122 protein-coding genes and 4 tRNA genes (1 of these 126 cut by a window edge) are annotated in these 109,864 nt (G+C 64.1%); 73 read left to right on the top strand and 53 right to left on the bottom strand.

What is annotated here, in order from left to right; all coding sequences use genetic code 11:
* The 4 genes from VI234_RS04525 to VI234_RS04510 form a co-directional block, all read right to left on the bottom strand.
* On the bottom strand, positions 1-633 hold the 5' portion of the coding sequence (locus VI234_RS04525; RefSeq protein ID WP_336329355.1) for a DUF4399 domain-containing protein. The gene continues 255 nt to the left of window position 1, outside the view; 633 of the gene's 888 nt are visible here — the first part of the coding sequence; its start codon is at positions 631-633; its stop codon lies beyond the left edge, outside the window.
* 231 nt (positions 634-864) lie between these two features.
* Positions 865-1,311 carry a DUF5790 family protein gene (locus tag VI234_RS04520; protein ID WP_336329354.1) on the bottom strand — a complete coding sequence of 149 codons (447 nt, stop codon included), beginning with the start codon at positions 1,309-1,311 and terminating at the stop codon, positions 865-867.
* Positions 1,312-1,416: 105 nt separating this feature from the next.
* Positions 1,417-2,523 carry a DUF7544 domain-containing protein gene (locus VI234_RS04515; RefSeq protein ID WP_336329353.1) on the bottom strand — a complete coding sequence of 369 codons (1,107 nt, stop codon included), beginning with the start codon at positions 2,521-2,523 and terminating at the stop codon, positions 1,417-1,419.
* 73 nt (positions 2,524-2,596) lie between these two features.
* Positions 2,597-2,944, bottom strand: coding sequence for a dihydroneopterin aldolase family protein (locus VI234_RS04510; protein WP_336329352.1), 348 nt, complete (start codon positions 2,942-2,944; stop codon positions 2,597-2,599).
* 74 nt (positions 2,945-3,018) lie between these two features.
* Here VI234_RS04510 and azf point away from each other — a divergent pair, with 74 nt between their 5' ends.
* On the top strand, positions 3,019-3,792 hold the full coding sequence (gene azf, locus VI234_RS04505) for an NAD-dependent glucose-6-phosphate dehydrogenase Azf (RefSeq protein ID WP_008307667.1): 774 nt from the start codon (positions 3,019-3,021) through the stop codon (positions 3,790-3,792).
* A gap of 110 nt (positions 3,793-3,902) precedes the next feature.
* On the opposite strand, the gene VI234_RS04500 is transcribed toward azf, so the two are convergent.
* From VI234_RS04500 to VI234_RS04485, 4 genes are all read right to left on the bottom strand, one after another.
* Positions 3,903-4,127, bottom strand: a complete 225-nt coding sequence (locus tag VI234_RS04500) for a hypothetical protein (protein WP_008307668.1) — start codon at positions 4,125-4,127, stop codon at positions 3,903-3,905.
* 117 nt (positions 4,128-4,244) lie between these two features.
* Positions 4,245-4,805 carry a diadenylate cyclase gene (locus VI234_RS04495; protein WP_008307669.1) on the bottom strand — a complete coding sequence of 187 codons (561 nt, stop codon included), beginning with the start codon at positions 4,803-4,805 and terminating at the stop codon, positions 4,245-4,247.
* Between the two features lie 103 nt (positions 4,806-4,908).
* Complete coding sequence (locus VI234_RS04490) at positions 4,909-5,517, bottom strand: DUF309 domain-containing protein (protein ID WP_336329351.1); 609 nt, start codon at positions 5,515-5,517, stop codon at positions 4,909-4,911.
* Positions 5,518-5,684: 167 nt separating this feature from the next.
* Positions 5,685-5,757 (bottom strand) — tRNA-Arg (locus tag VI234_RS04485).
* A 258-nt stretch (positions 5,758-6,015) separates the two neighbouring features.
* Between VI234_RS04485 and VI234_RS04480 the strand changes: the two genes are divergently transcribed.
* The 4 genes from VI234_RS04480 to VI234_RS04465 all read left to right on the top strand — a co-directional run bounded on the left by VI234_RS04480 (position 6,016) and on the right by VI234_RS04465 (position 9,523).
* On the top strand, positions 6,016-6,363 hold the full coding sequence (locus tag VI234_RS04480) for a hypothetical protein (RefSeq protein WP_008307671.1): 348 nt from the start codon (positions 6,016-6,018) through the stop codon (positions 6,361-6,363).
* 192 nt (positions 6,364-6,555) lie between these two features.
* The gene (locus VI234_RS04475; RefSeq protein WP_336329350.1) at positions 6,556-8,022 is read left to right on the top strand and encodes a single-stranded DNA binding protein; all 1,467 of its coding nucleotides are present in this window, start codon (positions 6,556-6,558) and stop codon (positions 8,020-8,022) included.
* Positions 8,023-8,077: 55 nt separating this feature from the next.
* Positions 8,078-8,515, top strand: coding sequence for a histone (locus VI234_RS04470; protein WP_004515366.1), 438 nt, complete (start codon positions 8,078-8,080; stop codon positions 8,513-8,515).
* Complete coding sequence (locus tag VI234_RS04465) at positions 8,516-9,523, top strand: histone deacetylase family protein (protein ID WP_336329349.1); 1,008 nt, start codon at positions 8,516-8,518, stop codon at positions 9,521-9,523.
* Here VI234_RS04465 and cca read toward each other — a convergent pair.
* Positions 9,502-10,938, bottom strand: a complete 1,437-nt coding sequence (cca, locus tag VI234_RS04460; RefSeq protein WP_336329348.1) for a CCA tRNA nucleotidyltransferase — start codon at positions 10,936-10,938, stop codon at positions 9,502-9,504. The two genes, VI234_RS04465 and cca, sit on opposite strands and share 22 nt — an antisense overlap.
* A gap of 95 nt (positions 10,939-11,033) precedes the next feature.
* On the opposite strand from cca, the gene VI234_RS04455 reads away from it, so the two are divergent.
* Together VI234_RS04455 and VI234_RS04450 are read left to right on the top strand one after the other, a co-directional pair.
* Positions 11,034-11,106, top strand: a tRNA-Asn gene (locus tag VI234_RS04455).
* Between the two features lie 183 nt (positions 11,107-11,289).
* Positions 11,290-11,364: transfer RNA gene (locus tag VI234_RS04450), tRNA-Ile, on the top strand.
* Positions 11,365-11,444: 80 nt separating this feature from the next.
* Here VI234_RS04450 and nikR read toward each other — a convergent pair.
* Complete coding sequence (nikR, locus tag VI234_RS04445; protein ID WP_008307710.1) at positions 11,445-11,855, bottom strand: nickel-responsive transcriptional regulator NikR; 411 nt, start codon at positions 11,853-11,855, stop codon at positions 11,445-11,447.
* A 120-nt stretch (positions 11,856-11,975) separates the two neighbouring features.
* Here nikR and VI234_RS04440 point away from each other — a divergent pair, with 120 nt between their 5' ends.
* Genes VI234_RS04440 through VI234_RS04425 form a run of 4 tightly spaced genes read left to right on the top strand, consistent with a single transcriptional unit; the run spans position 11,976 to position 14,532 of the window.
* Entirely contained in the window at positions 11,976-12,614 is a 639-nt protein-coding gene (locus tag VI234_RS04440) for an energy-coupling factor ABC transporter permease (protein ID WP_005537288.1), read from the top strand.
* Positions 12,614-12,928 carry a PDGLE domain-containing protein gene (locus VI234_RS04435; RefSeq protein WP_336329347.1) on the top strand — a complete coding sequence of 105 codons (315 nt, stop codon included), beginning with the start codon at positions 12,614-12,616 and terminating at the stop codon, positions 12,926-12,928. Before VI234_RS04440 ends, VI234_RS04435 begins: the two co-directional genes overlap by 1 nt.
* Before the next feature lie 3 nt (positions 12,929-12,931).
* Positions 12,932-13,723: a cobalt ECF transporter T component CbiQ gene (gene cbiQ / locus VI234_RS04430; protein ID WP_008307718.1), complete on the top strand. Its 792-nt coding sequence runs from the start codon at positions 12,932-12,934 to the stop codon at positions 13,721-13,723.
* Positions 13,720-14,532, top strand: coding sequence for an energy-coupling factor ABC transporter ATP-binding protein (locus VI234_RS04425; RefSeq protein ID WP_336329346.1), 813 nt, complete (start codon positions 13,720-13,722; stop codon positions 14,530-14,532). The genes cbiQ and VI234_RS04425 overlap by 4 nt, the downstream gene beginning before the upstream one ends.
* Before the next feature lie 41 nt (positions 14,533-14,573).
* Here the strand turns inward: VI234_RS04425 and VI234_RS04420 are convergent, their stop codons facing one another.
* A complete protein-coding gene (locus tag VI234_RS04420) occupies positions 14,574-15,101 on the bottom strand; it encodes a phosphopantetheine adenylyltransferase (RefSeq protein WP_008307720.1) in 528 nt (175 codons plus the stop codon).
* A 137-nt stretch (positions 15,102-15,238) separates the two neighbouring features.
* Between VI234_RS04420 and VI234_RS04415 the strand changes: the two genes are divergently transcribed.
* From VI234_RS04415 to VI234_RS04405, 3 genes are all read left to right on the top strand, one after another.
* The gene (locus VI234_RS04415) at positions 15,239-16,228 is read left to right on the top strand and encodes a ring-cleaving dioxygenase (RefSeq protein WP_049942792.1); all 990 of its coding nucleotides are present in this window, start codon (positions 15,239-15,241) and stop codon (positions 16,226-16,228) included.
* An 82-nt stretch (positions 16,229-16,310) separates the two neighbouring features.
* Complete coding sequence (locus VI234_RS04410; protein WP_008307722.1) at positions 16,311-16,682, top strand: hypothetical protein; 372 nt, start codon at positions 16,311-16,313, stop codon at positions 16,680-16,682.
* 260 nt (positions 16,683-16,942) lie between these two features.
* The gene (locus tag VI234_RS04405; protein ID WP_336329345.1) at positions 16,943-18,703 is read left to right on the top strand and encodes an alpha/beta fold hydrolase; all 1,761 of its coding nucleotides are present in this window, start codon (positions 16,943-16,945) and stop codon (positions 18,701-18,703) included.
* 82 nt (positions 18,704-18,785) lie between these two features.
* Here VI234_RS04405 and VI234_RS04400 read toward each other — a convergent pair whose 3' ends face one another.
* Positions 18,786-21,068, bottom strand: coding sequence for a nitric-oxide reductase large subunit (locus VI234_RS04400; protein ID WP_008307737.1), 2,283 nt, complete (start codon positions 21,066-21,068; stop codon positions 18,786-18,788).
* A gap of 175 nt (positions 21,069-21,243) precedes the next feature.
* Here VI234_RS04400 and VI234_RS04395 point away from each other — a divergent pair, with 175 nt between their 5' ends.
* Together VI234_RS04395 and VI234_RS04390 are read left to right on the top strand one after the other, a co-directional pair.
* Positions 21,244-21,816 (top strand): YbhB/YbcL family Raf kinase inhibitor-like protein, encoded by a 573-nt coding sequence (locus tag VI234_RS04395; RefSeq protein ID WP_008307739.1) that lies wholly within the window; start codon positions 21,244-21,246, stop codon positions 21,814-21,816.
* A gap of 197 nt (positions 21,817-22,013) precedes the next feature.
* The gene (locus VI234_RS04390) at positions 22,014-22,193 is read left to right on the top strand and encodes an HVO_0416 family zinc finger protein (protein ID WP_004515335.1); all 180 of its coding nucleotides are present in this window, start codon (positions 22,014-22,016) and stop codon (positions 22,191-22,193) included.
* A gap of 275 nt (positions 22,194-22,468) precedes the next feature.
* On the opposite strand, the gene VI234_RS04385 is transcribed toward VI234_RS04390, so the two are convergent.
* The gene (locus tag VI234_RS04385; RefSeq protein ID WP_049942798.1) at positions 22,469-22,963 is read right to left on the bottom strand and encodes a PadR family transcriptional regulator; all 495 of its coding nucleotides are present in this window, start codon (positions 22,961-22,963) and stop codon (positions 22,469-22,471) included.
* A 132-nt stretch (positions 22,964-23,095) separates the two neighbouring features.
* Between VI234_RS04385 and VI234_RS04380 the strand changes: the two genes are divergently transcribed.
* The 3 genes from VI234_RS04380 to VI234_RS04370 all read left to right on the top strand — a co-directional run bounded on the left by VI234_RS04380 (position 23,096) and on the right by VI234_RS04370 (position 25,697).
* Positions 23,096-23,446 carry an ArsR/SmtB family transcription factor gene (locus tag VI234_RS04380; protein WP_004515333.1) on the top strand — a complete coding sequence of 117 codons (351 nt, stop codon included), beginning with the start codon at positions 23,096-23,098 and terminating at the stop codon, positions 23,444-23,446.
* A 28-nt stretch (positions 23,447-23,474) separates the two neighbouring features.
* Positions 23,475-23,774 (top strand): DUF7521 family protein, encoded by a 300-nt coding sequence (locus VI234_RS04375; RefSeq protein WP_008307743.1) that lies wholly within the window; start codon positions 23,475-23,477, stop codon positions 23,772-23,774.
* An 81-nt stretch (positions 23,775-23,855) separates the two neighbouring features.
* Positions 23,856-25,697 (top strand): UvrD-helicase domain-containing protein, encoded by a 1,842-nt coding sequence (locus VI234_RS04370; RefSeq protein ID WP_008307744.1) that lies wholly within the window; start codon positions 23,856-23,858, stop codon positions 25,695-25,697.
* A gap of 198 nt (positions 25,698-25,895) precedes the next feature.
* Here the strand turns inward: VI234_RS04370 and VI234_RS04365 are convergent, their stop codons facing one another.
* Positions 25,896-26,150 carry a DUF7533 family protein gene (locus tag VI234_RS04365; RefSeq protein ID WP_336329344.1) on the bottom strand — a complete coding sequence of 85 codons (255 nt, stop codon included), beginning with the start codon at positions 26,148-26,150 and terminating at the stop codon, positions 25,896-25,898.
* 111 nt (positions 26,151-26,261) lie between these two features.
* On the opposite strand from VI234_RS04365, the gene VI234_RS04360 reads away from it, so the two are divergent.
* Positions 26,262-26,753, top strand: a complete 492-nt coding sequence (locus tag VI234_RS04360) for a metallophosphoesterase (RefSeq protein ID WP_008307746.1) — start codon at positions 26,262-26,264, stop codon at positions 26,751-26,753.
* Between the two features lie 3 nt (positions 26,754-26,756).
* Here the strand turns inward: VI234_RS04360 and VI234_RS04355 are convergent, their stop codons facing one another.
* Positions 26,757-27,821, bottom strand: coding sequence for a type II glyceraldehyde-3-phosphate dehydrogenase (locus VI234_RS04355; protein WP_008307747.1), 1,065 nt, complete (start codon positions 27,819-27,821; stop codon positions 26,757-26,759).
* A 191-nt stretch (positions 27,822-28,012) separates the two neighbouring features.
* On the opposite strand from VI234_RS04355, the gene VI234_RS04350 reads away from it, so the two are divergent.
* On the top strand, positions 28,013-28,966 hold the full coding sequence (locus tag VI234_RS04350; RefSeq protein ID WP_336329343.1) for an aminopeptidase: 954 nt from the start codon (positions 28,013-28,015) through the stop codon (positions 28,964-28,966).
* Between the two features lie 180 nt (positions 28,967-29,146).
* On the opposite strand, the gene VI234_RS04345 is transcribed toward VI234_RS04350, so the two are convergent.
* Positions 29,147-29,560 carry a DUF1648 domain-containing protein gene (locus VI234_RS04345; RefSeq protein WP_008307749.1) on the bottom strand — a complete coding sequence of 138 codons (414 nt, stop codon included), beginning with the start codon at positions 29,558-29,560 and terminating at the stop codon, positions 29,147-29,149.
* Positions 29,561-29,670: 110 nt separating this feature from the next.
* Between VI234_RS04345 and VI234_RS04340 the strand changes: the two genes are divergently transcribed.
* From VI234_RS04340 to VI234_RS04330, 3 genes are all read left to right on the top strand, one after another.
* Entirely contained in the window at positions 29,671-30,324 is a 654-nt protein-coding gene (locus VI234_RS04340; RefSeq protein ID WP_008307750.1) for an HVO_0476 family zinc finger protein, read from the top strand.
* 1 nt (position 30,325) lies between these two features.
* Positions 30,326-30,949: a protein-L-isoaspartate(D-aspartate) O-methyltransferase gene (locus tag VI234_RS04335; RefSeq protein ID WP_336329342.1), complete on the top strand. Its 624-nt coding sequence runs from the start codon at positions 30,326-30,328 to the stop codon at positions 30,947-30,949.
* A gap of 62 nt (positions 30,950-31,011) precedes the next feature.
* Entirely contained in the window at positions 31,012-31,743 is a 732-nt protein-coding gene (locus VI234_RS04330; RefSeq protein ID WP_008307752.1) for a protein-L-isoaspartate O-methyltransferase family protein, read from the top strand.
* Here the strand turns inward: VI234_RS04330 and VI234_RS04325 are convergent.
* Positions 31,740-32,186 (bottom strand): DUF7382 domain-containing protein, encoded by a 447-nt coding sequence (locus VI234_RS04325; RefSeq protein ID WP_008307753.1) that lies wholly within the window; start codon positions 32,184-32,186, stop codon positions 31,740-31,742. The two genes, VI234_RS04330 and VI234_RS04325, sit on opposite strands and share 4 nt — an antisense overlap.
* Positions 32,187-32,261: 75 nt before the next feature.
* Here VI234_RS04325 and VI234_RS04320 point away from each other — a divergent pair, with 75 nt between their 5' ends.
* The gene (locus VI234_RS04320) at positions 32,262-33,326 is read left to right on the top strand and encodes an ATP-binding protein (protein ID WP_336329341.1); all 1,065 of its coding nucleotides are present in this window, start codon (positions 32,262-32,264) and stop codon (positions 33,324-33,326) included.
* 14 nt (positions 33,327-33,340) lie between these two features.
* Here the strand turns inward: VI234_RS04320 and crcB are convergent, their stop codons facing one another.
* The 3 genes from crcB to VI234_RS04305 are packed head-to-tail and all read right to left on the bottom strand — an operon-like array spanning position 33,341 to position 34,433.
* On the bottom strand, positions 33,341-33,700 hold the full coding sequence (crcB, locus tag VI234_RS04315; protein WP_008307755.1) for a fluoride efflux transporter CrcB: 360 nt from the start codon (positions 33,698-33,700) through the stop codon (positions 33,341-33,343).
* Positions 33,700-34,083: a fluoride efflux transporter FluC gene (locus VI234_RS04310; RefSeq protein WP_336329340.1), complete on the bottom strand. Its 384-nt coding sequence runs from the start codon at positions 34,081-34,083 to the stop codon at positions 33,700-33,702. Before VI234_RS04310 ends, crcB begins: the two co-directional genes overlap by 1 nt.
* A gap of 2 nt (positions 34,084-34,085) precedes the next feature.
* Positions 34,086-34,433: a hypothetical protein gene (locus VI234_RS04305; RefSeq protein WP_008307758.1), complete on the bottom strand. Its 348-nt coding sequence runs from the start codon at positions 34,431-34,433 to the stop codon at positions 34,086-34,088.
* Between the two features lie 309 nt (positions 34,434-34,742).
* Here VI234_RS04305 and VI234_RS04300 point away from each other — a divergent pair, with 309 nt between their 5' ends.
* From VI234_RS04300 to VI234_RS04285, 4 genes are all read left to right on the top strand, one after another.
* The gene (locus VI234_RS04300) at positions 34,743-36,704 is read left to right on the top strand and encodes an archaea-specific SMC-related protein (RefSeq protein WP_336329339.1); all 1,962 of its coding nucleotides are present in this window, start codon (positions 34,743-34,745) and stop codon (positions 36,702-36,704) included.
* A gap of 44 nt (positions 36,705-36,748) precedes the next feature.
* Positions 36,749-37,366 carry a rod-determining factor RdfA gene (gene rdfA, locus VI234_RS04295; RefSeq protein ID WP_008307760.1) on the top strand — a complete coding sequence of 206 codons (618 nt, stop codon included), beginning with the start codon at positions 36,749-36,751 and terminating at the stop codon, positions 37,364-37,366.
* A gap of 216 nt (positions 37,367-37,582) precedes the next feature.
* The gene (locus tag VI234_RS04290) at positions 37,583-38,686 is read left to right on the top strand and encodes an aminotransferase class V-fold PLP-dependent enzyme (protein WP_336329338.1); all 1,104 of its coding nucleotides are present in this window, start codon (positions 37,583-37,585) and stop codon (positions 38,684-38,686) included.
* Positions 38,687-38,764: 78 nt separating this feature from the next.
* Complete coding sequence (locus tag VI234_RS04285; RefSeq protein ID WP_336329337.1) at positions 38,765-40,060, top strand: NUDIX domain-containing protein; 1,296 nt, start codon at positions 38,765-38,767, stop codon at positions 40,058-40,060.
* A 24-nt stretch (positions 40,061-40,084) separates the two neighbouring features.
* Here VI234_RS04285 and VI234_RS04280 read toward each other — a convergent pair whose 3' ends face one another.
* Entirely contained in the window at positions 40,085-40,831 is a 747-nt protein-coding gene (locus VI234_RS04280) for an MBL fold metallo-hydrolase (protein WP_008307764.1), read from the bottom strand.
* Positions 40,832-40,928: 97 nt separating this feature from the next.
* On the opposite strand from VI234_RS04280, the gene VI234_RS04275 reads away from it, so the two are divergent.
* Both VI234_RS04275 and VI234_RS04270 read left to right on the top strand, forming a co-directional pair.
* Complete coding sequence (locus VI234_RS04275; protein WP_008307766.1) at positions 40,929-42,065, top strand: site-2 protease family protein; 1,137 nt, start codon at positions 40,929-40,931, stop codon at positions 42,063-42,065.
* 176 nt (positions 42,066-42,241) lie between these two features.
* Positions 42,242-43,096: a ZIP family metal transporter gene (locus tag VI234_RS04270; RefSeq protein WP_008307768.1), complete on the top strand. Its 855-nt coding sequence runs from the start codon at positions 42,242-42,244 to the stop codon at positions 43,094-43,096.
* Between the two features lie 9 nt (positions 43,097-43,105).
* Here VI234_RS04270 and VI234_RS04265 read toward each other — a convergent pair whose 3' ends face one another.
* The 3 genes from VI234_RS04265 to VI234_RS04255 all read right to left on the bottom strand — a co-directional run bounded on the left by VI234_RS04265 (position 43,106) and on the right by VI234_RS04255 (position 44,963).
* Positions 43,106-43,405 carry a CPCC family cysteine-rich protein gene (locus tag VI234_RS04265; RefSeq protein ID WP_008307770.1) on the bottom strand — a complete coding sequence of 100 codons (300 nt, stop codon included), beginning with the start codon at positions 43,403-43,405 and terminating at the stop codon, positions 43,106-43,108.
* A gap of 75 nt (positions 43,406-43,480) precedes the next feature.
* Positions 43,481-43,765 (bottom strand): DUF6360 family protein, encoded by a 285-nt coding sequence (locus VI234_RS04260; RefSeq protein WP_008307772.1) that lies wholly within the window; start codon positions 43,763-43,765, stop codon positions 43,481-43,483.
* Between the two features lie 34 nt (positions 43,766-43,799).
* On the bottom strand, positions 43,800-44,963 hold the full coding sequence (locus tag VI234_RS04255) for a nicotinate phosphoribosyltransferase (RefSeq protein WP_008307774.1): 1,164 nt from the start codon (positions 44,961-44,963) through the stop codon (positions 43,800-43,802).
* A 133-nt stretch (positions 44,964-45,096) separates the two neighbouring features.
* Here VI234_RS04255 and VI234_RS04250 point away from each other — a divergent pair, with 133 nt between their 5' ends.
* Positions 45,097-45,894 carry a DUF3592 domain-containing protein gene (locus VI234_RS04250; protein ID WP_336329336.1) on the top strand — a complete coding sequence of 266 codons (798 nt, stop codon included), beginning with the start codon at positions 45,097-45,099 and terminating at the stop codon, positions 45,892-45,894.
* Between the two features lie 28 nt (positions 45,895-45,922).
* Here the strand turns inward: VI234_RS04250 and VI234_RS04245 are convergent, their stop codons facing one another.
* Both VI234_RS04245 and VI234_RS04240 read right to left on the bottom strand, forming a co-directional pair.
* Entirely contained in the window at positions 45,923-47,281 is a 1,359-nt protein-coding gene (locus VI234_RS04245; RefSeq protein WP_336329335.1) for an Hvo_1808 family surface protein, read from the bottom strand.
* Entirely contained in the window at positions 47,274-48,731 is a 1,458-nt protein-coding gene (locus VI234_RS04240) for an Hvo_1808 family surface protein (RefSeq protein ID WP_336329334.1), read from the bottom strand. The genes VI234_RS04245 and VI234_RS04240 overlap by 8 nt, the downstream gene beginning before the upstream one ends.
* Positions 48,732-48,888: 157 nt before the next feature.
* On the opposite strand from VI234_RS04240, the gene VI234_RS04235 reads away from it, so the two are divergent.
* A complete protein-coding gene (locus VI234_RS04235; protein ID WP_336329333.1) occupies positions 48,889-49,461 on the top strand; it encodes a cysteine hydrolase family protein in 573 nt (190 codons plus the stop codon).
* Between the two features lie 105 nt (positions 49,462-49,566).
* On the opposite strand, the gene VI234_RS04230 is transcribed toward VI234_RS04235, so the two are convergent.
* Positions 49,567-50,424: a hypothetical protein gene (locus tag VI234_RS04230; RefSeq protein WP_336329332.1), complete on the bottom strand. Its 858-nt coding sequence runs from the start codon at positions 50,422-50,424 to the stop codon at positions 49,567-49,569.
* 223 nt (positions 50,425-50,647) lie between these two features.
* Between VI234_RS04230 and VI234_RS04225 the strand changes: the two genes are divergently transcribed.
* Both VI234_RS04225 and VI234_RS04220 read left to right on the top strand, forming a co-directional pair.
* Positions 50,648-51,331: a lipoyl protein ligase domain-containing protein gene (locus tag VI234_RS04225; RefSeq protein ID WP_336329331.1), complete on the top strand. Its 684-nt coding sequence runs from the start codon at positions 50,648-50,650 to the stop codon at positions 51,329-51,331.
* A 24-nt stretch (positions 51,332-51,355) separates the two neighbouring features.
* The gene (locus VI234_RS04220) at positions 51,356-52,687 is read left to right on the top strand and encodes a dihydroorotase (protein WP_008307782.1); all 1,332 of its coding nucleotides are present in this window, start codon (positions 51,356-51,358) and stop codon (positions 52,685-52,687) included.
* Here VI234_RS04220 and VI234_RS04215 read toward each other — a convergent pair.
* The 5 genes from VI234_RS04215 to VI234_RS04195 all read right to left on the bottom strand — a co-directional run bounded on the left by VI234_RS04215 (position 52,679) and on the right by VI234_RS04195 (position 59,579).
* Positions 52,679-53,044: a DUF7268 family protein gene (locus tag VI234_RS04215; protein WP_008307784.1), complete on the bottom strand. Its 366-nt coding sequence runs from the start codon at positions 53,042-53,044 to the stop codon at positions 52,679-52,681. The two genes, VI234_RS04220 and VI234_RS04215, sit on opposite strands and share 9 nt — an antisense overlap.
* Complete coding sequence (locus VI234_RS04210) at positions 53,044-53,973, bottom strand: ABC transporter permease (protein ID WP_008307786.1); 930 nt, start codon at positions 53,971-53,973, stop codon at positions 53,044-53,046. Before VI234_RS04210 ends, VI234_RS04215 begins: the two co-directional genes overlap by 1 nt.
* Positions 53,970-55,052: an ABC transporter permease gene (locus tag VI234_RS04205; protein WP_008307789.1), complete on the bottom strand. Its 1,083-nt coding sequence runs from the start codon at positions 55,050-55,052 to the stop codon at positions 53,970-53,972. The genes VI234_RS04210 and VI234_RS04205 overlap by 4 nt, the downstream gene beginning before the upstream one ends.
* A 20-nt stretch (positions 55,053-55,072) precedes the next feature.
* Positions 55,073-56,809: an ABC transporter substrate-binding protein gene (locus VI234_RS04200; RefSeq protein ID WP_008307791.1), complete on the bottom strand. Its 1,737-nt coding sequence runs from the start codon at positions 56,807-56,809 to the stop codon at positions 55,073-55,075.
* A gap of 97 nt (positions 56,810-56,906) precedes the next feature.
* The gene (locus VI234_RS04195) at positions 56,907-59,579 is read right to left on the bottom strand and encodes an ABC transporter ATP-binding protein (protein WP_336329330.1); all 2,673 of its coding nucleotides are present in this window, start codon (positions 59,577-59,579) and stop codon (positions 56,907-56,909) included.
* 86 nt (positions 59,580-59,665) lie between these two features.
* On the opposite strand from VI234_RS04195, the gene VI234_RS04190 reads away from it, so the two are divergent.
* Entirely contained in the window at positions 59,666-60,184 is a 519-nt protein-coding gene (locus tag VI234_RS04190; protein ID WP_336329329.1) for a DUF7529 family protein, read from the top strand.
* A gap of 33 nt (positions 60,185-60,217) precedes the next feature.
* Here VI234_RS04190 and VI234_RS04185 read toward each other — a convergent pair whose 3' ends face one another.
* The gene (locus tag VI234_RS04185; protein ID WP_336329328.1) at positions 60,218-60,643 is read right to left on the bottom strand and encodes a hypothetical protein; all 426 of its coding nucleotides are present in this window, start codon (positions 60,641-60,643) and stop codon (positions 60,218-60,220) included.
* 11 nt (positions 60,644-60,654) lie between these two features.
* Entirely contained in the window at positions 60,655-61,386 is a 732-nt protein-coding gene (locus VI234_RS04180) for a DUF5806 family protein (protein ID WP_336329327.1), read from the bottom strand.
* Between the two features lie 115 nt (positions 61,387-61,501).
* Here VI234_RS04180 and VI234_RS04175 point away from each other — a divergent pair, with 115 nt between their 5' ends.
* Positions 61,502-61,873 carry a universal stress protein gene (locus tag VI234_RS04175; protein WP_336329326.1) on the top strand — a complete coding sequence of 124 codons (372 nt, stop codon included), beginning with the start codon at positions 61,502-61,504 and terminating at the stop codon, positions 61,871-61,873.
* Positions 61,870-62,391, top strand: a complete 522-nt coding sequence (locus VI234_RS04170) for a GNAT family N-acetyltransferase (RefSeq protein ID WP_336329325.1) — start codon at positions 61,870-61,872, stop codon at positions 62,389-62,391. Before VI234_RS04175 ends, VI234_RS04170 begins: the two co-directional genes overlap by 4 nt.
* Here the strand turns inward: VI234_RS04170 and VI234_RS04165 are convergent.
* On the bottom strand, positions 62,388-62,828 hold the full coding sequence (locus VI234_RS04165) for a universal stress protein (RefSeq protein WP_336329324.1): 441 nt from the start codon (positions 62,826-62,828) through the stop codon (positions 62,388-62,390). The genes VI234_RS04170 and VI234_RS04165 overlap by 4 nt on opposite strands.
* 124 nt (positions 62,829-62,952) lie before the next feature.
* On the opposite strand from VI234_RS04165, the gene VI234_RS04160 reads away from it, so the two are divergent.
* From VI234_RS04160 to VI234_RS04150, 3 genes are all read left to right on the top strand, one after another.
* On the top strand, positions 62,953-63,417 hold the full coding sequence (locus tag VI234_RS04160) for a universal stress protein (protein WP_336329323.1): 465 nt from the start codon (positions 62,953-62,955) through the stop codon (positions 63,415-63,417).
* Between the two features lie 43 nt (positions 63,418-63,460).
* Complete coding sequence (locus tag VI234_RS04155) at positions 63,461-64,546, top strand: DHH family phosphoesterase (protein ID WP_336329322.1); 1,086 nt, start codon at positions 63,461-63,463, stop codon at positions 64,544-64,546.
* An 86-nt stretch (positions 64,547-64,632) separates the two neighbouring features.
* Entirely contained in the window at positions 64,633-65,070 is a 438-nt protein-coding gene (locus VI234_RS04150; protein ID WP_336329321.1) for a hypothetical protein, read from the top strand.
* A 1-nt stretch (position 65,071) separates the two neighbouring features.
* On the opposite strand, the gene VI234_RS04145 is transcribed toward VI234_RS04150, so the two are convergent.
* Both VI234_RS04145 and VI234_RS04140 read right to left on the bottom strand, forming a co-directional pair.
* Positions 65,072-65,503, bottom strand: coding sequence for a DUF5807 family protein (locus VI234_RS04145; RefSeq protein ID WP_008307806.1), 432 nt, complete (start codon positions 65,501-65,503; stop codon positions 65,072-65,074).
* Positions 65,504-65,552: 49 nt separating this feature from the next.
* Complete coding sequence (locus VI234_RS04140) at positions 65,553-67,001, bottom strand: hypothetical protein (protein WP_008307808.1); 1,449 nt, start codon at positions 66,999-67,001, stop codon at positions 65,553-65,555.
* Positions 67,002-67,087: 86 nt separating this feature from the next.
* Between VI234_RS04140 and VI234_RS04135 the strand changes: the two genes are divergently transcribed.
* Positions 67,088-67,510, top strand: a complete 423-nt coding sequence (locus VI234_RS04135; protein ID WP_336329320.1) for a dCTP deaminase — start codon at positions 67,088-67,090, stop codon at positions 67,508-67,510.
* 101 nt (positions 67,511-67,611) lie between these two features.
* Here VI234_RS04135 and VI234_RS04130 read toward each other — a convergent pair whose 3' ends face one another.
* The 8 genes from VI234_RS04130 to VI234_RS04095 all read right to left on the bottom strand — a co-directional run bounded on the left by VI234_RS04130 (position 67,612) and on the right by VI234_RS04095 (position 75,558).
* Positions 67,612-68,490, bottom strand: coding sequence for a CheF family chemotaxis protein (locus VI234_RS04130; protein WP_008307812.1), 879 nt, complete (start codon positions 68,488-68,490; stop codon positions 67,612-67,614).
* A 100-nt stretch (positions 68,491-68,590) separates the two neighbouring features.
* Positions 68,591-69,019, bottom strand: coding sequence for a DUF7112 family protein (locus tag VI234_RS04125; RefSeq protein ID WP_336329319.1), 429 nt, complete (start codon positions 69,017-69,019; stop codon positions 68,591-68,593).
* Positions 69,020-69,023: 4 nt separating this feature from the next.
* The gene (locus VI234_RS04120; protein ID WP_008307817.1) at positions 69,024-69,413 is read right to left on the bottom strand and encodes a 30S ribosomal protein S6e; all 390 of its coding nucleotides are present in this window, start codon (positions 69,411-69,413) and stop codon (positions 69,024-69,026) included.
* Positions 69,414-69,486: 73 nt separating this feature from the next.
* Complete coding sequence (locus tag VI234_RS04115) at positions 69,487-70,350, bottom strand: CheF family chemotaxis protein (protein ID WP_336329318.1); 864 nt, start codon at positions 70,348-70,350, stop codon at positions 69,487-69,489.
* Between the two features lie 59 nt (positions 70,351-70,409).
* Positions 70,410-71,642 (bottom strand): HEAT repeat domain-containing protein, encoded by a 1,233-nt coding sequence (locus VI234_RS04110; RefSeq protein ID WP_008307821.1) that lies wholly within the window; start codon positions 71,640-71,642, stop codon positions 70,410-70,412.
* Positions 71,643-71,648: 6 nt separating this feature from the next.
* Positions 71,649-72,458 (bottom strand): CheR family methyltransferase, encoded by an 810-nt coding sequence (locus tag VI234_RS04105; RefSeq protein ID WP_008307823.1) that lies wholly within the window; start codon positions 72,456-72,458, stop codon positions 71,649-71,651.
* On the bottom strand, positions 72,455-74,446 hold the full coding sequence (gene cheA / locus VI234_RS04100) for a chemotaxis protein CheA (RefSeq protein WP_008307824.1): 1,992 nt from the start codon (positions 74,444-74,446) through the stop codon (positions 72,455-72,457). Before cheA ends, VI234_RS04105 begins: the two co-directional genes overlap by 4 nt.
* A 2-nt stretch (positions 74,447-74,448) precedes the next feature.
* Positions 74,449-75,558, bottom strand: a complete 1,110-nt coding sequence (locus tag VI234_RS04095; protein ID WP_336329317.1) for a protein-glutamate methylesterase/protein-glutamine glutaminase — start codon at positions 75,556-75,558, stop codon at positions 74,449-74,451.
* 170 nt (positions 75,559-75,728) lie between these two features.
* Here VI234_RS04095 and VI234_RS04090 point away from each other — a divergent pair, with 170 nt between their 5' ends.
* From VI234_RS04090 to flaJ, 18 genes are all read left to right on the top strand, one after another.
* Positions 75,729-76,163: a chemotaxis protein CheW gene (locus VI234_RS04090; protein ID WP_008307828.1), complete on the top strand. Its 435-nt coding sequence runs from the start codon at positions 75,729-75,731 to the stop codon at positions 76,161-76,163.
* 88 nt (positions 76,164-76,251) lie between these two features.
* On the top strand, positions 76,252-76,977 hold the full coding sequence (locus tag VI234_RS04085) for an RAD55 family ATPase (protein ID WP_008307829.1): 726 nt from the start codon (positions 76,252-76,254) through the stop codon (positions 76,975-76,977).
* A 155-nt stretch (positions 76,978-77,132) separates the two neighbouring features.
* Positions 77,133-77,468 (top strand): ArsR/SmtB family transcription factor, encoded by a 336-nt coding sequence (locus VI234_RS04080; RefSeq protein ID WP_004515272.1) that lies wholly within the window; start codon positions 77,133-77,135, stop codon positions 77,466-77,468.
* Positions 77,469-77,551: 83 nt separating this feature from the next.
* Complete coding sequence (locus tag VI234_RS04075; protein ID WP_008307830.1) at positions 77,552-77,827, top strand: DUF7521 family protein; 276 nt, start codon at positions 77,552-77,554, stop codon at positions 77,825-77,827.
* Positions 77,828-78,223: 396 nt separating this feature from the next.
* On the top strand, positions 78,224-78,847 hold the full coding sequence (locus VI234_RS04070; RefSeq protein WP_336329316.1) for an archaellin/type IV pilin N-terminal domain-containing protein: 624 nt from the start codon (positions 78,224-78,226) through the stop codon (positions 78,845-78,847).
* A gap of 331 nt (positions 78,848-79,178) precedes the next feature.
* A complete protein-coding gene (locus tag VI234_RS04065; RefSeq protein ID WP_336329315.1) occupies positions 79,179-79,805 on the top strand; it encodes an archaellin/type IV pilin N-terminal domain-containing protein in 627 nt (208 codons plus the stop codon).
* A gap of 90 nt (positions 79,806-79,895) precedes the next feature.
* On the top strand, positions 79,896-80,471 hold the full coding sequence (locus VI234_RS04060) for a DUF7500 family protein (protein WP_004590732.1): 576 nt from the start codon (positions 79,896-79,898) through the stop codon (positions 80,469-80,471).
* A 129-nt stretch (positions 80,472-80,600) separates the two neighbouring features.
* Positions 80,601-81,083, top strand: coding sequence for a hypothetical protein (locus VI234_RS04055; protein ID WP_008307835.1), 483 nt, complete (start codon positions 80,601-80,603; stop codon positions 81,081-81,083).
* Positions 81,080-83,107: a hypothetical protein gene (locus VI234_RS04050; RefSeq protein WP_336329314.1), complete on the top strand. Its 2,028-nt coding sequence runs from the start codon at positions 81,080-81,082 to the stop codon at positions 83,105-83,107. Before VI234_RS04055 ends, VI234_RS04050 begins: the two co-directional genes overlap by 4 nt.
* A gap of 86 nt (positions 83,108-83,193) precedes the next feature.
* Positions 83,194-83,553: a chemotaxis protein CheY gene (gene cheY / locus VI234_RS04045; RefSeq protein WP_004515265.1), complete on the top strand. Its 360-nt coding sequence runs from the start codon at positions 83,194-83,196 to the stop codon at positions 83,551-83,553.
* Positions 83,554-84,771 (top strand): chemotaxis protein CheC, encoded by a 1,218-nt coding sequence (locus VI234_RS04040; RefSeq protein WP_008307839.1) that lies wholly within the window; start codon positions 83,554-83,556, stop codon positions 84,769-84,771.
* Positions 84,771-85,292 (top strand): chemotaxis protein CheD, encoded by a 522-nt coding sequence (locus tag VI234_RS04035; protein WP_008307841.1) that lies wholly within the window; start codon positions 84,771-84,773, stop codon positions 85,290-85,292. Before VI234_RS04040 ends, VI234_RS04035 begins: the two co-directional genes overlap by 1 nt.
* A gap of 240 nt (positions 85,293-85,532) precedes the next feature.
* Entirely contained in the window at positions 85,533-87,209 is a 1,677-nt protein-coding gene (locus VI234_RS04030) for a FlaD/FlaE family flagellar protein (RefSeq protein ID WP_336329313.1), read from the top strand.
* The gene (locus VI234_RS04025) at positions 87,193-87,630 is read left to right on the top strand and encodes a flagellar protein F (protein WP_008307843.1); all 438 of its coding nucleotides are present in this window, start codon (positions 87,193-87,195) and stop codon (positions 87,628-87,630) included. The genes VI234_RS04030 and VI234_RS04025 overlap by 17 nt, the downstream gene beginning before the upstream one ends.
* A 1-nt stretch (position 87,631) precedes the next feature.
* Complete coding sequence (locus VI234_RS04020; protein WP_336329312.1) at positions 87,632-88,084, top strand: CARDB domain-containing protein; 453 nt, start codon at positions 87,632-87,634, stop codon at positions 88,082-88,084.
* Positions 88,081-88,842 (top strand): ATPase domain-containing protein, encoded by a 762-nt coding sequence (locus tag VI234_RS04015; protein WP_004515259.1) that lies wholly within the window; start codon positions 88,081-88,083, stop codon positions 88,840-88,842. The genes VI234_RS04020 and VI234_RS04015 overlap by 4 nt, the downstream gene beginning before the upstream one ends.
* Positions 88,843-88,856: 14 nt before the next feature.
* Positions 88,857-90,530 (top strand): type II/IV secretion system ATPase subunit, encoded by a 1,674-nt coding sequence (locus VI234_RS04010; protein ID WP_008307847.1) that lies wholly within the window; start codon positions 88,857-88,859, stop codon positions 90,528-90,530.
* 2 nt (positions 90,531-90,532) lie between these two features.
* Positions 90,533-92,281, top strand: coding sequence for an archaellar assembly protein FlaJ (gene flaJ, locus VI234_RS04005; RefSeq protein WP_336329311.1), 1,749 nt, complete (start codon positions 90,533-90,535; stop codon positions 92,279-92,281).
* Between the two features lie 270 nt (positions 92,282-92,551).
* On the opposite strand, the gene VI234_RS04000 is transcribed toward flaJ, so the two are convergent.
* Entirely contained in the window at positions 92,552-93,649 is a 1,098-nt protein-coding gene (locus tag VI234_RS04000) for an aminopeptidase (RefSeq protein ID WP_336329310.1), read from the bottom strand.
* A 98-nt stretch (positions 93,650-93,747) separates the two neighbouring features.
* Here VI234_RS04000 and gnd point away from each other — a divergent pair, with 98 nt between their 5' ends.
* From gnd to VI234_RS03985, 3 genes are all read left to right on the top strand, one after another.
* Positions 93,748-94,812 (top strand): phosphogluconate dehydrogenase (NAD(+)-dependent, decarboxylating), encoded by a 1,065-nt coding sequence (gene gnd / locus VI234_RS03995; protein ID WP_336329627.1) that lies wholly within the window; start codon positions 93,748-93,750, stop codon positions 94,810-94,812.
* Positions 94,813-94,940: 128 nt separating this feature from the next.
* Positions 94,941-95,525, top strand: a complete 585-nt coding sequence (locus VI234_RS03990) for a 2Fe-2S iron-sulfur cluster-binding protein (RefSeq protein ID WP_336329309.1) — start codon at positions 94,941-94,943, stop codon at positions 95,523-95,525.
* A gap of 49 nt (positions 95,526-95,574) precedes the next feature.
* A tRNA-Arg gene (locus tag VI234_RS03985) sits at positions 95,575-95,647 on the top strand.
* Between the two features lie 167 nt (positions 95,648-95,814).
* Here the strand turns inward: VI234_RS03985 and VI234_RS03980 are convergent.
* A complete protein-coding gene (locus VI234_RS03980; RefSeq protein WP_008307860.1) occupies positions 95,815-96,033 on the bottom strand; it encodes a DUF1328 domain-containing protein in 219 nt (72 codons plus the stop codon).
* Between the two features lie 168 nt (positions 96,034-96,201).
* On the opposite strand from VI234_RS03980, the gene VI234_RS03975 reads away from it, so the two are divergent.
* From VI234_RS03975 to VI234_RS03960, 4 genes are all read left to right on the top strand, one after another.
* Positions 96,202-97,086 carry an NAD(P)H-binding protein gene (locus VI234_RS03975; protein ID WP_336329308.1) on the top strand — a complete coding sequence of 295 codons (885 nt, stop codon included), beginning with the start codon at positions 96,202-96,204 and terminating at the stop codon, positions 97,084-97,086.
* A 43-nt stretch (positions 97,087-97,129) separates the two neighbouring features.
* Positions 97,130-98,032 (top strand): NAD-dependent epimerase/dehydratase family protein, encoded by a 903-nt coding sequence (locus tag VI234_RS03970; RefSeq protein ID WP_336329307.1) that lies wholly within the window; start codon positions 97,130-97,132, stop codon positions 98,030-98,032.
* A 112-nt stretch (positions 98,033-98,144) separates the two neighbouring features.
* Positions 98,145-99,542 (top strand): selenium-binding family protein, encoded by a 1,398-nt coding sequence (locus VI234_RS03965; RefSeq protein WP_336329306.1) that lies wholly within the window; start codon positions 98,145-98,147, stop codon positions 99,540-99,542.
* 22 nt (positions 99,543-99,564) lie between these two features.
* The gene (locus tag VI234_RS03960) at positions 99,565-99,882 is read left to right on the top strand and encodes a 2Fe-2S iron-sulfur cluster-binding protein (protein WP_336329305.1); all 318 of its coding nucleotides are present in this window, start codon (positions 99,565-99,567) and stop codon (positions 99,880-99,882) included.
* A gap of 16 nt (positions 99,883-99,898) precedes the next feature.
* Here the strand turns inward: VI234_RS03960 and VI234_RS03955 are convergent, their stop codons facing one another.
* Entirely contained in the window at positions 99,899-100,057 is a 159-nt protein-coding gene (locus tag VI234_RS03955) for a hypothetical protein (RefSeq protein WP_167320670.1), read from the bottom strand.
* Positions 100,058-100,082: 25 nt separating this feature from the next.
* Between VI234_RS03955 and VI234_RS03950 the strand changes: the two genes are divergently transcribed.
* Positions 100,083-101,411 (top strand): M28 family peptidase, encoded by a 1,329-nt coding sequence (locus tag VI234_RS03950; protein ID WP_336329304.1) that lies wholly within the window; start codon positions 100,083-100,085, stop codon positions 101,409-101,411.
* 467 nt (positions 101,412-101,878) lie between these two features.
* Here the strand turns inward: VI234_RS03950 and VI234_RS03945 are convergent, their stop codons facing one another.
* Positions 101,879-102,568, bottom strand: a complete 690-nt coding sequence (locus VI234_RS03945; protein WP_008307873.1) for a hypothetical protein — start codon at positions 102,566-102,568, stop codon at positions 101,879-101,881.
* Positions 102,569-102,702: 134 nt separating this feature from the next.
* Between VI234_RS03945 and VI234_RS03940 the strand changes: the two genes are divergently transcribed.
* The 4 genes from VI234_RS03940 to queC all read left to right on the top strand — a co-directional run bounded on the left by VI234_RS03940 (position 102,703) and on the right by queC (position 105,033).
* Entirely contained in the window at positions 102,703-102,984 is a 282-nt protein-coding gene (locus tag VI234_RS03940) for a hypothetical protein (RefSeq protein ID WP_008307874.1), read from the top strand.
* Positions 102,985-103,078: 94 nt separating this feature from the next.
* Positions 103,079-103,528: a 6-pyruvoyl trahydropterin synthase family protein gene (locus tag VI234_RS03935; protein ID WP_008307876.1), complete on the top strand. Its 450-nt coding sequence runs from the start codon at positions 103,079-103,081 to the stop codon at positions 103,526-103,528.
* The gene (locus tag VI234_RS03930; RefSeq protein WP_336329303.1) at positions 103,528-104,310 is read left to right on the top strand and encodes a 7-carboxy-7-deazaguanine synthase QueE; all 783 of its coding nucleotides are present in this window, start codon (positions 103,528-103,530) and stop codon (positions 104,308-104,310) included. The genes VI234_RS03935 and VI234_RS03930 overlap by 1 nt, the downstream gene beginning before the upstream one ends.
* 24 nt (positions 104,311-104,334) lie before the next feature.
* The gene (queC, locus tag VI234_RS03925; RefSeq protein WP_336329302.1) at positions 104,335-105,033 is read left to right on the top strand and encodes a 7-cyano-7-deazaguanine synthase QueC; all 699 of its coding nucleotides are present in this window, start codon (positions 104,335-104,337) and stop codon (positions 105,031-105,033) included.
* A gap of 115 nt (positions 105,034-105,148) precedes the next feature.
* On the opposite strand, the gene VI234_RS03920 is transcribed toward queC, so the two are convergent.
* The 4 genes from VI234_RS03920 to VI234_RS03905 all read right to left on the bottom strand — a co-directional run bounded on the left by VI234_RS03920 (position 105,149) and on the right by VI234_RS03905 (position 107,428).
* Entirely contained in the window at positions 105,149-105,532 is a 384-nt protein-coding gene (locus VI234_RS03920) for a methylglyoxal synthase (protein ID WP_008307882.1), read from the bottom strand.
* 50 nt (positions 105,533-105,582) lie between these two features.
* On the bottom strand, positions 105,583-105,861 hold the full coding sequence (locus tag VI234_RS03915) for a HalOD1 output domain-containing protein (RefSeq protein WP_336329301.1): 279 nt from the start codon (positions 105,859-105,861) through the stop codon (positions 105,583-105,585).
* 223 nt (positions 105,862-106,084) lie between these two features.
* On the bottom strand, positions 106,085-106,744 hold the full coding sequence (locus VI234_RS03910) for a helix-turn-helix domain-containing protein (RefSeq protein ID WP_336329300.1): 660 nt from the start codon (positions 106,742-106,744) through the stop codon (positions 106,085-106,087).
* Positions 106,745-106,966: 222 nt separating this feature from the next.
* A complete protein-coding gene (locus tag VI234_RS03905) occupies positions 106,967-107,428 on the bottom strand; it encodes a deoxyuridine 5'-triphosphate nucleotidohydrolase (protein ID WP_442905018.1) in 462 nt (153 codons plus the stop codon).
* Positions 107,429-107,669: 241 nt separating this feature from the next.
* Between VI234_RS03905 and VI234_RS03900 the strand changes: the two genes are divergently transcribed.
* Complete coding sequence (locus VI234_RS03900) at positions 107,670-109,643, top strand: aconitate hydratase (RefSeq protein ID WP_008307889.1); 1,974 nt, start codon at positions 107,670-107,672, stop codon at positions 109,641-109,643.
* Positions 109,644-109,864 lie beyond the last annotated feature (221 nt).

Genomic DNA, 109,864 nt, shown 5'->3' with positions numbered 1-109,864 from the left:
GGTGGGGCCGATGGTGTAGTTCTCGGCGGTGGCTTCCCAGTCAACCACGCTCCCGTCGACGCTCGTCTCGACACTGAGGCTGGCCTCGTCGCTGACGGTCAGGCTGACGCTGTCGGTCAGTGCCATCGCCGTGTGTGCGCCGTCCCCCAGTTGGAGGTGGAGCGTGTGCTCGCCGGGGTCCAGTTCCAGCACGCCGTCTCGCTGCCCGGTCCCGTAGTGGATGTGGGCGTCGTCCGTCGGAATTGTCTCGCCCGGCGTTACAGGGTCGGCGTCAACGATGATGTGGTAGTGCCCGGCCCCGCTGGTCCCTTCCCCGGCTTCTTCGATGGAGACGCCGTCGGCGATGGCCTGCCACTGTACCGAGGGGCTCGTGAGGGTCGTGCCAGTATCCGGGACTGAAAAGGAGACGCTGGCGTCCTGTCCAACGCCGTTCCGATACGCCCCGGTCTCCGCTTCTGTGGTGTCGGTATCCCCGCCGTTCGATGGCTCTGTCGCCATGCTATCGGTTCCGTCTGTCCGGGTAGGTGTCCCCGCGCCGCCGCCCGACTGTTCCTCGCTACAGCCCGCGAGACCGGTCGCTACAACAGTCGAGACGCCACAGACGAACGTTCGGCGTGTGAGTCTGTCGTCCATATCGCGTGGCCGGAACTGTTGCTCCACGAACACTTAAGCGCTCGACCGGCCGTAAATACGGCTTTGGATAGAATGTCACACCGGTTGCCAGGCACCGGTCGGACCTGTTTCTGTAGTCAACTACACCGAAACCGGGACTTGCGGGACAAAAGTCGCTGGACGACGCAAGCGATGCGCTGGTGACCGGCGGAGAACGCGGTGTGCATTCGCCGGAACGTGGTTAGCTTGCGCTCAGGCTTCGGCTTCCGCGTCGGCGTCGCCGTCCGCCTCCGCGTCCGCCCCGTCTTCACCCTCGAACTCTTCGAGCGTGTTTCGGAGCTGTGGGATCGTCGCGGTGAGGTCACCGATCTGCTCGCGAGCGTCGTCGACGTCGTCGATGAGGTCGGCGATGGTTTCGATTTCCTCGGCGAGGTCATCGGCGTCCTCGAAGGCGTCGGCGCGTTCGCCCATCGTGTACCACTTCTTCGCGTCGCGGAGGTGGTCCTCGGCGTCGCCCACGTCGAGTGCCGTTTTGAGGGAGTTCAGAACGCCGAGCGTGTTGTCGGCCTCCACGTCCCAGACCGAATCGGCCTCGGGGAGCGCGTCGCGAGCCTTCGCGAGCGACTCCTCGACGTCCGTGCGCATTTCATTGGCCGCCTCGCCGAACAGTTCGTCGTCGTCCAGACTTGACTGACTCATACGGAGACGTTGGTGCGGTGAGGGATTAAAAGCCCGCCTGAAAGTGAAAGTGAAACCGCAGGACGTGACCGGTCGGTAATTCCTGAAACCGAAAAGCCGTTGTGGCTACTCAGCCCGGATGGCCGAGCGCACCTCGGGAATCGGGTCCATGTCTGCGTCGATGTCACCCAGCACGAGCATCGCGTAGTACCGTAGGAACGTCGTTAGCGGGACCTGTATGAGCGCACCGATAACGAGCAGGACCAGCAGCCCCAGCAGCCCGACAACCCCGGCCAGGACCACGCCGACGGAATTCTGGAGCGCGAGATACAGCGCAAACGCAACGAGCCCGAACGGGATCAGAACGACGATAAATGCGATGATGCCGAGAATCGCGCTGACGATACCGACACCGATCTGGAGGACGATGGAGAAAAACAGGTAGGCGAGGTACTGCTTGGGGTGGCGTTTCATCGACCCCCAGAGCCGCGACCAACCGGAGAGGACGCCGTCATCGTCCGCCGTCATCAGCGGGACGACAAACACCGTGGTGAAACCGAAGACGATACCGTAGCTTATCGCGAGCACCGCGAACACGGCGATGAACAGCCCCGATAGCGCGAGGGCGCTCGACATACCGACGTTTGCGGCCTCGCCACCGAGCGCGAGGAAGAACACTGCTGCACCGATCACGAGCGCGATCCCGAGCCAGATAACCCCGAGGACAAGCCGAAACAGGAACAGCCGTATTCCGTTCCCGACGTGCTCGCTGAAGTACCGGCGGACGTGTATCTCGCGGTCGATGAGCGCCTGGGTCAACACGAACTCCATGAAGTTACTCAGGATGCCGTACGCGAATGCCAGCAGGATGAACAGGCCGATGACGGCGAGCACAAGGAGCCCAGCCCCGGCGAGTAGTTCGTCCGGTGCGCCGGACGGGACGCCGGGCTCGGAGACTTGCAAGGCGAGGTTCCCGGGCACGGACATCACAGTTTCAAGCGGCGCGGCCAGCTGAAACTCGCTTCCCGGGCCGCTGGGACCGCCGGGTCCGCCGTTCCCGCCGAAATCGCCGAAGTTGCTGAACGACTGGACGTTGTTCAGTCCGACACCACCGCCACCGATGAAGAACACGACGAACGCCATTCGGAGCCACGTCCCCTTCTCGAACGGGAATAGAAACGACTTCGTCGCGTCGATTGCGTCGTCGATATCGTCGACTGCGTGGAGGGCCATACCGGAAGCCTCACAGCCCGCTCTGGTAAAATTTTCGGGGCTGTGACAGGGATTCAGGCTCCCGTCCAGCCATTCACTCCCGCACCGCGTCGACCTGCATCAGCGGGTAGCCGTCCTCCATCGCCATGCTCGTCTCCACTATGGCCCCCTCATATTCGATGCGCATCTCGACGTCGATGAGCCGCCCGGTGAGCTCCGTGTAGTCCGCACCCCCCTCGGCGATAGCGTCTTCCAGCGCCTCTGTTCGGACGCTGACGGTGACCGCCTCACAGAACGGCTGGTTCTCGATGGCTTCCTCCATCGCCGCCGCGAGCGAGTCGGCGCTGGCCGGGCTGATCGGTGTCCCCGCGAACTGGTGATACAGCGACCCGAACTTGACGCCCGCTTCGAAACACGCCTCCTGCGGAGCTGTGGGTTCCATACGCTCGGTCCGGCTGGGCGACACAAAAGCGAACCGCAAGCTACCTATTGCGTGCGACGTATCGTCTCATACGAATGGACGACCCGGTTCTGCTCACCGGCGCTGGCGGCGCTGTCGGGGCGGCCATCCTCGAAGGCCTCGAGGACGCCTACGAGTGGAAACTCATGTTCCACAGCCCACCCGCCGAGGAGCCCGACCACGAGTACCTCGTCGGGGACGTGTCCAGCGAGGGCGACGTGGCCGCGGCGATGGACGGCGTCAGCGCCGTCATCCACCTGGCCGGCGACCCCCGGCCCGAAGCCCCCTGGGACTCCGTCCTCGAAAACAACATTGACGGCACCCAGAAGATGTACGAGGCCGCTGTCGACGAGGGCGTCGAGAAGTTCGTCTTCGCGTCCTCGAACCACGCCGTCGGCTCCTTCGAAACGGACGAGCGCACGCCCGAGATGTACCGCCCGGACGACCAGTACCGCCTCGACGGGACCGAACTCCCCCGCCCCGGCAACCTCTACGGCGTCTCGAAAGCCACCGGCGAGGTGCTGGGCCGCTACTACCACGACCAGTACGGGCTCTCCGTCTGCAACATCCGTATCGGCAACCTCACGCGGGGCCACCCGCCGATTGACTACGAGCGCGGGCAGGCGATGTGGCTCTCCTACCGGGACTGTGCTCACATCCACGACTGCGCGCTCCAGGCCGACTACGAGTACGAAATCGTCTACGGGATCTCCGACAACGACCGCAAGTACTACTCCATCGAGCGCGCGAAAGAGGTACTTGGCTACGACCCACAGGACAACTCCGCGCACTTCGACGGCGAAGAACGCGTCGCCGAACCGGAACCGTAGCGCCGTTACCGGCGTCAGTGAGCTTTTGCCGCCTGCGCCGATACGGTAGCGTCTCCGAGCAACAGGCTGGTTCGAATCGTCCAGCCGCTCTGTCGGACACCAGTCCGGTTCTATTCGTCCGAAGAAACGATCCCACTCGCTTCGTCTGTTATCTTCTCCGAGATGGGGCCGACGCTCGCTCGCTTCTCGCCGATCGTGGCGCCGACGAGTGCGCCGAGCGCGGCACCACTACTCGCAGCACTTTTACTGAACAGCCCACCGATTCCAGCACCGACGGCAGCGAAAGCGGCAGCGTTCTTGGCACGACTCCACGCACGGATAAGGCGGGACTTCATGTCTCCATCTATTCGGAGTGTTGACATAAGTGCGTGGGTTGGGACACGAACCCAGCAAAAACGCCCGTATCGAAGCCCGTCGCCGAACCGGAGCCGTGGCGGGCACACCACGGACCGCTACCACTTCTCGCCGAGGACGTCGTGCTGCCGGTCCTCGTAGGTCCCGTCTCGAAAGACAGTGACCCGCCCGTTCTCCTCGCTCAGCGTCACCACTGCAAACACGGCGTCCCGAGTGGAGGTCTCCAGCGCACTCATGTGTCGTGTCCCCATCCAGTCAGCATACGGAAGCTGGTCGACAGTTTCCGCCTCCGCTTCAGTCAACTGCGTGAGCCGAACCATCGATGGTCTGACTGTGCCGTCACTGCGGACGACAACTGCGCCGTCACACGCAACCGCAACCGACTGGGCCGCCTCGAACAGCGCCCCGGACTGGTCGAACACGCTCGGGCAGTCCTCGACCGGCCACCGGTTCGACCCCATCGGGTCGGAAAACGCCGTCGTCGGGTCGCGCTCGATGACGACGTACAGCCCCGGCCCCCGTACGTGAGCGTCGTCCCACCGGTCGAACGCCAGACTCACGTCCTCGACACAGCCCCTGATTCGGTCGAGAACAGCACTCTCCGGGGCGGCCTCTCTCTCCGCGTCTGCGGGACTCGGACGTTCAATCGAGTCGCTCATTCGGTCGTCTGTCGGTTGGGCCGCCACGGGCATAGTCGGTGCGGATTTCCGGAAAATCCGTTGTGTTGATTAAATGGGTAACCAGCCAGTCAAGCGGCCCGAGCTACTCGAACAGCCCCCGCACGTCGTCGTCTTTCTGCTGTTCCAGTTCGACGTGGTCCCGGAGCCGCTGGTAGACGACGGGGCGCTGGGCGCGCTCGCGCACGAACGAGAACAACATTCCGACGAACTGCGAGCCGCCGTCGCCGTCGAGTTCATCTCGCGCGCGGTCAACAGCGTCGTCGATGACTGCCTCGTCGTACCGGCCAGCCTCCGCCAGTACCTCGGCAGCGATGGCAGTCGCGTCGAAAGCAAGCGCATCGTAGCCAATCGCTTCGCCATCGTGGATCATCGATGGCGGGTCTGCCGCTGCGTGGTGCGGGTCCGCCGCCGTCGCCGCGAGGAACGACCGGACCCTGTCTAGCGCCACCTCGCGGTACGGGTCGGGTAGGCCGTCGAGGTACTCCGTCGCGCTCTCGGCCAGTCCCCGCGCGCCCGACCAGTTCTCCTCGCTAGCGTGGTGGACGACCGCGGTGAACTGGATGAGACCGTGCAGAAACCGCTCGTCGTCACCTTCGTCGAGGTCTAGCCAGTACGCCTCCCACGCGTCGTGAGCGGCGCGGTAGCGACCTTCGTTGTACACTGCGATGCCGGCACGGAGATGGTCGCGCACACGGTGCGTTGGATTCGCGGTCGGAAAACCACATCGGCGTCTGTGCAAAGTTTCGACAGCGAGACCGTATTACCGTCGCTCGGCGGTTTGCGTCGGTAGAACCGTTCGGACGGAGTTCCACACGAGCATCGCGAGCGTGGAGCACGTCCAGTCGTGAACGGAGTGAACGTCCGGACGGAGATTTGAACTCCGGTCCCTGGCTCCGCAAGCCAAGAGGATAGTCCACTACCCTATCCGGACTCATTTCCAGAGAGGGTGGTGCACCTAAAAAGGGTGACGGTTCGCGTGCCGTCACGCGACGAGTAGGCACACTTCGCTACAACGCTGGTTTGAGCGACCGGGAGTATCTTTCAACTGGACTACATTCGGGCGAATATGAAGCGGCGACAACTCCTACGATACGGTGGTCTCGGTTGTTCAATAGCGCTCGCTGGCTGCTTTGGTGGGGCGCCCGGTAGCGGGGAAACATCCACAGAGGGCGCGAGTGAAACCCCGAGTGTGAACGAGACAACATTCAGCGTCACCCAGCGACAGTCCGGGTCACAGACGAGTTCGGCAACGGTGGCTTTCGACGGCGATCAAGTCGTCGTCGAAGGCACTATCTGGGGATCTGACGGGTGCAAAACGGCCGACCTAACAGACGTTACGTACGATTCGAGTGTCGATGAACTGCACATCAGTGTTGGGACGAAAGATAAACCGGACGCTGGCGATGTGTGTACGCAGGCCATTATGGAAATCAACTACCGGGCGACGGCGACGTTTGAGAACGGGCTCCCCGGTACGGTGTCTGTGTCGCACGACACCGGCGACGGCCAGAGCCCTGTGACAACAGCGACACGCTAACGGCTGCCCACGACCCTCTCAACACGGTGGCATAACAGTGCCCGCTGTCGGACCCGCGGACGAGGGTTTATATCCCATCCCGTGACCACCTTCGAGTAATGGACGGGAGACCACCGAAATCGACCGACAGCGGCCGTTCGCTCGCCCAACGACAACGCTTAAGCGCGCCCCAGCCCAGCGTCCCATAGATAGATGGGTGCGATAGAGGACATTTACGAGGACTTAGAGACGGACGTCCCCGAGGAGGAGTTCCGCGAGGCCGTCGAGGAGAAGGTCGAGCAGATGGGCGGGCTCGCCGATGAGGAGACGGCCGCGATGCTGTTGGCCCACGAGCTCAACGAGAACGAGGTCAACGCCATCGCCGATATCGAACCCGGGATGGACGAGGTGAAGTTCCTCGCCAAAGTGATGGCCGTCGGCGACCTGAAGACCTTCGAACGCGACGAGGAGGACGAGGACGGCCGGGTCATCAACGTCGAGGCGGCCGACGAGAGCGGCAGCCTCAGGCTCGCTTTCTGGGACGGCCAGGCCGTCGATATCGACGAGGGGAAACTGGAGGTCGGCGACGTGCTCCGGGTCAAGGGTCGGCCGAAGGACGGCTACAACGGGCTGGAGGTGTCCGTCGACAAGGCGGAGCCGGACGAGGACGCGACAATCGACGTGGAGCCGGGCGCTGGCTCGTCAATCGACGCGCTGACGATGGGTCAGTCCGACGTGACGCTGCGCGGGCTCGTCCTCGACACCGATACGATCCGGACGTTCGACCGGGACGACGGCAGCGAGGGCCGCGTCTCGAATCTCACACTCGGCGACGAGACGGGGCGCATCCGGGTGACGCTGTGGGACGACCGAGCCGACCGCGCCGAGGAACTCGACGCGGGCGCGGCCGTCGAAATAATCGACGGCTACGTCCGTGAGCGGGACGGCTCGCTGGAACTCCACGTCGGCGACCAGGGGGCCGTCGACGAAGTGGAAGACGACGTGGCCTTCGAGCCCGACGCCGACCCCATCGCCGAGGTCGAACTCGAAGAGACGGTCGACATCGCCGGCGTCGTCCGCTCGGCCGACCCCAAGCGGACGTTCGACCGCGACGACGGCAGCGAGGGGCAGGTCCGGAACGTCCGCATCCAGGACGCGACGGGCGACATCCGCGTGGCACTGTGGGGCGACAAGGCGGACAAGGATATCGCGCCGGGCGACGAAGTGCTCGCGGCGGATGTCGAAATCCAGGACGGCTGGCAGGACGACAAGGAGGCCTCGGCGAGCTGGAACTCCACGATTGTCGTGCTCGACGACGGCGCGGACCTGGCGACTGGTGGCGCAGGCGGGGGAGCCAGCGCCGAGACGACCGACGCCGAACACGCTGGCCTGTCCTCCTTCGGAGACGGTGCAGACGACGCTGATACCGACAACAGCGGCGACGGGGCGGCCGCAGTCAGTGCTGGTACCGGCGACACGTCGCCGGACGGTGGCGCAAAGAGTGCCGGCAAGCAGGTGGAGTTCACCGGTACCGTCGTCCAGACCGGCGACCCTGTCGTGCTCGACGACGGCGAGCAGACGATGAGCGTCGAAACCGGCGAGCGCGTGCAGTTAGGGCAGGAGATAACGGTCCGTGGCGAACTCCGCGACGACCGACTCCACGCTGAGGACGTGTTCTGAGTCGCCGAGCGACGCTACGGAAACTCTTAAGACCGCAACACTCCCGGGTTTGGGTATGAGTGTCGAGCTACCGTTCGCACCGGTGGATGCGGTCATTCGGCGGAACGCGGACGGGCTCCGGGTGAGTGCCGACGCTGCGGAGGAACTGGCTCGTCGAATACAGGACCACGGCGCTTCGCTTGCCGTCACAGCAGCCACCGAGGCCACCACGGACGGCCGAAAGACGCTGATGCCGGCCGATTTCGGTATCGAGCAGGTCCCGGAGAAGGACGGCCTCGAACTCCCCGTCGCGCCGGTCGACCGCATCGCACGGCTCGACATCGACGACGACTACCGCGTCGCAATGGACGCCCGCGTCGCCCTCGCGTCGCTCCTCGAAACGTACGCCGACGACACGGCCGCCGCGGCCGCCACGTTGGCGCGTCACGCTGACCGCCGGACTATCAAGGCAGCTGACGTCGAAACGTACTTCGAACTCGCCCAGTACTACTGAATGAACTTCGGCTACCGCGAGGTCTGTCTGGATCACGACACCGGGCCGCGACATCCGGAGAGTCCCGACAGACTTCGAGCGATACGGCGCGCGCTCAAGGAGAACCACGGTGTCGAGTACGTCACCGCCGACGACGCCGACATCGACCTCGTGCGCGAGGTCCACGACGCCGACTACATCGAGGAATTCCGCGAGTTCTGTGACGACGGCGGCGGGAACTGGGACGCCGACACCGTCGCGGTCGAGGAGACGTGGGACGCCGCGCTCGCGTCGGCAGGCCTCGCTGTCTGGGCGGCGGAAGCCGCGCTTGACGGCAACTCCGGCCGCAACACACCGTTCTCTCTGGGCCGACCGCCCGGCCATCACGCTGTGGGCGACGACGCCATGGGCTTCTGTTTCATCAACAACGCGGCCGTCGCAGCACAGGCGGCTCTCGAAGCCGACGCCGAGCGCGTCGCTATCTTCGACTGGGACGTCCACCACGGGAACGGTACACAGGACATCTTCTACGACCGTTCCGACGTGTTCTACGCCTCGATACACGAAGACGGCCTCTACCCCGGTACCGGCGACGTCGCGGAGACCGGCACGGGCGACGCCGACGGCACGAACCTCAACGTGAAGTACAAGCCCGGCGCTGACACCGCCGACTACCTCGCCGCGATCGACGAGTGCATCGCGCCGGCCATCGAGGACTACGACCCCGATCTGTTGCTCATCAGCGCTGGCTTCGACGCGCACGAGCACGACCCGATCTCACGGATGCGCGTCTCGACGGAAGGGTACGGCGCAATGACGGATCGCATGCGCTCGCTCACAGACGCCTGTGACGCTGCACTGGGAATCATCCTCGAAGGCGGATACGGACTTGATACCCTCTCAGACTCGGTTACGACCGTTCACGAAGTCTTCGATGGCTACCAGCCGATGGAGCCGGACGACGACGTCAGCGACGATGCCCGCGACGTTCTCGATGACCTCGCCGATCAGGGCTTCGGCTCGAAGTAGTCCGCCAGATCGACGCCGAAACCGTCGGCAAGCGCTGCAATCTCTGTGTCGACCAGTACCTCGTAGCCGCCCTCCAGTGCCGACTCGATCCGCGGCCCCAGCCCCACGTCGAAGACAGCATCACTCGACAGGAACCCGGTAGCTGTGGTGATCGCGCGTGGCCGCTCGACGACGTAGCGGTCGCCGTCGATGAAGGGGCCGGCCACCTCGGGGTCGTCGTCGTACTTCTCGAAGAACCCGATCGCGTGCTCGCGGACGTGGACCGGCGGCCCTTCGTGGCGCTCGACGGCCGGCCGCTCGGCGACGGCAAATTCGAGCAGCAGGACGGCGTCCCGCTGTGCTGGTGATCCGCTGTCGCCGCCGGCGGTAGCTCTTGCACTGTCGACGGCTCGGCCCCCGTCGTCTCCGCTGCCGTCCTCGACGAATGCGGCCGACCGCAGGACCTCGAACCCTCGTCGGTCGAGTTCGCTGCGGAGCCCATCGAGGGATTTCCGGAGTTGCGGCCAGAGCTGGTCGTCGACCACGTCCGGAGCGACGAAGCGAAGCGCCACCGGCGTTGTTTCCCGCCGTGACACAGCGTCTTCGACATCTGCCGCTACGAGCGGCTCAGGGTCGTCCTCGGTGAACAGCGACGCTCGCGGCTCGGCGAGGAGGTCCCGTGCGTAGTGCTGGAGCCTGGCGACGTTCGTTTCGGACAGCACCGCCGCGACGTTGCGCTCCGGGTCTGTCGGGTCGATGACGACCAGCGGGTCGTCGAACGTCTCGCTCCCGTGGTCCTCGGGGTCCAGCCGAACCGGCGGGTGCCAGTCCGCGACTGCCTCGGCGAACGCCCGGAAGCCGCCGTACTCGAGTACCAGCAGCTCCGTCAGATAGCCCGAGAACCCGCGTGTTCGGAGGTCGCTCCCGTAGACGCCGGTGCCTTTCAGGAACTGTTTTGCCACCCGAACCTCGCCCGCGCTGTCGTCGTCCAGTCGATCCTGCAGATATCTGGTGTGAAACGGCGTCCGGTCGACCGCGGACTGGATCTCGGTGGCGTCCTCGACCGCGTAGCAGGGCACCAGATCCACGGCGTACCCCTCGCGCTTGCCGACGACGTAGGGGTGTTCGGCGTACTCCTCACGCCCATCGGGGAGGACTTCGTGTCCGACCGTCAGCCCGTACTCCTCCAGCTCTTCACGGTCGATAGACGGCGGAAAGCAGACGAACACGTCCACGTCTCGGTCGCCGGCGGTCCACGTTCCACGGGCCGTCGATCCGACTTGCACTACCTCCGCAGCGACCGGCAGGTCGGCGACGGCCGCCTCGGCGTCGGCCATCACCGCGTCGGCGACCCGCTGTAACTGCGCTCGCTCGTCGTCGGTTGGCGAGGCCCGTGCTCGCATCTCCTCGACGACGGCGTCGAACTCATCGCTCATACCGCCGCTTGCGCACAAGTGCGTGAAAGCGTGTCGATGCCGACTGGAAACGAAAGCCCTAATTACCAACTCTGGCAATGATTGGATGCGTTCGCGCCGCCGTAGCTCAGTTGGTAGAGCACCTGGTTGTTACCCAGGTTGTCCCAGGTTCGAGCCCTGGCGGTGGCGTCGTTCTTTCACTCCTAACTCGACGAGCGCTGCGAGTCCGTCGCTGTAGCGTCGGCTTTCGGCCGCTGAACCGATGCACACAAAGCGATGCATGGTCTTTCTGTCCTGTCTCGCTTGCATCTCTGAAACCCCACCACTCCAACCCGACAGGCTAAAGATGCGGACTCATCAACACCATTCTGAGGGCCCTTAGCTTAGTCTGGTTAAAGCGATCGGCTCATAACCGATTGAGCGCTGGTTCAAATCCGGCAGGGCCCATGTCCACCACTGGCAAAACGGTCTGCAATGCGGTCGGAGTCTCATATTTTCGAGGGGAAGGCGACTCACACGCCCACAACTCACTCGTCCACGACGACGACCTTGACCTGCTGGACACCGCCAATCGCCCGGAGACGGTTGGCTAGCTCCGTGATATTGCCGCCCGCGCCCTCGACGACCAGCGTCTCCATGCAGGTGTCGTGGGAGAGGTGAATATGCTGGACGGACGTGATGATGTCGGCCATCTCGTGTTGGACCGTCTGAAGCTCGTCTGCGATGCCCGAGACGTGGTGGTCGTGGACGATGACGATGGTTCCGTGGTGGTGTTTTTCGTCACCGGACTCCCACTCGTAGGTCGCAAAGAAGTCACGTAGCGAGTCACGAATGGCTTCCGACCGGCTCGCGTACTCCCAGTCGTCGACGATACCGTCGAGTCGGTCGACCATCGACGAGGGGAGTGTCAGGCTGATCCGGTCGAGGTCCTCACTCATGTGTGTCGATAGAGAGGGGCTCGCATATGGATATCCGGGCTTCGGTAATACTCACTCGTCGGCAGTAATACTGCCCGATGAAAAAGTATTATTACCGTGCCGGGGCCAGACCCGGGTAGCATGCACATTCCCGACGGGTATATCGATCTACCGCTTGCGTTGCTGTTCGGTGCGCTTGCGGTCGTCGTTCTGAGCGTCGCTGCCAAGCGTGTCAACGGTGAGATTTCCGATGCGCGCGCGCCGCTGCTCGGTGTCGTCGCAGCGAGTATCTTCGCCGCACAGATGCTTGACTGGCCAATTCCCGGGGGCACCAGCGCCCACTTCGTCGGGGGCGCGTTCGCGGCGATTCTCCTCGGTCCGCATCTGGGCGCGCTCTGTGTCGCGACTGTCGTCACGATTCAGGCGCTCGTCTTCGGTGACGGCGGGCTCGTGGTGCTTGGCGCGAACGTGTTCAACATGGCTGTCGTCGAGGTGTACGTCGGCTACGCCATCTATCGCCTGCTCGTTCCATACGGCGAGTTCCGCGCGGCCTTCGTCGCGGGGTGGCTGGGAATTACGGCCGGCGCGCTGACCGCCGCGCTCCAACTCGGCCTCTCCTCTGCGTTCCAGTACCAGTTGCTGACGACGCTGTCGATAATGGGCGTCGGGCATCTCGTGTTGGGCCTGATCGAGGGGGCCATCACCGCCTCGGTTTACCGTTATCTGGCCCGCGCTCGCCCCGACCTGCGACCGAACGCCGCCCCGGAGGTGAGTGCGTGATGGCCTTGAATCGCCCCGACTGGCTACCCCGTGCCCTCGCCGCGTTGCTGGTCCTGACGCTGCTCGCACCGGCGTTCGGGTGGGCGGCCGGGCAGGTCGGCTACGCCGAACCGCTCGAAAACGCCGCCGAGGCGACCGATGCGACGGAACACGCCACCGCCGTCGGTACCGCGCTGTTCCCGGACTACGGCGTCCCCGGCCTCGGCGGCGCGACCGGGACGTTCGTGTCGGCCGTCGTCGGGACGGCGCTGACGCTCCTCCTCGGTGCCGGCATCGGTCGCCTGCTCGGGGCGGATACCGACCAGCGACAGTAGCACATGGCCGGCAGAGACCTGCTCGACCGGACCGTCGCAGCCATCGCGGCCAGCGCCCAGTGGTTTCTGCTCGCAGAGGACCTGCCGGACCGGGACGGGTTTCTGCAGGCCGTCACGCCGACGGTCAAGCTCGTCGGCATCGTCGCGCTCGTCGCGCTCACCGTGACACAGCGGACGCTGGCAGTCGTCAGCGCGCTCGCCCTACTCGCTTCGGTGCTTGCGGCCATTTCTCGGATACCTATCCGTACGTTCCTGGGGCGGCTGACCGGCCCGCCGGCGTTCGCGTTCGTCGTTGTCGCCCCCCAGGCGTTCTTGATGGGCGGCCCCTCGCTGGGGTCGCTCCCGCTCTCGGCCGCCGGCGTCGACTACGTACTCACGTTCGCCGTTCGCGTAACCGCGTGTGTCGGCTTCCTGTCCGTGTTACTGTTGACGACCCGCTTCGCCGATCTGCTGGCGGCGTTTCGCCGGCTCCGGGTCCCGTCGATTGCCGTCTCGCTGCTCGGAATCACCTACCGCTATCTCTTCCTCTTCTTCGCTGAACTCGAACGCATGGTCCGGGCTCGCCGGAGCCGCACCGTCGCCGAGCCGAATCTCCGCCGGAACTGGCGCGACTCGGGGAACTTCGTGGGTTCGTTTCTCGTTCGGAGCCTGGAACGCGGCGAGCGGGTCCAGCGGGCCGCTCGCGCCCGCGGCGGCACCGGCTCGACCCCGACACGGCCCCGGGAACCGCTCGGGCGGGCCGACCTCGCCTTCGGACTGGTCGTCGCACTCGCTGTCGTGGTGGTGGTCGCGTGACTGCCATCGAGGCGACTGCCCTTCGATACGCCTACCCCGATGGGACGCTGGCCGTCGACGGCGTCGACGTGTCCATCGAGCGCGGCGACCGCGTAGCGCTGCTCGGCCCGAACGGGGCCGGCAAGTCGACGGTGCTGGAACTGCTGGGCGGCCTGGTCGACCCCGATGGCGGGCGGGTCCGGTACTTCGGCGAGACGGCCGACGCCGACACAGTTCGCAGTCGCCTGAGCGTCCTCACGCAGAACCCGGCGGACTACCTGTTCAACCCGACCGTCCGCGAGGACCTCGCCTACGGGCCGGCCCAGCTCGACTGCGACCGCGCGGAAGTCGACCGCCGCGTCGAGCGAGTCGCGGACCGGCTCGACCTCGACGGCCTCCTGTCGAAACCGCCGTTCCGGCTCAGCGGCGGTGAACAGCGCCGGGCTGCTCTCGCCAGCGCGCTCACCGTCGAGCCGGACGTACTGTTGCTCGATGAGCCGGTGAGTAACGTCGACGCCGCGAACCGGGCGACGATTCTCGACCTGCTGGACGAACTCGCGACCGACGGCGTCACGCTCGTCGTCTCGACGCCGGACACCGAACTCGTCCCACACGTCGCGGACCGGGTCCTGTTGCTCGACGATACCGGCACGATTGCCGCGAAGGGGCCCACCCGCCGCATCCTGACCGATACTGACCTGCTGCGGGACTGTGACCTGCGCCCGCCACAGGTCGTCAGACTGTTCGAGGGCCGAACGGAGGACGTGCCACTGACTGTCGACGGGGCCGCCGAACTGTTGGACACAGGCAGTCCGGATACCGTGGAGTGACAGTCTGACGCACAGAGATACTGTGGCACTTCACCCGTCTCTCACTCTGACGCGTCGAGCAAGCGGCCGTGTACATCGATTTCACCGTTCCGAATCCGGGTACTGCTGATCCGCGTGCCGTCTTCGGCGACGACGAACGGCGGCGTGTGGATTTCCAGCGGGTGGAGCCCCGCGTCCCGCCGCTGCTGATTGAGTTCGTAGGCGCGGCGCTGTGCCTTCGCCTCCGGCGACGCGACGAGCGCATCCACGTCCGCCCGCGTCGCGGCTGGTCCCTGCGTGTCCTCTAATTGGAGAATCTCGTAGGTGGCGGTGTATGACTCGCCTAACTGGCCCAACTCGGCATCGAGCGCGGCATGGCGGTCGTCGTACGCACCCAACTGCTCCGCGTGTGCCGGGTCGCTACGCGTCTCTGTCGCCAGTTCGGAACTCGTCAGACCGACGATGACGTGGCCGTCGCCACTTCCGTCGTGGCTTGCGGTCTGGAACGCCTTGTGTAGGAGCGCCCGGTGGCCGTTGTGAATCGGTGTGAAGGTCCCGCCGAGAATCGCTGTCCGGTCCGCGTCTGCCATACGCGAATGTCCCACCAGTGTCATATATAACTGCTGTCCGTCGCATGACTCGCCAGTGCCAACGGTTGCCACCGACTGTACCCCGGTAACACTCGCGTCAGCAGTCACTCAAGTAGTTCCGGCACGTATTGCTCCCAATGACCGAAGCCACCCCTACTCCGGGCATCCACCACGTCACATGCATCGCGAGCGATCCCCAGCAGAACATGGACTTCTGGGTCGAAACGCTCGGGCTCAGGCTCGTCAAGCGCTCGATCAACCAGGACGACCCCAGTACGTACCACTTCTTCTTCGCCGACGCCGCGGGGAACCCCGGGACGAGCATGACGTTCTTCCCGTGGGAGGACCACGCACAGGGGAAGGTCGGCTCCGGACAGGTCTCACGCACCGCGTTCCGCGTGCCCGAGGGGAGCCTCGACTACTGGGAGGACCGCTTCGACGAGTACGGCGTCGACTACGACGACCGTGTCGAGCGGTTCGGCGAGACTGTCCTCCCGTTCCGTGACCCGGACGGGCTCCCGGTCGAACTGGTCGAAGTCGAGATTCCCGACGACGACCCGACCGAGCCGTGGACGGAGTTCGTTTCCGAAGACGCCGCCATCCGTGGCTTCCACTCGGTGACGCTCTGGCTCGCTGACCCCGAACCGACGGAGGACCTGCTCCAGAAGATGGGCTTCGAGGAAGTCGGCACCGAGCAGGTACAGGGTGATACGCCCGGCGACGAGCGGACCCGCTACGCCGCGACGGGGTCTGTCGGGAAGTACGTCGACGTGTTGCCGACTATCGAGGGCGGCCGGCAGGGCCACGGCACGGTCCACCACGTCGCCTTCCAGACGCCAACCGACGAGGACCAGCAGTCGATGCGCGAGGCCGTTCGCGGTGCGGGACTGCGCCCCACGTCACAGATCGACCGCCACTGGTTCCGCTCGGTCTACTTCCGGGAGTTCGGCGGCGTGCTGTTCGAACTCGCCACGAGCGGCCCCGGGTACGACAGCGACGAACCGCTTGACGACCTCGGTGGCCGGCTGGTGCTGCCCGGGAAGTTCGAGGGCCGACGCGAGGAAATCGAGGCGGGGCTCACGGACGTGACGATTCCCCGGCCAGCGGCCGCCGAAGCCGACGACTAACGCCACCGAACCGACCGGTATCCGCTTCATTCTTCCTGTTAGCCTGTGAGTAAATATGAGTGTCCGGACTGTTCCGTGTCATATGTCCACAGAGGGGCAGGAGTACGTTATCGCACCGTGGGGTGAGTGCGAGTGTGAGACGACCGATATCACGGTCGATCTGCCGTCCCGGGAGCTCGCGGCCCAGCTGGAAGTCCCGACAGGCGTGCTAGACCGCATGGCACAGCTCGGCGACGAGCACGACATCCCGGTGACGCAGGCGCTCGGGGAGCGGCTGGAAATCAACCGGGCGCGGGTGTCGCTCTGTGCCGCGAAGTCGGTCGACGACGTGGCCGCAGTCCAGCAGCACCTCACAGACGCCCGCGAGTACCTGTCGGGCGTCGAAGCGCTCGATACGGCTGATCTCGAAGCTGACATCGAACACCTCTGGACCAACGAACTCGGCGGCGCGTAACCTCCTCCATGGGGCGAGTAATTGAAACAGAAGTGGCTATTTGTGACCGTAGATGCCCGATAAACCGGTTTATTGATAACGCCGAATAATTGGTAATGAAGTGGGAATCGGAGCACTGTCCAGTACGCGTGTGGAATCTGTCCCCCATTTCAACGGGTTAGAATACCGTTTTCAGCGCCGCTCCCAATTCTTTACCGTTGGCTTGGAGTTTACAGTAAGTTTAATTCACTGAGTGTCTCACCTGCGTCCGTGGTATTATCATGAACGATGATAGACGACTGTGGTTCGTAGCTGCAGTGTCGCTACTCCTGATATTCAGCGGGAGCGGGCTCGCATGGACAGTACAAACAGACGCCGGTTCCGTCGAGGTTCGCGACGTGAAGTTCTCCGGGACCAACGGGACGATGATGAGCGGGACGCTGTACATCCCTGAGGAGGCGAGCAGCGCTTCCCCACAGCCGGGGGTGTTAGCCGTTCACGGCTACATCAACTCGAAGGAGACGCAGTCGCCGTTCGCTATCGAGTACGCAAGGCGAGGTTTCGTGGTCCTCGCCATCGACCAGACGGGTCACGGTTACTCGGACGCGCCGGCGTTCAACAACGGCTACGGCGGCCCTGACAGCCTCGAATACCTCCGGTCGCTGGACTACGTCGACAACGAAAACATCGGCCTCGAAGGGCACTCGATGGGCGGCTGGACTGTCGTCACGGCGGCCGCGGCCCACCCGGACGGGTACGAATCGATGGTCATCGAGGGGTCATCGACTGGGTCGAACCGCGCCCCCGAAGGCACCGATTCGTTCCCACGGAACCTCGCCGTCGTGTTCAGCGAGTACGACGAGTTCTCCCCGGTGATGTGGGGGACAGCGAGTGCGTCCGACGTTGAGCAGAGCGACAAACTCCAGACGGTGTTCGGCACGGACAGCGCCGTCGAGGAGGGGCGTACCTACGGCAGTGTCGAGGACGGGACCGCACGGCAACTGTACACACCGGCGACGACCCACCCCGGCGACCACTTCTCCACCGCAGCCATCGGCGCGTCCATCGAGTGGCTCCAGCTAACGCTCGAAGGCGAAGACGAGATGGACCCGAGCAACCAGGTCTGGTACTGGAAATCGCTTGGGACCTTTGTCGCCCTCATCGGCGGCGTGCTGTCGCTGTTCCCGGTCGGCGGCCTGCTCATCGACCGGGCACCGACCGACAGGCTCCGACGGGAGTACCCCGACGGGAAGGGGATGACCGGCGTGAAACGCTACGGGGCGTCGCTGCTCGCCGCGGCGATACCGATTGTGACGTACTTCCCGTTGCAAGACGTTGCACCGGCGATTGTCGGCCTCAGTTGGCTGTTCCCACAGCAGATCAACAACGGCGTGATCGTCTGGGCGCTGGGGAACGCGGTCATCACCGCGGTGCTGTTCGCGGTGTGGCACTACACGAGCAACGCTGACGACCCGTCGGTGTCGCTGGCGAACTACGGCCTTGACACGGGCGATGGTGCACGAACGCTCGGCATCTCGGTTCTGGCCGGTGTCGCTACCGTCGGTGTGTTGTATCTGCTGGAAGCCGTCGTGGCGTTCCTGTTCCAGACCGACTTCCGCATCTGGGTGTTCGCCATCAAACTCCTGTCCCCGGCGCAGTTCCGGATCAGCTTCTCGTATCTCCTGCCGCTGTTTGCCTTCTTCGTCGTCCTCGGTGCGCTCCTGCACGGTCAACTCCGTCCCGAGGGCGAGTCCCGGTCGCTCCGCCGCGCGATGGCGACGAACTGGCTCATCGTCGTCGGTGGGTTCGTCGTGCTGCTGGCGGTTCAGTACATCCCACTGCTGACCGGCCAGCCCCTGCCGCTTGGCCACCCGCTGCTGACAATCCTGGCGCTGCAGTTCGTCGCCCTGCTCAGCATCGTGGCCTTCGTCAGCACTTACTTCTTCAGGAAGACGGGTCGGGTCTGGGTCGGCGCGACGATCAACGCCGTCCTCGTGACGTGGGTCATCGTCGCCGGGACGGCGACGCAGTTCCCCGTCTAGATCCGTCGGTTCACTCTCTTCTCGTTGCTGTCGGCGAGCCGTGTTTCGGCTGTAATGACCACAGCCGAAGACCGGCGGTGACTCAGTCGTCGCTCATGACGCCCTCCGCGACGGCCATGTCCTCGACCGTAGGGTCGTCTTCGGACCTCCGGAGGACGAACCGCTTGCGGATCAGGTCGGCCGCGTAGATGGCCGTCCCGAGGATAATGAGCGTGTCACCGGGGAGCCGCGCCCAGAACAGCGTCTGGACGAGCGGCTGGTTGTAGAACGCCACGCTCCGGGCCGCGGCGTAGCTCCCGGTGAACGCCGCCTCCAGTTGGAGGAAGCCCACCGGCAGCACGGAGACGAACACCATCAGCGCCAGGCCGACGTTCCAGCACCAGAACGCCGCCCGGAGCCAGGAGCCGTCCCAGCGGCCGGGCTTGATGGCGAGCTGAAGCATGTAGGTGACCATCCCCAGCGCGAGGAAGCCGAAGGCCCCGAACATCGCGGCGTGGGCGTGGCCGACCGTGAGGTAGGTGCCGTGCTCGTAGTAGTTGATGAGCGGGAGGTTGATGAAGAAGCCGAGCACGCCGGCCCCGACGAAGTTCCAGACCCCGCTGGCGATGATGAACATGAACGGGAGCTTGTAGGGGAACCCGCCGGTTTCCGACATGGCCCGGTACTGGCCCAGCGCCTCGTAGAGGATGAACACCAGCGGGAGCAGTTCCAGCGTCGAGAACACGCTCCCGATGGGGACCCACATGTCGGGCATACCGACCCACCAGTAGTGGTGAGAGACCCCGATAACACCCGTGCTCATCACCAGCAACGCCTGGAGCATGACCGCCTTCTCGGCGCTGCGGCGGCTGAGAAGGTTCATCGACACCAGCGTCAGCCCGATGATGGCGACGATGAAGAACTCGAAGGCCCCTTCGACCCACATGTGGACGACCCACCAGCGCCAGAACTCCGTGACGGCGATGTTGGTCTCCGGGGTGAAGAAGAACCCGGCGGTAAACAGCAGTGCAATCGAGCCGCCGGCGTACAGAATCATGTGGGCGAGGCCGAACACCGGCTCTCGGTCCAGCAGCGGTTTCAGGCCCCGAATCGAGAGGACGGCCCACAGACCGAAGCCGGCGAGCAGTCCGACCTGCCAGACTTTCCCGACTTCGAGGTACTCTAGCCCTTCGTTGCCGAACAGCCACCAGAGGTCGCCGAAGTAGCCGTGCGAGCCGAGCCAGATGCCGCCGAGGCCGCCGACGGTGACGACGACGATGGCCCCGAGCAGCACGTTGATGTACGTCGACTGGCGTTTGGGCTCGTGGCCGGTCAACAGCGGCGGCAGGAACAGCCCGGCACCGAGCCACGTCGCGGCGATCCAGAGGATGCCGAGATCGATGTGCCAGGTCTTCGCCATCGCGAAAGGCAGTAACTGGAGGATGTGGACGCCGAATATTTCCTCGATGCCGAAGAACCCTGCCCGTTCGATGTAGAAGTGGGCGAGTAATCCACCGAGTAACACCTGCGCGAGGAACAGCCCGGCGGCGACCGGGATGAACCGCAGGGCGGCCCGCTGGCTGGGGAAGATGCTCACGTCGCCCGGCTCGGGAACCGAGAGGTCGCCGGCGGACGGTTCCGGGAGGCTGACGGACTGGTACAGCCAGATGCCGCCACCGGCGGCGGCGACGAGCAGCACCATCGCGATGACGCTCCAGGTCATCGCCGCGCCGGTCGCGTCGTTACCGGCGGCTGGCTCGTATGGCCAGTCGTTCGTGTAGGAGTGCTCACCGCCAGGTCGGTCGGTGTGGGAGAACCACGCCGTCCACATGGCGAAGTCGGCGAACTGCCGGGCGTCGGCTTCGGAGTCGATCATCCCCTCGGGGATGCCCCGTTCGTGGCTGCCCTCGTGGTACCGCTCGACGTACTCTTGACGGACCTGCTCGTGGGCGTACAGCTCCGCGGCGGAGTACTCGATGTTCCCGCCGGTGTACTCCCCACTGAGGTCCTGTTTCACGTCGTCATCGACGGCGGCCTGTTCGGCCGTCGACAGCGAGTCGTACTCGGTCCCGTAGCGCTCCTCGGCGTAGTACGTCCGCATATGCTGGGTTTTCAACTCCAGCGAGTCGGCGGTGTAGTCCGCGCCGTAGTACGCGCCGTTCCCGAGAATCGACCCGTGGTTCATCAGTCCGTTCTTCTGGAACGCCTTCTTCCCGTCGCGGATGTCCTCACCCGTGACGAGCGTCTCGCCGTCGGGTCCGACAACTTGCTCCGGGATGGGTGGCGCTTCCTGATACGCGATCCACGCGCCAGCCCCCATGACGACGAGGTTGAAGACGAACGCGGCGGCGATCACCTTCGCGATCGTTTTGCGTTTGAGTTCCATATGGTTGGAACTCCAGTACCCCAAAATAAGAAGGGGGTAAGACGTTCTCAGTCGCTGGCGACGGGCGGGAACATGTTCGCCCTGATAGGGACCAGTGGTGTCCCCTCCCCGGATTTGATGTGGTACATGGCGGGGTATCACAAGGCAGATTACGACCTATCCCTCCCACTCTGGTATGCGCCGTCGCCACTTCGTCCAGACGCTCGGGGCGTCAGCACTGGTCGGGAGCGCGGGCTGTACCGGGCAGTCGGACGACACAGCACCGGCTTTCGAAGTATCGAGCCCCGCGTTCAGTTCCGGGGACGAGCTTCCCGCCCGGTTCACCTGTGACGGCGACGGCGTTTCGCCGCCGTTCGTCATCGAGCGCGTCCCGGAACCGACGGCAGCACTCGCCGTCACAGCCGAGTATGACGGAGGCGTGTTTAGCCAGCCGGTGTTCTGGACGCTGTGGAACGTCCCACCAGAGACGGAACGGATTCCGGCCGGCCTCCATCGCGAGCCGACCCTCGACATGCTCGGCGGCGCTCGACAGGGAACACAGCCCCCCAACGAGCCGGGGTACGAACCGCCGTGTCCGCCGGCCGGCCAGCCGTACGAACACCGGTTTCAGGTGTTCGCACTTGGCGAGAAGCTGTCTCTCGAAGGTGGGACAGAGCAGGAACAGGCGTCAGAGGCCATCGCGAACGCGCTCATCGCAAGCACCCGTATCACTGTTGACTACACCCACCCGGCTGCGACCGACAGCTAACGGGTGGTACCGGACACAACCGGGCCAGCGCACCGTCTGAACGACTGCTCATCTGATGTTGTCTCCTGGTTGTACGGCTCCTGAGTGGCACGGCTCGCTGTGACTGACCGTCTCGTCGCGCATGGTGCGTCGTTACTTATGGCAATGTTTCACAATACCATTAAACCTATATACTGATGTGATATACCATAGCATGTATGGCGTCCGCACCGAGTAGTGACGATATGTTCGACGAGTTCCTCTCCCAGCGTGGCCACGACGTGGACCAGAGTGGTTGGGAAGAGAGCTATAACAAGAAGCAGTGCCCCGATTGCGGCGGCCTTCACGAGTCGACAGCGGCACAGTGCTCGGTGTGTGGCTGGACACCGGTACGGTAAGGATACTCCCTTTTCATCCCTTCCGCCTTCATCCGGTAGCGGTGGTACTGACCCGCAGAACCGACAGTTCGCTCTCTGCCAGGATGAGCCTCCCTACGTCTCGTGTCGGGACAGCAACGGCTCAAGCAGTCGGGACTGTTTCACGTTGCGCAGAAAGGAAGTGGGGAGTCTTTGTGTGGCCAGCCGACGGTTGGGGGTGGTGTGTCGGCGGGCCGACCGGTTCGTAGCCGACGATTGGGGGGTCGTGTGTCGGCGAGTGGACCGGTTTGTGGTGGTTACAGCGCATCGAGCGACGCATGGAGGAACAGCCCGAGCGCGAGATGTTGGTACGCGGACGTTGCGATCTGCTCTTTCGCAGCCGCATCGTCCGCGATTCCGTACTGCTTCGTCTGGACGAGTTCGTGCATCTGGAGCGTGCCATCCGCTTCTAACTCGTGTAGCCGGGGGTACACTGTCCCCGGACTCAGTTCGGCACCGAACTGGGCTTCCAGTTCCTCCATCAGTCCGGTCCCGTGGGTACCACCATCGGCGACTGCGATCATCGCCAGTAGGAGCTCTTCCAGACTCTGTGTGACCAGGCCGTCATCGACCGCGATATCGCCGCCGACGACGTCGTCAATGACCGGATCCAACGACTCCGTGATGGCGTCACGACTGGGTGGGTCATGCGATTCCGGGCGCTCTGTCTCGCCGAGAGGGGTCACTCGCTCATCGGCGTTCTGGCCCTGCATCTTACCCGTCGTCACGCGACGGAGGTTGTCTCCGGACATCGTCTCACCTGAACGCAATCCGCAATGAGTGCTACAGGGGCTATCATGATATAAACGGGGCAGTGTTTTCTGAACGTGAAACCACCACAGTGCTCGAAAACGCTTATATAATATGACGCGAATCTTGGTGTAGTGGCTGAGGAACAGAGCATCGAGGAGATTCTCGATACGATCGGCGACCAGCACGCGCGCCGTGTGCTCGCCGCAATCAGTCGGGAACCGCAGTCGGCGAAGGAACTCGCGGAGGAGTGTGACCTCTCACTGCCGACGGTGTATCGACGTATCGAACTGCTCGACGAGTACGACCTCGTCACCGACCGAACGCTCGTCGCCGAGGACGGAAACCACTACAAGGTGTACGAATCCAACTTCGAGTCGACGGTCATTTCGCTCGAAGACGAGGAGTACAAAGTACGCATCTACCGGGAGGAGAACCTCCCGGACCGGTTCAGTCAGCTCTGGGACGAGCTGAACCCGGAATGAATTCACTCTCCAGCGGAGGCGTGACTGCATGACGACCGGCGTGGCTATCGCACGCGGCGCGCTCATCCTGATGCGGATGGTGGTGTTCGGGCTGACGCTCGGGATCACCCTGATTAGCTTTCAGGCCTACAGGAAACGCCCGTCAGAACGCCTCCAGTACGCGTTCGTTGGCTTTGCGTTCATCAGTATGGGCGTCGCTATCTCCAGTGTCATCACGCAACTGAGCGCCGGCGAGACCGGTGCCATCGTTCGCGTGTTCTTCCAGATGGCGGAGACGATCCCGTTCATCATCGGGTTCGCGATGCTGTACGTGTCGCTGTACCGATGAGAAATCCGTTCGGGTGCGCCTGTCAGTTGTCGTCCCCGTAAAGCACGTTGTTTATTTGGCCGCGGTCCCACTACATGTTCAATGACTGATTCGACCACCGAGGTTGTCCGCCTGTTCGGTGGGCCCGGTAGCGGGAAGACGACGGCGCTGCTCGACCGCGTCGACGAACTGCTGGAAGACGACGACGTCGATTTCCGTGACGTACTGGTTGTCTCGTACACGCGTGCGGCGGCCGCCGAGATCCGTGAGCGACTCGCGGACCGACTCGGCCTGTCCCCTCGCGCCCTCCGCGGGAACGTCTGTACGATGCACGCGAAGGCGTACGAACTGCTGAACCTCTCCCGCGGCGACGTCGTCGGCGAGGACGACAAGGAGGCCTTCTGCGAGGAGTTCGGCATCGACTACGAGGACGAGTACGAAGGGTCCCGGCGTCGGTCGGCCCGCTCGACCACCCTCGGGAACAAGATCATCGCGACGAGCCAGTGGCTCCAGCGGACCCGCCGCGACGTGGCCGACTGGTACGACGTGCCCTTCAAGTGGGACGACGAGGAGGTCCGACTCCCGCCGGAGATCGACGACAACGCCCAGACCGGCAACAAGTACACGCCGACGTGGCCGACCGACGACGACCGCGTGGACGTGCCCGCCGCCATCCGCGGCTGGCGCACCTACAAGGGCGAAAACGACTTGACGGGCTTCGCCGACATGCTCGAACGGGTCGCCCAGCGCTCGCTGCTCCCCAACGTCGACTACCTCATCATCGACGAGTTTCAGGATATCACGACGCTACAGTACGACGTCTACGACGAGTGGAAACCCCACATGGAGCGGGTGCTCATCGCCGGCGACGACGACCAGGTCGTCTACGCCTGGCAGGGCGCGGACCCGGACCTCCTGCTCGAAGAAGTCGTCACTCAGGACGAGGTGCTGCCCAACTCCTATCGGCTCCCCTCGCGCATCCTGAACGTCGTCAACCGCGAGGTCCGCCACATCGAGAAACGCCAGGAGAAGGACCTCAATCCGCGCAAGGAGGGCGGCCGCGTCGAGGCGGTCCAGAACCCCTCGATGTTCGACCTCTCCCGGAACGTCACGCGGACCATCGAGCAGTCCGACGAGACGGTGATGGTGCTGTTCCGGGCTCGCTACCAGATGTTCCAGTTCATCGACGAGTTCATCGACAACGGGATCCCCTTCTCCTGTCTCACCGACCAGCGGATGTGGACTGACCGGCTCACCCAGTACGTCAACGGGCTCGAAGCCGTCGAAGCCGACGAACCGCTCACGGTGCTCGAAGCGCGCCGGCTCGCCGATATGCTCGTCGACTCCGCCTTCGGCACGGGCGAACGTGACGAACTCTTCGACGCGCTCGAAGAGATCGACGAGTCCCACGAGGACGAAGACATCGCCGACATCGAGATCAAACCCGACGTGGTCCGGGAGCACGTTCCGTTCCTCCCCGACGCGGCCTCTGCGGGCGATATGCTCCGGAAGGTGACCAACTTCCAGGAGCGGACCGTCGACGCGTACTTCACCGGCGATTACACCGGGATGGACGCCGACCGCGTCCGCGTGGGGACGATCCACTCCGCCAAAGGTCGCGAGGCCGACCATGTGTTCGTCGCGACCGACCTCACCGAGAAAGTCGTCGAGCAGATGGCCGCGACTGTCGACCAGCAGGGTATCGAGGTACCCGGAATGGACGAGTTCACGAAACACACAAGTCCCGTCCCGACGCTGACCGACAACGAACGGCGCGTGTTCTACGTCGGGATGTCCCGGGCTCGCGAGCGACTCGTCCTGCTCGAGAACCTCGTCGACGGCGCGCCGACGCTCCCTATCGACGTCTTGCTGGAAAACGAGCCAAGCGACCGCTCCATCGAGCAACTGCTCGACGACGCCAGCGAGACCATCGCGGCCGACTGAAGCCGCCGATTTCCTTCCTCGTCGATGATTCCACCTTCCAGGTAGTACCTCGTCTCGTCGCGCTCGACGTGGCGTTCGAGCGCGTGTTCCAGGGAAGCCCGTCCAGAAGGCCGAGGAATTGCGGGCCGAAACGGTCGAGGAACACGACCACATGGCGGCGGTGGACAGAGCCACCTCGGACCGCTGGCGCGACGAGAGTTAGTCGTCGTCGCTACTGTCCGGTGGCTTCCCGCCGGGGAGCGCACTGCGGGCCCGCCCGGCGATTGCGCCGGGGATATCTGTCGGAGAGGGGGCGACCCACTCGATAATCAGTAAGGCGGCGGCTAACCCGAGAAAGACCGCACCGATCGCCGTCTGGCCGCGGGCGAGGTTATCGACGCCGAGGAGGGTGACCCGCGCGGCGAGTACGACCGCGACCATCAGCTCGATTGTCCCGATGAGTCCCCGTGCCATCGGTCGCCGTAGGCGGTGACTAAACAAAAGCATCGCGTCTGTGTGACGACGGCGGTCCCACCAGTGTCGAGGGCCACACGTTCAAGTCGCTGCCGGCTGAACGTCGTCGGTATGCAGATCGGTATCGTCTCGGACACGCACGACAACGCCGCGCAGGTCGAAGCCGCAGTGGAGACGTTCTCGGAGGCGGACTGTGAGACGGTCGTCCACTGCGGCGACTTCGTCGCCCCCTTCTCGGTGACGCCGTTCGACGGCGACTGGTCGTTTTACGCCGTTCGTGGCAACAACGACGGCGAGTGGGCAGTCCAGTCTACCGTCGAGGAATTCGGCACGTACTTCGGCGAGATGGGCGAGCTGACCATCGACGGGAACACCATCGCGGTGTATCACGGGACCAGCGGGGAGATCGTCGACGCGCTGGTCGACTGTGGGACCTACGACTACGTTTTCCACGGGCACACGCACGAACGCGGTTACGAGGAGCGCGGGGGCACGGAACGAATCAATCCCGGCGGCATCTCGATTCCGCCGGCCTCCGAGCCGTTCTCGGTTGCGACGCTGTCGACGGACACCGGCGAAGTCGAGTTCCACAAACTGGGGTGAGAATCAGTCGTCGGCGTGACTGTCGACGCGCTGTGGGCTGCCGTCGTGTTCGACGAGGCCGCGGCCGACGCCGAGGGCTTCGTCGGTCCGGCGGATGCTCTTCTCGGCGCTTGCGGTCCGCTCCGAGAGCGCGCGAACGGCGTCGATGTTCTCCGGCACGACGTCGGCTTCCTGGTGAATCGCCTGAAACAGGTAGAGGTCCCGCCCCTGGACTGTGATTGATTCGGCCCAGATACAGTTCTCCCACACGTCACCGCGCGGGCGACCGGCGTCGCGGGTGTACTCTTTGAGTTTCCCTGCACCGTCGATACCCAGCGTCTTCGGGATGAGGAACAGTCGCGATTCGTCGGTCAGCAGCGACGTGACTTCCTCTGTCGTTGGTTCGCTTTCCAGCGTGACGTTGACGCTGTGGGTGTGCATCTGCGTTGTCGGGACCTTCATCCCCATCGTGTCGATGTCGAGGTCGGGAAAAATCGTCTGGACGTCAGGACCGTGGTGGGAGGGGATTTCGACGGGGTCGGGGAGTGTGTCGTTGATGGGGCCACGACCGGTCTGGCCCGGGTCGGCACCGCGCCGGACCAGTGTCACGCGCGATTTCTCGACGCCGTATGATTCCTTGAGCGGCGCGAGAAGGCGTGAAAGTCCAGTCGTATTGCAGGAGACGACGCGGGCCGTGTCAGCCCCGACTGCGTTCTCGTAGTTGGCGCGAGCGTTGAAGCTCACGTCTGCCACATCGGCGTCCTCCCCACCCTGGAAGATGGCTGGCGTGTCGTGCTCGGCGTACAGCGGCGCGTTGGCCGCGCCGACGCCACTTGGCGTGGTGTCGACGACCACGTCGCTCGTTTCAATGAGGTCATGGACCGTACCGGCCGTCGCGAGATCGGCTTCATCGAACGGTTCGCGGCCGTCCGCGGCGTAGAGGTCGTAGCCGCGGTCGTCTGCGATAGTTGCCTCGAAGTTCGGCGAGCGCTTTGCGACGCCCGCAACTGTCATATCTGGCTGGACACGCACCGCGTCAGCGACGCGTTTCCCGATGGTGCCGAAGCCGTTGATGCCCACGTGGAGCATACACGTCCATATCTCCGGGGAGAGTATATTCTTTGTGATTAATATACGGAGAAATTAACTCACATAGTTGTACCTCTGGCGATTGTGAGCTTTGACCACATCTCTCTGAAAACACTGAGACGTAGCGCGTTTCGACGCCCTACGCCGACAGTCCATCAAGAGTTATTCAGTCGGAGTACACAATCAGTTGTATGGACAACTCGTCGCTTCGTGCGCCCGCCGAGACCGCCGTCAAACAGTGCCTGAACCTCCAGCCCGACGAGTCATGCGCCGTCGTCACTGACGACCAGCGGAAATCAATCGGCGAGGCGCTGTACCGTGTCGCCGCGGAGATTACCGATAACGCCGTTTTCGTACGCTACCCGCCGGGCGAGCAACACGGTGCGGAACCGCCTGCGCCGGTCGCTGGCGCGATGGAAACTGCCGATGTCGTGCTCGCGCCGACGACCAAGAGCCTGAGCCACACCGAGGCTCGGACTGACGCTAACGAGGCTGGCGCTCGCGTTGCAACCTTGCCCGGCATCAGCGAGGGCGTGTTCCTGATGGGATTAGACGCCGACTACCACCGCATCGAACAGCACTGCGAGGACGTGCTGGCGCAGGTCGAAGACGCCGAGGAAATCCGGGTCACGTCGCCCCAGGGGACCGACATCACGTTCGGTATCGGTGCGCGCGAGTGGCACATGGACACCGGTATCGTCCACGAGGCCGGCGAGATGTCGAACCTCCCCGCTGGCGAAGTGTTCCTCGCCCCGGAGACGGCCGACGGCACGTTCGTCGTCGACGGGACGATGCGCCCCCACGGCAAACTCGACGGCAAGCGCCTCACCTTCGAGGTCGAGGACGGCTACGTCACGGACATCGACGACCCCGAAATCCGCGCGCAGGTCGAGGACGCTGCCGAGGAGGTCGGTCGGGACGCGTACAATCTCGCCGAACTCGGCATCGGCACGAACGTCGCCGTGACCGAACTTGTCGGTTCCGTCCTGCTGGACGAGAAGGCCGGCGGGACGGTCCACATCGCTATCGGCGACGACCATGCGATGGGCGGCGACGTGCACGCGCCGATTCATCTGGACGGGATTTTGACGGAACCGACCGTGTATGCGGACGGCGAGGAAGTGGAACTTCCTCGGGTGGAGTGAGCGGTAACGCCGCGAACGTGGGGAGATCGTAGATCTCCCAAAGACGAACGGCGACTGACGGGAGCCGTGAGGACGGCGAGGAAGTGGAACTTCCTCGCGTTGTGTCGTGCCACGCGGCGAGAACGGACTCCCACAAAGACCGGTGAGTAGCGGACGCTGACTGACAGCCGACCGCCGCTATCAGTCTACGTATTCTGCTTTCAACGCGTACGCGACCATACCAACCGCCCAGACCAGCGATCCGACGAGGACGAGGTCGAACGGCACCGGGTAGCCGAGGTTCCACGCGAGCACGAGCCCGTGTATCCCACTCATGAACGCCATCGTTGCGACGGTGATGGTGGCCGCCACCCGCGGTACGTCCGGCGGGTCGTAGCGGAACGCCCCTTTCAGTACAATGAGTGTTCCGAGCATCAGCGCCGGCATGAGAACGACGCCGACCGGTTTCGAGACGTAGTTATCGGGCGTGCCCGACGCGGAGAAGTGAATCGCGACTTCGGCGGGGAGGCGCGACCAGACCGCCACGCCGGCCAGGGCTGTCAGGGCGATGATGGCACCGCTTGCGATGTCAGTACGGCTCTGTCGGCGCGCCATACCCGTTGTTTCGTCCCGCGGCTCAAGAAGGTCGTCGTGACTGTGCGAGTGGGAACCACGAGCAGCGCCGTGGCGACGACCATTTACGGGAGCGTAGTCAACGGCTGCATATGACAGACGCTACACCGGGCGACCGCATCGCCCTCCCGTGTCCGGCCTGTTCGCCGGACCTGGAAACGGTTCACGAGGTGCTGAAGCCGGGCGGCCATGTGACGGTTCGCTGTACGGACTGCGACCACGTCCACAAGGAACAACTGCCGGAGGAAGAGACGCTGAAGCGAAGCGTCGTCGTCTCACAGGACGGGGACTCCTTCACCGCCGAGGTCGATGTCCCGGCCGAGGAAGAACTGTCCGTCGGCGAGGAGTTTCTGCTGGAGACGGAGGAAGCCGTCGTGACGGCGCGGATCACCAGCCTGGAGACCGCGGACGGCCGCGAGGACGAGGCGGCCGCCGAGGACGTCGAGACTATCTGGTCGCGGGCGGTCGGGAACGTCTCGGTCAACGTCACGATGCATCCAAAGGACGGCACTCACGACGAGACCGAGAGCTTCAAGCTCCACGTCCCCGGCGACTACGAGTTCGTCGTCGGCGAGACCGAGGAGTTCGGCGAGGAGGAGTTCACCGTCGAGGGGATCCACGTCCGCGACGACGCACACGGCTACGACCACGAGAACATGGACCACGACGGCGACATGGGTATCGCGAAAGACATCAACCGACTGTACGTCAGGGACGAGTCGACCACGGCGTGGTCGGCGTGGTAGGATGGCCCACTGGGACCGAGAGCGGTCGCGGCTGGCTGACCGTCTTCGCAAGCGCGTCTCCGACGAGGCCGTTCTCGCGGCGATAGCGTCGGTTCCCCGCCACGGGTTTGTTCCGGACGACAAGCGACACGACGCCTACGCCGACCGCCCGCTCCCGATTGGGTCGGGTCAGACGGTTTCTGCGCCGCACATGGTCGCAATCATGGCCGAGTTACTGGACCTGTCCCCGGGGGACCAGGTGTTAGAGGTCGGTACGGGGTGTGGCTACCACGCCGCGGTGACCGCCGAACTGGTCGGCCCCGAGAACGTCTACAGCGTGGAGTACCATGCATCGTTGGCCGACGAAGCTCGGGAAACACTGGAAGCGACCGGCTACGGCGACGTTTCCGTTCGCGCCGGCGACGGCAAGGAGGGGTGGCCCGACCACGCCCCCTACGATCGGACGTATCTGACCTGTGCCGCGCCGGAGTTCCCCGCCCCGCTCGTCGAACAGACCCGCCACGGTGGTATCCTGCTGGCTCCAATCGGTGACGGGCGACAGCGTCTCATCCGGGCGGAGAAACAGGCCGACGGCACGTTCGATAGCGAGGACCACGGCGGCGTTCGATTCGTCCCGCTCCAGTAGGGTCTTTCGACAGACGCCGCCGTTGTCGCGCCATTGATATAGCTCTGGTCGAATATACTGGTATGGACCCAGCGGTACTGCGGGACGACATGGTCGACAGCCTGCAACACGAGAGCAAGGGTGTTGTCCGGAGCGCGTGGCTGTCGGCGGCGATGCGTGCCGTCCCCCGGGAGGCCTTCGTCGGCGAGCAACAGGCCTACTCCGACCGCCCGTTCGAGCGCCTCGGCACGCGTGTGCTCTCGCCCAGTACCGCCGGTCGAGTGCTCGAAACCCTGTCACCCGAGGAAGACGACGACGTGCTCGTGGTCGGTGCCGGTGTCGGCTACACGGCCGCGGTGCTTGCAGAACACGTCGGTGCGGCCAACGTTCATGCGATAGATATCACGCGGCGGCTCGTCATCGAAGCCCGGCAGAACCTGGCAGAAGCAGGTTACGACGCCGTCCTCGTGGACCGTCGCGACGGGGCTGCCGGGCTGCCCGAATACGCACCGTACGACCGTATTCTTCTGGAAGCCGCCGCAATCGACCCGCCGCGGGCGCTCCTCCAGCAACTGACCGATGACGGTCGACTGGTGATGCCGCTTGGCACCGGTGAACAGTCCCTCGCTGTCGTGGAGGCCGACGGCTCGGTCACGCGACACGGCACCGTCGCGTTCCAGCCGATGCTCGTCGAGGGCGAGCAGGCCGACACCGTCGAGCGCAACCGGACCCACCGTGAAGACCGCGAGCGCGCCCGCCGGGCAGCCCAGTCCCGCGCCGGCTGGGAGCAGGAGTGGATCGACTGGGACGGCTAGGGCGACTCGACGACGAGCAAGTCGGTGTTCGAGCGGGCGTCCTCGTAGTTGCTCCCAGCCGGTGGTTTCACTTCGAACGTGACGGTGCCGTCCTGTTGATTCGGTCCGAGCGACGGCGACAGTGAGAGGGTCGCGTTCCCTGCACTCCCTGTCTCGCCAGTCTTAACCGACGAGAGCGTTGCAGTCCCGCTTTTCGCGACCACCGTCGCGCCGGAGACGGGCGACCCCTTCGAGTCGACGACAGTGACAACTACGTCCTGTGTCCCCGGATTAGCCACTTCGGGATGTGGCTCAACATCGACCTCGGTTACTTGCAACGTCTCGATTCCGGAGATGGTGCTCATCATCACGGAGAGGCAGGCGACGCCGACCACCAGCGCGATGACCAGACGTATCGGCAGTCCCTCGATAGCACGTTCGTCGCGCCACAGCGAATCTGACATGGGTCAGGGTGGCCCCGGGTTCGTACTTGAATCCCCGGACGAACGTTCAAATATCAGAGCGGAGCAACCGCCGGCATGGTCGTTATCGGACGCGAGGAGGCGACGGGGGCGACGGCGCGGCTGGGTCACTATCGGGCCCGCGACGGGAGCCGCGGCGCTGCGGTCGACCTCGATGTCGACCGGCCACACGTCGGTCTCGTCGTCGGCAAGCGAGGGTCGGGGAAGACGTACACGCTCGGCGTCCTCGCCGAGGGCCTGCTGGCTGCCGAGGGGGTCTCGCCGGTCGTCGTCGACCCGATGGGGGCGTTCACGTCACTTAGCGCCGCGGACGTGTCTGTCACGGTGGTCGACCCCAGCGTTCGCGCGGACGCGCTCGACCCGCGCCAATGGTGTGCGGTGCTCGGCCTCGACCCGGAACGGGGCGCGGGAGCGCTCGTGTGGCGAGCGGCGAGCGAGCGTTCGACCCTCGAGGGGATGCGCTCGTGGGTGGCTGATTCAGATGCGGCGGCGAGCACCGGCCGCGCAGCGGCAAACCATCTTGCGCTCGCTGCGTCATGGGATATCTTCGATGCTGCGGGTATCGAAACGGGGGCGCTGTGCAGCGACGGCCTGACCGTGCTCGACGTTTCGGGACTCGATTCGCGGCCAGCCAGCGCAGTGCTCGCTACGGTTGCGACCACACTGTATGACGCTCGGATGGCCGAACAGACGAGCCGGCTGCCGTGGCTGCTGGTCGACGAAGCGCACGCGTTCACCGACGGCGTCGCCCGGCGTCCGCTCCACCGACTCGTCACTCGGGGCCGCCAACCCGGGGTGAGTTGTGTGCTGGCGACACAGCGACCCAGCGCCGTGCCGGCGACGACCGTCTCGCAGACCGACCTGCTCGTCGCCCACCGACTGACGAGCGGGGCTGATATCGACGCGCTCCGGGCGGCCCAGCCGACGTATCTCGACGGCGATTTCGCGGCCCGGCTCCCCGAGACGACTGGTGACGCGCTCGTTGTCGATGACGGCACTGAATCTGTTCATCATGTAACGGTCCGCGAGCGGCGGACGCCCCACGGCGGCGAGACGCCGAGAGCCAACGATCTCACAGCAGACAGGGAGTACGAAGCTCTCGCAGGGAGTTCTGAAACCTGAGGGGCCGGCGGGATTCACACGATCTGCACGATGCCCCAGGCCAGCCCGATTGCGGCCAGCGCACCGACGAGATTGCCGACGGCGTTGAGTACGGCCAGCGCTACATAGCCGTCCTCCCATAGCCGCACCGTCCCGACGGAAAACGAGGAAAACGTCGTGAACGAGCCACATGCGCCGACACCGACCAGCAGTGCCGCGTCCCCGGTCACACTGGCGAACGTCAGCAGTCCGAGGACGAAGCTCCCGATAACGTTCACCGTGAGCGTCCCGAGCGGGAGCGTCTCTCGCTGGACAGCCCCCGCCAGATAGTGGCGACAGAGTGCCCCGATAGCGCCGCCGGTGCCGACAAGATGCGCGGGCTCGATAGCGACCATCAGCGCTCACCACCGGCGAATAGTCGGACGGCTTCACGACCGACAAGGACACCGGCAAACCCCAGAGCGTAGCTGCCGACGATGTTCGCGACGGCCCACTCGGGCGTTAACACCGTCTCAACCGCGAACGTGCTGTAGGTGGTAAACGACGAGATGAAGCCGGTCGACGCGGCCAGCTTCGTCTCGCTGGCCAACGCACCGACCTGCAGCCCTTCGTACACGAGCACGCCGAGCGCGAAACTGCCGAGGAGGTTGACCAGCAGCGTCCCCTGCAACCCCGGAACAAAGAGGCCGACGAAGTACCGGAGGTTCGAGCCGGCGAACCCCCCCAGCCCCACGAGGACGATGGTTTCGACCGTTACCAGTGGGTGGGTGTCTGCCATCCTCACTCCCCGAGTATCTCCGCTAGCCGCGCTTCACCGAGCGTGTCGACGAGCTGTGCGAGTTCGATAACCCGTTCTTCGCCGAGCGCGTCGACGAGTTCACGGATCTCTGCCGGGTCGAACGTCCGGGCGACGTAGCCGAGGTTCTCCACCATCCGCGTCGTCCGGTCGAGTGTCTCTTCGTCGGGTCGTAGCGTTAGCGGCCGGTTCGTGAACTTGCCGTTTTCGTTGAAGTAGCAGAACCGTAACTCGGCGGTGTCGCTGTCATCCGGATCGACGATCTGCAAGACACCGTACCCACTGTCCCACTCGTCCAGTTCGACCTCGAGCAGCGTTTCGTAACGGGTCATACGACCTGCTTCCGATCACGCCGACTTATAGGTTGGCATCTAACGAGGTCCACAAGCGGTTGAGATTGCTATCCACAATAAAACGCCAGTATCAGAGCGATCTACCCTCTCTCCCTGTCGCCAATCCCTCCGTATCGGAATAATATTGGTACAGGTGTTATTCCGGAATCGGCTGTCAGTCTGTGCGCTGTCTGCCGTGTATCATCACCGTCGAGTCTGGCGTGTCCGCCCGCACTCGGGACGCCAAGTGTGTAATTTGGTTTTCGGCAATGAAATTATTTTTATATCCGCTCCGACTACAGCAGACCAATGCCAGAATCAAAGCAAGGATCTAGTGTCGCCCATTTCGATGTCACCAATATCGGTGGGATCGACGAGACGTCAGTCGAGATTCCACCGGGCGTGACGGTGCTGACGGGAAAGAACGCCACAAACCGGACGTCGTTTCTGCAGTCTATTATGGCGGCAATGGGGAGTACGCAGGCCACGCTGAAAGGCGACGCTGACGAGGGGAGCGTTGCCCTCACGTATGGGGATGAGGTGTGCGAACGGACGCTCACGCGGGCGGGGGACGCTGTCCAGTTCGACGGCGACGGATACCTCGACGACCCCGAGGTCGCTGACTTGTTCGCGTTCCTCCTCGAAACCAACGAGGCGCGCCGGTCCGTGGCTCGGGGCGACGACCTCCGCGAGATCATCATGCGGCCGGTCGACATCGACGCGATCCGTTCGGAGGTCGAACAGCTGGAAGCGGAGAAGGGCGACATCAACGACGAGCTCGCCACGGTTGAATCTCGCCAGCGCGACCTTCCGGACCTCGAACAGCGCCGGACCGAACTCCGCGAGCAGATCGAGGAGAAACGCGAGGAACTGGCCGAGCGGGAAGAAGAGATCGACAACAGCAGCCGAGATATCGAGGAGAGCCGTCAGGAACAGGATGTCCTCGAAGAGAAACTCGACGAACTCCGTTCGACACGGTCGGATCTCGAATCCGTCCGGCGGGACATCGAGGCACAGGAGGAGAGCATCTCCTCGCTGAAACGTGAACGATCTGACCTCGAAGACGAACTGGACGAACTGCCGGAGACGCCGATGGGCGACCAGCAGCACCTCGAAGACGAGATCGCAAGCCTGCGCGACCAGCGCCAGCGGCTGAACAGCGAGATCTCCGACCTCCAGAGCCTCATCCAGTACAACGAGGAACGGCTCGAAGAGGAAGACTACGACGTCATCCAGTCACTCGAAGACGCGCCCGAAGGCTCCGACGGCGCGGTGACGGAGCAACTCCTCGAAGGCGAGGACGAGGAATCCGTCGTCTGCTGGACGTGTGGCTCGACGGTCGACCGCGAGCAGATCGAAGACACCGTCGACCGCCTGCAGGACCTCCGCCGGGGGAAGGTCGAGGACCTCAACGACATCAAGTCGGAACTCGACGATCTCAAGACCGACCAGCGCGAGGCGGAAAAGAAGCAGCGCCGTCGCGAGAACGTCGAGCGGAAGATACAGGAGACCGAAACGGAGATCGAACGCCGCGAAGAGCAGATCACCTCCCTGAAGGAGCGGCGCGAGGAACTGACTGACGACGTCGAGTCGCTGGAAGACGAGGTCGACAACCTCGAATCCGAGGACTTCGACGAGATCCTCTCGCTGCACCGGGAGGCGAACCAGCTCGAGTTCGAGATCGATAGCCTGGAGTCCGACCTCGACGACGTGTCGGCCGAGATCGAGGAGATAGAGGAGATGGTCAAACGGGCCGACGACCTCCGCGAGGAGCGCGATGCCCTCATCGAGGAACTCACCGACAAGCGGACGAAAATCGACCAGATCGAGGCCAACGCCGTCGACGAGTTCAACGAGCACATGGACGCTATCCTCGGCATTCTGGAGTACGAGAACCTCGAACGCATCTGGATCGAACGCGTCGAGCAGACCGTCCGTGAGGGACGTCAGAAGGTCGACCGAACGGTGTTCGAGCTCCACATCGTCCGGACCACCGAGAACGGCGCGGCTTACGAGGACACCATCGAGCACCTCAGCGAGAGCGAGCGCGAAGTGACCGGGCTCATCTTCGCTCTCGCGGGCTATCTGGTGCACGACCTCCACGAGAGCGTTCCGTTCATGCTGCTGGACTCGCTGGAGGCCATCGACTCCGCGCGCATCGCCGAACTCGTCGAGTACTTCGCCGACTACGCCGAGCATCTCGTCGTCGCCCTCCTGCCGGAGGACGCTCAGGCGCTCGACGACGACTTCAACCGCATCACCTCGATCTAACCCCGTAGTCTTTTACTTCCGGTTACCGTACGTGGGAACAACAGATGGCGAATACGACAGACGGCCGGCCGTCGAGCAAAGTCGCTCGGCTCATCGACGAGTACGAACTCGATGGACTCGGTGCGGAGATGGAGGCCCGCTGGACGGGCGACGGTGAAGAGCGCATGAGCCTCCGTGACCTCGCGGAGTTTTTCAACAAGCGCCTCCTCGAACGCGAGCTGGTCGATGCGGGCCTGAGTGCCCTCGAAAGCGACGTGGAATCGACCTACGAGAACCTCACCGGTGACGACATCAGCACGGGCGTTCGGACTGACACGGTCAACCGACTCGAACGCAACGGCGTCGACGTCGATGGTCTCGAAACCGATTTCATCACCTACCAGGCTATCCGGTCGTATCTGAAGGAGTGGCGCGGCGCGGAGTACCAGGGGCTGTCCGACGACGAGAAGATCGAAAAGGATCTCGAGAGCATTCAGCGGCTACTGACCCGAACGCTGTCGGTCACCGACCAGCGCATCGAGAAACTGCGCGACACGGGCCGCATCGACATCGAGGACTTCGAGGTGTTTCTGGACGCGCAGGTGCTGTGCCAGTCATGTGGCAGCCAGTACGCCGTCGCGGAGTTCTTCGAGCAGGGCGGCTGTGAGTGTCAACAGGACTGAGTCGCTCCTCCAGATTCCATCTACTGTTCGGGAGAGCGACAACGATCAGAAAATACTGAAACAACCGACTGAGGTTGTGGAACGCAACAAAATAAAACACCTCACCGATTCGGACGCCCGCAGAAACAGAACTGTCCTGCTGTCCCGGACATCGGCTGGCGCAACCGGCTGCTGGCTCACACAGGGCTGAAGGCGTCGGGGGCCATCGAAACGGACATGGACCCAGCCGAGCTCCGAGCGTCGATTCCGGCACTCGAACGGTGTACGTACTTCAACACGGGGGCAAGCGGGCCGACGCCGCGCCCTGTAGTCGACGCTGCGACGGCGTTTCTCGAACGCCACGCCTTCGATGCACCTGCCGGCGACGGCCCTTACACGGTTGCGTGGGACGCTATCGCGGCGGCCCGCGAAGTCGTCGCCGGGCACATCGGAACTGACGCCGCCAACGTCGCGTTGACTCGCAGTACCGCCGATGGGGTCAACATGATTGCGGGGGCTATCGACTGGCAGCCCGGCGACGTGGTTGTCCGGACCGACCTCGAACACCCCGCCGGAACGCTCCCGTGGGACCGGCTGGCCGACACCCACGATATCGAGGTCCGCGTACTGGAAACCGAGGGTGGTCGGCTCGACATGGCAGACGTGAAAGACGCCGTGGCCGACGCCAGACTGGTGGCGCTGAGTTCGCTCACCTGGACGCACGGGACCAGACTTCCGGTCGCGGATGTCGTCGACGTGGCCCACGACGCCGGCGCGCAGGTACTCGTCGACGCCGTCCAGTCCGTCGGGCAACACCCCGTCGACGTGACCGAATGGGGCGCGGATTTCGTGGCCGCGGCGGGGCACAAGTGGCTGCTTGGTATCTGGGGCGGCGGGTTCCTCTACGTCGACCCGGACGCGTACAGCCGGTTGCGCCAGACTCGCATCGGCTACCGGAGCGTCGAGAATCCCACTGGGGCCGGATATGAATACTACGAGGGTGCGCGCCGGTTCGAGGTCGGCACCACCTCGCCGGTCCCGTACGTTGCGCTCGCGAACGCTATCGAGACGGTCGAGGGGGTTGGATTCGATACGATCCAGCCCCGTGTCGAACGCCTGACTGACCGGCTTAAGGACGGCCTCGACGACCGACTGCTGAGCCCCCGCGACTACGAGTCGGGACTCGTGACGTTCACTGCCGACGACCCCGAGGCGACCGTCGAGCGACTCGCGGCGGAGGGTGTCATTATCAGGTCGCTCTCCCACCCCGAAGCGCTCCGGGCGTCGGTCCACGCGTTCAACACGGCTGACGACATCGACCGCTTGCTCGACGCGCTGTAGTTCTCTCAACGCGTCTCTGCCTGACTGTGGCCCCCACTGGCCCGGACTTTCTTGCCCCGGCCAGCCGTCTCTCCTCGCATGGAGACACGCCCCGTCGTGACGTGCTTCCTGCGCAGCGAGGGCGAGGTGTTGCTGTTGCGCCGGAGCGATGCAGTCGGCTCGTATCAGGGCCAGTGGAGCGGGGTCGCGGGACACGTCGCCGACGACGCTGGCCGGGACCGGGACACGGAGACGGCCGCGCGGGCCGAAATCGACGAGGAGACCGGGCTGGCTGACGCGGTTACGCTCGTCCGTCAGGGCGACCCGTTTCGGGTCGCTGACGACGACCGGGGCGTTCGATGGGTCGTTCATCCGTTCCTGTTCGACTGTGCGGCCCGCACAGTCGCGACTAACGAGGAGACGACCGAGACTGCGTGGGTCCACCCGCCCGAGATACTGGTCCGCGAGACGGTCCCGCGGCTGTGGACCTCCTGGGACCGCGTTCGCCCGCGAGTGGCGACAGTACGCGAGGACCGGACCCACGGCTCGGCGTGGCTGTCGCTCCGGGCGCTGGAGGTGCTGCGCGACGAGGCCGCCCTGGCTGACGCCGGACGGAGCGACGACATTGAGACGGCCGAACGGGACGGCGACGGCTGGGACGCGCTCGCCGCCCTTGCCGCCGAAATACGTGCGGCGCGTCCCTCGATGGTCGTCGTTGCGAACCGTCTCGACCGAGCGATGGCTACCGTCACCGACAAGTCCCCGGCGGCTGTCGAGCGGGCGGCGACCGAAACGCTGAATCACGCGGTGACCGCCGACCGCGTCGCCGCCGCCGTCGCCGCCAAGCACGTCGGTGACCGCCTCGCGACGCTGTCTCGCTCTGGGACAGTCCGTGCAGTGGTCGACGCCGCTGCCCCAGAGGCCGTGCTCGTCGCCGAGTCACGGCCCGGGGGTGAAGGCGTCGGCGTCGCGGAGACGTTCGCCGACAGCGCCGCGGTGACGCTGACTACTGACGCGGCGTTCGGTCACGAACTGGATGCGTGGAACGCCGACACGCTCATCGTCGGGGCCGACCGCGTCCTTCCGGATGGCCGCGTGGTCAACAAAGTTGGTACCCGTCCCGCGGCGCTGTCAGCGGCCGCCGCGGACGTGGACTGCTACGCCGTGTGTGCGACGGACAAGTTCGCGCCGCGCGCTGCGTGGGACAGGGAGGAACGCGACTCCTGGGAGGTGTACGACGGTGACGCCGATATCTCAGTGTCGAATCCTACCTTCGATGTGACACCGGCGTCGGCGGTGACGGTCGTCACCGAGCGCGGCGTGCTCGGGCCGGACGAAATCGAGGAGGTCGCCGACGCCCATCGGGATCGGAGCGAGTGGGCCGAACGCGGGTAAGATTCGAGATGTGCGGGCACTCGCTCACTGCTCGTCCAGTACGACCGGGACGCCGGCCTCGGCCACGTCGGCGGCGAACTCTCTGGAGTCGGCTTCGAGGTTCGAGAAGGTGTTGTAGTGGACCGGCATCACGAGGTCCGGGTCGATAGTCGCCGCGAGGGCGGCGGCCTCGTGGCGGTCCATCGTCGCCCGCGGGCCGATGGGCGGACACAGCAGCGACACCTCAAGGGTCCGATGCCCCGGCAGTACGTCCGAATCACCCGGATAGAACGCCCTGGTCCCCTCGACGGCGACCATGAAGCCACAGCCGAAACCCTCCGGATGATAGGGCGTTCCGTCGGGGAGCGTGTGCGGGCCGTCCGGTTCGTTATACGCCGGCGTCGACCAGATGGGCACATCCTTGACCGTCGTTTGTGATTTCATCCCGACCTCGACCACGTCGTAGGGGAGCGAGGACAGCGGCGGGAGGTCCCGGTCGCCGACGCGCTCGTCGATGCCCTCGTAGGCGACGACTGTCGCGTCCTCGCTTGCGACGCGCTCGATGCCGTCCGGGTCGTAGTGGTGGACGTGGGTCACACACACCACGTCGCCGTCCTCCGGCCGATAGTCGCTGCTGGGCGGATGGCCGATACCGTCCGTGTGGGGCTCCCACTCGCCGGTGAGCACGCCGTACCGGCCGGGGTCGACGTACACCACCGTGTCGTCGCTGGCGAACCGGAGCGTCGCGTACCCCAGCCAGTCGACGGTCAGCCCGTCGTGTCGAACTGTCATTAGGTGTCCGTACACGCTACACCCTGAATAAGGCCGCTACTCGTCGGCGTCATCCCTAGTCAGAAGTTATACCCGGCCACTGTTCGTTTGGCTTCCCGTGCGAAACTTCCACATCACGACGGTCTGGGGGATTCCGATACGAGTCAACGTCTCGCTGTTGATTTTCCTGCCGGTGCTGGCCTGGATTATCGGTAGCGGGGCTCAGATATCGGTGTACGCCGGCATCGTGAGCGCTCTCTCCGGCGTGACGCTCGACCTCACGGTGCTGACCGCGGGCCAGACGCCGTGGCTCATCGGCACCGCCGCGGCGGTGGGTCTGTTCGCCAGCGTCGCACTGCACGAACTGGGCCACGCCTGGGCGGCGATGCGCTACGGGCTCCGGGTAGAGTCGATCACGCTCTGGATTCTCGGCGGCCTCGCCAGCCTCGAATCCATGCCCAAGGAGTGGAACCGGGAACTCGTCATCGCGCTGGCCGGCCCAGCCGTGAGTATTCTGACCGGGCTCGCCTGCTACGCCGCGCTGTTCGCCCTGCCGGCGGGCGCGCAGGTGACACTGTTCGTCGTTGGCTGGCTGGCCGTCACCAATCTCTTCCTCGCCGTGTTCAACATGCTGCCGGCGTTCCCGATGGACGGCGGCCGCGTCCTCCGGGCGCTGCTCGCGCGGAAGCGGCCCTACGCGACGGCGACCCGCATCGCCGCTCGAATCGGGACCGGGTTCGCCGTGCTGTTCGCCGTCGTCGGCGTCCTCTCGTTCAGCCCGCTGCTGTTGCTGCTCGCACTGTTCGTCTACGGTGCTGCGTCGAGTGAATCCCGCACGGTTGCCCTGGCCGCCCTGCTGGAAGGGCTGACCGTCGACGACGTGGCCAGCCCGCTCGACGCGACTATCGAGGCCAGCGCCAGCGTCGAGGACCTCGTCGACCGGATGTTCGCCGACCGGCGGACGGAGTTCGCTGTCACGCGCGGCGGCGACGTGGTCGGCGTCGTCACCGTCGGCGATTTCAGGGAACTCTCGAAGGCCGAACGTGAGGCCGACACCGTCGCCGACCTGATGGAGACCGACCTGCCGCGCTTTGCCTCGGAGACGGCCGCTTTCGACGCGCTCGTCCAACTCGACACCGCCAGAGCCACCGCCGCCTTCGTCGACGGCCCCGAGGGGACCCGTGTGGTCTCCCGCGAGGACTTCTCCAGCGCGATGGAGATGCAGCGGCTCGTCGGGTCGCCGGAACCGTTCTAACACAGCGTTTACTCGCTCGAATATGGTCCCTACCAGTAGAAGGCGCTACCTGAAGCCGGCTGGACAACCTGAGCGAGCCGGGGTTTTCCGATCTGTACGGGGACGACACCAGAACCTGAGACGCCCCCTCCCGACTGCCGGTACATCCAAGAGGGGGCGACGTCCACTACTCGACAATGCAATCCGGGTTCGTCGACCTGTTCGTCGACCTCGTCGGCACCGACCCGCTGATAAACGGCCTCGTCGGCGGGGTCATCATCGCGACGATGAACCTCTTCGGCGCGTCGCTCGTGCTGGTCTGGCGTGACCCCTCGGAGCGGGCGCTGGACACGGCGCTGGGCTTCGCCGCCGGCGTGATGCTGGCCGCCGCGTTCACGAGCCTCATCATCCCCGGTATCGAGGAGTACTCGGCCGGAAATCCGATTCCGACGCTCGTCGGCGTCGCGCTCGGCGCGCTGTTCCTCGACCGGGCGGACGGCCTCGTCCCGCACGCCCACTACCTCCTGACCGGGAGCCGCCGGTCGGACGCGGCCAACCCCAGTCAGGACCTCTCGGTCGACGAGTCGAAACTGACGGGCGTCATCCTGTTCATCCTCGCGATCACGCTGCACAACGTTCCTGAAGGGCTGGCCGTCGGTGTCGGCTTCGGCGCGGCCGCCGGCGACCCGCTCCGGATCGGGGGCGCGATTTCGCTGATGCTCGCCATCGGCATCCAGAACATCCCCGAGGGGCTGGCCGTCTCCGTCGCGGCAATCAACGCGGGTCTGGACCGGCGACTCTACGCCGTCTTCACCGGGATTCGTTCCGGCGTCGTGGAAATCCCGCTCGCGGTGCTCGGCGCTGTCGCCGTCGTGACCGTCGAGCCGCTCCTGCCCTACGCGATGGGGTTTGCGGCGGGCGCGATGCTGTTCGTGATTTCCGACGAGATAATCCCCGAGACGCACCAGCGCGGCTACGAACGCGTCGCGACGCTCGGCCTGATGGCCGGCGTCATCGTCATGCTGTATCTGGATATCGCGCTCGCGGCCTGAGTTCGGGCACTACCCCTCGTAGGGCCAGTTCGGGTCGCGGTCGAGGCCCGTCGGCTCCTCGCAGTCCCCGGCCTCGTCGGGGGAACACGCCCCGTGTTCGCTGAAGTTCTCGCGCGCTTCCGTCAGCGACACATGGTTCGTATCGCTGACGAACTCCGCGTCGCCGAACTGGATTGGGTCGTCGAGCCAGTGACACACCGGACACATCTCGTACGACCCGGGCCGCCCCTCGGGGAGTGTCTGGTAGCCACAGCACGGGCAGTAGCCCAGCTCCCGTGCGGCTGGATTACCGGGCGTCTCGGTTGACATATCTCGTGGTATGTGTTTTCACACCATAGAATTACCGAACCGTCGTAACGACTGAATGTAACTGAGAGTGACAGACTACTCCGACTGTGCGTCTTCGACCTTCCCTGCGTATTCCTCCAGTTCGGTTGCCAGTTCGCGGGCCTGGGCCGCCGACAGCGTCACCGAGTCCGCATGTGGTTTCACCGCGTCGAGGTCGGTGTTGTCCATCTCTAACTGGAGTTCGACGTGGTCCGGGTTCTTCCGCGGCGCGGTCACGTTCAGCACGGCCAGGGCCTCCTCCTCGAAGCCGTGGCCCTCTACCTCACCGTCGAGCAGGTCGAAGGTCGTGTACGCGTTGACCTTCATGATACGGTCGACCATACCCCGTATTTGCAGGCCCGAGACTTAACGCCCGTTACTCGGCCGCGGTCACGCCCTCATAGCCGACCCGTTCGGCGTCCGCAGCCGCGCGGTCGATGGCCCCGTCGAGGTCGAACTCCCTGACGACTTCCCCGTCACGAATCAGTGGTTCCAGTAGCGACTCGGCGTCCGCTGGCCCGTCGCGGTCGGCCAGACCGATGTGGTGGCCGCCGTCGGCGGTGCGGTACACGGACTTTCTGCCCGTGAGCTTCCCCCGCTTGGCCGCCGGCTCGCCGTCCAGTTCGACGATGTCCAGCGCGAAGTCCAGCGGATCGGCGTTGGCGACGTAGCTCCCGACGCCGAAGCCGTCGGCCACGTCCCGAAGCTCTCGCATGGTTGCCGGAGTGATACCGCCCGAGAGGAACAGGTTCACGTCCTCGTGGCCGTAGGCGTCCAGCGTCCAGCGCACCTCTCGGACGATGTGGCGGAAGTCCCCGCGGCGCGACCCGGTGGTATCCAGTCGGACGCCCGCGAGGTCGTCGACGGCTTCCGCTGCGCGGAGGGCTTCGTCGGTCTCGTCGCTGTAGGTGTCCGTCAGCGCGATGCGTGGCGTCTCTTCAGGAACAGCGGCGTCGAACGCTTGCCACGCGTCCTCCTGATTCCCGCGGCCGAAGCAAATCATCAGCGCGTGGGGCATCGTCCCGCCAGCGTCCCGGCCGATGATTTCTCCCGCGGCGACGTTCGAGATGCCGTCGAGGCCGCCCAGCAGCGCCGACCGCTCGACCATCGCGCCTATCGATGGGTGGACGTGCCGCGAGCCAAAGGAGAGAACCGTCGACTCCGGTGCGGCGTACCGGGCTTCTAGCGCCCGCGTCGCGACGCCAGTCGGATGCGAGAGAAAGCCAAGCAGCGCCGTCTCCAGGCGACAGAACTCCCGGTACGGCCCCTCGATTCGCATCACCGGGCCGCCGTCGAACAGTTGGCCCTCGGGGAGCGCGTCCACGTCGACGGGTCGCCCCTCCAGCAACGCGGCGGCGTCTTTCAGCCCCGCCAATAGCTTCCACTGCCCCGTCGCGAACTGGTTCGCCGTCACCTCGGTGACCACGTCCGGGTTCTTTCCCGCGTGTTCCAGCGCCTCCATCGTCCGGTCGAAGTAGGCGTCGGTCGCCCGCCCCTCGCGAATCGCCTCTGGCGAGACGACGTCGAACTCCTCGGTCATTGGGTGGTCTAGGACCGGGGGCCTGAAAAAGCGGTCCGATTGGCGGTCGCGAGATGCCGTTTTCAGCACGTCGCGGTCTTCCGAGGATTCGCACTCGTAACGCTTTCTGCGGTACCGCAGGTATCCACCGGGCGTGCTCAGTCCTCGCCGCTCCGTCGCCCTCCTGTTAGCGCTCGCGCTGCTTGCGACCGGGACCATCCTCGGCGGTTCTCAGTACCGGACCGCGACTGGCTATGCCACGACGACAGGCACGGTCGAGGCTAGCGAGATGGACACGTACACCGAGATCGGACGACCGACGCTGGGTGGCAATCAGCACTACCGGCCGAACGTGACCTACACCTATCGCGTCGACGGCCAGGCCTACACGGGTCGCGACATCGCTTTCGGGTCCGACATCGACACGAACCGGCGGGACCGCGCCGTGCAGGTGCTGTCGAACTACGATACGGGGGCGTCGGTACCCGTCTACTACAACCCGGACAGTCCCGGTGACGCCTACCTCGTTCAGCGCTTTGACTTCTTTCCCGCTGGCGTCCTGATCGCGTTCGGCCTCCTGCTGCTCGGCGACACATTGACGCCGCGAACGCGGTGGCTACGGTTCGTCCTCTCACGGATTCCGCTGAACCGGGACGAGCGCGACCCGTTTTCACAGTCCGATACCGGTGGTGACGTTCCGGACGACCCCACGCGGATTCTCGACCGAGACACCGCGGACGGCGGGAGCAAGGACGCCACGGGGGACACAGACGCACCAACCAGCGGCCGCTGGGCCGTCGCCCTCTGGGCCGTCTGTGGCCTCGCTTCGCTCGGGACGGTCGCCGTCTATCTCGCTGTCTCGCGGCCACCGTACGACCTGACTGCGTACGCGACAGCTCTCGTCACCGTCATCGGATTCGGCCGCTTCGCGTACCGTCGCACGCTCGGTTAGCCGGCGCTCGCCCGCTGACGCGCCGCATTCAGCCTGCTGGCTGGTGAATCTCGTCGAGGTCGCTCACCGTCGGCCCGTTGACGATGCGGACGGTCTTGCTGGACCGGACGACGCGGAAGGCGTCGTTAAACTGGTCGTCCGCCGGGACGACGTAGACGTTGCTTCGGGGCTGGCTGGCGTCGTGTTCCTCGGTCAGCGCCGCTCGATACGCCTGTGCGAACTCGCTGGCGTCCTCCTCGGTGTCCCAGCGGGTCTCCCAGACGTAGCCGTAGCCGCCGGAGCCGTTGCGATACGGTACGACGAGGTCGCCGCCCCAGCCCGCCGATATCTCGCTCTCGTAGCTGTAGCGGTCGCCCTCCGTCTGGCCGTTGTGGTACATCATCGCGTAGATCGAGGTCTCCCCGACCGTGTCGCCGACCGGGTCGTGGTCGAAGCGGCTCCACTCCTCGTTCGAGCGGTCCGCGACGCTGACGTTCACGGGCTTCTCGTCGGGATATTTCTCCGGGTGGAGCACCTGCTCGGTGCTATCGGGGAAGTCGTCGTGAAGGGCGTCGACGGCGTCCCAGCCGCCGTCAGAGCGCACCTGGTCGACGAACCGCGGCCCGGTGACGTAGGGCTGGTAGAGGACGGTGAACAGCCCCTCGTTGTAGCTCGGTTCCTGGCTGGCGTCGTCTCCGTCGCTGCTTCCGCCGTCGTCACTGGCCCGGTCCGGGAGGGCGATACAGCCCCAGCCGTCACCACAGCGGCGCTCGTAGAGGATGCGGACGTAGTTGGCCTCGCCCTCGGTGACGCCTTGCCGAGACAGTTGCGTGTCCTGTGTCTTCGCGGAGCCGTTCAGCCCGAAGTGCTGGTCCTGCAGGGCGTGAACGAGTTCGTGTGAGAGCGTCCGCCGGTCGACCTGTGGCGTCTCCGTCGGGCTGACGATGACGATTTCGTCCTGACTCGGGGAGTAGTAGCCCTGAACCGTCGTCGAGAGCGTGTCGTCGATTTCGTCGCTGCTGCCGGAGTCCTCGCCGATGAGCAGGAGCGCTTCCCACACCTGGTCGTTCCAGGGGTCCTGTGGACGACTGCTGCCGCCGCCCTCGTTGCCCCCAGACCGGTTCTGGTACTCCGACCGGGAGATGACCGAAACCGGAACCGGCTCTTTGAACTCCAGGTCGCGGACCTGCTCGACGCGGGCCATCGTCCGGGCGACGACGGCCTCCCGTTCTGTCTCGTTCAAGCCGTCGTCAGTCGTCACCGACACCGAGTCGTCGTACCAGTAGCCGTTCTCGTAGCCGATAGCGTCTCCCCCGTTCGGTGTCTCGGGGTGGTCGCTGCCGCCGAAGGACGGGACTGTACAGCCCGCCAGGACGACCGCCAGCACAATGAGCAGTTCCTTACGCATCGTGGACCTCGTCGAGTTCGTCGGCCGTCGGCGCGTTCACGACGGTGACCGTCTCCCCGTCGACTCTGACGGCGACAGCGTCGGTGTAGGGACTGTCTTCCTCGATGAGCCAGTGGCCCTCCGCGGTTCTGGTGCCGCCCCAGTGGGCGATGACCTCCTCCCAGGCGTCGGCGAATTCGCGAGCGTCGGCCTCGCTGTCCCAGGTCGTTTTCCAGACGTAGGCCGTCTCGTCCCCGTTGTCGTAGACGTGCATCCGGCCGCCCGCCCAGCCGTCGGTCGCGGGCAGGTCGTAGTTGTACGGGTCGTCGCTGTCCAGCGACCCGTCCTCGTAGTTGATGACGTCACGCGTCCGGACGACGCTCGACTCGTTGTAGTCGTCGGCGATAGTGTACGCCATCGACCCGGCGATGGCAGAGGGGCCGACGACGGCGTAATCGGGGCGGTCCCGGTCGGTCGAGGGCCTGACCCGCTCCCAGTCGTCGCTGGACCGGTCCGCAAGCGAAACTGACTCGGGTTCCCATTCGGGGTAGCGCTCGGAGTAGGTCACTTCGGCGGCCCCGTCGGGATAGTCGTCGTAGGCGTCGTTGACAGCACTCCAGCCGCCGCGGTCTCGGAGATCTCCGATCAGGCCGGGACCGTCGCTATAGGGGAAATACTGCATGAAGTTGATGCCGAAGTGGCGGTCGCCGCCGCCACCGCCGCTCTGGGCGGGCCTGTCGATACAGCGCCACGCCTCCCCACAGCGGTCGGTGTAGGTCTGGGTGACGGCGACGGCGTCGCCTTCGACCATTCCGTTTCGACCCTGCACCTGATCCCGCGTCCGCGCGTCACTTTCGAGACCGAAGTGCTGGTCCTGCAGGGCGTGGACGAGTTCGTGGGCCAGCGTCCCCCGGCTTATCGTCGGCGTCTCGGAATCGCTGACGATGACGATTTCACCGCGCTGGCTGCTGTAGTAGCCAAGCACGCTCTCCCCGCGGTTGCTGTTCTGGACGGCGATGGAGTCGCGGTCCTCGCCGATGAAAAACAGCGCCTCGAACTTCGCGTTGTCGAACCGACGCAGCGAATCGCCGGTTTCGCCGCCGCCCGTGTTGTTTCGATACTCGGCTCGCGAGACGACGGAGACCGGCACTGTCTCCTCGAACTCCAGCCCGCGAATCCGCTCGACGCGGGCCATCGTCCGGGCGACGACGGCTTCCCGCTCTGTCTCGTTCAGTCCGTCCTCGGTTGTTACCGACAGCGATTCGTTGTACCAGTAGCCGTTCTCGTAGCCCAGCCGGTCCGTCGCAGGCGCTGGCGGGGCGGAGTCGTTGCTCCCGTAGTCGGTCGCGGGCTCGCTAGCAGTCAGGTCGTCGCCACCGGTTTCCATCTCGGGCGACGCACTGGGTGCCTGACAGCCTGCCAGTAACAGCACAACGGCACAGAGAACGACGAGGGCGAAAGGGCGACGCATCTACCTTTAGAGTGGGTTACCACAGTGAAAAGTCACACGCTAATCGCGGGAACATTCGTCGGTCGGAGACCGCGTTTCGACCGTCTGCATCTGTTCTCGCATTTCAGAAAGCTCCGGGGGAGTAACTTTCGTAGTCAACCCAACTCAACACCCGCACATGGAACTCGACCCAGCACAGACCGCTCTGGTCGTCGTCGATATGCAGAACGGCTTCTGTCACCCCGATGGAAGCCTCTACGCACCGGACAGCGAAGCGGCTATCGAGCCCTGCGCCGAACTCGTCGGGCGCGCCCGTGAGGCCGGCGCGAAAGTCGTGTTCACTCGCGACGTCCATCCACCCGATCAGTTCGAGGACACCTACTACTACGACGAGTTCGACCGGTGGGGCGAACACGTCGTCGAAGGTTCCTGGGAGACCGAACTCGTCGAGGACCTCGACCGGCAGGACGAGGATCTGGTCGTCGTCAAGCACACCTACGACGCCTTCTACCAGACGGAACTGGAGGGGTGGCTCGACGCCCACGGAATCAAGGACCTGGCTATCTGTGGCACGCTCGCGAACGTCTGCGTGCTCCACACCGCCTCTAGCGCCGGCCTGCGCGACTACCGCCCGGTCCTCGTCAAGGACGCCGTCGGCTACATCGAGGAGGACCACCGCGAGTACGCACTAGACCACGCCGACTGGCTGTTCGGCGAACTGACCGACCGAGACGAACTCGCCTTCGCCTGACGGATAGCTGGGGGCCCTGCTCGCGGCGACGTGGCCGAGGTCAAGGAAGGTCCCGAGTACGACCTGGACTTCCGCGCACATCCCGAGCGGTACGACAAATCGTAGTTACAGCGAGGCCTCGTCGCCGGTCGTGGCCCACTCGATGGTTACCTGCACCTCGTCGCCGACGGCGAGGTCGATGCCTTCGCCGACGAGCTTCGCGCCGAAGCGCTCGCGGCCACAGAACAGCGCGATGCCGGTTATCGGTTCGCCGTTTGCCAGCACGGTCAGGTCGTCCCATGCGACCGTTCGGCCATCGGCCGTCCCGACACGCGTTCCGGCGATAGCGGCGGCCGCTGTCCCCCCGCTGGCCAGCAATCCACCGCCCGAGTAGTGGGGGAGGCCACCGTCGAGAACGCCCGACTCGTCGCCATCGACGTCGTTGGCGATGCCGACAAAGGACTCGCCCGGAGCCGGATGTGCAGGTTCGTCCAGTCGAACCCACGTCTCGCCGCCGTCGACGACAGTGCCGGTCCCGTCCCAGGACAGCGGCGTCACGTCGACGGCCACGTCGACCGGCAGCGACCCCGACGCCCGGTAGGGGTTGGCGTCCGGGGCTCGGAAGCCGAGGTGGATGTGGTTCGGGACCCACGGCGCGAAAAAGCCCGCCCGGACCAGCTCCCCGAGGTCGTCGCCGACGGCCACCGTCTCGCCGGGTTCGACGGCGGGGTCGACGTGCAGCAGTCGCGCAACGGTGTCGCCGGTATCGACCAGAATGAGGTGGTCGTGCTCGGCGGCGTATGCCTTCGGCGGAGCCTGCACTGTCTTCGTGTCGAGCACTTCGCCGGCGACCGGCGACGGCGCGCGGTCGCCGTCGGGATAGAGGTCGATGGCACACCCCTCGTCGTGGGCGTCGAACGGCGAGTTGTACAGGGAAAACCGGTAATACTGGACGAGCACGTCCCGCAGTATCGTGACGGCCATCGACGGCGATTAGTGGTGTACCGGTATGGCTCTGTCGTCCGAGGGTTCAAGACCCATGCCGGGGCCACCGCTTCGTGTGCGCTGACGAGGACCGCGGCGGGGGCAGCGGGAGCGCGACACGTCCCGCCGCGATAGCTGTGTGTCGCCTGTTCGCTATCCGCCGCTGAGGGGTATCTGCTTGACCGGCAGATCGTTTTAAGACCGAGGGGCCGCACGGTCCGCTATGCGTCTGCTACGGGGCCGCGCCGCCGACCCGGAAACCGACTTCGAGCGGACCCGCGAGATGGCCGAGACGGTCGCCGAAGACCGCGAGCCAGCTCTGCGAGCCTGGCGACCGCACAGACAGGTCGCGTTCGGCCGCCGCGACACGAACAGCGACGGCTACGACCGAGCGCGCCGGGCCGCTCGCGACCGGGGGTACACCGCCATCGAGCGCGCCGTGGGGGGTCGCGCCGTCGCCTACACCGGGTCGACCGTCTCGTTTTCGCTCGCCGTCCCGACCGATGACCCGCGAGGGACCATCGACGACCGCTACGAGTGGGCCAAAGCCGCTGTGCAGCGCGCGCTCGACGACTGCGGAATCCCCGCTCGGACAGGTGAACCGGACGCCTCCTTTTGTCCGGGGAGCCACTCGCTCCAGGCCGACGGCAAGATTGCCGGGCTCGCCCAGCGCGTCCGCCAGTCCGTGGCTGTCGTCGGCGGTATCGTCGTCGTTCGGGACCACGAGTCTATCGCCGAGGTGCTGGCTCCCATCTACGAGGCGCTCGACGTTCCGTTCGACCCGATGAGCGTCGGGAGCGTCGCCAACGCCGGGGGGACCGACGACCCCGACCGGGTCATCGCGGCGCTGGAGCGGTCGCTGGCTGACGGCCGCGACGTGTCGGTGAGCGCTATCCGAGAGACTTAGGGGTGCGCCCGGCCGACTGGGCGTATGCTCATCCGTAACGCGACGCTGCCGGACGGTCACCAACGCGACATCCGGGTGCGTGGCGAGTCCATCGTCGAAGTCGGCCGCGACCTCGACGCATCCGACCAGCACGTCATCGAAGCGACTGGCAAGCGTCTGTTCCCGGGAATGATCGACGCTCATGTTCACTTCCGCCAGCCCGGCTACCCCCACAAGGAGACGTGGGAGAGCGGCTCACGGTCGGCGGCGGCCGGCGGCGTCACGACTGTCGTCGACCAACCAAACACCGACCCGCCGACCGTCGACGGTGAGGCGTTCGACCAGAAAGCCGAGTTCGCCGCCGACTCCGTCGTCGACTGGGGTATCAACGGCGGCGTCACGGCCGACTGGATTCCGAACGTCCTCCTGCGCCGTCGCCTGTTCGCGCTCGGCGAGGTGTTCCTCGCGGACTCCACCGGCGACATGGGTATCGAGGCCGACTTGTTCGCCGACGCGCTGGAGGCCGCTGCTGACAACGACGTGCCGGTCACGGTCCACGCCGAGGACGCCGACTACTTCAACGACGACGCGAGGGCCCGCGACGACGCCGACGCCTGGAGCGCGTTCCGGACCGCGAAAGCTGAAGAAAAGGCCGTCGAGCGGGCCTGTTCCGTCGCGAAAGAGCACGACACGACCATTCACATCGCGCACACCTCCACGCCGGAGGGCGTCGACATCGCCAGCGAGGCCGGGATGACGACCGAAGTGACGCCCCATCACTTGCTGCTCTCTCGGCGCGACCTCTCCGAACTGGGGACGTTCGGACGGATGAACCCGCCCCTGCGCCGCGAGAAGCGCCGCCAGAAGCTCTACGAGCGTGTTGTCGACGGCACCGTCGACATGATCGCGACGGACCACGCGCCACACACCCGCGAGGAGAAGGACGCCAGCATCTGGGACGCTCCGTCGGGCGTCCCTGGCGTCGAGACTGTTCTCCCGCTCCTACTGGCTGAAGCACGCGACCCGGACAGCGGCCTCACCTACGAGCGCGTTCGCGACCTCACCGCACGAAATCCCGCCGACGTGTTCGACATCCCGCAGAAGGGGGCCATCGAAGCCGGCAAGGACGCCGACCTCGTGCTCGTCGACACGACCGAGACGAGCGAGATCAGCGGTGAGACGCTCCACTCGAAGTGCAACTGGACGCCGTTCGAGGGCCGTGAGGCGGTGTTCCCCGAATGGACGATGGTCCGGGGGACAGTCGTCTACGAGCGCGGCGACGCGCTGGAAGCTGCCGACAGCACCGCGCAAGAGGACGTGTTCTACGACCATCAGGGCGAGAACGTCCGCGGCGCGGACGGCGAACGGCTAGAGTAGCGCCGCGACGACGGACGTCCCGACCATTATTCCGCCGCCACCGCCACAGAGACGGGCCATTGCCCGCCGCGAGTCGCGCTCGGTCCAATTGCTTCGCGTGCCCATGTGTTCCTGCATGGCTTCGATGCCGCGGCCGGCGAGTATCGACCCCGACCAGCCCAGCAGGCCGAAGCCGAACACCAGTGCGCCGAGGGCGAACACCGTCGCTTCACTCGACCGCACATCACCGGTGTAGAGCGTCCAGCCCGCCGTTCCGAGGCCGCCAAGCACCAGACCGACGACAAGGCCACTCCCCACCAGTCGTGCCCGGGCCGCAACGTACTGCCGGAGTCGGGGTGGGTCACCGCTCTGGGCCATCAGTCGATGGCATCACGCATCCGCGGATCGAGCGCGTCGCGCATCCCGTCGCCGAGGAGATTGAACCCGAGGACGGTGATAGCGAGGAACAGCCCCGGGAAGAAGGAGAGCCACCACTCGCCGGTCAGCAGGCCGTTCTCGACACCGCGAGAGAGCATCAGGCCCCACGATGGCGTCCCGGCCTGTGCGCCGAACCCGAGGAAAGACAGCGCCGCGAGGTCGATGATGGCGAGCCCGAAGTTCAGCGTCGACTGGACGGTGATCGGCGCGAGCGTGTTCGGCAGGATGTGACGGACGAGAACTCGCGGGTCGGTCGCGCCAAGCGCAACTGTGGCGTCGACGTACTCGTCTTCGAGCACTTTGAGCGCGGCCCCGCGGACGACTCGGGCGAACCGCGGCGTGTACACCAGCACGAGCGCCACCACGGCCCGCCAGAGACCGAGGTCCCGCGGGAAGATGGCGACCAGTGCGAGCGCGAGCAATAGCGGCGGGAACGCAAGCAGCACGTCCATCGTCCGCATGATGACGTTGTCGGTCACGTCGCCGTAGTACGCCGCAATAATACCCAGGCCGACACCGACGGTAGTCGATGTACCGACGGTAATCGTCCCGAACTTCAGGGCCAGCCACGCGCCGTACAGGCTCCGCTTGTAGATGTCACGGGCCGCCGCGTCCGTCCCGAACAGTTGTTGATTCGCGGGCGCGGGACCGAGCCAGCCGGGCGGTGCGCGGTCAGCGATCTCGGTACCGAGCTGTGAGCCGGCAAGCGCGCCGAGGTCGTAGGTCACGCGGGCGTAGATGGCGACAGCGGCCATGCCGAGGATGATCGTCAGCCCGACGACGGCGAGGCGGTTCGTCAGCAGGTCGGCGAGGAACGGGGACGCCCGCAGGCGTCCCAGCGTGCCCCGTGTCTCGGTGTCCGTACTCATTGTTGAATCCGTGGGTCGAGGTAGCTGTAGGTGACGTCGACGAAGAGGTTCACGAGCGTAAACAGCAAGGCGAAGGTGAGCACCGTTCCCTGCACGACCGGGTAGTCCGAGACGCCGATGGCGGTGACGATAGTCAGCCCCATCCCGTTGATACCGAACACGGTCTCGGTCAGGACTGCCCCGCCCAGCAGCGTCCCGAACTGGATGCCGATGACGGTGACGACCGGAATCAGCGCGTTCCGGAAGCCGTGTTTCATCAGCGTGATTTTCGCACCCTGACCCTTCGCCCGCGCGGTCCGGATGTAGTCCTGCCGGATGACTTCGAGCATCGAGGAGCGCATCATCCGCGAGATGAGCGCCGTCGAGTAGACGCCGATGACCACCGCCGGCAGGAACAGGTGATGCGCCGCCGAGAGGAAGGCCTCGGTGTTTCCGAGCAGGATCGTATCGACCGTTATCATCCCGGTCAGGGGCAGTTCCCGGCCGAACAGCGTCCAGGTGTCGGGCAGAAACAGCGTTGAGGCGATACGCCCGCTGGTCGGGAACACGTCGAGGTACGTCGAGAACAGCAGGATGAGCAGCGGACCGGACCAGAATATCGGGACGGAAATACCCGTCAGTGCTCCGATTCGGGTAACGTGGTCCGTCAGCGAATCCTGCTTGACCGCGGAGATGATGCCCAGCGGCAGACCGAGCAGGATGCCCGCTGCCTGGCCGTAAATCGCGAGTTCGAGCGTGATCGGGAGTCGGTCGGAGATGACCGAGCGGACGCTGTTCCCGCGGCTAATGCTGTAGGACTGTCCGAAGTCGAACCGTGCTGCGTCCCACAGGAAGGTCAGGTACTGCTCCCAGAGCGGCCGCCGAAGTCCCAGTTCAACACGTATCTGTTCGAGCTGTTCGGCTGACGCACGTTGGCCGGCGATAATGACAGCCGGGTCGCCCGGAGCCAGGTGGAGGATCGCGAAGACGACCGACGCGACGCCGAACAGCACCGGGATGAGCAACAGCAGTCGCTTGATGACGAACCGTGGCGGTACCACCGGCTCAGCCAGCCTGAAAAGAAACTGTGTCCAGTTCATTCGGAAGTTCCCTTGAAGCGCTACTGCAGTTCGACTGTGTTAAGATACGGGCCACCGACGGAGCTGATCGTGTAGGTGTCTTCGACGACAGCCTCGTTGACCGCCCGGAGCGTCTCGGCGTAGTCGATGAACACCCACGGGGACTCGTCGTAGGCTATCTGGCTGGCCTCTTCGTACATCGTCTCGCGGTCGCCCTCCGCGTAGGTCTTCTGGGCTTCCCGGACCAGTTCCATGTAGTCGGCGTTGGCCCAGCCGGACACGTTGAGGGTGTTGTACCCGTCGGCGTCGAAACTGACCCAGTCCTGCCCGTCGGGCACGGCGTCCATCTCGACCTGTGGGTCCAGCAGGACGTACAGGAAGTTGTCCGGGTCGGCGTTGTCGGTGTACCAGCCGAGGAAACACGCGTCGTGTTTCCCGGCCGACGTGTAGTCCAGATACGGCCCGAAGTTGGAGAACTGGTTGATGTTGACCGTCAGACCGATTTCCTCCAGGTCAGACTTCACCTGGTTCGCCGTGTTGACCGGGCTGGGGTTGTATCCGCGGGGGTTCGAGAACGTCGCGAGTTCGAACTCGAAGCCGTCGCCGTAGCCCGCCTCTTCGAGCATCGACTGGGCCTGCTCCTTGTCCGTCGGATACGGATCGAGGTCGTCGTTGTGCCCGAGCACGTCCGGTGGGAGCGGCTGGGAGGCCTGGGTCGCAAAGCCCTGGTAGATCTGGTTGACGATGGCCTCGGTGTTGACGGCGTGGGCGATGGCCTGGCGGACCTGCCGGTCCCGGAACGGCTCGAACCGGGCCATGTTCATCGCCATGTAGCCGTGGTTGATGCCGTCCTTCCGCAACAGCGTCGCCGTCCCGCTTTCCTCGGCGCGCTGGAATCCGGAGGAGTCGAGGTTGTCCGTGATGTGTGAGGCCCCGTTGATGACGTCCTGCACTCGCGTGCTGTTTTCGGTGATGGTCTTGAAGATGACCGTTCCGACGTTCGGGCCGTCACCCCAGTAGTCGTTGTTGGCCCGCAGTCGGATGCGCTCGTTCGGGTTGTCGAGCGTGTCGAACTGGAAGGCCCCGGTGCCCGCGGGTTCGCTTCCGAGGTCAGTCTGGTTGTCGCCCAACGACTCGATCTGGGCTTTCGAGAGGACTGCCGAGGCGAACATCGCGAGGTTCCGCAGGAACGGCGCGAACTGCTGTGTAAGCTCGATTGTCAGCTCGTAGTCCTGGCTCGCGTCGACGCTTTCGATCCAGTCGCCGAGCGTGAACGGGCCGTACCCCGACCGGGTCTCGTCGCCGAGGTAGTACTCGTAGTCGCTCTGGGTGAACCGCTGCCAGGTCGCCTTGAAGTCTGACGCGGTGAACTCCTCGCCGTTGTGGAAGGTGACACCTTCGCGAAGCGTCAGCGTCGCGGTAGTTCCCTCGAGAGTGTAGTCGGTCGCGAGCGCGTCTTCGAGTTGGCCGCCGCTCCCGGCCGCGAACTGGATGAGGGTGTCAAACACCTGATTGGTTACCTTCGCCACCTCGCCGCTGGTCGACTGCTGTGGGTCGTAGCTTTCGGGGTGGTCACCGCGAGCGTACACGAGCGTCTGGTCGCTCCCACCGTCTCCGCCGTCACCGCCGTCGCTACCAGTGCCGTCGCCACCGTCTCCACCTTCGGTTCCGCCACCATCGCCGCCGTCGCCGGAACAACCTGCGAGCGTTGCGGCTGCCGCGGCACTGCCGGCCGCGGTAAGGAAGCTCCGTCTGTCCAGAGAATCACCGGATGACATGGGACTTTGTTCAAACAGATATATTATAATTGTACCGGATAGATCAATGATTCTGCTATATATCTCCTGAGAGTTATGTGCAGCTAAGTAATATTATTCAGTTACTGCTTTCGTCCTCCTGTTCGTAGAGGTGACACGCTGCTGGATGGGAGTCCGGTTGTAGTTCGGGGTGCTGTGTCTCACAGACGCTCTCGAACCGATCCCGTAGCGCCGACGCGGCGGCGTCCCAGTCCTCGTCCGCGAGATGCTCAATCGACGTTTCGACGACGCGGCGGTTCTCTCCGGTCAGGCTCGTTTCGAAGAACCGGTCGAACATCGTCTGTTTGAACGCTGCCATCGGTACCTCCCCCCTGCCGCTCGGCGGCTCGGTAAGGTCCGCGCCACCGTCCGTCGCCGCTGTGGCACTGTCGGCTTTTCGGGCCTGCTTCCGAACTGCATCGATGGCGATGGCCTCGTCCTCGACCCGTTGCCGGTAGTCCATTACCTCGCGGTACGTCTCCTGTTCGATGTCGATGTCGGGCGGGATGACTTCGGGACAGCGTGTCCGGAAGTGACAGCCCGACGGCGGGTCGATCGGCGACGGGACGTCGCCTTTCAGCAGTATCCGGTCGGCCTCCACGGTCGGGTCCGGTTCCGGGATCGCCGACATGAGCGCCCGCGTGTAGGGGTGTTTCGGGTCCGCGAACAGGTCCGGGGTGTCGGCGATTTCGACCACCTCACCGAGATACATCACCGCGACGCGGTCGCAGATGTGGCGCACCACCGACAGGTCGTGGGCGATAAACAGATACGTCAGGCCGAACTCATGCTGGAGGTCCTCCAGAAGGTTGATTATCTGTGCCTGGACGCTCACGTCCAGCGCCGAAACGGGTTCGTCACAGACGATGAAATCGGGGTCGACGGCGAGCGCGCGAGCGATACCGACCCGCTGGCGCTGTCCGCCTGACAGTTCGTGCGGGTAGCGGTCGTACTGGTCGGGGTCGAGCCCGACCGCCTCCATGAGGTCGGCCACGCGGTCGACCCGCTGTTCGCGGCGTGAGACGTCACCGGTGTCTTCCGGGAGATCATGAATTTTCAGCGGCTCCATGATCGTCTGGCCGACGGTCATCCGTGGGTCGAGGCTGGACATCGGGTCTTGGAAAATCATCTGCAGGTCCCGACGCACCTCTCGCAGGCCATCCTTGTCGAGGTCCGCGAGGTCTTGGCCGGCGAAGACCACGGTCCCGTCTGTCGGTTCTAGCAGTCTGAGGATGGTCCGGCCGGTCGTCGATTTCCCACAGCCGGACTCGCCGACGAGCCCCAGCGTCTCGCCCTCGTAGATGTCCATCGAGACACCGTCGACGGCTTTGACGGACTCTGGCTCGCGCCCGATGTACTTGTCCAGCAGGTCGTCGGCCCGCGAGAAGTGCTTTTTCAGCCCGTCAACCTCCATGAGCCGTCTGTCCGTTCGCGTCGTCTCTGTCGCGGCGACGCCGGCGTCACCAGTGCCGTATTCGTCCGTGTCGAACGATTCGAGGATACATTTCGAGTGGTGGGTGACGTCGTCTGGCCCGTGCTGGAGATACGGAATCTCGCCCTCGCGACACTCGGGCTCGGCCCACGGACAGCGGTCAGCGAAGTGGCACCCTTCGGGCATGTCGATGAGGCTGGGAACGTTTCCTTCGATCGGAGTCAGCCGCTCCGTTCCCTCGCCCGGTATCGATTCCAGCAGCGTGTACGTGTAGGGATGTGACGGGTTCTGGAATATCTCCTCGACCGGCCCCTCCTCGACGATTTCGCCGGCGTACATCACGGCGACGCGGTCGCAGGTCTCCGCGACGACGCCGAGGTCGTGCGTGATGAACAGGACCGACATCCCGAGGTCCGCCTGGAGGTCGTCGATGAGGTCCAGAATCTGTGCCTGGATAGTCACGTCGAGCGCCGTCGTCGGCTCGTCGGCGACGAGCAGCTTCGGTCGGCACGCAAGCGCGATGGCGATGAGGACGCGCTGGCGCATCCCGCCGGAGAACTCGTGGGGGTACTCGTCGACGCGGTCGGCCGGCTCCGGGATTCCGACCTCTTCCAGCAGCGAGATAACGTCCGACCGGATCTCCTCGTCCATCTCGCTGCCCCGGCTGAGCGAGGGCGTAATCTCCCGGACGGCGTTGAACCACGAGTCGTTCCGCTTGCTCCCGTAGCGGTGGAGGCGCAGGCTCTCCGCGACCTGCTCACCGACCGTTATCGCGGGGTTCAGCGACGTCATCGGGTCCTGGAAGATCATCCCCATATCACCGCCGCGGATGTCCCGCATCACCTTCTCCGGGGCTGCCGTCAGGTCGACGTAGCCGTCGGTGATCGTGACGGGCGCGTCGCCGCTCTCCGGAAGAGCCTTTTTCGGAGCTTTCCGAATGAACTGCTCGGCGAGCGTCCTGTCGTCAGCCGTCGTCGAAACCGAGTCGGGGAGCCGGCCCCGGTCGACCGTCGCCGCGTCGATGGTGATGAAACCGCTGTCGCTGTCGCCTGTCCGTACTGCCTTCGGATACTGCCGAGACAGCCGTGTGACTGTCTCAAGTGCGCCGAACCGGATCTCCCCGCCGGCGATGTGTCCGGGCTCGTCGACGATATCCATTGCCGATAACGCTGTGACGGATTTCCCTGACCCCGACTCGCCGACCAGACCGACGGTTTCGCCCTCCCTGACAGTGAGGTCGATACCGTCGACGGCTTTGACGGTGCCGCGGTCCGTCTCGAACTGGGTTCGGAGGTCAGATAATGTTAAGAGGTCGCGCATCTGTCGCCTTCTTCTCAAAATACCAGTAAAACTGTTGTGCCACTGGCCCACCAACAATTTATCCCGGCCGCCGCCACACTCGACGTATGAACGACCCTGTCGACCCCGAGTCTAACCCCTTCGACCGTGTCGTCGGTCACTGGGAACAGGTCATCGAGGACATGGCGGCCACGGCGACACAGTACCGCGACGACGGGCGCGAGGCTATCGAACTCCACCCCGGAGACGTGGCGGTACTGACCGGCGAGCCGCGAACGATGGCTGAACAGACTGGCGAATACGAGCCGGAGACCCGGCGGCTCGGCTTCGATGTCGTGGTTCCCGGCGACGAGTTCCGGCGGGTCGCCGACGCGCTCGGGGACCGCACCGTCGAGCGCAGCGAGGTGTTCCGGGCGACCGACGACGGGATGGTGTTTCTGCTCGTCGCCCTGGAATGTGGCGACGACCTCGCCGTGCTCGTGCCGCTGTACTACGACAAGACCGACCGCGCGGACCTCTCGCAGGTCGCCGCCGATCACGGACTCTACTCCCACATCCGACCGCTCACCGACGACGAGGTGGTCACCGTCTCCCACGAGGATCCCGAACCGTTCTTCCCCGAGTGAAATCTGGTTCCGGACGGGTCACCGACTGCTCGGCTACGAGGTCTCTCGGACTCGGGTCAGCCGGTATGCCGGCACGTCGAAAACGACCCCATAGAGCAACCGGTTGCCGATGACACCGACACCGAAGCCCGAGAGAACGGCCGCGAGTACGAGCGTCACCGACGCCTCGGAAAGCGCCACGATGCCGGCGACAGCCCCGGACAGCACGACGAGCGCCGCCAGTGCGGCGACCTCCGGGTAGACGCCCGGGACCGCGTCGTGTTCGACGACAGCCACCGTGATCCCCGTCAGGAGTCCGAACCCGACAACTACCGCCAGTACGTCGACCAGTGCTGTCCCCGCCTCCGCGTAGCCAAGCACCGCCCCGCCGATGCCAATGGCGAGGTCGGTCCGTAGCACTTCCTGTGTCGCTTCGCGGACCGACATCGACGGCTGTGTGTCGGGGTCGATGTCGTCCATCTCAGCCGTGTCTACTCGTCGACCTGAAATTCGTTGCCACACTCCGGACAACATACCTCGTCGTGTCGCAGCGCCGCCGACTGCTCGCGGACCTCCCGCATCACCGAGGAGATCCGGTCCTCGGCCTCCATCTCGTCCTCGACGGCGAGGTCGACGCCCTCGACTTCCAGCAGGAACTTCGCGACCTCGGTGGCCTCGTACATCACGTCGTCGAGGTCCTCAGCGGTGAAGAAGTCACACATCGCGCCGTAGAGGAAGGTCGCGCCGGCCTTCCGGACCTTGTCCTCGAAGGCCGAGCGGGCCTGATTGACCGCCTGTGGCGTGTACGTGTCCGTCATGAACGGGACGAGTTCGGGGAGGTTCTCCCCGATCTTCGTCATCTCGACGCCCGTTTCGGTCCGGAAGTCGGCACAGAGGCGGGCGATAGCCCACTCGCGGGCGGTGATGTACGTCCGGTCCCGGAGGAAATCGTTCGCGCGGTCGTAGGTCCCGCCCTCGATTTTCTTGAAGCGGTCGTACTTCTGTACGTCGGACGGGACGTCACTGGCTTCCGACACCGCTGCCTCGCTGGCTGGCTCGGCTGGTGCTGTCTCCTCGGTGGCCGAGTCGGCGGGACCGCTTTCCGTGGTGTCGCCGTCGTCGGCCCCGTCATCCGCGGCCGCCGGGTCGTCCGGCTGATGTCCGGCTGATCCGTCGTCTGCCGCCTCGACGTCCGTCTCGTCCGGCGGTGCGCCCTCAGTCATAGCCGGGAATGCGTGCCCGCGGTGAAAAAGGGTATCGCCGCCGTCCCGCTATCATTGTCTCTAACCGACAGTTCAGCCGGGTGGCTTTTTTACCGCTCCCATGCATGGCCCGACTATGAAAATACTGCTCGGTGTCGGGGGCAGCGAACTGTCCTACCAGGCACTGACCGAGACACTCGAACGCGTATCGGAAACAGGCGACGAGCTGACCGTCGCTGTCTTCGAAAACGGCGACATCGACGCCGACCTCGAAACGGTCCAGCAGCGGATACAGGAGCGGATCGACGAAAGCGAGCTTGAGCCGCCGATCCGCCACGTCGAAGGCACCTCGCCGGGCAGCGAACTGGTGAACATCGCCGAAAGCGAGGAGTTCGATAGAATCGTCCTCGGCGGCGGTGGCCGCTCGCCGCTCGGGAAGATACAGCTCGGCCCCATTGTCGAATTCGTCCTGCTCAACGCACAGACTCCGGTGACTCTCATCCGATGACACGCACGTACCCAGACGAACCCGCCGAAGAGTTCCCACAGCCGCCGCGGACGATCACCGACCGCAAGGACCGTCCCATCGACGTCATCCCCGCCGACGACGCCGACACGGAGAGCCTCGTCGAGATGTATCTCGACTTCGACCCTGCCGACCGTACGCAGGGCATCCCGCCGGTCAAAGAGGAAGCCATCCGCGAGTGGCTCGAAACGATCCTCGATGGCGACTGTATTAATGTCGTCGCCAAACACGACGACACTGTCGCCGGCCACGCGACGCTGGTCCCGGACAACGAGGACGAGCACGAACTCGCTATCTTCGTGTTACAGGCCTACCAGGGCGCTGGTATCGGGACGGCGCTGGTCGAGACGCTGCTGGGCTACGGCCAGGCCGAGGGCATCGATCACGTCTGGCTCACTGTCGAGCGGTGGAACGACCCGGCGATATCGCTGTACGAGAAGGTCGGGTTCGAGATCAGTAGCGCCGAGAGCTTCGAGATAGAGATGGCGATCCGGCTTTAAACGGTGAGTACCGGCTGGCTGGCGTACTCGATGACGTAGATCGCCGCGCGCCCCACGGCCTTTTCGCCTTCGCTTCTTTCCTCGCGCGGGACGACGATGAAATCCGCGTCGACGTCCTCTGCCACGTCAAGGACGACGCTGCCCGGTGTCTGCATCAGTCGCGTCTCGGAGAACGCGGTCGCGGACGACGTTTCGAACACGCCGTCGTGGACGTCGCGGAACCGTTCTCGGATGCTCTCGGTGAACGCCTGGTGCTCCTCGGCGATTGCGGCCGCGCTCACGTCGCCGTTGTCGATATCCTGGTGGAGCCGTTCGTCGATGACGAACAGCAGGTGGAGATCGGCGTCGTACCGCTCCGCGACGGCGATCGCGTACTCGGCCGCTCGTTCCGACTGGTCGCTGCCGTCGACCGGCGCGAGTACGAGGTCGATGTCCATCACTCGCCAGTGCGGCCCCGGCCGGCAAAAATCCACCGAGGTTCGTGCCGACCCCGTGTCGCCATCCGGAGCGTCCCTCGCCGTGACCAACAGTGTATTTAGTCGCGGCTTCGATGCGTGGTGTATGTTCGATACGGTGGTTATCGCCACGGACGGCTCCGGCAGCGCAGAGCGGGCCGTCGAAGCGGCGCTGGACCTTGCAGCGCGCTTCGACGCAACTGTCCACGGGCTGTACGTCGTCGACACCGGCGAGGTTGAGACGACCCCCGAAGAGGTTCGCGAGGCGCTGGAGCGCGCGCTGGCGACCACTGGCGGCCGCGCCCTCTCGTTCATTCTGGAGGCCGCCGACGCCGAGGCAGACGAAGAACTCGTCACTGCTGTCCGAGAGGGCGATCCGGCCGACGAGATCTCCAAATACGCAGTTGAACACGACGCCGATGTCATCGTCAGCGGGACCCGCGGCCGCCACGGCGAACACGGGTATCTGCTGGGAAGCGTCGCCGAGGAACTCGTCCGGGAGGCCCCGATTCCGGTGCTCACGGTCCGCCAGCTCGAAGGCGAGCCAAACCCCGAGCGCGAGGGCGTGTAACGGAACCCGACGGGTTCTTGACGCCGCGCCCGCTTGCTGTGGCATGGACGATTGGCTCATTGACGACGACCGTCTCTCTATCGGCCGCAAATCTGTACTCCCCGGAGAGGGGTTCTTTATCCCGGATTCCTACGAGGAAGAGCAAGCCGAAGCCGAAGCCGCCGAGACCCTGAAAGACGCCGGCGTCATTGTTATCGCCGACCCGGACGCAGACGGACTGGCCTGTACAGCACTGATCCGCGAGGCCCACGGGGAAGGTGCGCTGCTGCCCGCCGGCCCGCACGAACTCACGGAAGCGCTCGAATGGACCGCCGAGTACGCCGACCCCGACGCGACCGTCTTCATCTGCGACCTCTGTCCCGACCGCGAATCCGACATCGCCCCCCTCGATTCGCTGATCGAGCGCGTCGAACGCGTCGTCTGGTTCGACCACCACCAGTGGCCCGACGATCTCGCCGACGACGTCGACGCGGCCGGCGTCGAGCGCACCGTCGGGGACAGCGAGGAAGTGTGTACCGCCGACGTGGCGCTTTCGGAACTCGACTACGACTTCGACGAGCAGTGGGCCGACCTCGCCGCCGTCACCCGCGACCACGACCTCTGGATCCGCGACGACCCCCGCAGCGACGACCTCGCGGACCTGTCCTATTGGAGCGAACCCGAAGAGTACATCGAGGCGGTCCGCGACCACGGCCCCGACCTCTCTCCGGAGTTCCACGAGTTCCTCGACGAAAAGCGCGTCGAGAAGGAGGCGCTCATCGAGAAGGCCGTCGAGCGGGCCGAACTCCGCGACGTCGGCCAGTGGACGGTCGGCGTCACCTACGGCCGCTGCTCCCAGAACGAGGTCGCCGAGGCGCTCCGCGAGCAGGGCGCTGACGCCGCCGTCATCGTCAAGCCCGCCGGCTCCGCCTCGATTCGTGGGACGGATAACTTCGAGCGCGCCCACGAGGTCGCCCAGCAGGTCAACGGCGGCGGCCACCCGAAGGCGGCGGGCTGCAAGCCCGACATCTACGACGACATGATGGACTACGCGCATCACTGGACGACGCAAGGGGCCGTCGCGAAACAGGCTATCGTGGATGCGTTCCGCCGACTACCTGAGGAAGAAGCGGAAGGCGTCGACGAGTAGTAACCGACGTCACCCGCGAACGAACTGAACGGTATCTCGCCCCCTGACACAACGTTGATTTATCTCTCCGTCGTCACTGCCGGGTGATGCCCGAGTCCCTCCACACGCGAATCGCGCGCGAAACAGCTGTGCGACGGCGACTCGGAAGCGCCGTTGCCGTCGGCGTGACGCTGTACGTCCTCGACGGCTCGGTACGGTACGCCGCGGTCGCGGCGGCGCTCGCCTTCTGTGTCTGGCTCGTCGCCGACGCCGCGCAGGCCGCTGTCGGCGACTACGCCGATCACATGGTGTTCGGGCTCCTCGTGTTCGGCTTCGTGGCGTACACGGTGTCAGCCGCCGGCCTAACGTGGGTCGTCGTTCCCGGGACGCTTCTCGGCTGCTGGTTCCTCCTCGACGGTATCCAGCACCTCCGCCACGGCGTCACCCGCGACGAGGTCGGAATTTCGTATGCACACGACGGCAGTCCCGTCACGGGCCTGCCGAAGGCACTGCTCGTCAGACTTGCCGAACCGTTCCTGCTGTAAGCTACTCCCCGACGACCCACTTGTCGCTGTACCGTTCTCCGCAGGCACACACCGCGTAGGCGTGGACAACGTCGCCCTCGGCGTAGAGCCCGCCCACGTCCTCGTTCTGTTCCTCGGCGAAGGCGAAGACAAAGCGGGTCGTGTGGTCGCTCTCCGGTTCCTCCTCGGCGACCGGACAGACCGCGCTGGTCAGGTCGTCACCGATGTCCCCCTCGGTGCCCATCGCCTGCTGGGCCAGTCCCATCGGGTCGATGCCCGTCGCCGACTGGAACGCGCTGCGGCCGTCGTCGCCCGGCAGGACGAGGACGTGGCCGTCCTCGACTTCGTCGGCGTACTCGGCCAGCGCGCCGGGGTTCGAGACGGCGTCCTCGTGGAGGAAGAACAGCACGTCTTCGGGCCGCTCGCCCGCCAGAAACTCCGTGTGTTTGGTCATGCAGAGAGGGAGTCACTCGTCGGCCAAAAGTGCCGCGTTCCTCCCAGCCCTACAGCCAGCCCACTAGCGCCGCAACGAGGAGATACACCCACAGGAGGATGCCGGCACCGATGATACGGTTCACTGTCTTGGTGGTGGTGTCACGAGTCACAGCCCCTGCGGCCACGGCACCGAGTGCGACGGCCAGGCCGAGCCGGTGGAGCACGACGTTGAGTGGCAGGGTCGTGACAGCGAGGTACTGGTAGTCCAGCACGAACGCAGTTCCGGTGCCGGTCGCCGCCGCCGCGAAGCTCCGGACCGGGTCGAGGTTCCGGCCGGCGAGGTACGCCGCGCCGGGGAGACCAAAGGCGAGTACCGGGTACAGGAGCGCGGCGATGAACTTGGGGTCCGCCGCTGGAAACGCCCGTTCGAGCGCGACACCGCTGAACCGGACGCCGAGGTAGAGCCCGAGGAGGACGGCGAAAAGCAGCAGGTACGAGAGGCCGCGCACGAGACGGTCGACCGGTCCGGGACTGAGGCGGTCGCTGGACCGAAGCCACCGCGACAGTGGCGTGTCGGACAGCAGCGGTTGCGTGGTGTCGGCCCGCGAACGGTCCCGCCGTCGGTGGCGGCGTCGGACTGCCGTGCCCAGCACCAGCCCAGTAATGCCAAGCGCCATCGGGCCGGGCCCACTGCCGCCGCTGTCTCCCACGAGGTCGACGATTGTCGCCCAGCCGTCGGAGCCGGACCCGCCGCCGTTATCGAGGTAGAGCCGCCAGACACCGTCGGCGAACGGCTCGCCCATGAACTGGGCTTCTACCCGGTTCTGGGCCGCTTCGGTGCCGTGGACTGTATGCCGGAGCCGGAACCAGTCCCAGTGCTCGCTGTGAGCCTGGATAGCGACCCAGTTGTCCGACTCGTAGGGCGACTCGTACAGCCGGATGTGGTGGCGTGCTCCTAGGTACGTCCCGTCGTGGAGCTGGTCGGTCTCCTCGATCCAGGCCCCGGCCGCTTCTCTGCCCAGCGGACCGGTGTACGAAACCGCACGGTACGGCCGTCGGGTTACCTCGTCGGCCCGGTCCTCGGTGAGCGTCCGGTCGTGGACGTAAAGGTAGCGGGTCGACCCCGTCGCTGCGCTCCATTCGACGAGCGTGCCGTTGGTGGCGTTGCCCTCCGTTATCGGTCCTTCGCCGGCGTCGATGTCCTGCTCGTCGGCCCCTGTCTTGTTCCAGCCCGGGTCCCGACCGCGGGTCAGATAGTCACGGATAGTCGCCGTGTCGCCGTACACGACGACGTTTATCGCCAGCGTCCGGCCCGAGGCTGACCGCGACCGACTAGTGTAGGGCCAGAACACGTTCTCGCCGGGTTTGGGTTCGACCAGTTTCGTCGGCGCCTGCCCGCGCTCGGCCGTCGCTCCCGGTGATCCCGGCTCGACCATCGTCGCCGCGCCGGCGAGCAGCACCACGAGAATCGCGGCGACCAGCGTCACCTTCGGCGAGAGCGGCCACGAGTACGCCACAGCCGTGCTTTGCAACCGAGTCCAATACGCGTTGTGCCGCCGCTTCCGGCCCCACTTTTACGCGTACTCGCCTGATACAGTCACACATGACCGACTTCAGCGAGTACGTCACGGATATCGTTCACGAACCAACTCAGACCGACAGCCCGGGGTTCGACCTCACCGTCGCCGAGGTGTACGAGGTCGTCGAGCCGGGGCGGATCGACTTCGGCGGCGGCGAACTAGACGCGGCCGGCGTCACACCCCATTCGAGCGAGAAGCGGGACCCGGACGACGACTACGAGTGGTGGACGCTGCGGGGCGGCCAGTACCTCATCGAGTACAACGAATCACTGACTGGCGAGGCGACGGTGACCCTCCAGTCGCGGACAGAACTGCTTGAACGCGGCGCGACGCATCCGACACTACACGTCGACGCGCTCCCGCGCGTGCCGCTATCGGTCGGCGGCGCGGGGCTGCAGCTCAAAGAGAATGCCAGAGTCAGTACGATTGTCGCGGCCGAGGAGTAAACAGGTAGACAATCCGTCTCATACGGATTGTTGTAGCGATTTACCGGTATATGTCGACCCCGTGATCGGCACTATCCGGAAATAATCTACAACAATCCGTATCAGGCGTTGACGTCTTCGAGGTGGCGGCTGGCGACGACCTTACCCGTCGGCGTGAGCGCCGGCCCGTCGGCCCCGTCCTGTACGAGCCCGTCAGCGGAGAGGTCCTGAAGAATCATCGACACCTGTGAGGAGTCCTTGCCGAGAATGCTCGCCAGCGGCATCCCGTCCATGTCGCCGGTCGAGTACATGGCGACCAGCACCTCCTTCTTGTCCTTGGTGAGCTCGACGTCTTTGAGCTCTTCCATGAGCTCGGCGTACTCGCGGCGGAGATAGCGCCCGAGGATGGACATCTTACGATTTGAGGCCATCGCGGCCAGCGTCGTCATGGCCGTTCCGTCCTTCATGTGCCGGACTGTCAGTACCGGCCGGCCCGTGCCGTTGATCTCCCGCGTGTTCCGGTCGAAGTCCGACACCGTTTTGAGATCGACGTTGAACGACCCGTCTTTGCGTCGGAACTCGACGTTCCCGGGTGTGAGAAAGAGCTTCGCGGTCTTGAACGACTCGTCGGTGACCCGGCCACCGACGCGGGCGCGCTCTTTGACCGTCGTTTCGGTGCCGTTGATGACAGCCTTGAACAGCACCGTGCCGAACTTCTCGATTTTCTCGTCACCGGCCTCGATGGCTGCGACGAGTCGCTTTCCCTTGCGTTCGAAGGCGATCGTCACCGTCGAGTCGAAGAAATCGCCCAGGTCGGGCGGGACCTGTCCGATGGCGATGTCGAAAATCGAGTCCAGCGGGATCGTCAGCTTGTCGTCCTCGCTCGCGGCCAGTACCAGCCGCTTTTGCGAGAGGACGATCCGACCCCTGATGGGGTCGCCCCGACCGGCCACTTCGGAGTTGAATTTGCCGACGAAATCCGCGATCACTGATTCCGACATTCGTCCGTTACCCGATGTACATCAGCACTGATATTGAGCGTTTCGCGCGAGTATCAGCAGCAAAAATCGGCTTCATTCGGGAGAACGGGGGCCAACGGCGTCAGTTGTCGAGGTTTCGAGCAATATCTGACAGCGAGGCGTCCGGCCCGCCGGTCGCCGTATAGACGACGCGCTTGCCCGGCGTTCGGAGGCCGTACTCGGTTCCGTCGGTTACCACGTCGAGATGTGCTGACCCGCCGAGCGAGACTTCGCTGTCGGCGACCCACTCCGCGAGGCGGTTCGTCCCGTCCCGTTCACGGGCCAGTCGGCGGTTGTCGGCGACGTGTGAGAGCACCGGTTCGCCGTCGAGATTCGTCTCGACGACGGCGTGGTACCGGTCGCCGTCCAGCGCGAGGCGGACGGTGTCGCCGTCGTCGAAATCGAGTTCGTCCGGGAGCACGACCCGCGGTCGGTCGGTTCGGCCGACTGACTCGACGGAAACGCGATGCGTCTCGACGGTTTCGTGGTCACTGGGAACGCGGTCCGGCACTGACTTACTCGTCGTCGTCGCCGAGGAGTTCGGCCACGTCGTCGCTGCCGCGGGCCGTGATCTTCGCGTTGATCTGGCGCGTGTCGTCGCTGACCTCGCGGCCGCGGACGGTGATGCGCTTGCGCTCGCCGTCGGTGGTCGGCTTGAAGCCGACGCCGCCGTCGGACATGATCTCCTTTGTCGTGACGCCGCGAACGTCGGGTCGCATCGGTCGGCCCGAGGTGTCCGAGCCGCCGGTCAGTTCGAGCGTGTAGCCATCGAGGCCGACAGCGCCGCCGTCGACCTCGTCGCCGAGCTCGCGGCCGATGAAGCGGTTTGCGTCCTGTCCGTCGACGTCGATCTGGTAGGTGTGGCCGTCCTCCGGATCGGAGACGGCGACCGTGAATTCTGCCATACCTGTTCTCAATCAACCGCGCTTCAAAAACGCGTCGAACCGTCCGTCCCGGTCGCACCGTCACACGTCTCGGTTACTGGTCAGCCATCGCGTCACTCGCGATCGAGCGGCCGCGGGCCTCAAGCTGGACCTCCCGGCGTGTCCGGACCGGTTCGAGGATGTCAGCCTCCATCAACCGGTCGTACACGTCTTCGACTTCCTCGATCTCCATGTCGACGAAGTCAGGAATCTTGAACGGCGAAATGCCGGAGTACAGCGCCATCAGCACCTGTGTCTCTTTGTCGGAGAGGTCCACGTCGTCGGCGATGTTTCGTTGCTCGCCCTGCCGGACGAGCCCCTCGATGAGCGAGACGTGTCGGGGCGTCCCCGAGATGTGGGTCTCGACGCTGGTCCCCTCAATGGTGTGTTCGACCTCTAACAGCGGTCGCTCGTCCCCGCGAATCGTCTTCTCCTTGCTCTCGACCGTTCCTACGTCGTCGATATCCAGTTCGACGAACGTGCCGCTGGCGATGGCCAGATTGATGCAGTCGCCGTCGAGTTTGAGTCGCCCCTTCTCCCAGCCGCCGTCCTGGACGACACCACCTTTGACTGCGGGATGATTGATGAGGACAACGGTCTGGTCAAGCAGCGTGCTGTAGAGTTTCTCCTGGAACTCATCGGCCTTTTTCGCCGAGATGAGCGTCACGTTCCGGCCGGCCTGCACCTTGACGTAGCTGTCCACCTGTGCGAGGGGCTGGTTCATCTGGCTGGCCGTGACGCTGCTGACTTTCGACAGCGGGATGGTCCGCTTGCCGTCGTTGGTCGCGAGGACCAGGCGCTTGTTCGAGAGGAGGACCCGACCGGGTAGCCACTCGATGTCGTTTCGCTTGCGCCCGTCCGAGACGACCTGGACGAACTTCCCCTTCGTATCGACCAGTGCGTGTTCTCCGTCGCTCATCGGTTAGCCAGCTATCGTTCCCGTGTACGCTCTGCCACGTCTTAATCCACTCGGACGATTCATCCGCGGCCACCGAGCTTCGAGATGGCCGAGAACGCCTTCTTCCGGATCACGTCGTGTTCGGTCTCGTCGATGAGTTTGTCAAGCGTCTTCCGGGACCGCTCGCCCCCGACCTTCCCGAGCGTGAAGATAGCCTGTCCCCGGATCTCGGGGTCGACGTCGTCGTCCTGCACGATTTTGAGTAGCCGCCGCTCCACCATGTTGTCGTCGTCGCCGAGTTCGGCGAGGCTGGTCGCGGCGAACTGCCGGAGCATCTGGTCGTCCTCGCCGAGCGCGTCGACGAGCGATTCGATGACTCGGTCCCGCTCCTCCTGGCTGGTGACCCGGCCGAGCATCCAGGCGGTGTTGCGCCGCTGGGCCGCTTGCGTACTCTCTTCGAGAATCTCGACCAGCGGCACGACGACGCTGCGGTCGTCTGTGTTCGAGAGCTTCTCGACGACGGTGTCCCGTATCTGGTGGCTCTGGTCGGTCGGGACGTTCGACAGGAGTTCGATGAGCGAGTAGACGGCTGTCCGGCGGACGGCGGCCGACTCGTCCGAGAGAGCTTCGATGAGATAGTCGACGGGCCGGTCGTTGCCGAAGTTCCCGAACCCGCCGACGGCGATGCGCCGGACCCGCTCGTCATCGTCCTCGTACAGCGGGAGCAGCGCCTGCAACGCCTGCCGGTTCCCGATGTTTCCCAGCGCGTCCGCCCCCTCGCGCCTGACGGCGGCTTTCGGGTCCGTCAGCACGTTTTCGAGGGGGGTCGTCGCCCGCGAGTCGCCGATCTTCCCGGCCGACCGGGCCGCCCGCGCTCGTACTCGCGGGTCTGGGTCCTCGAAGCGCTCTGCCAGCTTCGGAACCGCGTCGGCTTGATCGAGGTTCCCGAGCCCGTTGGCCGCTGCCATCCGGAGTTCCGGCACGTCGGCGTCGAGTACCTGCATGTACGCCTTCGCCTTCACCCAGTCTGCGGCGTCGTCTTCGAGGTCGACGCCGGCCATACTCCCGATGAGTTGCGTGATCGCGTCGTCGCCGAGTTCGTCCAGCGAGTCGATGGCCGCGCCGGTGATCGCGTCGCTGTCGCTCTGGGCCGCGTCTACGAGCGCGTTGACCACGTCGCGCCGGTCGTCGTGGTCGTCGAAGTTCCCCAGTAGCTCCGCGGCGCGGGTCTTGACCCGCTCGTTGTCACTCTCTCTGAGGAGGCGGATGAGTTCCTGTGCCTTGCCGTCCCGTTCCAGTTCGTAGAGGCTCATTGGTCGCTACACACGCCGGTAGATGCGGTGGCGTTTGTCGACCGCTTCGAAGGAGTCCCGACACTCCGCGGGCAGCGTCTCGGTCATGCCGATCATGAGGTAGCCGCCCTCGCGGAGCGATCCGCGGATCGTCTCGAAGATGGGGACCTTGAACTCCGAATCGATGTAGATGAGGAGGTTTCGGCAGAACACCAGATCGAAATCGCGCTTGGGGTCGCCCCGGATGAGGTCGTGTTGCTCGAACGTGACCATCTCCTTGACCCGGTCCCGAACCTCAAACGTGTTGCCGTCCTGCTCGATGTACTTCGTGTAATCGTCCAGCGGCTCCAACTCGTCGGCGATGTCGGTCGTCTGGGAGGTCGCGTAGGTGCCCTTTCGGGCCTCTTCGAGGATGTCGGCGTTGATGTCCGTCGCCGTGATCTCGACTCGGCGGGCGTCGACCTTGGGGTCGTCGAGCGCCAGCATCGCCGCCGAATACGGCTCGCGGCCGTCGGCACTCGGGGCCGACCAGAGCCGGACGGTGCGGTTGTTCTCCGTGAGTTCTCGGAGGACCGGCCGCAGTCGTTCCCACGCGTCCGGGTTCCGGAAGAAGCCGGTGACGTTGATCGACAGCGAATCGAGCAGTTCCTCGCGCTCGCCGTCGTCGCGCTCCAGCAGTCGCTGGTAGGACTGGTAGTCCTCGGTGTCGGTCCGGCGCATCCGCGCGGTGATGCGGCGGTCGAGATACGAGTCGTTGTAAAAGCCCGACTCGAAGTCCATCTCCTCGCCGATGAACTCCACGAGGTCCTCGAAGGTGCGCTCGCTACCTTTGTTCATAGGGTCACCACGTCGAGGATGTGGACGATGTTCCCGTCGCCGAGGACGGCCGTGCCCGAGAGGCCGGGCGTTCCCGAGAGGATACCCTCCAGGGGCTTGACGACGACCTCCTCCTGGCTGTTGACCGAGTCACAGTGGAGCGCGACCTGGCGCTCGGATTCGCGGATGCGGACGAGCATCCCGTCGCCGTTTGCCGTCTCGCCCTCGATGTCGAAGGTGTCGTCGAGGTGGATGACCGGGTAGATCTCGTCGTTGTGCTTGATGACTTCCTGACCGTTGACCTGCTTCGCCTCCTCTGTTCCGGTAATCTCGTCGACGTTCTTGATCGGGACGCCGTACTCCTCGCCGCCGACCTTGACGAACAGCACTTTGACGATAGCCATCGTCACCGGCAGGCGCAGCGAGACCGTCGTTCCCTCGCCCGGTTCGGAGTCGACGCTGACCGACCCGTCGAGCTGAGAGACTGTGTCGTGGACGACGTCCATGCCGACGCCGCGCCCGCTGGTGTCAGTCACTTCGTCGGCCGTCGAGAAGCCGGGATGGAACACGAGGTCGTACACCGCGGAGTCGTCCATCGCGTCCAGTTCCTCGGGCGAGCGGACGCCCTTTTCGACGGCCTTCTCCCTGATTCCACTCACGTCGAGCCCGGCCCCGTCGTCTTCGACTTCGATGATGACGTGGTCGCGCTCGCGGGAGGCCCGGAGCGTGATGTGGCCAGTCGGGTCCTTGCCTGCCTGTTCTCGCTCCTCGGGCGACTCGATGCCGTGGTCGACGGCGTTCCGGAGGATGTGCATCAGCGGGTCCGAGATCTCGGTGAGGATGGTCCGGTCGAGTTCGATGTCCTCGCCCTCGATCTCGAACTCGATGTCCTTGTCGAGTTCGCGCGCGAGGTCTCGGACGAGCCGCGGGAACTTCCCGACGACCTTCTTCAGCGGGATGAGCCGCATATCCATCACCGTGTTCTGGAGGTTCGCCGTGATCTTGTCCAGTTCGTTCAGCGTCTCGCCGGTGGAGTCGAGGTCGTCTTTCTCGACACCACGCCGGAGCTTGATTCGGCTCGTGACCAGTTGCTCGACGAGCCCGTGGAGGTCGTCGAGCTGGTCCACGTCGACGCGGACGGACTTGATCTCGTCGACGCTGTGTTCCTCTTCGGCACCCGGGTTCGGGTCCGAGCCTGCGTTCGAACCCGTGTCAGTACTCTCGATAGCATCGGAGCCGGTGTCTGCGTCGCTCACCAGTTCGTCGGTCACGTCGGTCACGTCGAAGCTGTCGACCTTGCCGGTCGTCCCCAGTTCGGCGTCGACGGTCGCCGCGTCGGGGCCGTCGAGATACAGGACGAACGTGTCCTCGAACTCGCCGTCCTCGATATCGGCACGGCTCGGACTCGAATCGAGAATGTCGAACCGCCCCTCGATAGACTCGACGGCCAGCATCGAGTCGACGCCGAGCATGTCCGACTCCCCGACGCTGATCTCGGCCTGCAGGACTCGCTCGTTGACAGCGTCGGCGTCGATGTCGGCATCGCTGACGCTGGCATCCGTGGAGAGCGACTCGTCGCTGTCCGAGGAGTCGCCGTCGTCCGCCGTTTCGGTGTCGCCCGCGGCGGCGGCCCCCTCTTCGAGGACGGCGCGGAGCTCTTCGACCATCTCGTCGGTCTCCGTCCCCGATTCGCCGTGCTCTTCGATCTCCCCGACGATGACCTCGATCTTGTCGACGCCGGCGAAGACGAGATCCATCAGGTCCGGCGTGACCTCCATCTCGCCCTGGCGCATCTCGTCGAGCAGGTCCTCCATCGCGTGCGCGAGGTTCGCTGCGTTGTCGAAACCCATCGCTCCGAAGTTCCCCTTCAGCGTGTGGGCTGTCCGGAAGATCGAATCCATCGCCTCCGTGTTGGAGGGGTCGGACTCGAGTTCGAGCAGCGAGTTGTTGAGTTCGGTAATCGCTTCTTCACTTTCACGGATGAATGCGTCTAAATACTGGTCGTCCATTGTCAGGTCACCTCAGTGGTAATCGTGTCGATAATGCCGTCCGCAATGTCGTCGATAGGCAAGACAGTGTCCACACAGCCCGTCTCGACGGCACGCTTTGGCATGCCGTACACCGCGGACGTGGCCTCGTCCTGTGCGATGGTCTTGCCACCGGCCTGCTTGATCCGCCGAATCCCGTCCGCGCCGTCCTCGCCCATCCCGGTGAGGATGAGGCCGACGAGCGGGTCGTCGATCGTCTCCGCGGCCGTCCGCATCGTCACGTCGACTGCCGGACGGACGCTGTTGACCGGTTCGTCCTGTGTCAGCTTCGTCCGCAGTCGGCCGTTCCGGTAGTTCTTGACCTCCATGTGCCGGTCGCCGGCAGCGACGAGTCCCTCGCCGCCGCCGATGCGCGCCCCGTCTGTGGCCTCCCGGACCTCGTAATCACTTCGCGTGTTGATCCGCTCGGCGAACCGGCCGGTGAACCCCTCCGGCATATGCTGGATAATGAGCACCCGGAGGTCGGCCTCGATGGGGAGGTTTTCCATTACCTGTTCCACCATCTTCGGGCCGCCGGTCGAAGAGCCGATGACGAGCGTCGGGTTCGCAACGTAGGTCGTCTGACTCGACGAGCCTCCGGTTGCCCTCCGGTCAGTGGCTGAACTGCCAGCCGTCGGTGAGCCCGCTCCGCTGTCGCTGGTTGTCCCGCCGTGGCTGTGTGTCGCGCCAACATCGACCGCCGCGACGGAGCTGACCATCTCGACCAGCTGGTCTTTCAGGCGTGACATCTCCATCGACACCTCGCCACCGGGCTTGGTGAAGAAGTCGACCGCGCCCTTATCGAGGGCCTCGAACGTCACGTCGGCGTTTTCGTCGGTGTGGGCCGACAGCATCAACACCGGTGTCGGAGACTCCGCCATGATGCGCTCCGTCGCCTCGATGCCGTTCATTACCGGCATCTCGACGTCCATCGTCACGACGTCCGGTTTGTGTTCGATAACGGCCGACACTGCCTCCTCGCCATCACGCGCCTGCGCGACGACATCGATACCGCCATCGCTGAGGATATCAGAGATGACACTCCGCATGAAGTGAGAGTCGTCTGCGACCACGGCGCGGACACCATCTGCCATATCACCAACGCTCCCGTCGGACAGGAGACATCGGCGAACGAGACATCCTCATACCTACTTCCAAATCCCGTCCGGCCCCGAAATAAATACTCCGCCCACGTAATCAAAGTTGATAGCCCAGCAGGCACCTTTATGCGCCCCTGTCCGCGACAGTTTGGATAAGAACCGCAATGGCAGCACAGTCAGCCACCACCGGCCAGGTACTCGAGTTCCAGCTCGGCTCGGAAACGTACTGCGTGAGTATCGACTACGTGACTGAGATCGTCGATATCGGCGAACTCACGTCCGTCCCGAACGCCCCGCCGCACGTCCGTGGCGTCATGGACCTTCGCGGGCGCACGACATCGATCGTCGACCCCAAGGTCGTCTTCGGTATCGAGGACGAGGGCGAAGAGAAGCGCATCATCGTCTTCGACCCGGAGATCGTCGAGGAACAGGGCGCGGCCGGCTGGCTCGTCGACGAGGTGTATCAGGTAGTCCAGATCACGCCGGAGCAGGTCGACCGGTCCCCCGCGAACGACGCCGGCTCAATCCGGGGCGTGATCAAGCGAGATGACAGTTTTGTTATCTGGGTGGACCCCGCCATCGTCCACGCTGGTGACTGATTCCGGTTTGTTTAGCGACACACCAGCAAGACTTTTTAACATTCCCGACAGAGAAGTATCCAATCAACTTTCAGTTCCTTCCGAAACTATGATTGAGCAAACCAAAACGGGGATCGAGGGCCTCGACGACATTCTGAACGGTGGCATTGTGAAGAACTCGACGACACTGGTGAGCGGCAACCCCGGGGCCGGGAAATCGATCCTCTGTCTCCAGTACATCTACAACGGCGTCGAAAAATACGACGAGAAGGGCATCTACCTCTCTTTCGAGGAGGACGAGTCAGACCTCCGGGAGGCCGCCGAATCTCTCGGCTTCGACAACTGGCAGGACCACGTCGAAAACGGCGACATCAAGGTGTACGACAAGCAGGTGCTCCTGCGCGAGAACGACTTCACCTCCTCGCTGGATATTCTGCTGGAGGAACTCGAAGACGGTGACTACGACCGACTGGTGCTTGACTCGCTTGCCATGTTCGAACTGTTCTTCGAAAACGAGAAGGAGAAGCGGACGTATCTCCTGAAGTTCACCGATATCCTCAGCGACAGCGGTCTCACGACGCTGATGACCAACGAACAGGGGGCCGTCTTCCCGGACACCGAGATCGGGCTGGAGAACTATCTGACCGACGGCAACATCTACCTTATCCAGACGCCGACTGATACCGGTGTGAACAGATACGTCTGGGTCGCCAAGATGCGAAAGCAGAACATCGAGACGGACATCTATCCGATGGAGATCGACCGCGGCGGTATCGATGTCCACCAGAACGCCAGCGCCTTCTCGATGATGAGCGAGGAAGAATCACCAATTTAGCGATACAATAAAGCCATTATTACTCGGTAGAACGACGGATACAGCGGCACAGGCCGCTGTTTTCGTACGAGCGTCCTGTAGTGCGTGTTTGTCTCCTTTCAGTCGATATCACAGGCGATAGCTTTATTATCGACTGAATTTATGATTTGATAACGATGGATTCAGGGGAGATTCTTCAGACGCTTGGCAATAAATACAGTGCCGAAATCCTCGACGCGACGGACGAACCGGTCTCCGCACAGGAACTCAGCGACGAACTCGGAATCCCCATCGCGACGTGTTACCGACGCATCGACGAACTGACCGAACACGACCTCCTGGAACTACACGACAACATCCTCTCTGACGACCGCCGACGTATCAAGGTGTATCGGCGGAACGTGGACGAGGTCCGGGTCGATTTCGACGACGAACTGACTGTCCACATCGAAGAGCGGTCGGAAGTGACTAACAAACTCGACGAGGCGTGGCGGACTCTATCTGAGCGGTAGAACGCCTCTTCTCGGCGTTATCACGAAAGATATTTTCGAGCGTGGATTTAATAACGGGTTCGCTGTAGCCCTGTACAGTGCTGATGATAGAACTTCTCTATGCCATATCGACGCTGGTGTTCGTCGTGGCCGGACTGACAATGGTTGGGATGGCCATGCGGGCGTACGTCCAGACATCCCGGCAGGCGATGCTTCACCTCTCGGTGGGATTTTCGCTTGCAATCGCGGGCGCGGCCGCGACGATGATTAGCGCGTTCATCAACGACTTCGAGGGCGTACGGTCGTTGTTGCTAGTCAACAGTGGGTTGACGACGTTCGGCTATCTGTTCGTGATGTACAGTCTCGTCACGTACGAGTGAGTGTGTTTCTCGACTGCATCAGCTGACCACCCTGCCCGTGAGCGGATTTCTCTGTCGACTCCGGTTTCAACGTCTATTTTATTTCTCTGTCGACTCCGGTTTCAACGTCTATTTTCGTATAGACCGCACCAGCTTGCACGCAACACGATACCTCTCGGCCACACACCAGACAACCAGCTATTTCCATCGCTGATACCAACCTATAGAAGCAATTAAATCTGATTCTTAGAGGCGACGTAGCTCAGTTATCTTCTTCAGACCTAACTATAGGTGTTCTTCTATCGAAACACCTCTTCAGCCCCTCAGAGACCTATTATCAAGTAATATAATTTGGGGGGAGGTATTATTACTGACGAAAAGAACGGTTGCATAGGGTCAGACAGACCCGGATTAACAATGCTAACGGAACTAACGAACGACGACGACCGCGGGCAGGTCGGTATCGGTACCCTGATCGTGTTCATCGCGATGGTGCTGGTGGCGGCAATCGCTGCGGGCGTCCTGATCAACACGGCCGGCTTCCTCCAGAGCAGCGCCGAGGAAACCGGACAACAGAGCAGTGACCAAGTGACGAACCGACTGCAGCTCGTCAACGCCGTCGGTGAAGACATTCAATCATCCAGCAGCACAATCGACACGGTCAAGCTGACGGTGAAGAAGGCACCCGGTGCAGGTAACATCGATCTCGGCAGTACGATCGCCCAGTGGGTCGACTCCAGTGGCTCGTACGACCTCACCTACGAAGGGACCTACGACGGTAACCCGGGCGCGAGTGAGTTCTCCGTCGCTGACGTCCAGGACGATGACGGCTCGATTTCGGGAAGCCAGGTCCTGAACGACCCGTCTGACCGCGCGACGATCATCTTCAGCGCCGAAGAGATCCGCGGTGGCGCTGCCGATGACGGCCTCGGTGAGGGTGAGACGGCGACGGTTCGCCTGAACACCCAGTCCGGCGGCACGACGACTGCTCGGTTGGTCGTCCCGGAGACTCTGTCTGGTAACTCCGCAGTCACCCTGTAAAGCGGCATATCTTTCAGTTTCGATTGCTGATATACTCGCGGCATATTTCTGCCTTCTGCGCGCTTTCCACCAGATAGCTTGCGGCACAATACTTGCTCCGGCACGTACACGGTCATTTACGAGTAATCACACGGACACATGTTTTGTTGACTACTACTCTCAGAGATAGAATTCAGCGCTCCGTCTATTCTCGGACAAATATCTGTTTTGGCCGCTGAGACTGTTGCTTACGACGATAAGTGACTTGGTTATCAAGACGTATAATTTGAGAGGAGGTATTATTACCCATGAAAAGAGTCAACAGACAGGGTCAGACAGACCCGGATCAACAATGCTAACGGAACTAACGAACGACGACGACCGCGGACAGGTCGGTATCGGTACCCTGATTGTGTTCATCGCGATGGTGCTGGTGGCGGCAATCGCTGCGGGCGTCCTGATCAACACGGCCGGCTTCCTCCAGAGCAGCGCAGAGGAAACCGGACAACAGAGCAGTGACCAAGTGACGAACCGACTGCAACTCGTCAACGCTGTCGGTGAAGACATCGATTCTTCAAGCAGCACGATCGACACAGTCAAGCTGACGGTGAAGAAGGCACCCGGTGCGGGGAACATCGATATCGGCAGTACGATCGCCCAGTGGGTCGACTCTACTGGCTCGTATGACCTCACTTCGTCTGGCTACAGTAGCACCCCGGACCCCGCCGGGTCCTCCTTCGCTGTCACTGATGTTCAGGACGACGACGACTCGATTTCGGGGAGCCAGGTCCTGAACGATCCGTCTGACCGCGCGACGATCATATTCAGCGCCGAGTTAATCCGCGGAAGCGGCACCGGTGACGGCCTCGGTGAGGGTGAGACGGCGACGGTTCGCCTGAACACTCAGTCCGGTGGCACGACGACCGCTCGGCTGGTCGTCCCGGAGACTCTGTCTGGTAACTCCGCAGTCAGCCTCTAAATTCGGTTATCTTTTCGGTTCGACGTAGTTCTCTTTTCGGCCACCCTGACCAGCGACGGAGTTATACGATAGCCTCACACACTAGTACCTATGGCTCGGCGGTCAGACGAACCGAATCCGGAAGAGGGCAAGGTACTCTCGCCCGAAGAGCTCGATATCGCCGACGACGAGCACGTCACTGAAATCGACGAGGGCCGCTACGTCGTTTCGTCGGATGTCCGCACTGACGACTCCTACGGGAATCAGGTTTCGTCGGATTCGGCGTCTGAATCCCCGCCGTCTCCTGCACCGGACCCGGAGCCGTCGACTCCCGAGTTCTCGGATGCAAACGTCCACGAGTGGCTCGCCGAACAGATGGCCGACTCGAACGCCAGATACGGCTTCGACGTGACCGCGAAGTTCGACGGCGACGTCGACCAGCAGCAGCTCGCTTCCAACGACATCGTCACCGTTTTCGAGAGCTTCATGCTCTGGTACGGCCGTCAGATGGACGGGTCGACACCGGTCGAGGAAGTGCTGGGTATTCTGCTGTCGGAATCGAACGTGCCGGTTCGCTATCCGCCAGCGGTCATCAAACAGCTCGTCCGGTCGACACAACTGACGCCGGACGATTCTATCGCTGATCTCTTGGAAGCCGTCGAGGCCGCCGACGGTGCCGAACTCTGAGACGGGGCGCTGTAGGTCATTTCCACAACGACCACCTGCAATCGAGCAGCTATCGCGATGAACAGGGGCAGCAACCTGCCCAACCGACGAGGGATTTAAATCCGGGCACGGCAGTGTGTAGGGTAGATAATGGTCCCGCGCCATCCGCCGACGGCCGTTGCCCTGTTCGTTCTGGTAACGCTCGTCGTGACGGGACCACTCGTCGGCGTCGACGCTGTCAGGACACAGCCGACGACTATCGGCGACGGGACGGCGACTGTCAGTTCCGTCCAACTGCCGACGTCGGAGATACGGTTCACTGACGGTCGGTTCGGCACGAACGTCGCGTATCTCCGAGTGCCCGATGCCAGTGTGACTGTCGACTCCGTGACGGGGCGTCCGAGACTGCTGTATCAGGTCGCGGTCCCTGCGCTCGACATCTCCCTCGAAGACGAACAGGTCCTTTCGGACGGTCAGTCCGGGACGTACCGGCTCGCACCCGGTGACAGAGCGGTCACGCCGTCGTCACTGGAGCGGGACGTGTACAGGGGGACCGTCCTGCTTCGTGTCCAGAGCTTTGAAACCGCTGAGACAATCGTTGCTGAAAACGTGACAGTGCAGGTGGAGCAATGATTCGAGACGCCGAGCAGTTCACTGGCCGCTGCCGACAGGTCGGAACGGCAATCTTCGGTGACCGCTACGGCTATGCCCTCTGGCTCGGCCTGCTCGTGACGTTCGGGCTCTACTGGCGCGTTGGGATTTTCGTCACCGACACGTACACCACTGCCAACGCACTCGTCGCTGTCTCGAACGGGCACCTCCACATCGTAGAGACGCCGTACTCCCTGACACTCGGCGCGCAACCGGGTCTGCACGAGGCCGGCGGCAGGCTTTACGGACGCAACTACGGCCAGATACTTCTGGCTGTCCCGCTGGTCTGGGCGTTGCAAGCGCTGTCCGTGCTCATTACACCCCGGCTACTGCTCCTTGGACTCTGGTCGGGCACTGCGCTCGTCTTCGTGGCTCACGTCAGCGTGCTCGGACAGCGCCACACCAATGTCGCCAAGCGAACGGTGCTGTGGGTCGGTAGCGGTCTCGTCGCTGTCCTGTTTCTGGTCGGTGCGCTGGCAGCAACAGCCCTCCCGGGCACTTCGCTCCCAATAGCCGCGTTCCAGATCTCGACGATGCTCGCAGCAGCGACGACCGGCGTCGTTCTCTACCGCCTCGTCGGAATCTGGCACGACCGCTCAGTCGCCCTGGCGGCTGGTGTCGCAATCGGTATCGCCTCGTCTGTCGGGTTCTGGGCTTCGCTTCCGAAACGGCACGTTCTGGTAGGGCTATTGATACTGACGACGGTGTATCTGTTCGCTCGGAGCCGAGTTGCGTATGCCGACGCCGAATTTCGGCTCGGGCTGGGTTTTCGTGCCGGCGCGTACATCGCCGCTGGTCTGGTAACCTGGACCCACGCCTTCGAGGGCTTTTTTCTCGTGGTGACGCTGGCTCTCGTAGACCTTGTCACTGCAAGGCGAAACTCGCTTCTCCATCTGGCCGTTGCCGCCCTCGCGCTCTTCCTCGGCTCGCTCCCGATGCTCGTGACGAACTTCCTTATCTCTGGGAACCCGGTCAAACCGCCGCGGTTGCTATCCGCCGTCGGGGGTGCGAACGTCGAATTCACACCTGAGACCGGCGGCGATGCCGGAACCGGTGGCGGTAGCGGCACTGGCGGCACTGAGGGTGCCGGAACGGACGGTGGGACTGGCGGGGGTTCCGACGGAAGTGGTGGCGGGTCTAGTGGTGGCAGTGATTCCACAGGGGCGGACGGTGATACCGGAACGCCGATCATAACACCGATTCTCGGCCTGTTCGACCGGATCATGGGACCTGCGGCCCCCGCGATGGTGTTCGTCTCGGATGCGGTCAGCCGTGGTCTCGACGTCCTGGCTACGCCCGAGCGAATGTCACAGATTTTCCTGCGGAGCGGCTCCGCGCCACAGATCAACTACGCTCCTAACTCCTACGAGGCGATCGAACTCACGATGGTCGAGGCCGTCCCGCTTTTCGGCGCGGTCGCGGCACTCCCCGTGGTCCTAGTCCGGTCAGTTGCTCAGCGGAGGCGGCAGTGGAATGTCCGTCCGTCGCACTATTCCCCCCGAACCCAGACCGATATGCTCGGTACGGCCCTCGCAGCTGTGTTCACGCTCGTCTATCTGAGCCGCCTGCCACTGCACACACAGCTCACTGTTCGATATCTGCTGCCGACGGTCCCGCTGATCATGTACGGTGTCGTTCGGATTCCGGCGGTCCACGAAACCGTCAGCGACGCGAAGCGGTGGCTCGCCGGCGGGTACGCTGCGAGTACCATTGGTGGTCTCCTCATCGGACTCGGCGTCGTTGCCGGACTTGATCTGGCGCTCGGGGAAGCGGTACAGTTCCACGCACTCCTCAATCTCGGTGGTGCCGTGGTCTGTGCTGGGGCTGTGCTGGGCCGCACACTCGTTCCCGACCGCGTCCCGTCCAGAGTGGGCGCACTGGGTCTGGCGCTCCCGGCGGGGCTGACGACAGCGTACCTCCTCCTCTCGGGGCTCGTGTACTTCCAGTACGGCCCCTTCGCGCTCGATTTCATCCGCGTTCTCACACCGCATCTCCCTGCGGTGTAACTGGGTTTCGGGACCCACCGATATCACACGCGATAATTTACGGGACACCTTTATCTAACTCATCACGATATGTAGGCTTGATAGGCATGCCAGACGTACTGATCGCCGACGATTCAGAGTTTATGCGTAACCTCCTCCGCGAGATTCTCGAAGAAGACCACGAGATCGTTGGGGAGGTCGAGAACGGTGTCGAAGCTGTCGAAGTGTTCAAAGAAGAAGGGCCAGACCTGGTGATGATGGACATCGTGATGCCCATCCGGGACGGCATCGAGGCCACGGACGAGATCAAATCCTCCAATCCCGACGCGAACGTCATCATGTGTACAAGTGTCGGTCAGGAAGAGAAGATGAAGGAGGCCGTGAAAGCGGGGGCTGACGGATACATCACCAAGCCGTTCCAGAAACCCAGCGTGATGGAGGCTATCGAGGACGTCGTCCCGTCATAGATGAACGTCGATATTCAGTCGCTCGGCACGTTCAACCAACTCGCTCACGAGGGGGCCGAACAGGCCACGCAGTCGATGGGCCAGATGACGGGCATCGATGCCGTCGTCGACGTAACCAAGATAACGCTGCTCGACAGAGCAGACGTCGGCGAGGAACTGGCCGGCCGTGACTTCGTCGGCGTCCAGTTCTCTTTCGATGGCGTTCTGGAGGGCGATACCGTTCTTGCCTTCGACGTAGACAGCGCCGGCACGATCACCGAGGAGATGATGCCCGGTAGCAGCGACGACGAGGCGATGGCCAGGAGTGGCATCGAGGAGATCGGCAACATCATGATGAGCGGTTTCATCGACGGCTGGGCCGACTACGTCGGTGCGACCATCGACCACTCGCCGCCGGAGTACATCGAGGAGTCCGGCGGTGACGTGCTTCCCGATGCACCCGAGAACGGCGACCACCAGCAGGTGTTCGTGTTCAAATCGGAGATCGAATGGATCGACGAGTCGGTGAACTTCTACATCTACATGCTCCCTGAGTACGAATCGCTCACGGAGATGATGATGGACCACGTCGACACGGACGGTGACGCCATCCCCATCGACAAGCTCCAGACGTTCAACGAGATGACGACCAGCGGCACCCAGAAAGCCGCTGACAACGTCGAGATGATGACCGGCATCCCGACCGAGTCGGAGGTGACACAGATCAGTTTCGCCCCCATCGAGGACGTGCCAAAGCAGATCGGCACGGACACGTTCGTCGGGACGGTCGTCGAGTTCACCGGGACGCCCAGTGGCTACCTCATGGTGCTGTTCGACGAGGTCTCCGCGATCAACGTCGCGGAGGCGATGATGCCCATCGAGATGGACAGCGACGAGCTAACCGACCAGCACAAGGCCGCCATCGAGGAACTGGGGAACATCATGACGAGCGGGTTCGTCGACGGCTGGGCGAACGTCCTGCAGACCTCAGTCGAGCACACGCCGCCGCGGGTCGTCCACGACATGGGGCGGGCGATTATGGACCCGCTGGCGGCGCAGGTCGGACAGTATCAGGAGCACGCGTTCATCATCGACTCCCAGATGCGGACCGACGACATCGAGTTCCAGGCTGAGATTCACGCCCTGCCCAACGAGAAAGAGCTTCGCGCCGCCCTCGACGACCTCGATGTCGAGCGGGCGACCGAGACGGGCGCGGACGTCGAACAGATATTCAAATAATGAAAGTATACGATGGTAGCCAGACGGATAGTCCCGCACAGAGTTCGCCCGAGCGCATCAAGGTCGGCATCGCGGAGTACAAGGTGACTACGGAGCCGGCCGTGCTGACCACGAGCGGGCTGGGCTCCTGTATCGGGATTGCGGTATACGACACCCGTAACACGGTGGCCGGTCTCGTTCACGTCATGCTTCCGTCGGCGGCCGATATCGACGGCGGCAACCATGCGAAGTTCGCGGACACGGGCATCGAGGCGCTCATCGAGGCCATGGCGGATGCCGGGGCGTCGACGGAGGCGATGGAAGCGAAAATAGCCGGTGGGAGTGACATGCTCGATTTCTCCGAGAACGGCTCCTCCATCGGCTCGCGAAACGCCAAGAAGGTGCGCGAGACACTTGAGGAACACGGCGTTCCCGTTGTCGGCGAAGACCTGGGCGGTGACCACGGCCGGTCCGTCAAGCTCGAAGCGGACACCGGAAATTTCGTTGTCAAAAGCGCGAACACGGATTCGATAACGCTGTGACGTCTGCGAGCAGGACTCGTGCGCGACTCAGAGCGTCAGACGGATGACCGCCGCTCGTCTGCCGGGGGCGCACTGACCTCTCTGTTCCCTGATTTTCTTTCCGAAATTAACCTGAAATGTAACAGGCTAGTACTTGAATCGTTAATTTACTGTATCTGAGTCGGGAAAATGGGATATTATTATCAAATATGATACGCTAAGGGGAATATTCAAGAGTAGAAACAGCATGAGATACAAGAGATGAGTAGTCTCGCTCTCGTGCCGCTGGCTCCAGCCGTCTCACCGGAACTGGTTGGACTGGCACCCGCCCTCTTTGTCTTGCTGACCGGCGGGCTGGTCGGTATGAGCATCAAGAATATGTTCGATTCGATTCTATCGGACGACGAGAGCGGGGACGCGAGCGAGGACGGCGGTGGCGGCGAGATGGCCGACGGCGGCGGTCTGATGGCCGACGACGGCGGTGGCGGTGACGACGACCTCGGCGGTCTGGGTGGGCTCGACGATGGCGGCGACGACATGGGCGGGTTCGGTGACGACGAGTTCGGCGACATGGAGGACGCGAGCGGACCCGACACCGACGAACTGGAACACCGCCTCGACGAACTGGAAAACGAGGTCGGTAGCCTCTCCTCGACGGTCAACACGGTTCGGACAGAAAACGAGAGCATCTCCGAGTCCGTCGAAGAGACCGAGGAGAACGTCCGGAAACTGCTCGATATCTACGAGATGGTCACCCGTGGCGTCAACCCCTTCGCCGACGACGTCGACGGCGGCATGGGTGGCATGGCTGAAGGCGGTTCCTTCGGCCTGTTCGACGACGACGGGAGCGACAATACCGAGGAGGACATCGACGACGACGTCGCCAACGCCGACGCAGAGGGCTTTTTCGACGAAGACCTGACGGAGGACACTGGCGGCGACATGTCGATGGACGACGGCGGTGTCGACGACATGTTTCCCGACGACGGTGGCGACGACATGGGCGGCTTCGAGGACGACGGCGGGTCGTTCGACGAGGAGTTCGACGACTTCGACGACACGGAGGACGACATGAGCATGGACGATGGGATGAGCATGGACGACGGGGAGAGTATGGACGAGGACAGCGACGACGGCGACGGCGGCAAATCGTTCGCAGAGCTCAAAGACGAGTACGAGTCCGGCGACGCCGAGTGGGCCGAGGGCGAGGAACCCGAGGAAGAAGCGGACGACGACGATGACCTACTCGGCGAAGGCGATGACGATCTGCTGGGCGAGGAGGACGACGACCTGCTGGGCGAGGAGGATTCGGACGACGATATGGGCGGGCTGGAAGACGACGACCTCTTCGACGAGGTCATCGAGGACGACGGGAGTGACGAGGCCGAGGCGGCTACGGAAGCCGAACCGGAACCCGAGGCAGCCGTGGAACCGGAGCCCGAGCCGGAACCCGAGCCAGCCGTGGAACCGGAGCCCGAGCCCGAACCGGAACCTGAACCGGAGCCGGAACCGACTGCCACACAGACTGAGACGGCGGCCACCGGCAGTAGCGACGAGGCAGTGGCAGACGACGGCTCGGCCGCCGATGCGGACGACGACGGGAAACCGTACCTGGCGACGATGCCGGAAGGGTTCGCAGCGGACCTCATCATCGTCGAGTGGCTCGAGTTCCTGGTCCAGCACTCGGGCTACCGCGAGACGGCTCGCGCCATCGACTACTACGAGACTATCGACTGGATCGACGAGTCGGTCGCGGACCAGCTCAAGGAGTACCTCCGCGGCTTCAACGACGTGAACGACACCGGGGATGGGCTGTCTATCGACCACCACACGGAGAGCCTGCACTACATCTCGCAGCTTGACAGTGACAGCGGGGCTGACGCCGTTGCGCTCTCGAAACTGGTCGGTGGAGGTGGTTCCGATGGGATTCAGCGTTAGCGGCTCGGCAGCCGTTATCTTCGTGGCCGCGTTCATCGGCTTCGGAATGTTCTACTCCGCGACCGCGAACAGCTTCGAGCGCGTCAACGACGCTCGCGAGGACCAGCGAGACCGACTGCTCGACCAGCAAAACACCGACATCTCGCTTGTCTCGGCGACGTGGAACGCAAGCGGCAGCGAGAATCTCGTCGTGACCGTCGACAACACTGGCTCCGAGACGCTGTCGGTGGAAGCAACCGACCTGCTGGTCGACAACGACTATCAGGCGGGCTATGACACGACCGTTGACACCGACCCCTCGACGGATATCTGGGCGTCACAGGAGCGGTTAGAGATTACCGTCACCTCACTCAGTAGTCAGCCCGACCGGGTGAAAGTCGTCACCGAGAACGGCATCGCCGAAACGATGGTGGTGAGCTAACATGGCGAGCGTCTCCGTCTCACACCTGATCCTGTTCATCGCGTCGATGGCCATCGCTGCGAGCGTTGCCGGCGTATTCACGAGCAGTATCGGCGAGCTAAGCAACGCTGTCTCGGAACAGGGGCTGGACGTAAGCAGCGACGTTCGGACCGACGTGGAAATCATTTCCGACAGCGGTAGCGACACCATCTACGACAGCGGCGCGAACACAATCACGGTTCACGTCAAAAACACCGGATCGGAGACGTTAGCGCCAGTCCCCGGACAGATAGATGTGTTCGTCGACGGCACCTTCGCCACCGACTACACGGTGACGCTGGAGCCGGACGGCGGTAACAGCTGGCGGCCCGGTGAGGTCGTTCGCATCGACATCAACGACAACCTCAGTGGCGGCGACCACCGCCTCAAGCTGATTGTCAACGGCGACGAGGAGGTGTTCGAGTTCAACACATGAGTATCGCAAGTACTGACCTATTCTCGCTCGGACTGGACGATCACGACCGACTGAACAAGGAACTGGGCGGCGGTATCCCGCCCGGCAGTATCATCCTCGTCGAGGGTGACTACGGGGCCGGCAAATCCGCCATGAGCCAGCGGTTCACCTACGGCCTCTGTGAGGAGGGCCACGAGGTGACATACCTCTCAACGGAACTCACCGTCGGGAGCTTCCTCGACCAGATGCACTCGCTGTCCTATGACATGGTCGACCACATCCTCGACGAGGACGTGCTGTTCCTGCACGCCGACATCGGCGAGTCGAACGCGCTCACCGGCGGTGACGAACAGTCCGACCGGAAGGAACTCCTCAAGCGACTGATGGAGGCCGAGGTGATGTGGGACGCCGACGTCGTCGTCATCGACACCTTCGACGCTATCCTCCGGAACGACCCCAAGTTCGAGGCCCTCGTCCGGCAAAACGAGGAGCGCCAGGCCGCACTGGAGGTCATCTCCTACTTCCGGGACGTCATCTCCCAGGGCAAGTGTATCATGCTCACCGTCGACCCGTCGACGCTGGACGAGGAGGCTATCGGTCCGTTCCGGGCCATCGCTGACGTGTTCATCGAACTGGAGATGATCGAGGTTGGCAACGACGTGCGCCGGCAGATCAACGTCCTCCGATTCGCCGGCATGGGCGAGCAGGTTGGTGACACCATCGGGTTCTCGGTCCGTTCGGGAACCGGCATCGTCATCGAATCGCGCAGCGTCGCCTAGAGGTGATATAAGATATGACAGACCACGGACGTGCGAAACCGTCGGACGAACTTCGACAGATGGCAGCGCGGCGGCCCCACCTGCGGGACCACCTGAAGAAGTTCAAGCAGATCACCGGTGAGTTCCCGATGCTCATCGACGAGGCCGACGACGAGTACGAGACGAACCGGCCGAACGTGCTCTACCCGGTCGGCGGCCCCATCTTCTGTCATATCTACGGCGACGTGGGCCAGGACATGAAGTACTACGCCATCGAACCGGAGCTGGACGAGGACGAGCGGGCCGTCTTCGGGAAGGTCCGGAACCGCCTGCTCCAGCGCAGCGTCAACAAGCCCGCGCCCGAAAACGAGGCCCAGTTCGACGACCGTATCGAGGAACTCCTGCAGGAAACCACCAAGGTCCGGGACGAGGACAGCGACAGCGGCGTCCTCACACGCCTGTCGAACTTGACCGACGTGAACAGCGTCGAGGTCACACAGGAGACCTACGAGAACATCCTCTACCGGCTGAACCGCGATATCGTCGGCCTCGGCCCGCTCGAACCGGTCATGCGCGACCCGGCCAACGAGGACATTCACGTCATCGGCCGCAGCGAGTGCCACGTCGACCACGGGGTCTATGGCATGCTCGAAACCACCGTCGAGTGGCAGAGCGAGGAGGCCTTCGACCAGTGGCTCCGCAACATGGGCGAACGGATGGGCGACCCCGTCTCTGACTCTGACCCTATCGTCGACTCGACGCTGCCGGACGGGTCACGTCTGAACCTCATCTACTCCGACGACGTGAGCCTCAAAGGCCCCTCGCTCACTATCCGTCAGGGCGACGAGGTGCCGCTCTCCATCTTCCAGATTACCAAGTGGATGACGCTGTCGCCGCAACTGGCCGCGTATCTCTGGCTCTGTCTGGAGAACGAACAGACGGTGTTCGTCGTCGGGGAGACGGCGTCCGGGAAGACGACGACGCTGAACGCCATCACCTCGTTCATTCCCGACGACGCGAAGATCTACACCGCGGAGGACACCGCCGAGGTGCTGCCCCCGCACAACACTTGGCAGCAACTCCTCACCCGTGAGGGCGAAGACGAGGGAACCAGCATCGACATGTTCGATCTGGTCGCCGCCGCGCTGCGTTCCCGCCCCGACTACATCATCGTCGGGGAGGTTCGTGGTGAAGAGGGGCGGATGGCGTTCCAGGCCGCCCAGACCGGTCACCCGGTGATGCTGACGTTCCACGCGAGCGACATCGTTTCGATGATTCAGCGCTTCACCGGCGAACCCATCAACGTCCCCGAGACGTTCATGGACGTGGCCGACGTGGCGCTGTTCCAGAACCGCGTCAAGCAGGGCGATCAGGTCCTGCGCCGCGTGACGAGCGTTCAGGAGATCGAGGGGTACTCGAAGGAGATGGACGGTGTCGTCACCCGGCAGGTGTTCAACTGGGACCCCGTCGAGGACGAAATCATCTTCCAGGGGATGAACAACTCCTTCGTCCTCGAAGAGCAGATCGCGACCCTCCTGGGGTACGAGGACACGCGTGACATCTACGACGACCTCCAGTTCCGTGCTGACATGATCGAGCGGGCCATCCAGGAGGGTATTCTGGGGTATCACGAAGTCAACGACTTCATCTCCGACTTCCAGCGTGACGGCGTCGAAGGGATTCCGTTCAACATCGCCAGGCCTGACTAACGATGGCACAGGGCGAAGCTGAAAGCGGACTCGACCTGACGATATCCGAGACGATCCAGTCGCTCGTGGAGTCCTACCGCCAGATGACGATCCCGCTGGAGCGGTATCTCTTCCTCATCCTGCTGCCAGCCGTCGCCTTTTTCGCTATTTCCACGGTCGTCGCCTTACTGCTGGATCAACCCCTTGCGGTCCGAGCACCGATTCCCCTGCTTGGATTTCTGGTGATGGCGTCGGCGATTTTCTACCCAAAGATCCTCCTGAGCCAGCGCAAGCGCGAACTCAACAACCGGTTTCACCTGCTTATCACGCACATGACCGTGCTGGCGACGACGAAGATCGACCGGATGGAGGTGTTCCGAACGCTGGCCGAGGAAGACGAGTACGGCGAACTCGCGATGGAGATGCACCGCATCGTCCAGCTAGTCGACACCTGGAACCTGAGCCTCGACGACGCCTGTCGTCGCCGCGCCAAACAGGTCCCGAGCCGCGCAGTTTCGGACTTCTTCGACCGCCTCGCGTACACGCTCGGGGCCGGGCAGGGACTCGACGATTACCTCCTGACTGAACAGGAGCAGATCATCCAGCACTACTCGACGGTGTACAAGAGCTCGCTCGACAGCCTGGAAGTGATGAAAGACCTCTACCTCTCGATGATTCTGTCGATGACGTTCGCGCTGGTGTTCGCCGTCGTTCTGCCGGTGCTGACCGGAACGAACCCGACGATGACCGTCAGCGCCGTCATCGTGATGTTCGTGTTCGTCCAGACCGGCTTCTACCTTGCCATCCGATCGATGGCGCCCTACGACCCGGTGTGGTTCCACCCGGTCGACTACCCGTCGCCGATCGAGTCCAAGCTCAACAAATCGATGGTCGCCGGCGTGGGACTGTCGATGCTGCTCGTGTTCATCACGCTTGGGGGGATGCTCGGTATCTCGCCGATCACGCTGAACGACCTCTTTTTCATGTTCGACGAGGTGCCGCTGCCCCTCTATGCCGCCGCGCCGATAACCCCGATGATCATTCCCGGTATCGTCTTCCGGCAGGAGGAACAGCGCATCAAGGACCGCGACTCGGAGTTCCCGAACTTCATCCGTGCGCTCGGGGCGACCGAGGGCGCGAAACAGTCCACGACCGGTACAGTGCTTCGTACCCTCCGGAAGAAGGACTTCGGCGCGCTGTCGCCAAACATCGACAACCTCTACAAGCGACTCAACATGCGTATCGAGCCGACGGCCGCCTGGCGCTTCTTCACGGCGGACTGTCGCTCCTATCTCATCCAGACCTTCTCGGAGATGTATCTCATCGGCCGCGAGATGGGTGGGTCCCCGAAGCAACTGGGCGAACTCATCTCCGAGAACATGAACCAGGTGTTGCAGCTCCGCCAGAAGCGCAAGCAGGCGACGACGACCCTCGTCGGCCTCCTGTACGGGATGACCGCCGCCTCGACCTTTGCGTTCTTCATCGGCCTGCAAGTCGTCAACATCCTCGCCGGTATGTCACTCAATCTGAGCACCGGCAGTCGGCTCGATGCCGCCTCGCTCATCAACACTAGCGTCTACAACATCCCGCTCATCGAGTTCCTGCTCATCATTATCATCATGTTCGGCGCGATGCTGTCGTCGCTGATGATCCGGACCGTCGACGGCGGCCACAACGCCAACACCTACATGCACTTCGTGATGCTGTCCTGGATCGGCGCTGTTACGGGGTCCTTTACGAAGTGGCTGGTGTCGCAGTTCCTCTCTATCTAGTACCTTTTTACTGCGTCGGGTGTCCTCGCGCGCTCGAAGAGCGCGCTGTGGGCACCACTCCTTGTAAAAATCTACGCTAAAAACGACCTCCGAGTCGCGGCCACGGGCCGCGCTCGGAGTGAAACCGCTCGCTCCGCTCGCGGTACATCATCACCATCAGCACAGCTTTCGGTATGCCTGCCCTTCCCCGGGCCGCACCACGGAGGGCGCTCCCGGCCTACAGCACCGCAACAGCCACTCCCGGCCCACGGCACCGCAGTACCGCGACAGCTACCCCTCGAAGCCGTCTTCCCACCGGAACACGCCGTCTTTCTGGACGACTTCGCCGTCGACTTCGAGCCGCGACCCCTCTCCCATCGTCGTGATGAGGTCCTCGTGGACGGCGCTGTCGTTGCCGGACTCACCCTCGGGGAGACAGGCGTCGTACGCGCGCCCGAGCGCGAGGTGGACTGTCCCACCCATCTTCTCGTCGAAGAGGATGTTGTCGGTTATGCGGTCGACGCCGCGGTTCATGCCGATACCGAGTTCACCGAGCTGGCGGGAGCCCCCGTCGGTCCCGATGATATCGTCGATGACCGACTCGCCCTGTTTGGCCGACCAGTCGACGACGACACCGTCCTTGAACGTCATCTCGACGTTCTTGACGCGGCGGCCCTGTATCGTCATCGGCACGTCGAAGGTGACGACGCCGGCGGTGTCGTAGGGCGCGGTGAACACCTCGCCGGAGGGAAGGTTGTGCGAGTCGTAAGCCACGCTGGCGGCGGAGTTGACAGCGATGCGGCCGTCAATGAACAGCGTGATGTCCGTGCCGTCGGCGACGATACGGACCTGTTGGCCGTCGTCGAGAATTTCCTTCAGTCGGGCCTGCTCCTCGGCCAAAGCCTCCCAGTCCCGCAACGTGGCGTCGTAGACGAAGTCCTCGTACTCTGCGTAGGCCATCCCGGCCTGCTGGGCCATCGCCCGCGTCGGGTGCTGGGTGGACACCCAGTCCGTGTCAAGACGGGCCGCCCGAATCGCCTGCCGTGCTGTCGAGTACGCCTGCCGCTGGTCGCTGTTCACGTCGGCCGTCTCGGTGGTGTTCCTCGACCCTTTCAGGAACAGCACGCTGTCGGCCCGTTCGTACAGCGCCAGTTCGTACTCGGGGTCCTCGGTAAACGATCCGTCGTGGGCCTGCAAATAAGCCCGCGTGAGTTCGTCGGACTGGTACGTCGACAGGAGGTTCGCGCCGCGGTCGCCCAACTGCTCGGCCACGGCGACTGCGAGGTCGTGGGCACCGTCCTCGACGGCCACGACCACGTCGTCACCCGATTCGATGCGAGCGCTCCAGTCGACCAGCGTCCGGGCGTGCTCGCGTATTCGGTCGTCCATACACCCAACAGAGGCGGACGGGTCAAAACAGCGATGATCGCCGGACAGCACCGTCTAGACTGAGCGTATTCCGTGTATTTTTTGCGTCCCCGAACTGAATCGTCCCGTGCAGTACGGGACAGACTCGTGGCAGTTACTCTCCGCCCACAACCGCGACAGTCGGTTGGCAACGGCGCCATGACTGGCGACGGCACGGCTGGTGTTCGTGCCACGCTTTTCCGACGAACCGCAACCCCTACCTGTTCGGTAGGCGACCCCCCGGTATGGAACTTGGCGTCATCGGACTCGGACGCATGGGCCGTATCGTTGTCGACCGCGTACTCGAAGCCGGTCACGAGGTCATGGCTTTCGACATTGAAGAGGAGAGCGTCGCTGACGCGGCCGACGCTGGGGCTCGACCGGCATCGTCCATCGAGGACCTTGCGGAGAAACTCGGCCCGGAGAAACGCATCTGGCTGATGGTGCCGGCCGGGGACCCGGTTGACGCTGCGCTGGACGAACTGGCCCCGACACTCGATGATGACGACATCGTGATCGACGGTGGCAACTCCTACTTCGAGGACTCGGTCCGGCGCGCCGAGTCGATCGACGCGGCCTACCTCGACTGTGGTACCTCCGGTGGCCCCGCCGGTGCGGAACTGGGCTTTTCGCTGATGGTTGGCGGCCCGCAGTGGGCCTACGACGAACTAATCCCTATCTTCGACGCCGTGGCGACGGGTCCCGACGGCCACGACCGAATGGGGCCGTCGGGCTCCGGCCACTACGTCAAGATGGTTCACAACGGCGTCGAATACGCGCTGATGCAGACCTACGGCGAGGGCTTCGAACTGCTCGCCAACGGCCGGTACGACCTCGACCTCGAATCGGTCGCCAACACTTGGAACAACGGGGCGGTTATCCGCTCGTGGCTGCTGGAACTCTGCGAGGAGGCGTTCCGCGAGGAGGGCAACGACCTCGGCGACGTAGCTGACCGCGTCGAGGGTGGGTCGACCGGCACATGGACCGTGCAGGAAGCACTCGAACAGGAGATTCCGGTGCCGCTCATCTACCAGGCGCTGGCCGAGCGGTTCGGCTCGCGGGCCGATGACGGTCGGTTCTCGCGCCGCCTCGCCAGCCGACTCCGGTACGGCTTCGGTCGCCACGACGTTCCGCGCCGCGAGTAGGAATCTGATCGTCGCGTGTGGGTTTTTGTGCTCCCCTTCTGGGCCGAGGGTTGCTCCGTCCAGCGGTGTCGGCGGCGTTCGCACGCTGAAACAACAGCTAATTAAACCAGTATTCCATAGCCGGACACATGGTAGAACTCGTTGGACTCGCCGCCGGGGCCACGCTCACCCTGATAGTGGTCGCGCTCCACTACGCCAAAGGGACCGGTTGGGAGGCACCGGAAGACATCTCCCAGGAGGTCCTCGAGCAGCGGGCCGCGACAGTCCCCGAGACGGACTTTCCGGAGCCGTACAACCGCTCTATCGGAGGTGGCGGTGCCACAGCGATTCCGGCCGGCGAGGCCGAAGGCGAACTCGGTGAGGGCGAGGAGACCGAAGAAGAGGACGAGGGCTTCGACCCCGATGATATCGCCGACGACGAGGTCGAGTACTACGAAATCGAATTCGCCAAGGAGGGTGAAACGATCGAGGTCGCCAACAACGAGCCGCTCCTCGACGCCGGCGAAGAGGAGGGCTGGGACCTCCCCTATGCCTGCCGCGAGGGCCAGTGTATCTCCTGTGCCGGCCACATCGAGGACGGCCCGGCCGAGGACTACATCCGCCACAGCAACAACGATTCGCTGATGGATGACGACATGGAAGAGGGGTACTGCCTGACCTGTGTCGCCTATCCGACCAGCGACTTCACCCTCGAAACCGGCGAGTCACCCTGACGCTGCGGTTCACAACCGTTAAGACGGACAGCCTGATAGCACTTTTCGTGGGCGGCTAGTTCAGCGGACAGAACGCCTGGTTCCGGACCAGATGGTCGGGGGTTCAAATCCCTCGCCGCCCGTGCAGCGAACCCGAGTTTTACGAGCGGTGAGCGAACCGGAAGCGAGGATTTGAACCCGGGGAGTCGCAGCGACCGAGCGAAGCGAGGGCGATCGTCTCCACTCGGTTCAAATCCCTCACCGTTGCCTACATACCGACAAGGCCATAGTATCCGGCGGTTCGACGGCTCTACAGGACAAAGGAGATGATGGCGAGGACGACGAAAATAATCACGAGCCACTTCGCGATATCCATACTCAGCCCGGCGACACCGCGCGCACCGAGGATCGCCGCGACCAGCGCGAGGACGAGGAACAGAATTGCCAGTTCGATGAGTCCGCCACCGAACTGGAGTGGGAGCGTGTGTGGCGCGACGGCACTGGCTGACAGGCTGCTCTGAAGTGTCATACGTCCACTTCTCTTTCAGGCTATTTGACACCTCAGATATTCACAGTGTTGCGTTGTTATCATCATCTGAGTGACAGCGCTGGAGAGGACAATTCATGGTAACTGGCCGATGTGTCACTGGGTTGGGGGCACAAGAGCCTTTGTTGATCCAGCCGGATGTACGAATACATGCGTGTGCTCGTTGTGGGTGCGACTGGATTCATCGGACAGCGACTGGTTCGTGCCCTGAACGACGCAGGCCACGACGTGGTGGCGTTCTCCCGGAGCGCGAGCGAGGAATCGTTTCCCGACGGGGTCGAGCCGTTCGAGGGCGACCTCGGCGACCCAGACTCCCTCGATGGGCTCTGCGATGATATCGACGTCGCGTACTACCTCATCCACTCGCTCACGTCCGAGAACTTCGCCGAGTTAGACCGTCGCTACGCTCGTCGGTTCGCCGACTCGGCGTCGGCTGCGGGCGTCGACAGGGTCGTCTATCTCAGCGGCATCAGCGGTGACGAGGAGAACCTCTCGCCTCATCTGGCGTCGCGGCGCGAAGTCGAATCGGTGCTTGCGGAGGGGTCGTTCGACCTGACAGTACTCCGGGCGGCGGTCATCATCGGCCCGGAGAGCGCGAGCTTCCGGATCGTCGACGACCTGACCGACCGTTTGCCGCTGATGCTTGTCCCCAAGTGGGTCCGAACGCCGTGTCAACCCATCGGCGTCGACGACGCAATCAGCTACCTCGTGGAGTTACTCGGTGCCGACGAGACCCGCGGCGAGACCTACGACATCGGCGGGCCGTCGGTGTGGTCCTACGAGTCGCTGCTGAAACTCACCGCGGCGGAAAAGGGCAAGCGGGTGTTTATCATTGCCGTGCCGGTGATGACGCCGGGCCTGTCCTCGCACTGGCTTCGCTTCACGACAGACGTACAGTACGCCATCGCGCGGCCGCTGGCCGAGAGTATGCGGAACCCGGTCACGGTCGATCCGGAGATGGACCTGCAGGACGTCGTGCCAATCGAACAGACGCCAATCAAAGACGCCGTTCGGCGGTCGCTGATGGAGTCGTAGGCCCTGCGGGACTGTTTTGGGGCTGTGCGGTGCAGACGTAGCTATGCCCGAATCGGTCGCCGTTACTGGTGGCAACGGCCGCGTCGGCCAGCACGTCCTCGAACACCTGACTGCAGCGGGGTATCGAACGGTCAACCTCTCCCGTGGCAAACGGGAGGAAGACCATTCGGACGCATACGTCAGGACTGACCTGCTCGATGCGGGCGAGGTCTACGGCGCACTCGCGAAATCCGGCCCCGACGCGGTCGTCCATCTCGGGATGAGTCCCACGCCCGACCACACGCCGGGGTACCGGACCTACGAGAGCAACGTCATGTCCAGCTATCATGTGCTGGAGGCGGCCGGCGAACTGGGCGTCGATACGGTTGCCCTGGCGTCGAGTTTCAGTGCTATCGGCGGCGGGTTCGAACCCGACCACATCACGGTCGATTATCTCCCGATTGACGAGGACCACCGCCTCACGCCGTCGAACCCGTATGCAATGGGGAAACAGGCACTGGAGATCACCGCCGACGGGTTCGCCCGCCGGAGCGCGGACGCCCCGGACACTATCATGTCGCTTCGGCTTCCGTGGGTTGTCGACGACGACCTGGCCAGGGAGACGTTCGTCGAGGCAGACCGGACACTCGCCGGGTCTCGGGCGTCACCGCACTTCCACACCCAGCGGAACACGCTGTACGCGTACGTCCACACCACCGACGCCGTTCGGCTCGTCGAGCGGGCCGTTGCGGCGTCGTTCGACGGCCACGAACGCGTCTGGGTCTCGGCACCAGATACGAGCGCCGAGACGCCGAGCGCCGAACTCGCGGCGGAACTGTACCCCGATGCTGACTACCGGGGGCCGACAGCCGACGACGAGAACCCGTATGCGACGCTCATCGACACGACGAAAGCCGAGCGGCTGCTGGGCTGGGAACCGACCTGGAGCTGGCGACAACTGGCGTGAAGCCAGCGGCGGCCCGCCCATCGATCCGGACGCCGCCATTACCATGCCGCATGTAGCGGCCGTTTCATCCGGAACACGTTGCTAAAATGTAATGTGTATGTAACTAACATGCATGAGTGACGCCGAACAGCCGTCAGAGAGCGAGACACACGACCATCACGAGCATCACGACCACGAGGGGCCGGGCTATGCCACCCCGCAGGCGGCCATCGAGGAGGCCGAGCGCGAACGGACCGCCTACGTGATGGGGCTGCACGTCGGCCAGGACGTCGACGCGCCGGACTTCCTGGCCGTCGTCGACGTAGCCCCCGACTCAGACACGTACAGTGAAATCATCAACCGGGTCCAGATGCCGAACAAGGGCGACGAACTCCACCACTTCGGGTGGAACGCCTGCTCGTCGTCGTGCCACATGGAGGGGTTGGAGCGCCGACACCTCGTCATACCCGGCCAGCGGTCTTCCCGCATCCACATCGTCGACACGAAGGAGCGCCGCGACCCCGAACTGACGAAAGTCATCGAACCGGAGGCGGTGTACGAGCACGACCTCTCCGCGCCCCACACCGTCCACTGCATCCCCGACGGCGAGATTCTCATCTCCATGCTGGGCGACGCCGACGGCGACCTCCCCGGCGGCTTTCTGGAACTGAACGACGACTTCGAGGTGCAGGGCCGGTGGGACCCGCCCGGCGAGATCGAGATGAACTACGACTACTGGTACCAGCCCCGCCAGAACGTGATGCTGTCGACGGAGTGGGCGGCCCCGAAGACGTACTACCCCGGGTTCGACCTGGACGACGTCGAGGACGGCAACTACGGCCAGCGGCTCAACTTCTGGGACTGGGAGGCCGGCACCGTTGAGCAGACAATCGACCTCGGCGAGGACGGCCTGATTCCGCTGGAGGCCCGGTTCCTGCACACGCCCGAGAGCACCCACGGCTACGTCGGGGCGGCGCTGTCCTCGAACATCATCCACTTCTGTGAGTCGGACGGCCAATACCGTGCCGAGCCAGTCATCGAGTTCGACGACCGCGAGCACGAGGACTGGGACATGCCGGTGCCGGCGCTGGTGACGGACATCCTCATCTCGATGGACGACCGGTACCTGTTCGGGTCGAACTGGCTCCACGGCGAGGTGTGGATGTACGACATCTCGGACCCGTCGAACCCCCGAAAGGCCGATTCCATCTCTATCGGTGGCTACTTCGGCGACATCGAGCAGGTCCAGGGCCGCGACATCGTTGCCGGGCCGCAGATGCTCCAGCTATCGCTGGACGGCGAACGCCTCTACTGGACGACGTCGCTGTTTTCCTCGTGGGACAACCAGTTCTTCCCCGAGGAGGCCGAAAAGGGGTCAGTGATGCTCAAAGCCGACGTAGACCCGCGGACGGGGACGATGTCGCTGGACCGGGACTTCCTCGTGGACTTCGGCGACCTGCCCGAAGGCCCTGCTCGCGCCCACGAGATCCGGTGGCCCGACGGCGACTGTACCAGCGACGTGTGGCAATGAGGACGATGCGACTGGGCGGCCGATGACCGAGGTCCTGCTGGACTGGCGGGACAGCGACCGGACGGAGACGGTTTCGGTGCCAGACGGCGAAACGATACTCGACGCCGCGGAGGCCGCGGATATCGGGCTGCCGTTCGGCTGTCGAACCGGCGCATGCGGGACCTGTACCGCTCGCCTGCTGTCCGGCGACGTGGTCCATCACCGCCCGCCGCGGGCGCTCAAAGAGCAGCATCTGGAAGACGGCTACGTCCTGCTCTGTATCGCCGAGCCGACGACCGACGCGCACCTCGCCGTCGGCGCGACGGTACAGGCCGAACTGGTGCCGAACCCCTGGAAGTGACCGGCACCGATTCCGCTCAGCCCGACAGCGCTTGCTGGAGGGTTTGTCCCAGAAACCCGATAGCTGGAATGACGAACACTGTCGCGTGGACCCAGGCGTCGTAGGTGATGTCGCCGGGCTTGGTCAGGAGAAACAGGCCGTAGAGGACGACCAGCACGACGACCCCTAATTTCAAACCCGGCACGGCCCCACCGGGACGTATGGACAACACTGACTGGATCGGCGAGACGTTCACCAGCACGGCCGGCTGGGATCACCTGGAGACGCTGGTCGACATCGGGAACCGGATGGCGGGCAGCGACGGCGAACGGGCGGCGGCAGAAGCGACCCGGGACGCGCTGGCGGCGTACGCCCGCGACGCTCGGCTCTCGGAGTTCGGAATTCAGGGCTGGGAACGGGGCGACAGCGCCGTCCGCGCCGACGGGTCGCCGGTCGCGGCGCAGGCCCACGAGTGTATCGCTCTGCCGCGGTCGCCGGCCGGCGAGGCGACCGGTGAACTGGTCGACGTTGGACACGGCCTTCCGGAGGAGTTCGAAGACGCCGACTGCGAGGGCAAAGTAGTGCTGGCCCGCTCCGACGTGCCCGACTGGTACGACCGGTACATCCACCGCCGGGAAAAGTACTATCACGCCGTCGAGGCCGGCGCAACCGGATTTATTTACCGCAACCACGTCGAGGGCGTGCTGCCGCCGACCGGAAGCGTCGGGACAGCAGACGCACCCATCGGCGAGATTCCGGCTATCGGCGTCGCCAGCGAGACGGGCGCGCGACTGGCGCGTCGCTACGCGGGCGACGACGTCACCGTCAGCGTCGACTGCGAGACGCCCGACGCGACGAGCCAGAACGTCCACGCCGAACTGGGACCGGACACCGACGAGCGACTGCTGGTGACCAGCCACGTCGACGCCCACGACATCGCGGAGGGGGCGATGGACAACGGGGCCGGGACGGCGATGGTCGTCGAGGCCGCCCGCGCGCTGGCCGGCCGCGAGGACGAACTGGAGACGCGCGTGGAGTTCGTCGCCTTCGGTGCCGAGGAGGTCGGCCTCGTGGGGTCGAACCGCCTGGCCGACGAGACCGCCCTCGACGACGTAACGGCCGTGCTCAACTTCGACGGCGTCGTTCAGGGCCGCACGCTGAAGTGTTACACCCACGGCTTCGACGCGCTGGCGGCCGCCGCCGATGACGTGGCCGACCGCTTCGACCACCCCATCTCGCTCACGCCGGAGCAAGGCCCTCACAGCGACCACTGGCCGTTCGTGCGGCGGGGCGTCCCCGGCTATCATGTAACCAGCGAAACCGGCGGCGAGGGGCGTGGCTGGGGCCACACCCACGCCGATACGCTGGACAAACTGGAACCCCGGACGTTCCGCGAGCAGGCCGTCCTCTTGACCGAACTCGCCGTGACACTTGCAGACGACTCAGTGCGATCTGCTCACAAAGACCCCACGGAAATAGCCGATGCGCTCGAAGCCCAGAACCTCGCCGAAGGGATGCGGATCACAGGTGACTGGCCCTTCGACGACTGACACGACGCCAGTCCCTTCACTGCCACGTTCGACTCCCGCGACCTGTACGAAAGAACTACCAGATTTCTAGTATTTTCGCCCCCTCCAGTGTTCCGGTTCTCTGGTCGCTGACGATTGGATATAATGATTTACTCAGTATAGAAGTAACATATTCCGTAGGTTATTTACCATATGGGTACCTGGGAATCGATGGCAGGTTGATTGGTCTACGTACTGTAGCCCGTATGTGAACGCCGTCACCGGCGTTCGCTGCCAAGCTCCCATGCTTATCGGTCTCGCGGAGTCCGAGGCCGAGTCGACGTGAGTAAACCATACCTGCCGTCGTCAGTCAACACCAACACCAATACCTGACACAACGGCCGTCCATGTGCCAAGACGGCCGTCGTGTCCACTTTCGGACTATTCCTCTGAGGAACACCAGTCAGTAGCGAGCGCGATGCAAGGCGACACCCAGCGGCGGAGCCGGTCTATGACTCGTAGGCCTGTTCTACGTCAGCCTTCGCCGACGGAATGACCTGCTGTTCAGCCCGTCGCATCGACCGCAACGCCTCGTCAGTGAACTCGACGTCGAGCGTGGGGAGGGCTCGTGCCAGACCGCCCAGCACCTCGCCGGGGTCGATGGTGAGTTCGAAGGCGAAGGCGTTCTGATTCTCCCGCAGTGGGACGGAGAACTCGAAGTGCGTCCGGACGATATCCGTCGCCGTCTCCTTCTCGTAGGACTCGGTGACGGCGGTCCAGAAGTCGTCGCTGTCGGCGGCGACAAGCGGCGCGAGGTCGTCACCGAACGACTGTTGGCGGGCCAGCAGGCTCTCTCGAATCCGGTCCCGGCGGTCGCCACGGACGGTGTTGCGGAGCGCGTTCCAGTAGATATCACGGGCCAGCACTTCGTCAGCATAGGTATCGAACGCCGCGTCAGTGGCGGCGTAATCAAGCACCGGCTCCAGTTGGGCGAGTATCTGTTGCTGGTAGGACTGTAGTTTCGGCCGGACGACGTGGCGCTCCAGCGGGCGGCTGTTGTTCAGCAGTTTGCCCGCAACGCGGCTTCCGCTCCCGTTTGACCCGCGTAGCACGGCTGCCACGTCGAAGGCTGCGTACGTCTCGTCGACGAACTGCGAGAGGTAACGTTCGAACTCCCGTTCGACGGCACGTCGTGTCACACCCGACTCTGTGGGCTGCAGCGACCTATCCCTTACGCCGATGTCCGCTGCCGATAGTCGTTCGCGATACGGGCCGCCGCCCATCGCTGTACAACTAACACGAGCGTTATGACTGTGCATAACTAACAGCGGATGTGCCCAGAGACCTGCCCAGCGACGTCCACGCGGTGCTGACACAACTCGCTGAAGAGGGCGAAACAGCCATTATCGCGGCGGAGTACCATACGGCCCGACAGACAGTTGCGACGGCTGAGACGGTCAGCCGGAACAAACTGCCGGAGTGTGATCTGCGGTCGCGGTTGTTGCACGGCTGCGAGCAAGTGCGTACCGCGCTAGATTCCGACCATCCCGACGCTGCCGCCGAGTATCTACGAGCGATGAACCGACGACTTGCGGCCGTCGACGACGACTGCTGATACCGGTCATCGAACTACTGTTGGCTCCGTAGTATCGAGACATTGGCGGGCCAGCTCCCGTGAGAGTTAAGACACCGAATGATAATACCGTGGTATGTCTCAGCGACTATCGAAGGCCGAGGACACGCTCGCCGACGCGGGCGAACGCGAACTCGTCGTCGGTGGTGACCGGCCGATCCGGATCTCTGCGGGGCATCGACTGCGACACCACGACGGGAAATGTTCGCGCCCGCACGGACACAACTACGAAATCACCGTCCGCATCACCGGCGAACTAACCGACGAGGGGTGGGTCGTCGACAAGGGCGAGGTCACGGACGTGGTCGACGAGTGGGACCACCGCTTCCTATTGGAGGCCGGCGACCCACTGGTTGAGGCCTTCGACGCCAGCGGCGACGGCGACGCCGTGGTCGTGCTTGACCACCCGCCGACAGCCGAAGTCATGGCCGCGATACTGGAACAGCGCCTCGCCGACCGCCTCCCGGAGACGGTGTCGGACGTGGCCGTCTCCGTCCGGGAGACCAGCGAACTCTGTACCCGCTGATGCCGGTCGCAAACGACGCGCCCGGGGCCGATATCGAGGGGACCGACGCCGACGCGGAGACGGGCGACCTCCCCATCAACGAACTGTTCCAGTCGCTTCAGGGCGAGGGCCGACTGGCGGGCGTCCCGAGCGTGTTCGTCCGGACCAGCGGCTGTAATCTGCGCTGTTGGTTCTGTGACTCCTATCACACCTCCTGGGAGCCGACCCACGACTGGTTCACCGTCGACGACGTGCTCGCCGCTATCGAGGAGTACGACGCCGACCACGTCGTCCTCACCGGTGGCGAACCGCTCATCCACGATTCGAGTGCGGACTTGCTAGAGCGGCTGGCCGACCGGGGCTACCACACGACGGTCGAGACCAACGGGACCGTCGTCCCCGACGCCCCTATCGACCTCGCCAGCGTCAGCCCGAAACTGGCCTCCAGTACGCCGACGGCCGACCGCGACCCCGACGGCGACGGCGAGTGGGCGGACCGCCACGAGGAGCGCCGGCTCGACGTGCCGACGCTGGCCGAACTCGTCGAAACCTACGACACGCAACTCAAGTTCGTCGTCACGGGCCGCGAGGACATGGCCGAAATCGAGTGCCTCGTCGAGCGACTCCGAGACGCTACGTCTGCCCGCGTGTGTGACGACGACGTGTTACTGATGCCGGAGGGCCAGACGCGTGACCAACTCGAAGCGACACGGGAGACGGTCGCGGACCTCGCGCTGGAGTTCGGCTACCGGTACACACCGCGACTCCACGTCGACCTCTGGAACGACGAACCGGGAACGTAACTGCTTGCGACACCACGTACAACGATGACCGACGACACCCGCGCTGTCGTGCTCGCCTCCGGCGGCATGGACAGCGCCACGGCGGCCTACGAAGCACAGACCCGCGGCTACGACCACCTGTACCTGCTGCACACCAGCTACGGGCAGAACACCGAGGACCGGGAGTACGACTGCGCCAGCGCGCTGGCCGACCACGTCGACGCGGCGGACTTCCTCCACGTCGAGACCGGCCACCTCACGCAAATCGGCGCGTCGTCGCTGACCGACGACTCGATGGACGTGGCGGACGCTGACACCGACAGCGACGAGATTCCGACCTCGTACGTTCCGTTCCGGAACGCCAACCTGCTATCGATGGCGGTCTCCTACGCCGAGGCCAACGACTGCGGGGCCGTCTTCATCGGCGCACACAGCGAGGATTTCTCGGGGTATCCGGACTGCCGGCCCGCCTTCTTCGACGCCTTTCAGGGCGTCATCGACGCCGGCACGAAACCCGACACCGACATCGACCTCGTCGCGCCCTTCGTCGAGTGGTCCAAGACCGACATCGCCGAGCGCGGCGTCGAACTCGGCGTTCCCTACGAGGACACCTGGAGTTGCTACCGGGACGACGAACCGGCCTGCGGGACGTGCGACGCCTGCGCCTTCCGGCTGGAAGCCTTCCAGCGTATCGGCGAACGGGACCCCATCGAGTACGCCGAACGACCGACGCACGCGGAGTGAGGCTACAGGCGAAGCTGCCGGGTTGTCGGCTTCATCCACACCCCTGAAGGGGTGGGCTTTCGCCTTGCTCCCGCTGTAAACGGACCGCAGACGGTCGTCTCCCGTTCCCGGCGGGCTAGTCGTCGGCTTCGTCCCGAACCAGCCCTTCGAGGATGTACTCCGCTGAGGCTCGCGTCGTCGCCAGCGGTACGTCGTGGACGTCACAGATACGCAGGAGCGCCGAGATGTCCGGCTCGTGGGGCTGTGCCGTCAGCGGGTCCCGGAGGAAGACGATGCCGTCCATCCGGCCCTCGGCGACCTCAGCGCCGATCTGCGTGTCGCCCCCCATCGGTCCGCTCTCCTTTCGCTCGACTGTGAGGTCGGTCTCGGCCATGATGCGCTTGCTCGTCGTGCCGGTCCCGACGAGGTCGAACTCCGCGAGTGTCGATTCATAGCTCTGAGCCAGGTCGATCATCTCGGGCTTCTCGTCGTCGTGTGCGATGAGTGCCACGCGGGTCATATCTGGGGCTCTCGGGCCATCGTCTTATGTCATTTGGACATAGCACCGACTCAACTGTCGACGGAAATCTCTCCGTCAGCGGTAATCGTCACGTCGTGTCCTTCGACGGCGAACGTCAGCGCCTCCGTCGTCCTCTCTGTGACGACCGCACGGAGTGACCCGATGTCGACGTACGTATCCAGCCCGTCAATATCGTCCGCATCTAGATCTGTCGCTTCGATCACCGCATCGGCAATAACATCACCTGCGGGTTCGGGGCTGACCCAGTCGTCGGACCCCTCCGTGGCCCGGTTCCGCAGCATATACACGGTCCCCTCGTTCGAGCTCATACTCCAGTGTACGCTCCCTTCTCTTATAACAGCGGACGAGCTATTTCACTGTCTGAAATAACCGGTGGGCCGATGACGCATCAGACGGCCCGTATCCGCACACTGTCAGCCCAGACAACACAGAACGCAGCTATTCGGCAATATATCGCCCCCAGACCGGCTGCTCACAGAGGGCCGGCGTTCCACCATCTTCGCTTTCCACCAACCGGAAGCCGTCCGTGGGTTACTCGGGCGGTGAGCCGACAAGCGGCCGTTCAGGGGCCGCCAACGTGTTCTGCACCAGCGTTCGCGTCCCGCGACGGAGCCGCTCCGAGGCGGCCTGACTGGAGATCCCGAGCTCCGCGGCGAGGTCCGAGAGGGACGATTCTCGCGGGACGGTGAAGTAGCCACGATTGAGCGCGAGCAACAGCACTTCTTGCTGTGGATCCGTCACGCCGAACTGGGGAGAGGCTTCCGTGTCGTCGGTGATGGTCTGAATGTCGATGTTGATATCACTGGACACGAGCACGTCACGGAACGACAGCACCGAACTCTTCTCGGGGAACCGGGCTCGAAACACCCAGTCGTTGCCGGTCTGTGCGGCACCGAGCAGGAACCCGTCCGCGTTCAACAACGCTTCTCCGATCGTATCGATTATCGTGTCAGTTGTATGCAGGGTATACCAGTGACCATCTCCTTCTGCCGCTACGTGGGCATAGTCGGTGATACTCTCGTCCTGGGCCAGATTCGCTTCGATGGCGGGCCGCTCGACGGGGCCAATCCAGGCGACGGCACGGCAGTCGCCACTCTCGCAGTGAAGTCGCTGTATTCGTATCGCTGCTTTACTCAGCGTTTCAGCTGTTCGCTGCAAGAGGGGGGCATCGATGTGAAATTCTACTATCATGTCTCACTGTCACGCAGCAACGGTGATAAACCCCGGTCAGACAGTTGTCGTACCTGAAAACGGTGCTTGTGTAATTTCCGGGTACTGAAGGCTGACGGCAGTATGGACCGGGGTATAGTTGCTTCAAGCACCAATCGATAGCACTCAGGAAATCCACTTAAATTCACAGCATGGCCTACCATGTCTCAGGCTATGAGACGTGTTTCGGACCGCGATCACGCATCAGAGATTCTCACCCTGATACGACCCTTCGTACGTCCCCTCGTGAGCGGCGTCGGCGAGAACGAGCTGTGCGATCCGCGCGCCCTGTTCGAGTTCTATCGGGTGATGGACCTCCAGTAGTCCCTCGCCCCGCCCCTCGTAGCCGGCGTCCCAGACAGCCGTATCGAGCATACACGAATTACGGAGCAACGACGACCGCGGGAGGAGAAAGCCGATGTGTCCATCCGGAATGACGACCCGGTCGGCGTACTCGACGATGTAGCCGCCGCGGTCGAGCTGATAGATCCCGTCGCTGGGTTCGAGTTCCTGACGGTCGCCGACGGTCTTGCCGCCGCGTTCGATGCGTCCCGGCTCGCTCTGCTCGTAGATCGCACCGAGCGTGAGGTCGACGCCGTTCGGTTGTACCTGCGATTCTCTCAGGTCGCCGAGGGCATCGGCGACGAACCGCCCGCTTTTGAACATACGCGACTCTGTGCGAGTGTCGTGGAAAGACCTGCCGATCTGGCTGATCGCCCTCCGGTCGGTTGACTCGCTTCCGATACGGACTGTTGTAGTATTTACCGGTCATCGCCCCACTGTCGGTGGCGATACCGCCAATCGGCTACAACGGTCCGTATGAGTGACGGACGGAGCGGGTTTTTATATGAAAAATACGACGGAATACGCGGGATTTATACCGCCGCGCCATCCATTGACGCACGTTATGGGACAGACGCTTACGGAAAAAATTCTCGACGACCATCTCGTCGAAGGGGAGCTAACACCCGGAGAAGAGATCGGTATCGAGATCGATCAGGTGCTGACACAGGACACGACCGGGACGCTCGTCTGGCTGCAGTTCGAAGCGCTGGGCCTCGAAGAGGTCCAGACGGAACTGGCCGCCCAGTACTGTGACCACCAGACCTACCAGTTCGACTTCAAGAACACCGACGACCACCGCTTCCTCCGCTCTGCGGCAGGCACGTTCGGGGCCCATTTCTCACGCCCCGGTAACGGTATCTGTCACAACGTCCACAAGGAGAACTTCGCGGCACCCGGCAAGACGATGCTCGGGTCCGACTCCCATACGCCGACCCCCGGCGGTCTCGGCGAACTCGCCATTGGGTCCGGTGGGCTCGACGTCGCCGTCGCGATGGGTGGCGGCGCGTACTACATCGAGATGCCGGAAGTCGTCAACGTCCGCCTCGAAGGCGAACTGCCCGAATGGGCCACCGCCAAGGACGTCATCTTGGAGCTGCTCCGCCGGCTTTCGGTCAAGGGCGGCGTCGGCAAGGTGCTCGAATACACCGGCCCGGGCGTCGAGACGCTGACCGTCCCCGAGCGGACCACCATCACCAACATGGGGACCGAACTCGGTGCCACCTCCTCGATCTTCCCGACGGACGACCAGACCAAGGACTACCTCGAACGCCTCGGCCGCGAGGACGTCTTCGAGGACATCGGCCCCGACGAGGACGCCGAGTACGCCGACGAGATCGTCGTCGACCTCTCGGACCTCGAACCGCTCATCGCCGAGCCGTCGATGCCCGACAACGTCGTCCCCGTCAGCGAAGTCGAGGGCGTCGACGTCGAGCAGGTCATGATCGGCTCCTGTACGAACGGCGCTTACGAGGACATCCTCCCGGCCGCGAAGATGCTGGAAGGGCGCAACATCGACAAGAAGACCGAGATGATCGTCGCCCCCGGCTCCAAGCAGGCCTCCGAGATGCTGGCCCGCGAGGGCTGGACCGCGGAGATGATGGCCGCTGGCGTCAACTTCTCCGAGGCGACGTGTGGTGCCTGTATCGGCATCGGTCACGTCCCGGCCTCCGACTCCGTTTCCCTGCGGACCTTCAACCGCAACTTCGAGGGTCGCTCCGGTATCGAGGACGACAACGTCTACCTCTGTTCGCCGGAAGTCGCCACCGCGGCGGCCATCAAAGGCGAAATCGTCGACCCGCGGGACCTCGCCGACGAACTCGGCGACCTCGACGCCCCCGGTCTGGAGATGCCCGACCAGTACATCGGCAACTCCGAGTCGGACCTCATCGCGCCCGACCAGGCCGTCGACGACGAACTCATCAAGGGCCCGAACATCGGCGATGTGCCGCTGAAGGACCCGCTGGAGACCGAAGTCGGCGGTGAAGCCCTCCTGAAGATGGAGGACAACATCACGACGGACCACATCATCCCGGCCACGCAGGACATCCTGATGTACCGGTCGAACGTCCCGAAGCTCTCCGAGTTCACGCTCTCGCGCGTCGACGACACGTTCGCGGAGCGCGCACTCGAAGCCGACGGCGGCGTGCTCGTCGCTGGCGAGAACTACGGTCAGGGGTCCTCGCGCGAACACGCGGCCCTGTGCCCGATGTATCTGGGTATCGAGACCGTCCTCGCACAGAGCTTCGCCCGCATCCACAAGGCGAACCTGTTCAACTTCGGTATCGTCCCGCTCACCATCGACGAGGAGACCTACGAGAAGATCGAGGAAGGCGACGACATCGAGGTCGTCGACGACGCTGCCGAAGCCGTCCGCTCCGGCCAGGAAGAGTTCACCATCCGCGTGAACGACGACTGGGAAGCGACCGGCCAGCTCGACGCCTCCGAGCGCGAACGCGAGATCCTCGCCGCCGGTGGCAAGCTCTCGCACACGAAACAGCAGCACGACGAAGGCGGCGCTGCACCTGCAGACGACTAGAGAGACTCCGAACGTAGTGAGGAGTCTCTTGCGGGTCGAACGGCGCGTCGCGCCGTGAGACACGCGAGGTTTCGCAGAAACCTCGTATTGGGAGCGGGACCGTAGTGGCTCAGGGAAGCCTTTGTGAGGCTGGCATTAGTCATAGTACGTGTGGTAGGACGTGAAAGAGAGATTGTGAGGCACCTAAGCGAGGAGGAACTAGATCGACTCCAGTCTGAAAC

Origin of the sequence: Haloarcula sp. CGMCC 1.2071 (assembly GCF_037078445.1) — an archaeon.
In the GTDB taxonomy this organism is placed as follows: Archaea; Halobacteriota; Halobacteria; order Halobacteriales; family Haloarculaceae; genus Haloarcula; species Haloarcula amylolytica.
This window is presented reverse-complemented; position numbering and strand designations above follow the sequence as displayed.

Excerpts from the sequence above, each read along its gene's own strand:
- VI234_RS04520 (WP_336329354.1), bottom strand. The coding sequence starts at position 1,311 with ATGAGTCAGTCAAGTCTGGACGACGACGAACTGTTCGGCGAGGCGGCC.
- VI234_RS04515 (WP_336329353.1), bottom strand. The coding sequence starts at position 2,523 with ATGGCCCTCCACGCAGTCGACGATATCGACGACGCAATCGACGCGACG.
- VI234_RS04510 (WP_336329352.1), bottom strand. The coding sequence starts at position 2,944 with ATGGAACCCACAGCTCCGCAGGAGGCGTGTTTCGAAGCGGGCGTCAAG.
- azf (WP_008307667.1), top strand. The coding sequence starts at position 3,019 with ATGGACGACCCGGTTCTGCTCACCGGCGCTGGCGGCGCTGTCGGGGCG.
- VI234_RS04500 (WP_008307668.1), bottom strand. The coding sequence starts at position 4,127 with ATGAAGTCCCGCCTTATCCGTGCGTGGAGTCGTGCCAAGAACGCTGCC.
- VI234_RS04495 (WP_008307669.1), bottom strand. The coding sequence starts at position 4,805 with ATGAGCGACTCGATTGAACGTCCGAGTCCCGCAGACGCGGAGAGAGAG.
- VI234_RS04475 (WP_336329350.1), top strand. The coding sequence starts at position 6,556 with ATGGGTGCGATAGAGGACATTTACGAGGACTTAGAGACGGACGTCCCC.
- VI234_RS04470 (WP_004515366.1), top strand. The coding sequence starts at position 8,078 with ATGAGTGTCGAGCTACCGTTCGCACCGGTGGATGCGGTCATTCGGCGG.
- VI234_RS04465 (WP_336329349.1), top strand. The coding sequence starts at position 8,516 with ATGAACTTCGGCTACCGCGAGGTCTGTCTGGATCACGACACCGGGCCG.
- cca (WP_336329348.1), bottom strand. The coding sequence starts at position 10,938 with ATGAGCGATGAGTTCGACGCCGTCGTCGAGGAGATGCGAGCACGGGCC.
- nikR (WP_008307710.1), bottom strand. The coding sequence starts at position 11,855 with ATGAGTGAGGACCTCGACCGGATCAGCCTGACACTCCCCTCGTCGATG.
- VI234_RS04440 (WP_005537288.1), top strand. The coding sequence starts at position 11,976 with ATGCACATTCCCGACGGGTATATCGATCTACCGCTTGCGTTGCTGTTC.
- VI234_RS04435 (WP_336329347.1), top strand. The coding sequence starts at position 12,614 with ATGGCCTTGAATCGCCCCGACTGGCTACCCCGTGCCCTCGCCGCGTTG.
- cbiQ (WP_008307718.1), top strand. The coding sequence starts at position 12,932 with ATGGCCGGCAGAGACCTGCTCGACCGGACCGTCGCAGCCATCGCGGCC.
- VI234_RS04420 (WP_008307720.1), bottom strand. The coding sequence starts at position 15,101 with ATGGCAGACGCGGACCGGACAGCGATTCTCGGCGGGACCTTCACACCG.
- VI234_RS04415 (WP_049942792.1), top strand. The coding sequence starts at position 15,239 with ATGACCGAAGCCACCCCTACTCCGGGCATCCACCACGTCACATGCATC.
- VI234_RS04410 (WP_008307722.1), top strand. The coding sequence starts at position 16,311 with ATGTCCACAGAGGGGCAGGAGTACGTTATCGCACCGTGGGGTGAGTGC.
- VI234_RS04405 (WP_336329345.1), top strand. The coding sequence starts at position 16,943 with ATGAACGATGATAGACGACTGTGGTTCGTAGCTGCAGTGTCGCTACTC.
- VI234_RS04400 (WP_008307737.1), bottom strand. The coding sequence starts at position 21,068 with ATGGAACTCAAACGCAAAACGATCGCGAAGGTGATCGCCGCCGCGTTC.
- VI234_RS04395 (WP_008307739.1), top strand. The coding sequence starts at position 21,244 with ATGCGCCGTCGCCACTTCGTCCAGACGCTCGGGGCGTCAGCACTGGTC.
- VI234_RS04390 (WP_004515335.1), top strand. The coding sequence starts at position 22,014 with ATGGCGTCCGCACCGAGTAGTGACGATATGTTCGACGAGTTCCTCTCC.
- VI234_RS04385 (WP_049942798.1), bottom strand. The coding sequence starts at position 22,963 with ATGTCCGGAGACAACCTCCGTCGCGTGACGACGGGTAAGATGCAGGGC.
- VI234_RS04375 (WP_008307743.1), top strand. The coding sequence starts at position 23,475 with ATGACGACCGGCGTGGCTATCGCACGCGGCGCGCTCATCCTGATGCGG.
- VI234_RS04370 (WP_008307744.1), top strand. The coding sequence starts at position 23,856 with ATGACTGATTCGACCACCGAGGTTGTCCGCCTGTTCGGTGGGCCCGGT.
- VI234_RS04365 (WP_336329344.1), bottom strand. The coding sequence starts at position 26,150 with ATGGCACGGGGACTCATCGGGACAATCGAGCTGATGGTCGCGGTCGTA.
- VI234_RS04360 (WP_008307746.1), top strand. The coding sequence starts at position 26,262 with ATGCAGATCGGTATCGTCTCGGACACGCACGACAACGCCGCGCAGGTC.
- VI234_RS04355 (WP_008307747.1), bottom strand. The coding sequence starts at position 27,821 with ATGCTCCACGTGGGCATCAACGGCTTCGGCACCATCGGGAAACGCGTC.
- VI234_RS04350 (WP_336329343.1), top strand. The coding sequence starts at position 28,013 with ATGGACAACTCGTCGCTTCGTGCGCCCGCCGAGACCGCCGTCAAACAG.
- VI234_RS04345 (WP_008307749.1), bottom strand. The coding sequence starts at position 29,560 with ATGGCGCGCCGACAGAGCCGTACTGACATCGCAAGCGGTGCCATCATC.
- VI234_RS04340 (WP_008307750.1), top strand. The coding sequence starts at position 29,671 with ATGACAGACGCTACACCGGGCGACCGCATCGCCCTCCCGTGTCCGGCC.
- VI234_RS04335 (WP_336329342.1), top strand. The coding sequence starts at position 30,326 with ATGGCCCACTGGGACCGAGAGCGGTCGCGGCTGGCTGACCGTCTTCGC.
- VI234_RS04330 (WP_008307752.1), top strand. The coding sequence starts at position 31,012 with ATGGACCCAGCGGTACTGCGGGACGACATGGTCGACAGCCTGCAACAC.
- VI234_RS04325 (WP_008307753.1), bottom strand. The coding sequence starts at position 32,186 with ATGTCAGATTCGCTGTGGCGCGACGAACGTGCTATCGAGGGACTGCCG.
- VI234_RS04320 (WP_336329341.1), top strand. The coding sequence starts at position 32,262 with ATGGTCGTTATCGGACGCGAGGAGGCGACGGGGGCGACGGCGCGGCTG.
- crcB (WP_008307755.1), bottom strand. The coding sequence starts at position 33,700 with ATGGTCGCTATCGAGCCCGCGCATCTTGTCGGCACCGGCGGCGCTATC.
- VI234_RS04310 (WP_336329340.1), bottom strand. The coding sequence starts at position 34,083 with ATGGCAGACACCCACCCACTGGTAACGGTCGAAACCATCGTCCTCGTG.
- VI234_RS04305 (WP_008307758.1), bottom strand. The coding sequence starts at position 34,433 with ATGACCCGTTACGAAACGCTGCTCGAGGTCGAACTGGACGAGTGGGAC.
- VI234_RS04300 (WP_336329339.1), top strand. The coding sequence starts at position 34,743 with ATGCCAGAATCAAAGCAAGGATCTAGTGTCGCCCATTTCGATGTCACC.
- rdfA (WP_008307760.1), top strand. The coding sequence starts at position 36,749 with ATGGCGAATACGACAGACGGCCGGCCGTCGAGCAAAGTCGCTCGGCTC.
- VI234_RS04290 (WP_336329338.1), top strand. The coding sequence starts at position 37,583 with ATGGACCCAGCCGAGCTCCGAGCGTCGATTCCGGCACTCGAACGGTGT.
- VI234_RS04285 (WP_336329337.1), top strand. The coding sequence starts at position 38,765 with ATGGAGACACGCCCCGTCGTGACGTGCTTCCTGCGCAGCGAGGGCGAG.
- VI234_RS04280 (WP_008307764.1), bottom strand. The coding sequence starts at position 40,831 with ATGACAGTTCGACACGACGGGCTGACCGTCGACTGGCTGGGGTACGCG.
- VI234_RS04270 (WP_008307768.1), top strand. The coding sequence starts at position 42,242 with ATGCAATCCGGGTTCGTCGACCTGTTCGTCGACCTCGTCGGCACCGAC.
- VI234_RS04265 (WP_008307770.1), bottom strand. The coding sequence starts at position 43,405 with ATGTCAACCGAGACGCCCGGTAATCCAGCCGCACGGGAGCTGGGCTAC.
- VI234_RS04260 (WP_008307772.1), bottom strand. The coding sequence starts at position 43,765 with ATGGTCGACCGTATCATGAAGGTCAACGCGTACACGACCTTCGACCTG.
- VI234_RS04255 (WP_008307774.1), bottom strand. The coding sequence starts at position 44,963 with ATGACCGAGGAGTTCGACGTCGTCTCGCCAGAGGCGATTCGCGAGGGG.
- VI234_RS04245 (WP_336329335.1), bottom strand. The coding sequence starts at position 47,281 with ATGCGTAAGGAACTGCTCATTGTGCTGGCGGTCGTCCTGGCGGGCTGT.
- VI234_RS04240 (WP_336329334.1), bottom strand. The coding sequence starts at position 48,731 with ATGCGTCGCCCTTTCGCCCTCGTCGTTCTCTGTGCCGTTGTGCTGTTA.
- VI234_RS04235 (WP_336329333.1), top strand. The coding sequence starts at position 48,889 with ATGGAACTCGACCCAGCACAGACCGCTCTGGTCGTCGTCGATATGCAG.
- VI234_RS04230 (WP_336329332.1), bottom strand. The coding sequence starts at position 50,424 with ATGGCCGTCACGATACTGCGGGACGTGCTCGTCCAGTATTACCGGTTT.
- VI234_RS04225 (WP_336329331.1), top strand. The coding sequence starts at position 50,648 with ATGCGTCTGCTACGGGGCCGCGCCGCCGACCCGGAAACCGACTTCGAG.
- VI234_RS04220 (WP_008307782.1), top strand. The coding sequence starts at position 51,356 with ATGCTCATCCGTAACGCGACGCTGCCGGACGGTCACCAACGCGACATC.
- VI234_RS04215 (WP_008307784.1), bottom strand. The coding sequence starts at position 53,044 with ATGGCCCAGAGCGGTGACCCACCCCGACTCCGGCAGTACGTTGCGGCC.
- VI234_RS04210 (WP_008307786.1), bottom strand. The coding sequence starts at position 53,973 with ATGAGTACGGACACCGAGACACGGGGCACGCTGGGACGCCTGCGGGCG.
- VI234_RS04205 (WP_008307789.1), bottom strand. The coding sequence starts at position 55,052 with ATGAACTGGACACAGTTTCTTTTCAGGCTGGCTGAGCCGGTGGTACCG.
- VI234_RS04200 (WP_008307791.1), bottom strand. The coding sequence starts at position 56,809 with ATGTCATCCGGTGATTCTCTGGACAGACGGAGCTTCCTTACCGCGGCC.
- VI234_RS04195 (WP_336329330.1), bottom strand. The coding sequence starts at position 59,579 with ATGCGCGACCTCTTAACATTATCTGACCTCCGAACCCAGTTCGAGACG.
- VI234_RS04190 (WP_336329329.1), top strand. The coding sequence starts at position 59,666 with ATGAACGACCCTGTCGACCCCGAGTCTAACCCCTTCGACCGTGTCGTC.
- VI234_RS04185 (WP_336329328.1), bottom strand. The coding sequence starts at position 60,643 with ATGGACGACATCGACCCCGACACACAGCCGTCGATGTCGGTCCGCGAA.
- VI234_RS04180 (WP_336329327.1), bottom strand. The coding sequence starts at position 61,386 with ATGACTGAGGGCGCACCGCCGGACGAGACGGACGTCGAGGCGGCAGAC.
- VI234_RS04175 (WP_336329326.1), top strand. The coding sequence starts at position 61,502 with ATGAAAATACTGCTCGGTGTCGGGGGCAGCGAACTGTCCTACCAGGCA.
- VI234_RS04170 (WP_336329325.1), top strand. The coding sequence starts at position 61,870 with ATGACACGCACGTACCCAGACGAACCCGCCGAAGAGTTCCCACAGCCG.
- VI234_RS04165 (WP_336329324.1), bottom strand. The coding sequence starts at position 62,828 with ATGGACATCGACCTCGTACTCGCGCCGGTCGACGGCAGCGACCAGTCG.
- VI234_RS04160 (WP_336329323.1), top strand. The coding sequence starts at position 62,953 with ATGTTCGATACGGTGGTTATCGCCACGGACGGCTCCGGCAGCGCAGAG.
- VI234_RS04155 (WP_336329322.1), top strand. The coding sequence starts at position 63,461 with ATGGACGATTGGCTCATTGACGACGACCGTCTCTCTATCGGCCGCAAA.
- VI234_RS04150 (WP_336329321.1), top strand. The coding sequence starts at position 64,633 with ATGCCCGAGTCCCTCCACACGCGAATCGCGCGCGAAACAGCTGTGCGA.
- VI234_RS04145 (WP_008307806.1), bottom strand. The coding sequence starts at position 65,503 with ATGACCAAACACACGGAGTTTCTGGCGGGCGAGCGGCCCGAAGACGTG.
- VI234_RS04135 (WP_336329320.1), top strand. The coding sequence starts at position 67,088 with ATGACCGACTTCAGCGAGTACGTCACGGATATCGTTCACGAACCAACT.
- VI234_RS04130 (WP_008307812.1), bottom strand. The coding sequence starts at position 68,490 with ATGTCGGAATCAGTGATCGCGGATTTCGTCGGCAAATTCAACTCCGAA.
- VI234_RS04120 (WP_008307817.1), bottom strand. The coding sequence starts at position 69,413 with ATGGCAGAATTCACGGTCGCCGTCTCCGATCCGGAGGACGGCCACACC.
- VI234_RS04115 (WP_336329318.1), bottom strand. The coding sequence starts at position 70,350 with ATGAGCGACGGAGAACACGCACTGGTCGATACGAAGGGGAAGTTCGTC.
- VI234_RS04110 (WP_008307821.1), bottom strand. The coding sequence starts at position 71,642 with ATGAGCCTCTACGAACTGGAACGGGACGGCAAGGCACAGGAACTCATC.
- VI234_RS04105 (WP_008307823.1), bottom strand. The coding sequence starts at position 72,458 with ATGAACAAAGGTAGCGAGCGCACCTTCGAGGACCTCGTGGAGTTCATC.
- cheA (WP_008307824.1), bottom strand. The coding sequence starts at position 74,446 with ATGGACGACCAGTATTTAGACGCATTCATCCGTGAAAGTGAAGAAGCG.
- VI234_RS04095 (WP_336329317.1), bottom strand. The coding sequence starts at position 75,558 with ATGGCAGATGGTGTCCGCGCCGTGGTCGCAGACGACTCTCACTTCATG.
- VI234_RS04090 (WP_008307828.1), top strand. The coding sequence starts at position 75,729 with ATGGCAGCACAGTCAGCCACCACCGGCCAGGTACTCGAGTTCCAGCTC.
- VI234_RS04085 (WP_008307829.1), top strand. The coding sequence starts at position 76,252 with ATGATTGAGCAAACCAAAACGGGGATCGAGGGCCTCGACGACATTCTG.
- VI234_RS04080 (WP_004515272.1), top strand. The coding sequence starts at position 77,133 with ATGGATTCAGGGGAGATTCTTCAGACGCTTGGCAATAAATACAGTGCC.
- VI234_RS04075 (WP_008307830.1), top strand. The coding sequence starts at position 77,552 with ATGATAGAACTTCTCTATGCCATATCGACGCTGGTGTTCGTCGTGGCC.
- VI234_RS04070 (WP_336329316.1), top strand. The coding sequence starts at position 78,224 with ATGCTAACGGAACTAACGAACGACGACGACCGCGGGCAGGTCGGTATC.
- VI234_RS04065 (WP_336329315.1), top strand. The coding sequence starts at position 79,179 with ATGCTAACGGAACTAACGAACGACGACGACCGCGGACAGGTCGGTATC.
- VI234_RS04060 (WP_004590732.1), top strand. The coding sequence starts at position 79,896 with ATGGCTCGGCGGTCAGACGAACCGAATCCGGAAGAGGGCAAGGTACTC.
- VI234_RS04055 (WP_008307835.1), top strand. The coding sequence starts at position 80,601 with ATGGTCCCGCGCCATCCGCCGACGGCCGTTGCCCTGTTCGTTCTGGTA.
- VI234_RS04050 (WP_336329314.1), top strand. The coding sequence starts at position 81,080 with ATGATTCGAGACGCCGAGCAGTTCACTGGCCGCTGCCGACAGGTCGGA.
- cheY (WP_004515265.1), top strand. The coding sequence starts at position 83,194 with ATGCCAGACGTACTGATCGCCGACGATTCAGAGTTTATGCGTAACCTC.
- VI234_RS04040 (WP_008307839.1), top strand. The coding sequence starts at position 83,554 with ATGAACGTCGATATTCAGTCGCTCGGCACGTTCAACCAACTCGCTCAC.
- VI234_RS04035 (WP_008307841.1), top strand. The coding sequence starts at position 84,771 with ATGAAAGTATACGATGGTAGCCAGACGGATAGTCCCGCACAGAGTTCG.
- VI234_RS04030 (WP_336329313.1), top strand. The coding sequence starts at position 85,533 with ATGAGTAGTCTCGCTCTCGTGCCGCTGGCTCCAGCCGTCTCACCGGAA.
- VI234_RS04025 (WP_008307843.1), top strand. The coding sequence starts at position 87,193 with ATGGGATTCAGCGTTAGCGGCTCGGCAGCCGTTATCTTCGTGGCCGCG.
- VI234_RS04020 (WP_336329312.1), top strand. The coding sequence starts at position 87,632 with ATGGCGAGCGTCTCCGTCTCACACCTGATCCTGTTCATCGCGTCGATG.
- VI234_RS04015 (WP_004515259.1), top strand. The coding sequence starts at position 88,081 with ATGAGTATCGCAAGTACTGACCTATTCTCGCTCGGACTGGACGATCAC.
- VI234_RS04010 (WP_008307847.1), top strand. The coding sequence starts at position 88,857 with ATGACAGACCACGGACGTGCGAAACCGTCGGACGAACTTCGACAGATG.
- flaJ (WP_336329311.1), top strand. The coding sequence starts at position 90,533 with ATGGCACAGGGCGAAGCTGAAAGCGGACTCGACCTGACGATATCCGAG.
- VI234_RS04000 (WP_336329310.1), bottom strand. The coding sequence starts at position 93,649 with ATGGACGACCGAATACGCGAGCACGCCCGGACGCTGGTCGACTGGAGC.
- VI234_RS03990 (WP_336329309.1), top strand. The coding sequence starts at position 94,941 with ATGGTAGAACTCGTTGGACTCGCCGCCGGGGCCACGCTCACCCTGATA.
- VI234_RS03980 (WP_008307860.1), bottom strand. The coding sequence starts at position 96,033 with ATGACACTTCAGAGCAGCCTGTCAGCCAGTGCCGTCGCGCCACACACG.
- VI234_RS03975 (WP_336329308.1), top strand. The coding sequence starts at position 96,202 with ATGCGTGTGCTCGTTGTGGGTGCGACTGGATTCATCGGACAGCGACTG.
- VI234_RS03970 (WP_336329307.1), top strand. The coding sequence starts at position 97,130 with ATGCCCGAATCGGTCGCCGTTACTGGTGGCAACGGCCGCGTCGGCCAG.
- VI234_RS03965 (WP_336329306.1), top strand. The coding sequence starts at position 98,145 with ATGAGTGACGCCGAACAGCCGTCAGAGAGCGAGACACACGACCATCAC.
- VI234_RS03960 (WP_336329305.1), top strand. The coding sequence starts at position 99,565 with ATGACCGAGGTCCTGCTGGACTGGCGGGACAGCGACCGGACGGAGACG.
- VI234_RS03950 (WP_336329304.1), top strand. The coding sequence starts at position 100,083 with ATGGACAACACTGACTGGATCGGCGAGACGTTCACCAGCACGGCCGGC.
- VI234_RS03935 (WP_008307876.1), top strand. The coding sequence starts at position 103,079 with ATGTCTCAGCGACTATCGAAGGCCGAGGACACGCTCGCCGACGCGGGC.
- VI234_RS03930 (WP_336329303.1), top strand. The coding sequence starts at position 103,528 with ATGCCGGTCGCAAACGACGCGCCCGGGGCCGATATCGAGGGGACCGAC.
- queC (WP_336329302.1), top strand. The coding sequence starts at position 104,335 with ATGACCGACGACACCCGCGCTGTCGTGCTCGCCTCCGGCGGCATGGAC.
- VI234_RS03920 (WP_008307882.1), bottom strand. The coding sequence starts at position 105,532 with ATGACCCGCGTGGCACTCATCGCACACGACGACGAGAAGCCCGAGATG.
- VI234_RS03915 (WP_336329301.1), bottom strand. The coding sequence starts at position 105,861 with ATGAGCTCGAACGAGGGGACCGTGTATATGCTGCGGAACCGGGCCACG.
- VI234_RS03910 (WP_336329300.1), bottom strand. The coding sequence starts at position 106,744 with ATGATAGTAGAATTTCACATCGATGCCCCCCTCTTGCAGCGAACAGCT.
- VI234_RS03905 (WP_442905018.1), bottom strand. The coding sequence starts at position 107,428 with ATGTTCAAAAGCGGGCGGTTCGTCGCCGATGCCCTCGGCGACCTGAGA.
- VI234_RS03900 (WP_008307889.1), top strand. The coding sequence starts at position 107,670 with ATGGGACAGACGCTTACGGAAAAAATTCTCGACGACCATCTCGTCGAA.